The organism is Streptacidiphilus sp. MAP12-33 (assembly GCF_041261265.1).
GTDB lineage: Bacteria > Actinomycetota > Actinomycetes > Streptomycetales > Streptomycetaceae > Streptacidiphilus.
Genome location: NZ_JBGCCA010000044.1, coordinates 1 through 82948 on the forward strand (window position 1 = coordinate 1; position 82948 = coordinate 82948).

Consider the following 82948-nt stretch of genomic DNA (forward strand, 5'->3'; position numbering starts at 1 on the left):
AGGCCGCCCACTCGCTCATCTTCGCGTTCTGGGCGACGGTCGGAATCGCACCGTGGCGGTAGGAGTGCCCGTAGGCCGGGCTGTAGGGGTTGGCCACGGCTGAGCCGTGACCTGCGGCCGGGCTGGCCGCAGCGGGGGAGGTGGCGGCGGCCATGGCCGCGCCGGTCGCGAGCGAGAGCGTCGCGAGGCCGGACACGGCCAGTCGACGCCAGTCGCGGCGAGGGGTGTTGCCCATGGTGAGGGTGGTCCTCTCTGCACTCTGCCAGCCGCCCGGCCTGGTTGGTCCGGGCGGTATTGCGATGCACGCAGAACGCCCGCCCGCGGCCCGGGTTCGGGCATGGACGGGGAGAAGAGCTGAGACGCGACCAGGGATGCACCACTGGCCGTGGTGTAGCAAAGCAGAGTTGTTGGCCGATGGTCAACAGCGCCGCCACAGGAACAGTGGAGTGAGGCGCTGTGACACGGAAGTGAATTCTGATTGATCATCAGAATACGGCTGATCAGCCGCGGTTCAGCTGCTGCGCCGCCGCGTGCGGCCGACCAGGACGACCCCGGCGGCCACGGCCACGACGGCGATCGCGCCGATCGCGATCGGCTCGGCCAGGCCGTCGTCCGGCGCGGTGAGCCCCGGCTGGTGGAACGTGGCCGGCTCCGGCAGCGTGGCCCAGCGCCCGATCGGCCAGGCCACGATGTCCGCGCGGCCCACCACGTCCGACAGTGGCACGAACCCGCCGCCGCGCCCCTGGATGCGCTGCCAGCGGGAGTCGGCGGAGTCGTCGCGGTGGTCGCCCATCACCCACAGGTCGCCCTTGGGGACCTTGACCGTTCCGACCGGGTTGGTGTCGCAGGGCTTCTCGCCCGGAAAGAGGTACGGCTCGCTCAGGGCATGGCCGTCGACCCGCAGTGGCTGTCCCGCCACGCAGGTCACCGTGTCCCCGCCGACGGCGATCACCCGCTTGATCAGGTAGCTGTCGGAGGCGGAGGGCATCAGTCCGACGTCACTGAGCACGTTCTGCACGTCGTAGCCGAGGCCGCTGTGCGGTTTCGGGGCCTCGGGGGTGCCCTCGAGCCAGTGCCCGGGGTCCTTGAAGACCACCACGTCGCCACGGGCCGGAGTGGCGCCGAACCACGGGCTGAACTTGTCGACCAGCACACGGTCGCCCTTGAGCAGCGTGTTGTTCATCGAGCCGGAGGGGATGGAGAACGCCTGGAAGCCGAAGGTCTTCACCACCACGGCCAGCACGAGCGCGGCGACCACGACCACCGACGCCTCTCGCAGGAACGAACCCCCACCACGCCGCCCGGCCTTCGCCACTACGTCCCCCCAGTCACAAGATTCGACGATCCCGCGCTGAACAACGAACGGGAGTTCCCGGGGCCGGCGGGGGTGACCAAAGGTCTGAATGGTGGTTCACTTCTTTCGTGGCCTACCGAGAGACCCCTGCCGTCCGTGCGCGGCTCGACGCCGCCCGCACGCGCCTGGTCGAGGAGGCGACCGCCGTCGTCGCCGAGGTCGGCTGGGCCGGGGCCTCGGTCGGGGTGGTGGCAGCAGCGGCGGGGATGTCGGCCGGCTCGGTCTACCAGCACTTCCCCTCGAAGTCGGCGCTCGCGGTCGAGGTCTTCCGGCGCGCGGCCGGGCGGGAGGTCGAGGTGCTGGGCGCGGTGCTCGGCGGCAGCGGCGGAGACGCCGCCACCCGGCTGGCGCGCGGGGTGGAGGTCTTCGCGCGGCGCGCCCTGGAGTCCCGCGGGCTCGCCCACGCCCTGCTCGCCGCACCCGCCGACGAGGCCGTCGGCACCGAACGGCTGGAGTTCCGGCGCCGCTACCGCGCCCTGTTCGCGGACGTGGTCCGCGAGGGCACCGAGGCCGGACTGCTCCCGCCGCAGGACCCCGAGGTGACTGCCGCCGCACTGACCGGCGCCGTGGGCGAGGTGCTGGTCGACCCGCTCGCCGCGCCCGGCAGCCCCGCCGCCGCCGACGCCCTGCTCTGCGAACTGACCGCCCTGGCGCTGCGTTGCGCCGGCGCGCCGCCCACCCGCCGTACCGAGCCCGGGAGACGACCGTGACCGAGAGCCTGCGCAGCGAACCCGCCGCCCGCACCCACGTGGTGACCAACCAGGCCCCGCCGCTCGTCGGCCACGACGTCGCCGCCGACCCGGTGCTGCTCGAGGGCCTGCACCGGGAGGGCGCCGGCTGGTACGAGGCGGACCTGCACCGCGTCGGGCTGCTCGCGGGCAGCGAGGAGGTGCAGCACTGGGCCGAGCAGGCCAACCGGCACGAGCCGGAGCTGCGCACCCACGACCGGTACGGCAACCGCGTCGACGAGGTCGAGTTCCACCCGGCCTACCACCGGCTGATGGACGTCGCCGTGCGCGAGGGCCTCGCGGGTGCGGCCTGGGCCGACACCCGGCCCGGCGCCCATGTCGCGCGCGCGGCCGGCTTCATGACCTGGAGCACCCCGGAGTCGGGACACGGCTGTCCGATCTCCATGACCTACGCCGTCATCCCGGCTCTCCGGGTCCAGCCCGAACTCGCGGACCGGTATGAGCCGTTGCTGACCAGCCGGGTCTACGATCCGGGCCTGGCCGCGCCGCTGGGCAAGCGCGGGCTGCTCGCCGGGATGGGCATGACGGAGAAGCAGGGAGGCACCGACGTCCGCGCCAACACCACGACCGCCGTCGAACGACCGGACGGCAGTTGGCGCCTGCGCGGCCACAAGTGGTTCACCAGCGCCCCGATGAACGACCTCTTCCTGGTCCTGGCGCAGGCGCCCGGTGGGCTCTCCTGCTTCCTGGTGCCGCGCGTCCTGCCGGACGGCAGCCGCAACACCTTCCGGATCCAGCGCCTGAAGGACAAGCTCGGCAACCGTTCCAACGCCAGCAGCGAGCCGGAGTTCGACGACACCGTCGCCTGGCTCGTCGGCCCGCAGGGTCAGGGCGTGCGGACCATCATCGGCATGGTCGCCGCCACCCGGCTCGACTGCGTCCTCGGCTCGGCCTCCGGCATTCGCGCCGCGCTCGCCCAGGCCGACCACCACGCGCGCCACCGCTCCGTCTTCGGCGTCACGCTGGTCGACCAGCCGCTGATGCGCAACGTCGTCGCGGACCTCGCGCTGGAGTCGGAGGCGGCCACGACGCTGGCCCTGCGCCTGGCCGGGGCCACCGACCGCGCCCAGCGCGGCGATGCGCAGGAGCGGGCGTTCCTGCGCCTGGCCACCGCGGTCGGCAAGTACTGGGTCTGCAAGCGGCAGCCCGCCGCCGTCGCGGAGGCGCTGGAGTGCCTCGGCGGCAACGGCTACGACGAGGCGTCGGGCCTGCCCCGGCTCTACCGCGACGCGCCGCTCAACGGCATCTGGGAGGGCTCCGGCAACGTCCAGGCGCTGGACGTGCTGCGGGCGCTGGGCCGCGAGCCGGAGGCCGTGCACGCCTTCGCGGCCGAGATCGAGTCCGCCAAGGGCGCCGACGCGCGCCTGGACGCCGCGTGGGAGCGCGTCCGCGCCCAGCTGACCCAGGCCGCGGCGGCCACCCCGGCCGACGCCCAGGCGGGCGCCCGGCGCCTGGTCGAGTCCCTCGCCCTGGTCCTCCAGGGCTCCCTGCTCGTCCGCCACGCACCGCACGCCGTCGCCGACGCCTTCTGCGCGGCCCGGCTGGAGGAGGGTCGCGGCCTCGCCTTCGGCACGCTGACGGACGGCGTGGCGGTCGGAAACCTGCTCGCCCGCACCCCGCAGGGGCTGCGAGACTGACGCGCAGTCACAGAGCAACGGTGGAGGTGGGCACAGTATGAAGGTTCCCGGACGGCTCGAACCCCTGCTGGAGCAGTACGACTTCGCCTGCACCCGGCTGGTGCAGCGGCTCGGCGGGCCGTTCGTCGACAGCGGCAACGGTCTGGAGATCCCGGTGCCGCCGCTGACGGACGCGGAGTACCGGTGGGAGCCGGTGGCGGGCGCGTGGAGTGTGCGCCCGCGGGAGGCCGGGGTCCTCGGGCGCGGGGCGACCGGGCTGGTCGGCGCGGGGGAGTGGGGGCGCGACGGCGCGCCCGTCCACCCCGTGCCGCCGCCGTTCACCACGCTCGCCTGGCGCCTCAGCCACCTGGCCGAGATGCTCGCTCTGCGCGCCGAGTACACCGTCGGCGCGCACCGGCTCACCCGCGACGACCACGTGACCCCGGGCGATGCCGTGGGCGCGGTCGCCGCGTTCGAGGCGGCGGCACAGGCGTGGCGGGAGGCGCTGCTCGCCGTGCCCGACGAGGCGACGCTCGACAAGATCGGGCACAGTCGCTACCCCGACGGCAGTGACCCGGAGGACCGGTTCCTCGAGACGGTGTGGTGGGTCAACCAGGAGGTGCTGCACCACGGCGCGGAGATCGCGCTGCTGCGGGACCTGTACCGGGAGCGGGAGCGCCTGGCGGCTGTGCCAGGCTGATCGTCCGTGAGCCTTCTGCATCCCCTGACCCGCTGGACCCGAACGTTGGACGCGGCGGGCGTCACCGACCCGGCGCTGCGCGCCGACTACGGCGCGCAGCGCCGCGCGGTGCGCCGCTACCGGCGCGAGGCCTACGTCGCCGCCCGGCTGCTGGTCCCGCCGGAGCTGGTGCCGCACCTGCTCGTGGCGACGGCGTTCATGCACCACACCGACGCCCTGCTGGACTCCGGGCCGCCGGACGGGCGGCGTACGGCCTACGCCGCCTGGGACCGGGACGTGCGCGCCGCGCTCGCGGGTGGCCCCGCCGCCGATGCCGATGACCCGCTGGTCCGCGCCCTCGCCCACAGCTGCACCGTCCTTCCCGCGCTCGGCGGGCACGTCACGGCGTTCCTGGACACCGCGCTGACGGATCTCGACTTCGCCGGGTTCGCGACCGAAGGGGAGTACCAGGCCTACGTCGACGCGTACTCGCTGCCCGCCGTGCTGGTCCTCGCCTCCGTCCTGGCCCCGGTGACCCCGCAACTGCGCGCCGCCTGCCGCGCGTGGATCGACGGCGGCCAGCGGGTCGACTTCGTCGCGGACCTCGCCGAGGACCTGACGGCCGGTCGTCCGGGCATCCCCGAGGAGACCCTGACCGCTTTCGCGGTCACCCGCGAGGACCTCGCCGCGGCACGCGACACCCCACCCGTCCGCGCCCTGCTCACCCACCTCCTCGACCTCGCCGAATCCTCCCTCACCGACGGCCGCGCCCTGGTCGACGTCACCCCGCCCGCGACCCGTCCGATGGTCCGCGCGATGGTGACCTTGGACGAACTCACCGTGAAGGCCGCCCGCGCGAAGGGCCCCGAGGTCCTACGAACAGGCGCCCGCCCACCGGTCCGGGCCGCCCTCGCCCTCCTCGGACGCGAGTACCTCGCCGCCCGGCGCACTCCGCGCTGAGGGGAGGCGCACCGCCAGGACGGGCAGGTCACCGCCCCCGCTCCTGCCGGACCCCGCCCCCCGGGCCCCGCTCGGCATGACGCTGTCGATCACTGACAGCAGGAGAACCGCACAGGGTGGCGCGGTTCTCCTGCTCGCCTGGCTGCGTCACCGGCGTCAGTCGCGGACGATCTGCGCCCGGTGGATGTCGACGGGGAGGGTCGGGAAGCCGTCGCCGGGGCCGTTCTGGTCGTCCTCGCCGGCGGCGGCGATCTTGAGGAGGACGTCCATGCCGGCCGTGACGCGGCCGAAGGGCGTGTAGGCCGGGGAGAGCTTGGTGTCCTTCCAGACGAAGAAGAACTGGCTGCCGTTCGTGTTCGGGCCGGCGTTGGCCATCGCGACGGTGCCGGCCGGGTAGGTCGCGCCGGTGAGGTTCTCGTCGTTGAAGGAGTAGCCCGGAGCACCCGAGCCGGTGCCGGTCGGGTCGCCGCACTGGAGGACGTAGATGCGCTGGGTCGTCAGCCGGTGGCAGTGGGTGCGGTCGTAGAAGCCGTGCTGGGTCAGGAAGCGGAAGGAGAAGGTGGTGCACGGCGCCGCCGCCGTGAGCGCTTGGAACGTGACCGTGCCCTGGCTGGTGTGGAGCTTGACCGAAAACGGCTGGGCCGCCTTCTTCGCGTCGAAGACCGGGATGCCCTTGAAGCGGTCCGCCGGGACGGAGGCGACGAAGCCGCACGGGTCGGCCGCCGTGGCCGCGCGGACGTGCGCGGGCGCCGCGTGCGGGGCCGGGGCGAGGCTCTCGCTGCCCGCGCCGCCGGAGGTGTCCGCCGCGGCGGCGGTGCCGAGGCCGAGGACGAGCGCGGAGGCGGCGACCAGCGGCAGCCAGCGCCGGGGGCGGACAGGGGTGGAGGCCGAGCGGTTCCGGCGAAGGAACGAGGGCATCGAGGGGTCCTTCCAGGGGACGACGGTGTCCGTTCTTGGCATGACCCCACAGAACTTCCCCGCCACGCGGCCGACTACGCGCACCAGCCGCCCCGCGCGTACCGTGGAGGTGTCCGGCGGGACGTTCGTACAGCTCAGCCGGGGTCGTGAACCACGGAGGTGGACACACGATGAAACTGCTCCAACGACACAAGAAGCCCGCCCATCCCATGGCCGCCATGTCCGGTGCCCGCACCGAGGACGTCATGGACAGCGAGGGCGGCAGCTTCCACCACGCGGCCCAGCAGCCGCTCGTCGACATCGCGCCCTACGCCACCGACACCCGCTACCGGCTGGTCCGGATGGGCGACGGCCCGATGGAGCCGCTGGCGCGGGAGGAGTTCGTGCCGCGCGTGCACCAGCGCTTCCCCGAGCTCGACCTCGACGACGCGGAGCTCGTGCACTGGTCCGACCGGCCGTGGCAGTGGCCGCCCTGGCACCCGGGCCAGGCCTGAGAACGCGGTGCCCCGGAGCGCTCCCGCCCCGGGGCACGCGCATGCCGCCCGCGTCGCGGGCCACCCCGATCGGCGGGCACTGGGCGCGCGGAGGCGCGTACACGCGGGAAGAATGGGGACGAAGTTCTCCCACACGGCGCGAGCTGCACGGCGCGGCCGGCGCACACGACGCGCGGGCGCGCGGTCAGCGCTCACCTGGGCGGTTACCTGGCGATGCGATCCGACGAGCAGGGCAGCGCGCAGCCGGGCGGCGAGCTGGACGCCAGCCGCGGCGCGGCCGCGGCGCAGGCACGTCCCGGCGGGCTGCTGACGATACCGATCGCGACGGCGCTGATCCTCGACGACGGCACGATCCTGCACTGGAGCCGCGACGCCCAGTCCCTCCTCGGCTACTCGCCCGAGGAGGCCATCGGCAGCCGCGCCGCCGACCTGCTCACCACGCCCGAGAACCGCGACCTGGTGCTGACGCTGTTCACCGCCATCGTCGGCGGCAAGGACTGGTCCGGGGTCTTCCCGGTCCGCCACCGCGACGGGCACCTGGTCAACCTGGAGTTCCGCACCCACCCGCTCACGGGACCGAACGGCCACCCGCTGGTGCTCGCCGTCGCCTCGGACGTGCGGTCGCTGCGGCAGCTGGAGTCCGACCTGGCGGTGCTGGACAGCTTCTTCACCCAGGCGCCGGTCGGCATGGCCGTCTACGACGACCAGCTGCGCTTCGTCCGGCTCAACGACGCCCTCGCGCGCACCAACGGAGTTCCGGTCGAGGAGCACCTGGGCCGCCGCATCACCGAGGTGCTGCCGGGGCTGAACGGGGAGGAGATCGAGGCGGTCATGCACTCCGTGCTGACCAGCGGCGATCCGGTCGTCGACGCCCGCTCGCACGGCCTGACCGCCAGCGATCCCGAGAACGAGCACGCCTGGTCCGCGTCCTACTTCCGCCTGGAGGAGCCCAGCGGCCGGGTGCTCGGCGTCAGCTCCACCATCGTGGACGTGACCGCGCGCTTCCACGCCGAGAAGCGCGCCGTGCGGGCGCGCGAGCGCCTGGAGGTGCTCTCGGACGCGAGCGCCCGCATCGGCACCACCCTGGAGCTGGTCCGCACGGCGCGCGAACTGGTCGACGCGATGGTCCCGCGGGTCGCCGACGTCGCGGCGGTGTTCGTGCTGGACCATCTGGTGGCCACCGAGAAGGCCGACCGGGAGGACGCGGGCCACACGGGCCACGCGGGCGATGGGCAGGCCGAGGCGGCGGCCACGGCCCCCCGGGCCCGCCCGGGTGCGCTGGGGGCCGTGGCGGAGACCCCGCAGTCCGTGCGACGGCTCGCGGTCGCGGGGCTGACCACGCCGCCGGACGGCGCGCCCGGACCAGGGCCCAGGCCAGGGGCGGCGGCCAGGCCGGGGCCCGTCGGCCCGGGGACCGGGGCCGGGCCAGGACGGAAGGAGGCGCGGCGGGGCGAGGTGCTGTCGGTGCCCGCGCGGTCCGGGTACGCCGTCGCGATGGCGACCGGCCGGACCGTCACCCTCCCGGCGGGCGGCCGGACGGACGAGCTGCTGGCCGCCCTGCTCGGCGCGGCGCCCGGCGGCGGGGAGCCCGGCCGGACCGGGCCGGTGCGGATCACGCCGCTCGTCGCCCGGGGCACCGTCCTCGGCATGGTCGTCTACCTGCGGCGCGGCGACCGGGAGGCATTCGAGGACGAGGACGTCACCCTCGGCGACGAGCTCGCCTCCCGGGCCGCCGTCGCGATCGACAACGCCCGGCTCTACCTGCGTGAACACCAGACGCTGCTGGCCCGGCAGCTGGCCCTGCAGGAGGCGAACGCCGCCCGCAAGCGCCTCGCGCTCGTCAACGAGGCCTCCACCCGTATCGGCACCACCCTCGACCTGCAGCGCACCGCGCAGGAGCTGGCCGAGGTGGCCTCCCCGGGGTTGGCCGACAGTGTCGTCGTGGAGGTGCTGGAGGACCTCGTTCTCGGTGACGGGCACGGCACGATCGAGCCGCGCGGGCCCGCCGACCGCTCCGCGCTGCTGCGCCGCCTGGGCTTCCACAGCGTCCCCGGCGCGGGCATCCGGCCGATCTCGCCCGTCGGCAGCGTCCACCGGTTCCACCCGGCCACCCCTTACGCCTGGTGCCTGGCCCACCGGCGGCCCGTCCTGGTGCCCGAGCTGGACGAGCAGGCGCTGCGCTGGTTCGACGCCGACCCACTGCGCGCGCGTCAGGTGCGCGCCGACGGGGTGCGTTCGTTCATGGTGGTGCCGCTGATCGCACGCGGCGCGGCGCTGGGCGTCGCCTGCTTCTACCGGACTGTCACCCACCGGCCCTACGACCAGGAGGACCTCGCCCTCGCCGGAGAGCTGGCCTCCCGCGCGGCCGTGGCCATCGACAACGCCCGCCTGTTCACGCGTGAGCGGGACGCGTCCACGGCGCGCGAGCACGCGCTGGTCGAGGCGCAGGCGGCGCAGGCCCGGCTGGCGCTGCTGAACGACGCCAGCAGCCAGATCGGCACCACCCTGGACATCCAGCGCACCGCGGAGGAGCTGGTCGAGCTGGTGGTGCCGCGCTTCGCGGACTTCGTCACCGTGGACCTGCTGGACGCCGTGGTCCAGGACGGCTTCACCGAGGAGGACCAGCCGCTGATGCCGGAGGACGGCCGGGTGCTGCTGCGGGCCGTCGCCGTCGGCGAGGTCCAGGGCAACCTGCTCGGTAACGCCGCCGACCAGGTGGGCCAGGTCTCGCGCTCGGCCGCGATCTACGCCGAGAGCCTGCGGACCGGGCGGTCGATCATGTTCGCCGAGATCGACGTGGAGACGATGCACCGGATCACCTCGCACGAGAACCGCGTCGAGCCGGCCCTGCGGGCGGGCGTGCACTCCTATCTGATGGTCCCTCTGCTGGCGCGCGGTCAGGTCCTCGGCGGCGCCGAGTTCATCCGGATGACCCACAACCCCGCGCCCTTCGACGACGAGGACGTCGCCCTGGCCGAGGAGCTCGCCGCCCGCGCGGCCGTCGCCATCGACAACGCCCGTCTGTACCGGCGCGAGCGCAGCACCGCGCTGATGCTCCAGCACAGCCTGCTGCCCCAGGAGATCCGCACCACGCCGGGCCTCGACATCGCCTACCGGTACCTGCCGGCGAGCGTCATCAGCGAGGTCGGCGGCGACTGGTTCGACGTCATCCCGCTCTCCTGCGGGCGGGTCGCGCTGGTCGTCGGCGACGTCATGGGCCACGGCATGCGGGCCGCCGCGAGCATGGGCCAACTGCGCACCGCCGCACGGACCCTCATCGGCATGGACCTCGCCCCCGACCGGGTGCTGCGCCGCCTGGACGAGACCGCGGCCGCGATGGGCGAGGGCCAGTTCGCCACCTGCGTGTGCGCGGTCTTCGACCCGCTGGACGGACGGGTCTCCCTCGCCTCCGCGGGCCACCTGCCGCCCGTCCTGGTCGCGCCCGACGGCGCGGCGGAGCTGTTGCCGCTGCCGACGGGCGCGCCGCTCGGGGTCGGTGGAGTCCCTTTCGAGGCAGTGGAGTTCACCCTCCCCGGCGAGGCCCTGCTCTGCCTCTACACCGACGGCCTGGTCGAACGTCGCGGCCGCGACCTGGACGTGGGCCTGGAACTCCTGCGTGACACCGTCGCGGAGAACCGCGACTCGCTGGAGGAGCGCTGCGACGCCGTCCTGGAGGCCCTGGCGGCCGGCAACAGCGAGGACGACATCGCCGTCATCCTCGCCCGCGTCCTGCCGCGCCGCCCCGACTGGATCGCGGTCCTGGAGCTCTCCGACGACCCCGAGGTGGTCGGCGAGGCCCGCCGCTTCGTCCGCAGGACGCTCGCCTCCTGGCAGTTGACGGGCCTGACGGACGTCGCGCAGCTGCTGGTCAGCGAACTGGTCAGCAACGCCCTGCTGCACGCCGGCCACCCCACCCAACTGCGGCTGATCCGCGACCGCGTCCTGAGCATCGCCGTCGCGGACACCGACGCCCGCGTCCCGCGGGTGCGCCACGCCGGGGCGGAGGACGAGGGTGGCCGCGGCATGCTGCTGATCAACGAACTCGCTTACCGCTGGGGCAATCGCGCCACGGCGGAGGGAAAACTCGTCTGGCTGGAACTCGAACTCCCCATCGGCCCCTTCGGCGGCGCCACGGGCGAGGGCGCGCCCTGACCGGAGAAGCCCTGACCGGAACGGCTCGGTCGGCGCCCGCCCGTCGGTCGATGCCGTGCTCGGCCTGCGGGCCGTCCCCCGCTCCGGCGTGCCGGGGCGGGGGACCGACAGCGCTACCTCGGCGCCTGGAAGCCGCCGATCCGCTGTTCGAGGAGCTCGGCCAGCCGCAGCGGCGTGCGGTCCTCGAAGGCCGGACCGATGAGCTGCACGCCCACCGGCAGGCCCTCGGGGGACCGGCCCGCCGGCACGGCGGTGGCGGGCAGGCCCGGCATGGTGGCCAGGCCGGCCCAGACGAGCTGGTCGAGGTAGGGGTGTGCGACGCCGTCGATGTCGAGCCGGCGCGCCCTCGGATCGGGCTCGGGGTCGTGCGGGAACGCGGGAGTGGGCGTGATCGGGCAGACCACGACGTCGAACTCGGCGAACAGGCGCCGCCAGGCGTGACGGTGGAGCTCCCGGCCGCGGTCCGCCGCGATCCAGTCGCGATGGCTGAGCACCATGGCGCGCAGCCGCTCCGCCTCCAGGCCGCGGTCGTCCGCGCCCAGCGCGGCGGCGTGGGCCCGCAGTTCCTCGTACGCCTCGACGGGGAAGCGCGCGGTCACGCTCGAGAACAGCAACCGCGTGTAGACGAGGGCGGCCTCGGCGAGATCGGGCAGCATCGGACTGTGCCGCGCGACGACGGCGCCACCGTCCGTGAGCGCGTCGGCCACCCGCTCCAGGCCGGCCCGTACGGCGGAACCGGTCGGCAGGAGCGGGTGCGAGTCCAGCACCAGGACCCGGAAGTCGCGCAGCCTTTCGTGCCGTGCGGGCGGGAGCGCCACCCGGTGTGCGACACCGTACGTCAGCGGGTCCGGTCCGGCCATGACGTCGAGCAGCAACGAGAGGTCGCGGGCGGAGCGTGCCATCGGACCGGCGACGGCGAGGTCGGGCTCGGTCGGCAGCGCGGGCCCGGGCGGTGGGACCATGCCGCGGGTCGCCACCAGTCCCAGCGTCGGCTTGTGCGCGTAGACGCCGCAGAAGTGCGCCGGTGTGCGCAGGGACCCGCCGATGTCCGAGCCGATGGACAGCGCGCCGAAGCCCGAGGCGAGGGCCGCTGCCGACCCGCCGGAGGACCCGCCCGGAGTGCGGCCGTGGTCCCACGGGTTGGTGGTGGTGCCGTAGATCTCGTTGGAGCTCTGCACGTCGTGCAGGCCCAGTGGAACATTGGTCTTGCCGAGCACCACCGCGCCCGCGGCCTTGAGCCGCGACACCTGCACGGCGTCCTCGGTCGGCACGTACCCCCGGAACTCCGGGATGCCCCAGGTGGTCGGGAGACCGGCCATGTCGTAGGACTCCTTGACCGTCACCGGGATGCCGAGCAGCGGCGCGTCCTCGCCACGGGCCCGTGCCCGGTCGGCGTCGCACGCGGCGGCCCGCGCGCGGTCGAAGTCCGGTACGCAGATCGAATTGATCACCTTGTCGTCCCGCTCGATGCGGGCGATCGCCTCGTCGGTCAGCTCCGCCGAGGTGACGTCACCGGCCCGCATGGCGGCCACGAGATTCTCTGCCGTCTCAAAGATCCACTCCATGGTCCGGACCGTACAGAACGTTCGAAGGAGCCACGAAACAGAATTTTGTACAAGGCAATTGGGGCGGTCCGCGAGGCGCGTCATGCGCCGATCAGGGCGGTCAGTTCGGACCAGAAGGCGGTGACCAACGGCTCCGGAGGAGGCAGGCACTGGGTCAGCAGGACCGCTGCGGTGTCGAGATCGGGGAACGAGTACCAGGTGGTACCGAGTCCTCCGCCCCAGCCGTAGCGCGTGGTCCTCATGGAGGGAGCCGGCGCGACGCCCGTGGTGAAGACCTCGAGCCCGTAGCCCCAGCCCGCTCCGGCGCTGAGGAAGGCCCGGGCCGAGACGGAGCGATCCCGGTCGGCTCCCAGGTGATCGGCGGTCATGGCCGCGACGGACTGCTCCGCCATGAGCGGGGTGCCGTCGTGCGTGCCGCCGCTGAGCAGCATCCGGGCGAAGCGAAGGTAGTCCGAGGCGGTGGAGACGAGTCCACCGCGGGCGTCGGGGAAGCTCGGTCGGTGGTTCCAGCGGCTGGTGGCGTCGGCGCTGTCGAAGAGCTCCAGTCCGTTCCCGCCCGAGGCGTAGCAGGGGACCAGACGGGTGCGTGCCCGGGCGGGAACCCCGAACCCGGTGTCGGTCATGCCCAGTGGGTCGAGCAGGCGGTCTCGGAACAGGTCGTCGAGTGCTTGGCCGCCCGCACGGGCCAGGACCACGCCCAGGACGGCGAAGCCGAGCTCGTACATCCAGTCCGCGCCCGGTTGGTGCAGCAGCGGGAGTTCGGCGAACCGGGTCACCCAGGCGTCGGGCGTGAGCGACACGGAGGGGTCGGGCGGGCCGATGCCCAGGCCGAGCTCGGCAGCTCGCTCCAGGGCCGGGCACGGCGAGTCGAGGACGAATCCGAATCCCATTCGCATCGTCAGGAGGTCGTCCACCGTGATCGGACGCTCCGCCGCCACGGTGTCCTCGATCGGCCCGTCGAGCAGCCGCAGCACGCGACGGCGGGCGAGCTCCGGAACCCACCGCTCGATCGGGGCCTCGAGCGAGAGCGCCCCCTCCTCGGCCAGCATCAGCGTCAGCGCCGCCGTCAGTGGCTTGGTCATCGAGGAGATCCGGAACACCTCGTCGCCCGAGAGCGGAACGTCACCGTCCATGGCGCGGGCGCCGACGGCGGCGACCCGGGTCTCCTTGCCGCGGGAGACCGCCAGCACCGCGCCGGGCACCGCTCCGGCGGCGACATGCTCGGACAGGACCCCCGTGAGGCGGTCCCAGTCCGGCGTCGGCACAGGACCGCCTCCCGCGGGCGGCGTCAGGAGACCGGGCCGAGCGGGCTGATGACGGCGGCGGTGCCGTAGGCGCAGACCTCCGTGCCGTTGCCGGCGGCGTCCGAGACGTCGAACCGCATCATGAGGATGGCGTTGCCGCCGCGCGAGCGGGCCTGCTCGATGAGCCGGTCCATGGCCTGGTTGCGGCTCTCGACCAGGGTCTTGGTGAGTCCGCGGAGTTCGCCGCCGGCGAGGGACTTGAGGCCGGCGCCGATCTGGGTGCCGATGTTGCGCGAGCGGACGGTGAGGCCGAAGACCTCGCCGATGATCCGGTCGACCTTGTAGCCGGGGACGTCGTTGGTGGTGACCACCAGGACGTCCGGTGTGTGCTGCCCGCCGCCGTACTCGTCGATGTTTGCCATGGGCTCATTCTGTGCCACCCAGGGTGCGCCGACAGTGGGGCCAGCACCCGGCGTGTCCCGTGTCCTGCGTGTCCTGCGTGCGCCCGGCTCACCGGAACCAGGGGTCGTGGGTCACCCGCGTGCCGTGCGCGTCGAAGACGTCGACGACCGCGAGAGTACGGCCGGGAGCGATGGGGACCACGAAGCCCCCGGTGGCCGAGCCCGGCGGCTGCACTGGGTGGACCGTCGTCGTGCGGCCGTCGGAGAAGGTGACGACGACGGTGGCGCCCCGGTCCGCGCCGAAGCCGGTCAGCAGACGCAGACCGCTGCCTCCGGCGACGTGCACGCCCATGCCTTGGTCGACGGCGGATCCCGGGTCGTAGCAGTCGGTCCAGTAGCCGCCTGCCTCGGTGTCCACCTGCACGCCGTCGATCACCAGGTGCTGGCAGAACCCGTTCTCGTCGATCCGGGCGCTCGCCTGCCAGCCGATGCCGTCGACGGTGCCGGACCCCAGGGTGAGCAGCGTCGAGGGCCGGGCCGAGGGCGAGGCGGGGGCGGGGGATGCCGGGGCGACCGACACCGCCGTGGGCGTGTCGGGGGAGCGCAACTGCGGGACGGCGACGCCCAGCGCCACCACCACGGCGGCGGCGAGCGCGGCACCCCGCGCGGTGTGCCGCAGGCGGGCGCGGCGCCGGCCGGCGCGGACCACCGCCGCGACCGGCGGCGCGCTCGGCACGAGCCGGTCGGTGTCCGCCGCGAGGGCCCGGCGCAGCGCCGCGTCGAGGCGGGCGTCGTCCGCGTCGTGGTCCCGGTACTGGTTCATCGCTCGCCTCCCGGAAGGGACAGGGCGTACTCGCCGAGCGCGGGATGTCCGCGCAGCTTGGCCAGCGCGCGGGACGCCTGGCTCTTGACCGTGCCGACGGAACAGCCGAGCAGTTCCGCCACCTCCTCCGCGCCCAGATCCTCCCAGTACCGCAGCACCACCACCGCCCGTTGCCGCTCCGGCAGTTCGGCGAGGAGCGCGACGAGCACGCCGCGTTCCCCGTCGGCGTCACGGCCCGCGTCGGCCGCAGGGTGGTCGGGGACGAACGGCGTGAGCAACTGGACGACGCGCCGCCGCCGGTGGCGGCTCCGGTTGGTGTTGACCAGCGCGCGGCGCACGTAGGCGTCGGCCGTCTCGGCGCGCACGCCGCGCCAGTACGGGTACACCTTGGTCAACGTCGTCTGGACGAGATCCTCCGCCTCGTGGAAGTCGCCGGTGAGCAGGTAGGCGGTCCGCACCAGGGCGGTCCAGCGGGCGGCGACGTAGTCGCTGAAGTCGCTCCAGCTCCCGTCGCCGCCGCGCCGTCCCCCGGTCGCCGCCGCGCCGTCCCCCGGTCGCCGCCGCTGTGCCGATCTGCACGCGTGCCAGTCCGTCCTACCGTCGTCGGATCAGTGCCACTCGGTCTCGTGGCTGAGGCGGTGCCCGTCGCGGGAGTAGGTGTCCACGCTGCGGATGTACCACCCCTTGCCGATCGGGATGGTGAAGGCGCCGAAGGCGGTTCCCGGCAGATGCACGGTGTTGGCCCGGTAGGTGCGGCCGTTGGTGAAGGTCAGCACCGCGTAGGCGACGGGTGCCATGGGCTGGCCGACGAAGAGCCGGTAGCCGGAGGTGCCCTTGTCGGTGAGACCGTTCAGGCTCTCCTCGCCGATGGGCTGGTGGGCCCCCGTCACCGGGGAGCAGTCCGCCCAGGGACCGCCCTGGTGGTCGATGCGGACGCCGTTCAGGTACATCCGCTCGCACACCAGCCCGGTGTACTTCGGGGTCTTGATGCCGGGCGGGAAGGACGGCACGCGGAAGCCGGGCGGCAGGTGCCGGTAGTACTCCAGGTCGACCTTCCAGGTGACGGCGCCCATCCTGCCCTGGCCGACGAGCACGCGCTCCACGGCGGGCTGTGCCGTCGTCGTCCGCTGTGCCGTCTTCGCGGTCACGGAAGGATCGACGGCGCCAGTGGTCGTGGAGGCGGAGGCGACGCCGGACAGGGCCACCCCCGTCGCCGCGGCGGCGGCCACTCCCGCTCCGGCGGCCATCTTCCAACGGGTCCGCTTGGTCGCTGTGGTGGACAACAGGACTCCTCACTCGGCTTCGGTCGCACTGACGAGGGGGCCGGTGACCCCCTCCGGTCATCTCTACTCCCATGTGCGGCAGGAGGGTTGCACGCGCCGGGTGCGATCCGTGCGGCGGATAGGCTGCACGTCATCGATCCGAGGGACCGATCCCCAGGAGGACGCGCGTGCAGCTCGACGACTGGCAACTGACCGAGGACGTGGAGGAGTTCCGCGCCGCCGCGGACGCCTGCCTGTCCGCCGACCCGGCGGGCAACACCCTGCTTTTGACGGTCAGTGAGACCGTACGGCAGCGCGGCCCCTTCGCCTTCGACGAGGAGTACCGGGCACGCTTCGGCTGGCAGCGCGACCGGGACGGCGCGGTGGCGGCCGCGTTCGCGCAGACCCCGCCGCGTGGCCCGCTGCTCGGCGTCATGGGCGAGGCGTCCGCGCGCGCCCTCGCCGCGACGCTGGGCCCGGTGCCGACGGTGATCGGTGAGGACGCGGCCGTGCGCGCCTTCGCCGACGCCGCAGGCCGACCCTGGGAGGTCTTCCGGGCCGAGCGGCTCTTCCGTCTCGGCGAGGTGACCGCGCCCGACCCGGCGCCCGAGGGCAGCGCCCGGCTCGCCACGGACGACGACATCCCGTTGCTGGAGCGGTGGTTCACCGAGTTCGCCGCGGACGTGGGCGAGCCGGGAGGCGGGTTCCAGATCGTGGAGCGGGTCGAGGAGGGCCGCGTCCTGCTGTGGCAGGACGCGGACGGCCGCCCCGTCTCCATGGCCGGCTGGTCCCCTCGCGTCGCCGGACAGGTGCGGATCGCGGCGGTCTACACCCCTGCCGAGCTGCGCGGGCGCGGCTACGCCGGAGCGCTGGTGGCGCAGGCGAGCAGCGATCTGCGGCGGGCCGGTGCGGAGCAGGTGCTGCTCTTCACCGACCTCGCCAACCCCACCAGCAACGCCCTCTACCAGCGCGTCGGGTACCGGCCCGTCGCCGACCACACGGTCGTCACCTTCACCGGTCAGCGGGCCGGGAGGGCGTAGACGCGCTCGCCGTGCGCGGCGTAGAGCACGGTCCCGTCGGTCTCCAGCCACCAGGTGTCGTCGGCGCCGCCGTCCTGGAAGGTCCACAGGACCTTGCCGGTGGCCCGGTCCAGTGCGGCGAGGGCGTTTCCGTCGCCGCTCGAGGCCAGCACCGGGCAGAAGACGGTCCGGCCGACCACCAGCAGTGCCGACGGCAGGATGTCGGCGACGATCGGGGTGCTCCACACCTTCGTGCCGGACCGCACGTCGACCGCCACGGCGGTGTCGTCACCGAGGGTCCCGTAGACCACGCCGTCCGCGTAGGTGAGCGACTGGTAGGAGTGGTCGGTCGATCCACTCAGCTTGAGCCGCTGGTCGCCCTTGTCCACGCCGTACCCCAGCAACTGCGGACCGGGCAGGAACACCGTGTCGCCGCCGAGCAGCGGCAGCTCGGTCATCGTCCACTTCGGGTCTCCGTAGTCCTGGGACCAGACCTGGGTGCCGGTGCCCTGGTCGCGGACCACGACGTTGTTGGTGTCGTTCGTGTAGATCACGTACTTCGCGGTGGCGAGGCCCATCACGTCGTAGCCGTTGGGGCTGCGGCGGTGCTGGACCCAGCGGACCTTGCGCGACTGCGTGTCCAGGGCGACGATCACCGACTGGTCGCTGCCCAGGACGATGACCGGCTGTCCCTTCGCGTCCAGCGCGTACTGCTCGCCGGCGACGAAGACGGTCCGGTCGTTGGCGCCCAGCAGCGTGTTGAAGCCGAACTGGAGCGGTGTCGGTATCGTCCAGCGTTGCGCGCCGGTCACCGGGTCGACGGCGGCGATGTCCTGGTTGTCGTCGATCATCAGCAGCAGTCCGCCGCCGAGGTACATCGGGCGTTGCACGAGTCCCGGGCCGATCGTCGGCCCCGTCCAGGCCGGCTTGCCGGAGTGGAGGTCGAGCGCGGTCAGGTCGTTGTCCGCGACCAGCAGGTGACCGTCGACGAAGAGCGGCGGGCTGGCGATCGTCCGGCTCACCTGGTACGTCCACAGCGGCTCCGGAGCCACGCCGGGCGGACGCGTGGGTGTGGGTGTCGTCGTCGGGGAGGGGCTCGCGGACCGCTTCGGCGCGGGCGTGGGTGTGCCGCCGCCCCGCGACAGCGCGTAGGCCGCGCCGCCGATGGCGACCACGCCCACAGCGGAGAGCCCGCCCAACAGCAGCCTGCGCCGGGAGGGCGCGGTGGGCTCCGCGGCGGCCCCGACGGCGCCGGACGCAGCGGCCGGGCCGGCTCCGACGAGGACGGTCTCCGCGCTGCCCGCCACCGGGGTGGCGGCGGACGCGTTCTCCGCCCCCGTCCCGGCCGTGCCCGCGGCCTCCGCCGACGCGCCGAAGCGCGGCGGGGGCGTCTCCAACTCCATGACGCGCGCCGCGTGCCGGGCGATGCCGGCGGAGAGCTCCGCGGGCAGCCAGGCGCCGCGCAGCGCGACGGCCGCGCCCTCGGGGGCGAGCAGGGACAGCAACTGTGCGGGTGTCGGGCGGGCGGCCGGGTCCTTGGCCAGGCAGGCGGAGACCGTGGCCAGCAGCGGCTGCGGCACCCGGGAGAGGTCCGGCTCCGCGTGCACGACGCGGTAGAGCAGCTCCGCCGCCGACGCCGTCTCGCTGAACGGGCCGAGCCCCGTCGCGGCGAAGCAGAGCACCGAGCCGAGGGAGAACACGTCGCCCGCCGGGCCGACCTTCCGCCCCGACGCCTGCTCGGGCGACATGAAGCCGGGGGAGCCCACCACCACGCCGGTCGTCGTCGCCCCGGACCCGTCCAGCGCCCGGGCGATCCCGAAGTCGATCACCCGCGGGCCGTCCGCCGTCAGCAGCACGTTGGACGGCTTCAGGTCCCGGTGGACCAACCCCGCGGCGTGGACCGCCTGCAGGGCCTCCGCCAGCACCGCGCCCAGCGCCCGCACCGTCCCCTCGGGCATCGGCCCGTGTTCGGCGACGGCCTCGGCCAGTGTCGGCCCGAGCACGTAGGCGGTGGCCAGCCACGGGGTCCCCGAGTCCCGGTCGGCGTCGACGACGGGTGCGGTGTACGCCCCGTCCACCGACTGCGCCGCCGCGACCTCGCGGCGGAAGCGCGCGCGGAACTCCGGATCCCCGGCGAGCTCGGCGCGGACCACCTTCACGGCGACCGTCCGGCCGCCCGCACTGCGGGCCAGGTATACCCGTCCCATCCCGCCCGCGCCGAGTCTGGCGACCAGGCGGTACGGGCCCACCGTTGACGGATCGTCCGGTTCGAGCGACTGCATCTCTGTTCCCCCGTCACACACGTCCACCGGCCCAGGTGGCCGGTGCGACGGCGAGGATTGTCGCAGCCCGGCACGGCCGGTGGAACCGAATCCGTCGGCACGGGGCTCACCCGGGCGGCGGAACCGTCCGACGGGTCGCGCGGTCGCGGCTGTTAGCGTGCGAGGATGCGCATCGTCATCGCAGGCGGCCACGGCCAGATCGCCCTTCTGCTCGCCCGGGAACTCGCCCGCCGCGGCGACCTCGCGGTGGGCCTGATCCGGAACGCCGCCCAGGCGGACGACCTGCGCGCGGCGGGCGCGGAGCCCGTCGTCCTCGACCTGGAGCAGGTGTCGGTCGACCAGGTCGCGGACGTGCTGCGCGGGCAGTCCGCGGACGCCGCGCTGTTCGCGGCGGGCGCGGGGCCCGGCAGCAGCGCGGAACGCAAGTACACCGTCGACCGCGACGGCTCGGTCAAGCTGGCCGCCGCGGCGGAGGCGGCGGGCGTTCGCCGCTTCCTGCAGATCTCCACCATGGGCGCGGGCGCACCGCCCGCGCCCGGTACCGACGAGATCTGGGCCGCCTACATCGACGCCAAGACCCAGGCCGAGGACGACCTGCGCGCGCGGGCGGGCCTGGACTGGACGATCCTGCGGCCCGGCCGCCTGCTCGACACCCCGCCGACGGGCCGCGTCGCGCTCTCGGCTCCGCCCCTCGCGCGCGGCGGCGTGCCGCGGGCCGACGTGGCGCTCGTCCTCGCGGAGCTGGCGGGCTCCGGAGCAGGAGCCGGCCAGGTCCTGGAGCTGACCAGCGGCGAGGTACCGGTGGCGCAGGCCGTGCTCGCACTCCGGTAGGGCGCGGTGCTGTCGGTCTGATCTGGTAGGACTGGGGGAGCGATGGCAGAACCCGAATCCCCCGAATCCTCCCCGGTCAGCGAACAGCTCGAACTGATCCGGACCGAGCTGCGCCGTGCCAAGGCACGGCCGAAGCCGAAGCCCGTCGCCGAGGCGCTGCCCGTCGCGCGGGTCGTCGTGGACAAGGGGCTGTCCCACCTCGACCAGTACTTCGACTACGCCGTCCCCGCGCGCCTGGCCGACGCCGCGCAGCCGGGCGTGCGTGTCCGCGTGCGCTTCGGCGGGCGCGTCGTCAAGGGACAGGGGCGGCGCGAGGGCGGCAAGCTCGTCGACGGCTACGTCGTCGAGCGGCTCGCGGCCAGCGACTTCGCGGGGCCGCTCGCCCCGCTGGCGCAGGTGCTCTCACCGGAGCGGGTGCTGACGCCCGAGTTGCTCCGGCTCTGCCGCGCCGTCGCGGACCGCTACGCCGGCACCCTGGCGGACGTGCTTCAGCTCGCGGTGCCGCCCAAGCACAACAAGCCCGAGGCCGAGCCCGCACCGGAGGCGCCCGGCGCGCCCGTACCCGCGCCGCCGCCGGGCGGGTGGGCCCGGTACGGCGACGGCCCCTCGTTCCTGGAGGCGCTCGCCGCCGGTGAGGCCCCGCGCGCGGTGTGGTCCGCGCTGCCCGGGCCCGGCTGGCCCGACGAGCTGGCGCGCGCCGTCGCCGCCGCGCTCGCCTCCGGACGCGGCGCGCTCGTCGTCCTGCCCGACGGCCGTGCCGTCGCCCGTCTGGACGCGGCGCTGGACGCGTTGCTCGGCTCGGGCCGGCACGTCGCCCTTACCGCCGAGCTCGGTGCGGAGGAACGCTACCGGCGCTGGCTCGCCGTCAGCCGGGGCACGGTGAGAGCCGTCGTCGGCACCCGTGCGGCGATGTTCGCGCCCGTGGCCGACCTCGGCCTCGTCGCGATCTGGGACGACGGCGACACCTCCCACAGCGAGCCGCACGCCCCGCAGCCCCACGCCCGTGACGTGCTGCTGCTGCGCGCCGCCGACGCCGGCGCGGCCGCGCTCGTCGGCGGGTTCGCCGTCACCGTCGAGGCGGCCCAGCTGCTGCGCACCGGCTGGGCCCGCCCGCTGGCGGCGCCGCGCGAGGAGCTGCGGCGAGCGGCGCCGCTGGTACGCACGGTCGGCGACCACGACCAGGCCGGGGACGGTGCCGCCCTCGCCGCTCGCCTGCCCTCGCTCGCCTGGCGCGTCGCCCGCGACGCCCTCGCCCGCGGCCCGGTCCTGGTCCAGGTCCCGCGCCGAGGCTATGTGCCACGGCTCGCCTGTGCCCGTTGCCGCGAACAGGCCCGCTGCGCGCACTGCGCCGGTCCCCTGGAGGCACCGGACTCCGTCGGCCCGCTGCTCTGCACCTGGTGTGGCCGCCCCGAGGCCGACTGGCACTGCCGCGAGTGCGGCAGCTTCAAGCTGCGCGCCCAGGTCTTCGGTGCGCGCCGCACCGCCGACGAGCTGGGCCGCGCGTTCCCGTCCGTGCCGGTGCGGACCTCCGGACGCGACGCCGTGCTGGCCACCGTGCCCGGCTCCCCGGCGCTCGTCGTCGCGACGCCCGGCGCCGAGCCCGTCGCCGAGGGCGGCTACGCCGCTGCGCTGCTGCTGGACGCGTGGGTGCTGCTGGGCCGCCCCGACCTGCGGGCCGACGAGGAGGCGCTGCGGCGCTGGCTCGCGGTGGGCGCGCTGGTGCGCGGCGCGGCGGAGGGCGGCACGGTGGTGATCGTTGCCGAGCCGAGTCTGCGGCCCGTGCAGGCGCTGGTCCGCTGGGATCCGGCGGGCCACGCCGCGACGGAGCTCGCGGAGCGGGCGGAGCTCGGCTTCCCACCGGTCTCCCGCATGGCCGCGGTGAGCGGCCCTCCGGCGGCGGTCCAGGACCTTCTCGACCTCGTCCGGCTCCCCGAGGGCACCGACCTCCTCGGCCCCGTCGCCCTCCCCACGCCCCGCGGCGAGGACCGCGTCGACCGCGTCCTGCTGCGCGTCGCCCCGGGCCGCGGCGCCGCCCTGGCCACCGCCCTCAAGGCCGCCCAGGCGGCCCGCCTGGCCCGCGGCAAGGGCGACCCGGTCCGCGTCCGCGTCGACCCACCGGACATCGGTTGAGGCGGCGCAGCCGCCTGTAGGGCGCGAGGCTCTGCTCAATCAACTGCGTGCGCGAGCAACCACCGGCGTGCGGACGGCCCTGCGCGTTGAGGACCATCCGCACGCCGGTGGCTTGTCGCGCCCACGCAGGGGGCACCTCGGGACACCTCCCGGCCGAAGGCTGGGGGAGGAGCCGCATATCGGCAGAGCCCCGCGCCCCTCGACGGTGCAACGACCTGCGGGAGCAAAGCCGTCCCGGCTCGCGCCCACGCAGGGGGCACGTCCCGGCCGAGGGCTGGGGGAGGAGCCGCGAGTGAGTACGGCCTCGCGCCCCTGAGGTGAGTGCGACTACCTCAATGCGTGTATCCCCGCGTGGGGGCGGGGAGCGCGGCGCGGCGGGCGGAGGGGATGGGGGCGCGGAGGCCGGAGGGGGGTGGGGCCTGCGGCCCCACGTGCTGCTGGGGCAGCGGCACCTCCGCCGCCGACGGCAGCCCCGGCGTCTCCGCGAGGATCTCGTCGTCCTCCAGCGGACCCCGCTGCTGCCCCGGCTGGAGCACGGGCGACGCCCCGTCAGGCGTGTTGCGGCGGACCCCGTACCGCCGGTGGACCGCCTGCTTGGTCACGCCGAGCGCGGAGCCCACCGCGTCCCAGGAGAAGCCGAGCGATCTGTCGAACTCCACGGCCGCCGCGACCAACCCCTCCACGCTGTCGCGCAGCTCCTGCGCCAGGCGGACGGTCGGCGCGGGCGCGCGCCCGTAGACGACGAAGCCCGCGGCCGTCGTGGGGCGGCGCGGCCGGTAGACGTTGCCCAGCTGGGCGGTGAGCGTGCGCAGCGCGTCCACCTGGCGGCGCACCCGCTCGATGTCGCGGACCAGCAGGTGCAGACTGGCTCGGGCGCGGGCGTCGTGTGTGGCGTGTTCGACCATGTCGTATGTGCCTCTCGGACGGCGGTGGGCGGACCGCGAGGGGAGGGTTCCGGCGGTCAATCTCCTTTGACCAACGGCCGAGGTGTCGGATCGGTCACGATAGGGGCGCGCGAGAGGGCGCGCAGGTGGACGAACGGGGCTCGTGCCGATCGCGCACCACGGGAGTGAGCCCCCGCCGGGGCCCCTAGACTTGATCCTCCGAGCCTTCGAGGCTCTGTGCACGGCCGCGGGAGCGGCCGCCCCTGCACGCACCCACCCATCCTGACGACGGGAGACCGCGCCGTGGCCATCCAGCCGATCCGTATCTTCGGCGATCCGGTGCTGCGCATGAAGGCGCAGCCGGTCACCACCTTCGACAAGGAACTGCGGCATCTCGTCCGGGACCTGACCGAGACCATGAAGGACGCCCCGGGCTCCGGCCTGGCGGCGCCTCAGATCGGCGTCTCGCTGCGGGTGTTCACCTACCACGTCGACGGCGAGCTGGGACACCTGATCAACCCCTCCCTCGACCTCACCGAGGAGCACCAGGACGGCGACGAGGGCTGCCTGTCCCTTCCCGGCCTGAGCTTCGACACCCGGCGGGCCTTCGGCGTCGTCGCCAAGGGCTTCACCATGCACGGCGACCCGGTGACCGTCGAGGGCACCCAGCTGCTCGCCCGCTGCATCCAGCACGAGACCGACCACCTGGACGGGATCATCTTCATCGACCGGCTCGACCGCGAGCAGCGCAAGGCCGCGATGAAGGCGATCCGCGACGCGGACTGGGCCGGTGAGCAGGCCCCGCAGGTGCGGGTCTCCCCGCACAGCACCTTCGGCGGTGCGTTCTGACCTGCGCTGCGTCCCACCGAGCCGCACCGAGAAAGGCACTGGAACACGTATGAAGCTCGTCTTCGCCGGCACCCCCGAGGTCGCGCTCCCCTCGCTCGACGCGCTGATCGCCTCGCGCCACGAGGTGGCCGCGGTCGTCACCCGTCCCGACGCCCCGGCCGGACGCGGCCGCAAGCTCGTCGCGAGCCCCGTCGCGCAGCGCGCGGAGGAGGCGGGCATCGAGGTGCTGCGGCCCACGAAGCCGAGCGACCCGGAGTTCCTCGCCCGCCTCGCCGAGATCGCGCCCGACTGCTGCCCCGTCGTCGCCTACGGCGCGCTGCTGCCCAAGTCCGCGCTGGACGTGCCCGCGCACGGCTGGGTCAACCTGCACTTCTCGCTGCTGCCCGCGTGGCGTGGCGCGGCGCCGGTGCAGCACGCCGTGCTGGCCGGCGACGAGGTCACCGGCGCGTCGACGTTCCTGATCGAGCGCGGCCTGGACTCCGGGCCCGTCTACGGCACGGTGACGGAGGAGGTCCGCCCGGCGGACACCAGCGGCGACCTGTTGGGCCGCCTGTCGGTCTCCGGCGCGCGCCTGCTCGTCGCGACGATGGACGGGGTGGAGGACGGCTCCCTGGAGGCCCGCCCACAGCCGGCCGACGGCATCACCCTCGCCCCCAAGATCTCCGTCGAGGACGCGCGCATCGACTGGGCGGCCCCCGCTCTGCGCGTGGACCGCGTGGTGCGCGGCTGCGCGCCCGCGCCGGGTGCGTGGACGGTCTTCCGCGGCGAGCGCCTCAAGGTCGCCTCGGTCCGCCCGGTGGTCGGCCTGGCGGAGCTGGCCCCTGGCGAGGTGGCGGTCCACAAGAACACCGTCCGGGTGGGCACGGGCTCCTACGAGGTCGAGCTGGGCGAGGTGCAGCCGCAGGGCAAGAAGCGCATGTCCGCGGGCGACTGGGCCCGCGGCGCCCGGGTGGAAGCCGGCGAACGCCTCGGCTAGTCGCGGACATTCAGTCGCACGACCTCAGGCGGCGCAGCCTTCTGGGGCGCGAGGCTCTGCCGATTGGGGGCTCCTCCCCCAGCCTTCGGCCGGGAGGTGCCTCCTGGGTGGGCGCGACAAGCCACCCGGTGCCTCAGATCCTCAGCGAACAGGGCCGTCCGCCTCGGGTGGGTTGCTCGCGACCACGCGGAGGAGCCGCCTGTCGGCAGAGCCTCGCGCCCCTGAGGGTGTGCGGCTATCCCGCGCAGGCGCCGTCCAGCTTGGTGCCGCGGAGGTCCGCGCACGCGGTGAAGCCGTGGCCGCGGAGGGTCGCGATCTCGGCCGGGCTGGTCAGGAAGTCCAGGAAGTCCGCCACCAGCCCGGCGGGGTGGTCCGCGGTGTAGAGGTACTCCGTGGCGACGAACGGGTACGCGCCCGAGGTGACGGCCTGCGTGCCGGGCGTCTGCCCGTCGACCGCGACCACCTGGACGTCGGGGAAGTACGTCAGCGCGTCCGCCTCGGCGTAGCCGATCGCGTTGGGGTGCGAGTTGACGAAGCTCAGCAGGTCCATGGTGTTGTCGCTCGCGCAGAACCCGCTCCGGGTGCCGGCGCCGCACACGGGGGCCGACTGCGGCTCGGGGTCGCTGCCGCCGAAGAACGCCGAGGCGAAGGCCGACCGGGTCCCCGAGCTGTGGGTGCGGCCGACCGCGATCAGGCCCGGCGCGAGGGCTCCGGCGTGGCCGGAGAAGAGGGCGCGGAGCTCGTCCGCGCTGATCCCGCCGGACGTGAAGAGGTCCGGCAGGTTCGCGCGCAGGCCCGTGTTGGCCACGACGGCGAAGGACACCACCCCGACCGGGCGGCGGGTGAGCTCTCCTGCGGCTTCTGCTGCTGGGCCGTTCCGGTGGTGACGGCTCCGGGCGTGTCCTGTCCCTGGTTGAGCGGCTGGTCGTACTCCACGCTCCAGGAGATCTCCCGCAGCGAGCGCCGCCCCCGCCACAGCAGGCCCGCGCCCGTGGTGACCGCGGCGACCACGAGTGCGCCGAGCACCCCTCGGCTGTCGATGAAGCTGTTGAGCGTGTCCAAGGCCGAAGCCGTCTGCAGCATCCTCGTATCCCCCCGGATCGGTATCCGGGAGTCTGCGGCGTCCGGGCGGCGGGTGGGGGAGCGGGGGGTGTCGCCCTGGTGAACCGTCGGGGAGCGGGGGATCGGGAAGCGCACACTCCTGACATTCCGTCAGTAAGGTGCGGTGCCGGAAATGCGGCATGATGGATCACTAGCCATAGCGATCGTCAGCACTTTGAGGCACAGAGGTAAGGCCCGCCCATGAGCACTCCCGCATCCCGCCCCGCGTCGGAGAAGGCGCCCGCGAAGAAGCGTCCCTACCGCAAGCCCGCCCAGGACCCGGCCCGCCGGCTCGCCTTCGACGCCCTGCGGGCCGTCGACGAGCGCGACGCGTACGCGAACCTGGTGCTGCCCGCGCTGCTGCGCAAGGCCGAGCAGGACGTGAACTTCACCCGCCGCGACGCCGCCTTCGCCACCGAGCTGGTCTACGGCACGCTCCGGATGCGCGGCAGCTACGACGCGATCATCGCCGCCTGCGTCGACCGCCCGCTGAGCAAGATCGACCCGCCGGTCCTCGACGTCATCTCGCTGGGCGCGCACCAGCTGCTGGCCACCCGCATCCCGACCCACGCGGCCGTCTCCGCCACCGTCGACCTGGCCCGCACAGTGCTGACCGATGGTCCGGCGAAGTTCGTCAACGCGGTGCTGCGCAAGATCTCCCAGCACGACCTGGACACCTGGCTGGAGCAGGTCGCCCCGCCGTACGAGGACGACGCCGAGGAACACCTCGGGGTGCTCTTCTCGCACCCGCGCTGGGTCGTCTCGGCGCTGTGGGACGCCATCGGCGTCTGGCAGCCGCAGGCGTCCGGCCGCACCGCGATGGAGGCGCTGCTCGCCGCCGACAACGCCCGCCCCGAGGTGACCCTGGTCGCCCGCCCCGGCCGTTCCACGGTCGAGGAGCTGGTCGCGGCGCTCGACGAGGACGCGACGGAGCCCGGCCGCTGGTCCCCCTACGCCGTCCGCCTCGCCGAGGGCGGTGACCCGGCCGACCTGCGCGCGGTGCGCGAGAACCGCGCCGGCGTGCAGGACGAGGGCAGCCAGCTGGTCGCCGCCGCGCTCGCCGCGGCCCCGTTGGAGGGCGGCCGTGACGCCCGCTGGCTCGACGCCTGCGCGGGCCCCGGTGGCAAGGCCGCGCTCCTGGCCGCGCTCGCGGCCGAGCGTGGCGCCGCGCTGCTCGCCTCCGAGGCCCAGCCGCACCGTGCCCGTCTGGTCGCCCGCGCGCTGGAGGGCAACCCCGGCCCGTACGCGGTCATCACCGCCGACGGCACCCGCCCGGCGTGGCGGCCCGCCTCGTTCGACCGTGTTCTGGTCGACGTCCCCTGCTCCGGTCTTGGCGCCCTGCGCCGCCGTCCCGAGGCGCGCTGGCGTCGCCGCCCCGCCGACGTGGCCAACTTCGCCCCGCTCCAGCGGGGCCTGCTGCGCAGCGCGATCGACGCGACGCGTCCGGGCGGCGTGGTCGGCTACGCGACGTGCTCCCCGCACCTCGCCGAGACCCGCGTGGTCGTCCAGGACGTCCTGAAGGGCCGCGACGACGTCGAGTGGATCGACGCCCGTGCGTGCCTCCCGAACGTCCCGGACCTGGGCGAGGGCCCGGACATCCAGCTCTGGCCCCACGTCCACGGCACGGACGCCATGTACCTCGCCTTGTTGCGCAAGAAGTAGTTCCCGGCGCCCCCCGTGGCTGAGGCATGATGGCAAGCAATCCCGTAGTCCGTGATCGACTCGAAAGTGCGTGAGATGCCCCAGATCTGTCCCAGCATCCTGTCCGCCGACTTCGCCCGGCTCGCCGAGGAGGCGGAGGCGGTAAGCGGTGCGGACTGGCTGCACGTGGACGTCATGGACAACCACTTCGTGCCCAACCTGACCCTGGGACTGCCGATCGTCGAGTCGCTGCGCAAGGCGACCGACATCCCGCTCGACTGCCACCTGATGATCGAGAACCCGGACCGCTGGGCCCCGCAGTACGCCGAGGCCGGCGCCGGCTCCGTCACGTTCCACGTCGAGGCCGCGGCCGCGCCGGTCCGGCTCGCCCGGGACCTGCGGGCGCTGGGGGCGCGCGCGTCGATGGCGCTGCGCCCGGCGACGCCGATCGAGCCGTACGAGGACCTGCTGCCCGAGCTGGACATGCTGCTGATCATGACCGTGGAGCCGGGCTTCGGCGGGCAGGCGTTCCTGGACATCATGCTCCCCAAGATCCGGCGGACCCGGCAGCTGATCGACAAGCACGGGCTGGAGCTGTGGCTCCAGGTCGACGGCGGGGTCTCCGCGTCGACGATCGAGCGCTGTGCCGAAGCCGGCGCGGACGTGTTCGTGGCCGGTTCCGCCGTCTACGGCGCGGACGATCCGGCCGCCGCCGTGGCCGCGTTGCGGGCGCAGGCCCAGTCCGCAACGGAGAGCGCGCCCTGGGTGCGGCGGGCCTGAATGCCCTACCCTTGTAGCTAAGCACAACGCCATTTGGATGAACATCCAAGGGGTGGCCGGATTTCCGGCCGTCTCCTTGTGGCGTCGTGCCATGAACCGCACGGATCCGGCCCGTAGGCTGAAGGCATGCGGTTCCTCAATCCGGTTACCGGCGAGCTGGACGCACGTCCGTCCGCTCCCTACGACCTCACGTACGACGACGTCTTCATGATCCCCAGCCGCTCGGCGGTGGGATCCCGGCAGGCGGTCGACCTGTCCACCAACGACGGCAGCGGGACGACCATCCCGCTGGTCGTCGCGAACATGACCGCCGTGGCCGGTCGACGGATGGCCGAGACGGTCGCGCGGCGCGGCGGCATCGTCGCCATCCCGCAGGACATCCCGTTCGAGGTCGTCTCCGAGGTCATCGGCTGGGTCAAGCGCCGCCACCTCGTCCACGACACCGCCGTCACGCTCGCGCCCGGCGCGACCGTCGCGGACGCGATCTCCCTGCTGCACAAGCGCGCACACGGTGCGATCGTCGTCGTCGAGGACGGCAAGCCCGTCGGCGTCGTCAGCGAGGCCGACCTCAAGGGCGTGGACCGCTTCACCAGCGTCGCCGCCGTGATGAGCAAGGAGCTGCTGCTCCTTCAGGAGAGCGTCGACCCGCGCGAGGCCTTCGAGAAGCTCTCCGCCGGGCACCGCAAGCTCGCCCCGGTGGTCGACACCAAGGGCGATCTGGTCGGCATCCTCACCCGCAAGGCCGCGCTGCGCGCGACCCTCTACAGCCCGGCCGTCGACGCCGACGGCGCGCTGCGCATCGCGGCCACCGTCGGTATCAACGGCGACGTCGCGGGCAAGGCCAAGGCGCTGCTGGAGGCCGGTGCGGACGTGCTGGTCGTGGACACCGCCCACGGCCACCAGGAATCCATGATCAACGCGCTCCAGGCCGTGCGCGGCCTGGACCCGCAGGTGCCGATCGTCGCGGGCAACGTCGTCGCCGCCGAGGGCGTGCGCGACCTGGTCGAGGCGGGCGCGGACATCCTCAAGGTCGGTGTCGGCCCCGGCGCCATGTGCACCACCCGGATGATGACCGGTGTCGGCCGGCCGCAGTTCTCCGCCGTGCTGGAGTGCGCGGCCGAGGCGCGACGCCTGGGCAAGCACGTCTGGGCCGACGGCGGCGTGCGCCACCCGCGTGACGTCGCGATGGCGCTGGCGGCCGGTGCCTCCAACGTCATGATCGGCTCCTGGTTCGCGGGCACCTACGAGTCGCCCGGCGACCTGCAGACGGCCCCCGACGGCCGCCAGTACAAGGAGAGCTTCGGCATGGCCTCCGCGCGCGCCGTGCGCAACCGGACCGCCGAGGAGTCCAACTACGACCGCGCCCGCAAGGCGCTGTTCGAGGAGGGCATCTCCACCTCCCGGATGTTCCTGGACCCCGCCCGTCCCGGTGTCGAGGACCTGATCGACTCGATCATCGCCGGCGTCCGCTCCTCCTGCACCTACGCGGGTGCGGACTCGCTGGAGGACTTCCATCGCAAGGCCGTCGTCGGCGTCCAGAGCGCCGCCGGCTTCGCCGAGGGCAAGCCGCTGCACGCCAGCTGGTGACGTCGGGTCACACCCGGACTGCTGCCCGCCCATCCCGCGCACGCGGGACGGGCGGGCAGCGGCGTTTGCCGGCCTGGAGCCGTTCCCGACCCGGTAGCCCGGTAGCCCGGTAGCCCGGTAGCCCGGTAGCCCGGTAGCCGCAGGCCGGTCGCCAGGTGGGAACCGAGTCGGGCGCGGGGTGGATCGGCTGCCGCGACAGTGGGGCCGGCGGCAGGCCGGGCCACCGCGTCATGCGCGGGGAGCCCGGCCCGGCGTCCGGTCGGCCTGCCGTCAGCCTGCGGTGAGGACGGCGTGCAGGGCGCGGGCCTCCTTCAGCAGGCGGGAGGAGCCGCGCTGGCCCGCCAGAGACTCGACCGCCGGTAGCGCGCCCGTCGCCCTGCTGCCGGCGGCGCAGTCGCCGGCGATGGCCAGCAGCTCCGGGACGCCGCGTATCGGCTCCGGGGCGAGCAGTCCCGGCAACGCGGAGCGGAGCACCGACCAGACCGTCGCCATGGCGCCGGCCTCGGCGGCCTGGCGGAGGGCGAGCGCCGCGCGGTTCAGCGGGGTGATGCCGTTGCGGGCCGCCTCCGCGAGGTCCGCGCCGAGGCGGTCCGTGTCGAGCGCGCCCTGGGCCGCGAGCAGCAGCAGGGCGTCGACCGCGGCCGTGCGGTCCTCCGGCGCGGCCGAGCCGAGCGCGCAGGCGACCGTCAGATGGACGGCCGGACCGGCGGGCCCGCCCGCCTCCACCAGCTGCGCCAGCAGCAGCGCGTTGCCCTTCACGCCGTACTGGGCCGCGTCGACGATCGCGTCGCCCAGGCGGGTTGCCAGCTCCTCGCGGTGGCACGGCAACGCCGCCAGAGCGTACGGCGTGGACTTCGCACCGAATCCCGTCATCCGGCTCCGGCTGAGATCCACCAGCGGGCCCAGCAGCCTGGCCAGGACCGGGCCGAGCAGCGCCTGGTGCTCCGGCGCGAGACCGGGCTGGGTGACCAGCGGACGCGAGCCGCCCTCAGCGGATATCCGCTCGGTGTGCTGACCGGGCAGGCCGCCCATGGCGAGCCACCCGGTCAGCAGTCGGCCCTCTGTCGAGCCGAGGCGACCGGCGGCGGCGAGTACCTCGGGATCGTCCGTCGCCAGGACGCGGAGCAGCGCCTGGCCGAAGTCCGTCGCGCCGGCCTGGCCGTCCGCGGCTTCCAGGGCGGCGAGGCGTTCCACCAGGGCAGCGGCCTCCAGCGTGCCGTCGGCATGGCTGGGGGTGGCGAGCAGGAGCGGTGTTCGGCCCATCACGACCAGCGCGGCGGCCTCCTGGACCCGTGTGGCGAGGACCGCCTGGAAGCGGTCCTGGTAGTCCCCCAGAAGCGGTCCCTGACCCTGGAGCATCAGCTGCGCCCGTGCCGTGCTGACGTGACCGGCCGCGGCGGCCGCCACCAGGCCGATCCAGTGGTGCTGGTCCCACCAGGAGCGGAGTTCCTCGGCCCACAGCCGCTCGCGCAGCACCGGCTTGAGCGCGACCCGCAGCGCCTCGGCGTCCCGGAAGGACTCGCGGACGAGGCCGTCCAGGGTGCGCTCGAAGGCCGCCACGCTCTCGTCGCCCGCCAGGACGGCGGCCAGCTCCTCCGCCACGGCTGCGGGCCCGTCCAGCGGCTCGCCCAGCGGCACCCGCGTGGGCAGCGGCGGCAGCAGCTCGACGTAGCCCTCGCTCGCGTCCGACGGCGCCGCCGAGGCGGCGTCCAGGCCGAGTAGCTGCGCCGCGCGGGCGGCCTGGGCCGGGCCCAGCAGTTCGGCCGCAGCCGTGATCTCGGGCAGCAGCGCCGGGCCGGCGGCCTTGATGTGACGCGCTGCCAGCTTGAGCGCCCGCTCCCGGAGCTCGACGTCGCTCTGCCCGAAGGCCTCGATGGCGCCGCGCACGGCCGCCGCCGCCCAGTCGGGCGACCGCCGACCGGAGCGGTCCAGCCAGGAGAGCTGCGCGCGCAGCAGCTTCTTCTCGGGGCGGAGGAGGACCGTGGCGGTGGCCTCGACCAGGTGCTCCGGATCCAGCAGGCCGGCAGCGTCCGCCTCGGCGAGCCGGGTCTGGGCGTGGGCCGCCTCCGTCGACCCGACGTCCAGGAGCGGCAGATAGGCGCGGACCCGGGCGGCGGACTCCGCCGCGGTCGGGGCGAGCTCCTCCAGAAGGCGCAGGAAACCGCGCTGGTCGCCGGGCCGTCCCCCGCGCGTCAGCCGGGCCAGGCAGTGATCGAGTATCAGGCCGCGCTCGACCACGCCGGCCTCGATCAGCCCGCCGATCGCGCCGCGCCACTCCTCGCCCAGCTGGTTGCCGGCGCCGACGACGTCGAACATCGCGAGGACCAGGGCGGGGGTGTCCGGGTCCTGGATCAGCCGGAGCGTCAGCGCGCGCCGGTGCTCCGTCGTCGCGGCCGGCCAGAGCTGGTGACGCTGCCACGCCAGCACCACACCGTCGGTGGTGGGGATCGGTTGCCCCGTGGCGCGGGCGAGGTGCTCGACCATCGGGTACTCGTCGCCGAACCAGACGCCCGGCCTGCGGTCGGCGATCCGGCGCAGGACCTCGGCCTGCCACTCCTGGCTCTGCCGGTCCACGACGGTCTGCACGGCCCGGTCCTGCCAGACCACGAACCCGACGGCGGAGCCGATCCCGTTCGCCCAGGAGAAGGCGGAGGAGGGCGCCGTGTGGCAGCCGAGCCCGGCCACCAGCAGGGCCAGGCTGTCGGCTCCCGGGTGCTCCCACCAGGCGGCGGAGAACTCCTTGCGGCGCTGCTTGAGCGCGGGCAGCAGGGCCCGGCGCTCGGCCGGGCCGAGCCCGTCGAGCGCGGCCAGCACGCCCTCGACGTCACCGCGGTTCACACAGTCCAGCACGCTCATCGCGCCCCCACCGCCGTCGTCGTCCCCGAACCGGCGGCCTCCGCCACCAACCCCACCGCCAGCACGTGCTTGCACGGCCCGCGCCCGCCCCGGTACTTCGCCCACCACAGGCAGGTGCAGGACAGCGAGCCCTCCGGGCCGCGCCGGACCCGCTGCGCATGATCCCCTACCAGCACCGACGCGCCGCCGTCCGCCTCCGGCCGGACCGCTCCGGCGGCCACCAGCGCGCGGGCGGCCCGCAGCCGCGGATTGTGGGACTCCGCCCGGCCGGTGTCGTAGGGCAGGCGGCGGTGGAAGAGGGCCGCCTCGGCCGTGTCGTAGCCGACCTGCCCGGCGGTGCCCAGCCGGGTCAGTGCCGCGCGGACCCGGTGCGGCGGCAGCCCCGCCTGCCCGGCCAGCTCCGCCACGTCGATCCGCGGCTCCCAGGCCAGCAGCTCCGCGACCAGCTCCGCGTCCTGCTCGCTGCCGGACGAGGCCAGCGCCTCCAGTACGCCGCCCTCACCGGAGAAGCCGCGTGCCGCGTCGGGGGAGAGCGTGAGCGTCAGCCGCATCCCGGGCAGCTCGACCTCCCACGCGGAGCTCGTCGGCCGGGTCTCGCCGGCCGTCAGCGGCGGGCCGTAGACGCGCAGCGCACGGGCGTACCGCAGCACCCGCTGCAGCGCGACCAGCCGCTGCGGGCCCGGCAGGCAGACGGCGCCCGGCACGGCCCGACTGCTCGGCCGCAGCAGCCGCCCGGCGGGGACGACCCACTGCGCCGGCCCGGCGGCGCCGCGTCCGCTCCCCGCACGGCCCGCGCTCCCTGCCGTCAGCGAGCGCAGGAACCGCACCGCCTCGGCGGCGGGCAGCTCGGCGCGCAGGTCGAACCCGGCCGCCACCACCTGCGTCTCGGCGAACCCACGCAGCCAGCGGTCCGGCAGCGGGACCTTCTTCTCCACGACCGCGCCGTCCAGGGTGGTGACCTCCAGCGCCTCCGAGCCGACCGCGAGCCGCAGCGGCTCGGCGGGGCCGAGACGGCCGAGGGCGTCCCGCAGGGGGATGTTGACGTCGACGTTGGTGGTGCCGTGGCCGATCGCGCCGCCGTCGACCCCGGACTCGAGCACGTCCAGGCGGGCGTAGACGCCGCCGCAGCCGGAGAAGGACTCGAAGCGCAACCGGTCGCCCCCGGCGGTGACCACGGGATCCATCGAGGCGGGCAGCCGGGGCTGGTAGTAGCGGGCGGCGGCCACGTCGGCGACGGCGAGCAGCCCGGCGGCCGCTGCCGAAGGGGCCGTCAGCATCCCCTCGAAGAAGCGGGGATGGGCGGCCTCGCCGAAGGGTGTGGCCCCACCGGAGGTCTCCAGGCCGAGACACCCGTGCTGGTCGTCCAGCACGGAGGAGCGCAGGTAGCGGTACGCGTGAGCGGCTTGCGTCATGTCGGGAACGCTAGAGCAGGGGACTGACAGCGCCCCGGGATCCGCCGGTTCAGCGCACCCCGCGCAGGGGGGTGAGCAGACAACGACTCGTCATGCCGGTGGTGCGGTCCAGCGCGTCGGCCGCCGCCGTGTAGGCCTCCGGGCGGTCGCGCAGCTCCCACAGCATCTGGGCACAGGCCCAGGCCGCGTCGCGCGCGGCGTCGATGCTCCAGGAGCCGAGCAGGTGCAGCAGCGGATCGGCGACGTCCAACTCCGGCGGGAGCGCCAGCAGTTCCTCGCGTACCCGGTCCTCCACACCGGCCAGCAGGTCGTTGACGCGGTGGAAGTCCGCCTGCAGCGCCTGCGGCGGGCAGCCGAGGCTGCGGCAGGAGTCGACCACGGACAGCGGCAGGTCGTGCTGGATGTGACTGTTCATTCCGGCCAGGGCGAACTGAACAGGACGGATGCCGGGGTGGTACCGCAGGTCGAGCAGCGGACGCCAGCAGGCGGGCGGCGCGGCGGCGCCGAGGGCGCCGAGAAAGCGGTCCGCGAACAGCGCGTCCAGGCGCGCCACGTCCGGCGGTGAGACGAAGTACCCGTCCACGGTGAGGTGGTCCACCATGGCGTCGGTGACCTGGAGGTACACGGCGCCGAAAACCCCCACCCCGTCCCCGTCCGGCAGCCCGGCGACGGCCTCCCCGATCCGCGCGGCCACGACGGCGACGGCGTCGGCGGGGGCGGTGCTCAGCTCCATGGCGCCAGCATCCCAGTGCCCCACCACGCGCGGCGATCCTCCACGCGGGTGGTCCGGCCGAAAAGCTGCAGGTCGCACCGGAACACGCCCCAGGTCCTGTCAACTGCCCCACAGGTCCCGGGCGTCAGGAGGCCGGCATCGCCGTCAGAGCGCGCCCGCGTCGCGGGCGGACCAGACGGAGGGGTAGAGAGGGCGCCAGCCGAGGTCGTCGCGGAGGGGGAGGTTGTCGGCCATGCCGTTCCACGGGTCGGGATCGGTGGCGTCGGCGTTCTCGGTGGGGAACGGGGTGCCGTTGAGGCGGTGCAGGTCCCAGGCGGTGACCGGGGCGTCGTCCACGGCGTTGTAGGCGCGGCCCTCGATGCCGGGTGCGCGCAGCGCGCGGAAGAGCGCCTGGGCCACGTCGGCGTGGTGGACCATCGGCAGGCGGCGGTGGGCCGGCCAGCCGGTGATGAAGCGCGCCGACTGCGCCAGATGCGGGTCGCCCTCGCCGTAGACGAACGCCAGCCGCACCACGACCGGGTCGAGCCCCGGCACCTCGGCGAGCCCCGCCTCGGCCTCCGCCTTGGAGCGGGGGTAGACACCCCAGGCCGGCTCCGGCTCCAGCGAGTCGGCCGCGCCCGCCGGGCGGCCCCGGCCCGCGCCGTAGACGAGGTTCGTACTCGCCTGCACGAACCGCCGCACGCCCGCGGCCGCGGCCTCGCGGCCCAGCGCGATCGCCGCGTCGCGGTTGACGGCGAGAGCCTCCTCGTCCGGCACGCCCCGGAACGCGGCGGCCACGTTCACCACGGCGTCCACGCCGTCCAGCGCCCGCCTGCGCGCCTCCGCGTCGCGCAGGTCGCCCAGCACCGCCCGCGCGCCCATCGAGCCGAAGCGCTCCGCGCTGTCCTCGCCCCGCACCAGCACCCGCACGGACTCGCCCGGGGCGACCCACTGGAGCAGCCTCGGCACGAACCGCCGCCCGACCTGCCCGGTTGCGCCCGTCACCAGAATCGTCGTCATGATCGGTTCCCTTCACCCTCGCGGGCCCTGCAGTCGTCCGGCCCGTCGACAACCAGCCTGCGCGCGGCAGACCCACGGCGGGAGAGACCCGTCGATCGGGGGATCGCCGATCCCTGCCTGACCGGGCCCGCTCGCTGCGGCGCTCGGACGCAGAACGCGCGGCCCTCGGGCCGGTGGTCCGCGGCGCCGCCTAGGCTCGTGGAATGCAACGCAGCGATGTCAGGCGGGGCGACGGTACGTGGGTGGGTCTCTCGCTGGAGGTGCGGAACCGGCCGCTGCCGGGGCTCGGAGTGCTCAGCGCAGGTGCGCGACTGCTGCTCGCGCAGGAGTCGCGGACCGTCGTGCTCGCCGTCGTGGCGGAGCGTCCACAGGGCGTGGGCTGACGGGCGACGCCCGGTTCGGCGGCTGACCGCGTCCACGCGGTCAGCCGGGGATCGGTGGTCCCTGGCTCCGTCCGGTCGTGGAAGGCAAGCTGGGGGTATGGAACGTCCTGTGGATCGTGACGCGCTCGCCGACTTCCTCCGGCGGAGCCGGGAACGGCTGCACACCGCCGATGTCGGCCTGCCGGAGGGCGCCCGGCGGCGGACGCCGGGGCTGCGGCGGGAGGAGGTGGCCGCGCTCGCCGGCATGTCCGCCGACTACTACACGCGGCTGGAGCAGCAGCGCGGTCCGCGCCCGTCCCCGCAGCTGCTGGCCGCGCTGGCCCGCGCGTTGCGCCTGAGCGACGACGAGCGGGACCACCTGTTCCACCTGGCCGGCCAGCAGCCGCCCGCCCACCGCACGGTGGCCGACCACGTGCGTCCCGGGCTGCTGCTCGTCCTCGACCGGTTGTGGGACACCCCCGCGTCGGTCAACTCCGACCTCGGGGACGTGCTGGTGCAGAACCCGATGGCGCGGGCGCTGTGGGGGGACACGGCCTCGCGCCCGCCGGGGGAGCGCAACCTGATCCGGCGCTGGTTCACCGAGCCCGCCACGCGCGAGCGGATCCCGGCCGAGGACCACGAGCGGCTCGGCCGCGCGCACGTCGCCCACCTGCGCGCCGTCGCGACCGCACGGCCGGAGGACCGGCGCGCGGAGCAGCTGGTCGCGGACCTGCTGGCGCGGTCGTCCGAGTTCGCCGCGTACTGGGCCGAGCACGGCGTCGCGCAGCGCCGCAGCGACGTGAAGCGGATCCTGCACCCGATGGTGGGCCTGCTGGAACTGCACTGCGAGGTGCTGGTCAACGACGGCGGCTCGCAGCACCTGCTCGTCTTCACGGCCGAGCCCGGCAGCGTCTCGGCGGAGCGGCTGGAACTGCTACGGGTCGTCGGCCTGCAGGAGCTGACGGGCGCGGACCCGCGGCGCGGCTGAGGCCCGCCCGAGGCCCGCCCGAGGCCCGGCTCGGACGCAGCGCTCGGACGCAGCGCTCGGAAGCAAGGTGCCCATGCCCAGCGCATCACCCGGTCCTGTTGCAGCATCGGCACCACGCGGACGGAGAGCTGGGTCGCGCCGTACTGGGCCGCGAGGGTGATCGCGGTGAAAACCAGACCGGTGAGCGTGATCATGCCTCCGGCGATCGCGGCGAGCAGCGTCGCCATGATCCCGGCGCCCAGGTGGGGGAAGAGCTTCTCGCCGAGCTGCTGCTCCAGCTCCTTGGAGGAGCGGTCCAGCAGCGGCAGCAGCCAGGAGAAGAACAGCGCCCACGCGAGCAGCGCCAGCGGCAGGCTCCAGACCTTGCGCTGCCGCAGTCGCCGCCGGTTCTCGCGCCACTCGGTGCGCGCGTTGTGACGCCTCATCGTGCACAGCACGTTGAGCGATCACCGAGTCGGTCGCCCGGGGAGGCGGCGCGCGCCTGCGCGGTCCGGGATGCGGGACCGGCGGCGCGGGGTGCGCGTCAGGGCCGGCGTGCGGAGGTCGTCGCAGCCGTCGTTGCGGCAGTCGTCGGGGCCAGGTCCGCGAGGTACTCGTCGAGCAGGGCCCGCTGACGCTGTGCCGGGAACTCCTCCGGGGCGAAGAGGGCCTGCACCACCAGGCCGAGGACGAAGCTCTGGGCGGACGCCGCGAGGTCCTCCGGGTGGCGGTCCGGGCGCAGCTCGCCCCGGCGTTGCGCGGCGGCGGCGAACGCCGCGATGCGTTCGCGGGAGCGACGGTAGCGGGCGGCGTGGTCGCCGGCGAGTTCGGGATCGGTGAGGGCGGCGTCCCAGGAGCTGACCCAGATGCGGCTGCCGGCCGCGCTCTCCGGGGTGAGCGGCAGGACGTCCAGGAGGGCCGCGCGCAGGGCGGGGAGTCCCTCGGCGTCGGGGCCGACGGCCTCCGCGTGGGGCCGGGCGCGGGAGGCGTGGGCCTCGTCGAGCAGGTCGAGCGCGTAGCGCAGCAGGGCGCGCTTGCTGGGGAAGTAGTGCGTGAGCAGGCCCGTCGTCGCGCCCAGTTCACCCGCGACCGCGCGCAGCGTCAGCCCGGCGAAGCCGCGCTCGGTCAGCACGCGCCAGACGGCCGCGGAGACCTCGGCACGGCGGGCTTCGTGGTCGCCACGGGCGGGAGTCATGGCGACAGCGTACATACCCAACGCTTGTTATGTACGATCGGCCCAGCCCGCCGTCCGCCCCGCCCCGACGAACCCGAAGAACAGGACCGCCCATGTACGCCGTCCCCCTCGCCCCCGACGCCGAACTGCGCACGCTGGAGCCGTGGCAGGCGCAGGAGTTCCTCGCGAACATCGACCGCGGCCGCGAGGGCATCGACGCCTACATCCCCTTCGCCTCGCGCAACACCGACCTCGACTCGGCCCGTGCGACGCTCCAGAGCTACGCCGACCGCCAGGCCCGCGACGCCGGTCGCATCTACGGGATCTGGCGGGACGGCGTCCTGGTCGGCGGCTGCATGTTCGTGCACTTCGACGCCGCCGCGGGCACCTGCGAGATCGGCGTCTGGTCCGAGCCCGCGGGTCAGGGCCGGGGGCTGGTGACGGCCGCGGTGCGGCGACTGCTGGCGTACGCGTTCGAGGAGCGCGGCCTGCGGCGCGCGGAGTGGTGGAACAGCACCGTCAACGAGCGCAGCCGCGCGGTGGCGCAGCGGGTCGGCATGACCCTGGACGGGACCCTGCGCGAGTACACCGTGCATCACGGCGTGGCGCTCGACCTGGAGATCTGGTCGATGCTGGCCTCGGAGTGGCCCGGCTCCCGCTGACGCTCCGTCGCGCGCGCCGGGCCGCCCCTGCGGGGCCCGGCGGGGTCAGCCGGCCGTCGCGTCCGCAGCCGCACGGCCCGCCGCGCGGCCGGAGAAGAGGCAGCCGCCGAGGAAGGTGCCCTCCAGGGCGTTGTAGCCGTGGACGCCTCCGCCGCCGAAGCCGGCGATCTCGCCCGCCGCGTACAGACCGGCGACGGGGGAGCCGTCGGCGGCGAGCGCGCGGGAGGAGAGGTCGGTCTGGATGCCGCCGAGCGTCTTGCGGGTCAGCGTGTGCAGCTTGACGCCGATCAGCGGCCCGGCGGCCGGGTCGAGGACGCGGTGCGGCGTGGCCGTGCGGCCGAGGCGGTCGCCGAGGTAGCGGCGGGAGTTGCGGATGCCCTGCACCTGGGCGTCCTTGCTGAACGGGTTGGCCACCTGTAGATCGCGCGACTCGATCTGACGCCGGATCAGGTCGGCGTCCAGCAGCGGCTTCTTCGTCAGCGCGTTCATCTTCCCCACGAGCTCCGTCAGTTCGCCCGCGACGACGAAGTCCGCGCCGCGCTGCTTGAACGCCTCGACCGGCGCGGGCGCGCCCTTGCCGAGCAGGCGCTCGCGCAGGAAGGCGCGGCGGTCCTTCGCCGTGATGTCCGGGTTCTGCTCGGAGCCGGAGAGGGCGAACTCCTTCTCGATCATCTTCTGGGTCAGGACGAACCAGGAGTGGTCGTGCCCGGCCAGGTCCGGCGCGGTGCGCAGGTGGCGCAGCGTGCCGAGGGTGTCGTAGCCGGGCAGGTACGGCGAGGGCAGCCGGCGGCCCAGGGCGTCGAACCACATCGAGGACGGGCCGGGCAGGATGCGGATGCCGTGGCCGGGCCAGATCGGATCCCAGTTCTGCACGCCCTCGGTGTAGTGCCACATCCGGTCGCGGTTGACCAGCCGGGCACCCGCCCGCTCGCTGATGCCGAGCATCCGGCCGTCCACGTAGGCGGGCACGCCCGTCACCATCTCGGCCGGCGCGGTGCCGAGCCGCTCCGGCCAGAAGCGGCGGACCAGGTCGTGGTTGGCGCCGATCCCGCCCGCCGTCACGATCACCGCCTGGGCGCTGAGCTCGAAGTCGCCGGTCTCCTCACGGCTGGAGGACACCCCGCGCGCCGCGTCGTCCGGTGCCAGAACGCGTCCACGCACGCCCGTCACCACGCCGTCGGTGGTCACGATCTCGTCGACCCGTCGACGGTGATGGAATGTCAGCAGTCCTGCGCGCGCCGCCTGCTGGGCGTAGCGGACGAACGGCTCCACCACGCCGGTGCCGGTGCCCCAGGCCACGTGGAAGCGGGGTACCGAGTTGCCGTGGCCGTCGGCGCGCAGGTCGCCGCGCTCGGCCCAGCCGACGGTCGGCAGGAAGGTGATCCCGTGCCCGGCGAGCCAGTCGCGCTTCTCGCCGGCCGCGAACTCGACGTAGGCGCGGGCCCAGCGGGCTCCCCAGACGTCCTCGTCGTCGAGCCGGTCGAACTGCGCGCTGCCCTGCCAGTCGCTCCAGGCGAGGTCGAAGGAATCCTTGACGCCCAGCCGTCGCTGCTCGGGGGAGTCGACGAGGAACAGCCCGCCGAAGGACCAGAAGGCCTGCCCGCCGAGGTTCGCCGCGTTCTCCTGGTCGACCAGGGCCACCCTTCGCCCACGGGAGGTGAGTTCGTGCGCGGCGGTGAGACCGGCCAGGCCGGCTCCGACGATGATGACGTCAGCGTCCATGGTTCAGTCCTTCGGAAGTGGGAGGGGCCTCGGGGCCGGTGGGGGACAGGAGCGCGGTGATCAGGCGGCCGAGCCAGGCGCGAGCCGCGTCCGTGTCGCCGTCCAGGAGGAGTTGGACGGTCACCCCGTCGTAGAGGGCGATGACCGCGTGCGCGGCGGCGTCCGGGTCCGCGAGCTGTGGCGGCAGCGCGCGGCCGTGCTCCGCCAGTTCGCGCAGTTGCCGGGCGACGGCGGCGTGCAGGTCGGCGCGGTGGTCGGCGAGCGCGCGGGCGACACCGGGGCGGCGGGCGGCGTGCAGCAGGAACTCGGTCTTGACCAGGAGCCAGTCCCGGTCCAGCAGCAGGACGCCGGTCACCCGGGCGGTGAGCTGCGCGAGGGTCACCGCCGCCGCACCGCTGAGGGCCTCGGTGAGCTGGCGTGCGATGAGGGCGGAACGGTCGTCGTAGAGGGCGAAGAAGAGCTCGTCGAGGTCGGTGAAGTTGGAGTAGAACGCGCCGCGCGTGTATCCGGCGGCCTCGCAGACGGCCTCGATGGTGCTGTGCCCGAACCCCTCGGCGGCGAAGACCGAGAAGGCGGCCTCCAGCAGGCGGGCCCTGGTCTCCGCCCGTCGGCGGGTGACCCGCACCTGGCCCGTCGGCGGCGCCATGCGTGTCCTCCTCGTTTCGATACACCCGTGTATCCGATACGGGAATGTATCAATCGGACCGCCGGTCGTCGAGAGGGCGCGGCAGGATACAGGTCGTCCGTGCACGGGGAGAACAGCCCCGGCACAAGCGGGGCGATATCCGTATGATCTGCGACCCATGGAGCCCCAGCCCGAACTCGTCCGGCCCTATGTCGCCGCGCTGACCGGTGGCACGGACGAGCCCACCGACCCGCCCGAGCCCTGGCCGACGGCGCAGAACCTGCCACCCGTGCCGGAGGCCGCAGGGCGTGGCGCCCTGCGTGGCGCCCGCCGCGGCCGGCGCCGCTCGCTCGCCCTGACCGCCACGCTGCTGCTGGCCGCAGGCGCTGCCGTCGCCCTGCTCGTGTTCGTCACGGACGGCGGTGGGGCCCCGCGTCCGGCCGCACCCCTGGCCGCGCCCGCGGCGCTGCCCGCCCCGGGTGGAGCGGGCGCGACGCCGGCCGGGGGCGCGGGACCGTCGCACGGTGCGACGGCCACGTCGCGCGCCGCTGTGCCCGCCGGGGCGGGCAGCGCCGCGGGGTCCCCGGCGACGGGCCCCACGGCGACGGGCTCCACGACGCAGGCATCCACGTCCCCGGCGTCCTCGCCCTCCGCGACGGACGGCACGCTGCGTCCGGGCGACCGGGGCCCGGCCGTCGTGCGCCTCCAGCAGTTGCTGTTCCAGCAGGGGTTCACCTACGTCTCGGAGACCGGGGTCTACGACGACGCCACCACCCGGGGCGTGACGCAGCTTCAGGAGAACCGGGGCCTCACCGGGGACCCGGCCGGCGTCTACGGCCCGGTGAGCCGCGCCAGCCTCGACCCCGGCGACTGAGGCCGGACCGCTCGCACACGACCGGTCACGGATGACCGGTGCCCTGAACTGTCCCGTCGCCCGTGCGGCCTCCACGATCGAAACCGTCCGGTCGCCGTTCGGCACCGGAGGCAGAACCGCAGCGGTCGGCTCGGACCGGCGGCGGTCCGCAGCGGTCGGCAGCGGTCGGTAGCGATCGGAAGGGAGGCCGTCATGGACCAGTCCGTCCAACGGGCGCACCGCGTCCTGCACGCCGTCCTCGTCGAGGGACGGCAGGCGCGGGACTTCGAGGGCGACATCCTGCGGGCAGGGCCCGCGTTCGTGGGCGTGCTCGACGCGTTCTTCCGCAACGTGGTGGAGCGCCCGTTCACCGGCCACGAGAGCGTCACCACGGTGCAGGCGTATCTGGAGCGCCTGCAGCGGACCTACCCGCAGGAGCTGGCCAAGCTGGAGCCGGCGCCGATGGCCGTCTTCGTGCTGGAGCAGATCGGCCCCGGCGCGCCGCCGCCCGGTCACTCCCGGCTCTGGCCGCTGGAGGGCGGAGTGATCCACCAGATGCGGCTGGTCGCGGAGTACACCGCGAAGTACGAGGGGATCGTCGGCAAGGACCTGGAGCGGTACCTCCTGGGTGCCACCGCCCGCTACGACGCCGAGGACTACTGAGCGTCTCCCGGTGCCCTCAGCCCCACACGGCCGCGACCTCGGCGGCGTGCGCCGCCGCCTGGGCCAGGCCGGCGCGGGCCGCCGGAGCGCGGCGCGAGGGGTCGAGGACGTTGCGGCCGAAGGCGCGGCGCGCGGCACGGTCGGGGGTGATCAGGGCGACCCGGGCGCCCGCCGCGGCCAGGCGCGCGGCCTGGCCGCGCGCCGATGGGATGGGCCCGCCGCCGACGGCGATCGGGGCGACGATCACCACGCTCGCGTACCCGGCGGCGAGGTCGGCGTTGGTCGCGGAGCGGATGCCGCCGTCGATCCACCGCCGTCCGGCCGCGCTCACCGGCGGCCAGACCCCGGGGACGGCGCAGCTGGCGGCGACCGCGTCCAGCAGGTCGACCTCGCCGTCGCGGTCGAACGCGGCGCGGGCACCGCTGTGCGCGTCCACCGCCGTCACCATCAGGCGCCGCTCGGGCCACTCGTGCCGCACCAGGCGTTGCGCGAGGACCTCGCGGTGCGCGGAGGCGCCGGACGGCGGCGCGGCCAGCGCGAGCGCGCCCATGCGGGCGCCGAAGGTCTCCGGGTCACGGGAGCGCAGCGCGCCCCAGGCGTAGCGGGCGAGCACGGCCGCGCCGAGCCGGTCGCCGGTCTCGCCGGGGACGTCGACGAGCTGGCGTTCGTAGAGCTCCTCGGCGTCGAGCAGGCCGGAGGTCAGCTGTGCGCCCACGACGGAGCCGGCGGAGGTACCGACGACCAGGTCGGCGCTCGCGCCCAGGTCGACGCCGGCCTCGGCGAGGCCGTGCAGCACGCCGCACTCCCACCCGATGCCGGTCAGCCCACCGCCGCCCAGGACCAGGGCGCGTCCGCTGAGCCCGACCGCGTCGCCCATCTGCCCGACCCCCGCCCTCGTCGCCGTTGCCTGACACTGCCGCTGCTTGTCGCCGCTGCTGCCTGTCGCCGCCGCTGCTTGTCGTTGCAGTCGCTTGTCGGAGCCGGCGGCTCTCGGCGTCGGTGTCACCCGTCGGGCCGACGATAGGGCGGCGCGCCGCCGTTGAGAAGCCCCGTCCCCTCCCGGCTGCTGCCGTGGCCGGGAGGGAACGGGCGCCGAACCCGTGGCGCGGTCGCGGTCAGCCGACCTTGACCAACTGCCACTGCTGGTTGCTGCCGCCGTTCAGCGGCCACTGCAGCACCGTCGCGCCGGTGCTCTGCGACCCGCCGCTGACGTCGGTGAGCTGGGCGTCGGACCGGCTCTCCAGGGTGTAGTACCCGCCGCCCGCGGGGGCGATGAGCCACTGCTGGTTGGTGCCGCCGTTCGCGGTCCACAGCTCCAGTCCGGTGCTCTCGACCGAGCTCGCGTTCGGCACGTCGAGGGCCTTGCCGCTCTGCACACCGGTCACGGTGTAGTAGCCGCCGCCGGCGGGAGCCAGGGTCCACTCCTGGTTGGTGCCGCTGTTGCGGGTCCACTGGATGATCGGCGTGCCGTCGGCGGTGCCCTGGCCCTTGGCGTCCATGGCCTGACCGCTGTTGCGGTTGACCAGCACGTAGGTGCCCGACAGGTCGGTGGCCGCGCCCGGCGTGACGTTCAGATCGGCGAACTGCGCGCCGATCCAGCCGGAGGTGCCGACGCCGACCTGACCGGAGCCGTAGCTCGTGTCCGTGACGGCCCCGCCGACCTGGGTGCCGTCGATTTTCGCGGTGATCGTGCTGCCCGCGAAGGTCAGCGCCAGGGTGTGCCAGGTGCCGGTCCCGGGCGCGGTGATCGTGCCCGAGGTCAGCGTGGTGAGGGTGCCGCCGGAGCTGTTGCGCACCAGCGACCAGGCGCCCGAGTCGGAGAGCTGGAGCTGGTAGGCGTTGACATCGGCGGGGGAGAAGCCCTTCTGCAGGCCGACCCGGCCCAACAGGACGGCGGAGCCGGACTGCTGGAGCAGCGTGTCGACGGAGACGGTGTAGTCGGACCAGGACAGGTCCCCGGTCACCGCGTACGGATCGCTCGCGTTGTCCCAGGCGATGGGCGCGGTGGTCGCCAACTGCTGGACACAGGAGCCGGACCGGCCGCCCGCACAGGGCTCGCCCTCGAACGCGCCGTTGATCGCCGAGAGGTAGGGCACCTCACCGCCGGTCGCGGTGCCCGAGATCGGCGCGCTGTAGGGCAGCGCGAGGACGGAACGGCTCGGCGAGACCGCGGTCCCCGCGCCCTGGCCGGTGGTGGTCGTCACGGTGTAGACGCGGCCGGGTTGCAGGGTGAGCGTGTAGACGCCGCCGCTCGCGGTCAGGTCCGTGCCCTTGACCAGGTAGGAGCTCTGGCTGGTGGAGGAGAAGTCACTGGACCACACGTGCAGCGCTCCGGCCGGCAGCCCGCCGGCGACCTGGAAGGTCACCGTCTGCGCGGCCGTCGCGTCGAGCGTCTCGATGACGCTGCTCCAGGCGGACTTGTCCGGTGCCCGGTAGCTGACGTAGCTGCCGTTGGCGCGGTTGCCGCCGAGGTAGCCGCTGCCGCTGTCGAGGTACTGCCAGCCGGGGGCGGTGAACTGCGTCGTCTGCGCGACGGCCCACAGGCTCTGCCCCACCTGGTAGTTCCCGGACCAGGGCTGAGTGGCCGTCATCAGGCCCATCGTGTTGTACCGGAGGTTCTGGTAGATCGAGGCCACCAACGGCCAGTTGATGAACGCGCTCATCTTCGCGTCCAGGTAGCCGCGGTTGATCGCGCGGGCGATCGGCGCGCCGCCGGTGTCGAAGTCCTCCGAGCCGTTCTCGCTCGCCCACAGCTGCTTGCCGGTGGCCTGGGCGTCGGCGCTGCTGGAGCAGGTCGTCATCGCGGACATGTAGCTGCACGGGTAGTGCGCGCCGATGATGTCGACGGCCGAGTTCAGTGCGGAGTCCGAGCGCATGCTGGTCGCGATGGACCAGTCGCTGTCGGCACCGACGACCTTGGTGGCGTAGCCGTTGGCGGCGAGGGCGGCGTGCAGGCTCTCGTACCAGCTCGCGTTGAAGCCGCGCTCGTTCCAGCCGCCGAGGTAGTCGATGGTCAGCCCGTGGGACTTGGCACAGCCGAGCCAGGAGAGGAGGTAGTTCACCATGTCCTGGGACCAGAAGTTCCCGCTGCCCACCCAGCCGGGCGCGCCCCAGGCGAGGCCGTAGAGCTTGATGCCCGGGTTGCGTGCCTTGGCCTGCTCCATCAGCCACCACTCGTAGCCGGCGTTGCAGTCCACGACGCCGCGGGTGTGCTCGTGGCTGAGCTCGGACCCGTCGGTGGAGTTGGTGTCGCCGCCGATCTCCACCTTGAGGATCTGTAGCGCGGCCCCGTAGCCGGGTTTGAAGAGGTAGTCGAGGATCTGGCCGCGCTGCGGCTCGGGATAGTCGGCGAGCAGACGGGAGTTGCCGCCTCCGCCGGAGATGGCACCGACACCGTCGAAGGTGCGGCCGGTGGCGTTGCCGTCGACGGTGACGGCGGTGGTGGTCGTCGCGGCGCGTGCGGTACCCGGCAGTTGGCCGAGGACGAGGGCGAGCAGCAGCGCGAGCAGCGCGGCGACGGCGCGTTGCGGGTGACGGGTGGACGGCATGGGCGGGTGCCTCCGAATCCATGAATCCAACAAGAAGGAACGGGAAGCCGCGCGCTGATCAAACAGAAAGCAACTGGTATCGACGAAATGTGACAGTAGGCAGTTGCTGATGACCCGTCAATAGCGGCGCCGGAAACGGCCTGTCGGCGCATCAGAAAGGGATCACGATCGCCGGGACGCGCCCGGCAGCGACACCCGGACGAAGCTCTGAGCCTCTGGCTGAGGCTCTGTCGGCTACTGTGCTGAGATGGCGATGTCGGTCGGGGAGGTGCGATGACGGCCCGTTCGTACGTCCTCGGGCTGCTCGTGGTCGGTTACGCCGGTTTCGCCTTCTCCGGGATCCTCATCGCCGCCGCCGGTGTCGCGGGCGCCGCACACCCGCACGAGTTCGCCGCCTTCTTCGCCGTTGTCGCGGTGCTGGCCGTGGTGGCGGGCTTCCTCGGAGGGAGGCTCGCCGCCGCGCTGGGTCGGGTGTGGGACCGGCGTTGGGACGAGTACCGCGTCTCGTGGGCCGTCCGCGAGGCCGAGCAGATCCTTCGTGCCGACCCCGGCCGATAATCGGTTGCAGGCCCCCGAGGGCCGGGTGTCTGATCCCGGCTATGACGATTGTGCTGAGTACGCCGACGGCCGACGCAGTGCGCGAGGCCATGGCAGCGCTACGGGAGTGGCAGCACGACGAATCGCCGATGCAGCTGCACGCGGGGGACATCGGCTGGAACTACCGGATCGGAGCGGCCGAGACGGCCGCGGCGGTCCGGACCTGGAGCCGGGACGGACGGATCCTCGCCGTCGGGTTCGTGGATTCGCCGACCGTGGTGCGGATGACGGTCGCGCCCGATGCGTTCCGGGACGAGGACCTGGCGCGGCGGCTCGTCGAGGACTTCTCGCTGCCCGAGCGCGGCGTGCTGCCGGACGGCGCGGTGTCCATCGAGGCGCCGCACGGCCTGCTGCTCCACGACCTGCTGACCGAGGAGGGCTGGGGCGTCGACGAGCCGTGGACGCCGCTCTTCCGTGACCTCACCGGGCCGGTGGAGGATCCGGGCGTGCCGATCAGGGCGATCGGCCCCGGGGAGGCACAGGACTTCGCCGACGTCCTGCGGTCCGCGTTCAACACCACCAAGCCCTCCGGCGCGTACCGGCACCAGATGTCCGCCGCCCCGTTCTTCGCCGACGCCTGCTGCCTGGGCGCCTACGACGACCAGGGCAACCCGGCGGCCGTGGTGACGGTCTGGTCGGCCGGGCCCGGCAGGCCGGGGCTGGTCGAGCCGATGGGCGTGCACGCCGACCACCGCGGTCGCGGCTACGGCCGGGCCATCACCCTGGCCGGGGCGGCCGCGCTGCGGGAGCTGGGGGCGTCCAGTGTGCGCGTGTGCACGCTGAGCTCCAACGTCGGCGGCGTCGCCACGTACAAGGGGGCCGGCTTCGAGGTGCAGCCGGAGGTCGCCGACCGCCTCCGCAAGGCCTGACGCGGCCGGCCGACCACACCGCCCGTCTGTCGGGCTCAGTCGCAGCGGCGTTCCACCCACCACCGAAGCCGGTGACACAATGCGTCCGTTCCAACTCGGTGTTGGTCCAGTGAGCATGTGAGCCGCAGTTCGAAGGAGCAACCCCCGTGCGCAAGATCCCCACCCTCTTCCTGCGGGACCCCGACGACCGCGCCCACGTGCTGCCCGAGATCAACCCCGTTTGTCAGTGGGTGATCGACGGCGAAGGCACGGCGACCCGAAAATTTGACGGTACCTGCGTCATGCTCGACGAGTCCGGCGAGTGGTGGGCACGGCGGGAGATCAAGCCCGGCAAGACCCCGCCGCCGAACTACGTCGCCGTCACGACCGACGAGGTGACGGGCAAGACGATGGGCTGGGAGCCGATCGAGCAGTCGGCGTTCGCGAAGTTCCACGTCGAGGCCCTGGCCGAGCCCGGCGTGGGTGGCCGGAAGCCGGGCACGTACGAACTCGTCGGGCCGAAGATCAATGGGAACCCGGAGCGAGAGCGCAGCCACCGGCTCATCGCGCACGCCGACGCCCAGCGGCTGCCCAACCCGGAGCTGACCTACGAAGGCATCCGCGCCGCGGTCGTGGCGTACGGAAGCCTGGGCGCCGAGGGCATCGTCTGGCATCACGAGGACGGGCGCATGGCCAAAGTGAAGGCAAGGGACTTCCGCCAGTGACCGGGACGACCGTACGTCCATGCGCCGCCTGCGGGGCGGCGGACCGCTTTCCAAGCTGACCGTGCCGCCCCTGTACCAACCGCCGCAACGCCGAGCGCGGCGAGGACAAGAAGGCTTGGGCGCGACAGAACCGAGCACTGCGGCACTACGGGACAACCTTCAGGGCTGTGCGGTGAGCAGCGACACGTCCGTCGCCTTGATCAGCGCCACCACCGCCGTGCCCGGGGCCAGGCCCAGCTCCGACGCTGACAGCTCCGTGATGGCCGCGGTCAGCTCGCCGCCCTCGATGGCGACCTTGACCGTGGCCATCGCCGCGCCCGGCGTGACGGAGGTGACCGTGCCCGGGAGCTGGTTGCGGATGCTGAGGCCCTCGACCGGGCCGGTGGCCAGGGAGACCTCGGTCGCCTTCACCACCGCGTGGACCGCGGTGCCCGGCGCCAGGCCGAGATCCGCGGTGGCGTCGGCGGTGATCGCCGCGGTGATGGTCTGCCCGCCGGTGAGTCGGGCCTGGACGGTCGCCATGGCGGCGCCGGCGGTGACGGAGGTGACCGTGCCGGCCAACTGGTTGCGGATGCTCAGGCTCATGGTGGACCTCGCGGGACGGTGGGGCGGGACGGCTCTCCTGCCACGCTAGCCACGGGATCGTGCGCCCGCCCGCGAGCCACGCGTCGGAGGCGGGCGGCACCACCCGGGGGATGCAGTCCGGGGCTACGCCTCCTCGGCGGGGGACAGCCGCAGGGTGAGGATCTGGAACGGGCGAAGCCGCAGCACGACGGTGCCGTCCAGGCCGGGGACGTGGCTGGCGACGTGGCCGGCGGCGTGGGCCGGGGCGTCGGGCAGCGGGCGCTCCAGCAGGTCGGTCTCGGTGACCGCGCCCAGGGCGAAGCCAGGCCGCAGGGTCGCCGTCGCCCGGCCGCCGAGGCTCTCGTAGAGGCGGACCACCACGTCGCCGCCCCTGTCGTCCGCGAGCTTGACCGTCTCCAGCACCACCGCCTCGCCGTCCACCGCGACGAGCGGCGCGACACCCGCCCCCGCCCCGACCTCCGCCACGCGCCGCGCGGGGAGGTTCAGGGCGTGGCCCGCGCGGACCGCGTCCGCCGTGGTCGCACCGGGGACGAGGCGGTAGCGCAGCAGGTGGACGCCCTGGTCCGTCTCCGGGTCCGGGTAGCGCGGGGCGCGCAGCAGCGAGAGGCGCACGGTGGTGGTCTGGCCGCCGTCCGACAGCCGCACGTCGCGGGTGACGTCGTGGCCGTAGGTCGAGTCGTTCGCGAGCGCGACGCCGAAGCCGGGCTCCGCCACGCGGATCCAGCGGTGGGCGCAGATCTCGAACTTCGCCGCCTCCCAGGAGGTGTTGCGGTGGGTGGGCCGCGCCACGTGGCCGAACTGCGTCTCCGCCTCCGACACGTCCGCCTTGACGTCCAGTGGGAACGCCGCCTTGAGCAGCCGCTCCGACTCCCGCCAGTCGACCTCCGTCTCGAAGTCGAGCTCCCGTGCGCCCGGGCGGAGCGTCGTCGTCTGCTGGACCTTCGATGCGCCGAAGCGCCGGGTGACCGTCACGACGGCCGCGCCGTCCTCCGTCCCCAGCCGTGCGTCGAGGGTGTCCAGATCGGTCAGGTCGGTGACCCGGTGCCGGTAGAACTCGTCGATGTCCCAGGCGTCCCACATGGTCGGGAAGTCGGGGTGGAGCTGGAGCAGGTCGGCCGCGCCGCCGGGGGCCAGCGCCTCCCGGGACGAGGCGCGGTCCAGGACCGAGACGACCAGGCCGCGCGCGTCGACGACCACCCGCAGCAGGCCGTTGTCGAGGACGAAGCCGCCGCCGGCTCCCGCCGTCAGGTCGACGGCGGGGGCGACCTCGGGCGGTGGCGCAGCGCCACCCGCCGGGACGCCCTCGCGGGCGTGCGGAGCCCCGTTGAAGACCAGTACGGTCCTGTCCCCGTCCCCGTCCCCGTCCCCGTCCCCGTCCCTGTCCCCGTCCCCAGCACCGCCACCCGCCAGCGCGCGCTGCGCGGCCTCGACCAGCGCCTCCAGCTCGGCGTGCACCCGCGCGTACGTCTCCCGGGCCTCGCGGTGGACCCAGGCGATGGAACTGCCCGGCAGGATGTCGTGGAACTGGTGCAGCAGCACCGTCTTCCACAGCCGCTCCAACTCCTGGTACGGGTAGGCGAAGCCGGGTACGCGCAGCGCCGCGGTGGCGGACCACAGCTCCGCCTCGTGCAGCAGCGACTCGCTGCGCCGGTTGCCCTGCTTGGTCTTCGCCTGCGAGGTGTAGGTGCCGCGGTGCAGTTCCAGGTAGAGCTCGCCGACCCAGACCGGCGCGTCCGGGTACTCGGCCTCGGCGGCCGCGAAGAAGGCGGCGGGCGGCTCCACCGTCACCCGCGGCGAACCCTCCAGATCCCGCAGGCGCCGCGCCCGGGCCAGCATCTCGCGGGTCGGGCCGCCCCCGCCGTCGCCCCAGCCGAACGGCACGAGCGAGCGCGAACCACGGCCCTTCTCACGGTAGTTGCGTGCGGCGTGGGCCAGCTGCCCACCGCTCAGGTCGCTGTTGTAGGTGTCGACGGGCGGAAAGTGCGTGAAGACGCGGGTGCCGTCGATGCCCTCCCACCAGAAGGTGTGGTGCGGAAAGCGGTTGGACTGGCTCCAGGAGATCTTCTGGGTCAGGAACCAGCGGTTCCCGGCCAGCCGCACCAGCTGCGGCAGGGCGGCGGTGTAGCCGAAGGAGTCGGGCAGCCACACCTCCCGGGTCTCGAGGCCGAACTCCTCCAGGAAGAACCTCTTGCCGTAGACGAACTGACGGGCCATCGCCTCGCCGCCCACCATGTTCGTGTCGGACTCCACCCACATCCCGCCGACGGGCACGAACCGCCCTGCCCGCACCTGCTCGACGACCCGCGCGAAGACCTCCGGACGGTGCTCCTTGAGCCAGGCCAACTGCTGCGCCTGGGACATCGCGAAGACGAACTCCGGGTTCCCGTCCATCAGTTCCACGACGTTGGCGCAGGTCCGCGCGACCTTGCGGACCGTCTCGCGCTGCGGCCAGAGCCAGGCGGTGTCGATGTGCGCGTGTCCGACGGCGCTCAGCCGGTGGGCGGACGCGTGCGCGGGCGCCGCCAGGGCGGCATCGAGCTCGGCGCGGGCCCGCCCGGCGGTGCCGGCGACGTCTGCGAGGTCCAGCGCGTCGAGGCAGCGCTCGATCGCCCGCAGCAGGTCGAAGCGGCGCGCCTCGTCGGTGGGCACCTGCTCCATGAGCTGCCCGAGCACCTCCAGGTCCTGCACCAGCTCCCAGACCTCGCGCCGGAACACGGCCAGCTCCATTCGGGCGAGCCGGTACTGGGGAGTGCGGTCGCGGGTGAGCACGTCGCCCTGACGGGTGGGGGAGTGGGCGATCAGCACCGGGTTGGCCGCGGCCTCGACCAACAGCTCCACGGTCTCCCCGCCCCGGGCGGAGTCCGCCACCCGCACCCAGGACGTGCGCGGGTTGAGGCCCTTGACCGGTGTGCCGTCGGGAAGGTGGACGAGGCCCTCGCACTGGAAGCCCGGCAGGTTTGGGTCGAAGCCCAGGTCGAGCCGTGCCTCCACGGTCCGTCCGGCCCACTCCGCCGGGACCTCGCCGCGGATGCGGAACCAGGTCGTTCCCCACGCGGGACCCCAGGCGGCGTCCGCCGGGCAGTCCTCGTACGCGGCGCCCAGCCCCTCGGTGACCGGCACCGGCTCGCCCGGCACGTCCCAGCGGGCGACCGCGAGGGGAACCGACTCCCCGTAGACGGCGGGCTCGATCCGTTCACGCAGCACGCGGTGCAACCGGCGTTCGACGGTGGCGCGGTCGTCGTGCATGGAGGTGCCTCCCGTCGGTCAGGACGTGACAAGACCGTCTTACCCCCTCGCGCCGCTGCCGAGCAGCAGGCCACCCGGTGCGGTGCGTCGGTGCAGCACGGCACAGAGGCCTCGGGCCCGACATGGCCGACCAGGTGCGGGGCTTCCGGCGGAGGCACTCCGGGGGCCACTGATCCCTTGACTATTACCCCCGGGGGTATAGTGGGATGCAGGAACCGAGGAGAAAGGGCGGCACCGTGAGCTACGACCGCACCGTCCGGATGGACACCACCGACTTCGCCGAGGCCGTCTCGGCGGTCCGGGAGGCGCTGGCCGCGCAGGGCTTCGGCGTCATCACCGAGATCGACCTGGCCGCCACCATGAAGGCCAAGCTCGGCGAGGAACTGGAGGACTACCTCATCCTCGGCGCATGCAACCCCCCGCTCGCCTACGCCGCGGTTTCCGCCGACCGAAACATCGGTCTGCTGCTGCCCTGCAACGTCGTCGTCCGACGCGTGGACGACCACGTCCTGGTGCAGGCCGTCGACCCGGGCATGATGGTCGAGCTCTCCGACGCGGACGGCCTGCGGGCGGTCGCCGAGGAGGCCACCGCCCGCCTGGACGCGGCCCTCGCCGCGCTCGTCTGAACCCCGCCGTCCCAGCACCGAGGAGCCGAACCACCATGTGCCGTCGCGTCACCTGCCGCCGTTGCGGAAAGTACACCTACTCCGGCTGCGGTCAGCACGTCGACCAGGTCCTGTCCGGCGTCCCCTCCGCGCAACGCTGTGCCTGCGCTGCCGAGCCGAGGCCCGCCCGCAAGGGCTGGTGGCCCTTCGGCCGCTGAGGCCGGGCCGCTGGGCTACTTCAGGGCCGCCTCGACCTGCGCGGTGAACTGCGCCACCGGGATCGGCTCGCGGTCCTGGCCGATGACGCCGATGCGGGTGCCGTCGACCTTGACGGTCGGGGTGCCCGTCACGTCGGAGTCGTAGAAGGCGTCCGCGACCTTCTGGGCCCAGGGGAGGTAGGTGCCCTCCTTGACGGCCTTGTTGAAGGCCGGGGTGCGCAGGCCGTCGACCTTGTTCGCCAGTTCCAGGAGGGTGGCCGTCGAGCCGTAGGTGTCCGTGCTCTCCTCCTCGGGCTGCGCCTTGTAGAGCACGTCGTGGTACTGCTTGAACTTCTCCGGGCTCTCGTTGAGCGCGGCGCCGAGCGCCGCCAGCGCGGTCTTGGAGCCCTTGCCGCCGAGGCTCTTGTCGAGGAACGCGGCCATATGAAAGTCGATCTTCAGCTTGCCCTGGTCCGCCATGGCGGTCAGTGTCGGCCCCAGCGCCGTCTCGAACCTCTCGCAGAACGGGCAGCGCATGTCCTCGTACACGGACACCGTGTTCGGCGCGTCGGCCTTGCCGTAGGTGATCACCGTGCCGTCCGTCCCGCTCGCGTGCGCGGGCACGACCAGGGGGCCCGTGACGGCGGCCGAGGCGGACGTCTCGGGGGACTTGGCGGTGAACGCCCAGGCCACCCCGCTGCCCGCGAGCAGGGCCGCCGCCACCGCGCCCGCGACCACCGCGTTGCGGCGCTTGCGCCTGCTGGTGCTGACGGTGCTCGGGCGGGGGCTCATGCGCGGTCCTGTCTGTCGGGGGCGGGGTACGGGTTCCACCCAACGTAGACAGACGCACCGACGGGACCGAAGGGGCCAAAGTCCCGAACTGCCGGACTCAGCTACGGAACGTGCGCCGGTAGGTGTCCGGCGGCACGCCCAGCGTGCGGTGGAAGTGGCGCCGCAGGGTCGTCGCGGTGCCCATGCCGGTGGCGGAGGCGACAGCCTCCACACTGTCGTCCGTCGTCTCCAACAGCTCCTGGGCACGCCGGATCCGCTGCGTCAGCAGCCACTGCAACGGCGTGGTCCCGGTCACCGCCCGGAACTGGCGTCCGAGGTGACGGGAGCTCATGTGCGCGCGGCGCGCCAGGTCCTCGACGGTCAGCGGCTCGTCCAGTCGCCGCATCACCCAGGGCAGCAGCTCCGCCAGCGGGTTGCCGTCCTGCTCCGGCACGGGCGTGGTGACGAACTGGGCCTGCCCGCCCGCCCGATGGGGTGGCACGACCAGGCGGCGCGCGACCGCGTTGGCGACCGCCGAGCCCCGGTCCAGCCGGACCAGGTGCAGGCACAGGTCCATCGCCGCGGCCTTGCCCGCCGAGGTCAGCACCCGGCCGTTGTCGACGTAGAGCACGTCCGGGTCGACCTCGACCCGCGGATACCGGGCGGCGAGCGTCTCGGTGTGGGCCCAGTGGGTGGTCGCCCGCAGCCCGTCCAGCAGCCCGGCCGCGGCCAGGGCGAAGACGCCCGTGCACAGGGAGACCACCCGCGCGCCGGCCCGGTGGGCCTCGCGCACCGCGTCGACCAGGTCGGCGGGCGGGTCCTCGTCGACCTCCGCCAGTGCCGGAACGATCACGGTGTCCGCCCGGGCGAGACGCTCCAGACCGGCGTCGGGCTCCACCAGGAAGCGCCCGACGCGCACCGAGGACGCGCCGCAGACGGCGAGCTCGTACCAGGGCCCCGGCACGCTGTCCGGGGCCGATCCGAACACCTCCGTGGCCAGGGCGAGTTCGAAATGCAGCATCCCGTCGGTGGCGGCGATGGCGACGGCGTGCGAGTCCGTAGGCATGTCCGGAAGTGTACGGGTCGTGTCGTTCCGGACGCTGGGACTCGAAGGCGGTTCGGGACAGGATGGTCACAACGGATCACCGAGGAACGGGATCCGGGACACAGGGAGTGGACATGGGATCGGGTCGGACGGTGGCGGTGTTCGGTGCCTACGGGCACACCGGGCGGTTCGTGGTGGCGGAGCTGCGCGAGCGCGGCTTCGAGCCGCTGCTCGTCGGCCGCGACGAGACCAGGCTCCGGGCCTTCGCGCAGACCGTGCCGGGAGCGGAGGCGCGCGTGGCCTCCGTCGAGGACGCCGACGCCCTCGACCGTGCGCTGGCGGGCGCCGCCGCGGTGGTCAACTGCGCCGGTCCGTTCGCGTCGACGGCCGGTCCGCTCGTGGAGGCGGCGCTGCGGGCCGGTATCCCCTACGTGGACGTGGCGGCCGAGCTGGAGGCGAACCTCGACACCTTCGCCCACTACGCCCAGAGCGCCGCCGCGGCCGGGGTGCCGGTGGTCCCCGCGATGGCCTTCTTCGGCGGCCTCGGCGACCTGCTGGCGACGACCGCGATGGGCGACTGGACCACGGCCGACGAGGTCCACATCGCCTACGGCCTCAGCAGCTGGCACCCCACGGCCGGCACGCTCGCCGCCGGGGCGGTCTCCGCGCAGCGGCGCGGCGGGCGCAGGATCCGCTGGAGCGGCGGGCACCTCCAGCACCACGACGACGCGCTGCCCACGGTCGAGTGGTCCTTCCCGGCGCCGCTGGGACCCCAGCCGGTCATCGCGGAGTACACCATGGCGGACGTCGTCACCGTCCCCACCCACCTGGACGTTCCCGAGGTCCGCAGCTACATGGCCGCTGTCGCGGCGGCGGACCTGGCCGCGCCGGACGCCACGGCCCCGACCCCTGTCGACGAGCGCGGCCGCTCCGCGCAGACCTTCGTCGTCGACGTCCGCGTCCGCAAGGCCGGAGCGGAGCGCCGTGCGGTCGCTTCCGGCCAGGACATCTACGCGATCAGCGCACCCCTCGCCGTCGAGGCGGTCGACCGCCTCCTCTCCGACCGCGTCCGCACCACCGGCGTCGCCTCGGCCGGCGCGGCCTTCGACGCGGAGGACTTCCTGCGCTCCCTGGGGGCTTACCTCAAGCTCGAGACGGCGTAGCCGTCTCCAGCGGCGCGGGGCTCTGGACGATGCAACTGTAGGTCCGCTGCTACGTGCGGCGGACGAGGAGGAGGGCGAGGTCGTCGCGGAGGGTGCGGGTGAGGGGGCGGGAGTCCACGAGCGCGTCGGCGAGGGCTTCGAGGGGGCGGGCGGTGCCCCTCGCGCGGAGCAGGGTGAGCAGGCCGCGGACCGAGGTGTCGTAGTGCTCGGTGCGGTCCTCGATCAGCCCGTCGGTGTAGAGCAGGAGCGTGTCGCCCGGCGTCAGCCGGTGCTCCGTCAGCGGGTAGGTGGCGCCGGGGTCGATGCCGAGCGGCGGGCCGCCGGGGACGTCGAGTTCGCGCGGCTCCCCGGAACGGTCTGTCAGGACCGGGAGCGGGTGGCCCGCGCGCGCGGCGAGGAGGCGGCCGGTCGCGGTGTCCAGGGTGACGTAGCAGCAGGTCGCGAAGAGGCCGGTGTCCAGTTCGGTGAGCAGGCGCCCGGTGCGCTCCAGCACCACCGCGGGGTCGTGGCCCTCCCGGGCGAACGCGCGCAGCGCGACCCGGAGCTGGCCCATCACGCCGGAGGCGTGCGCGTTGTGGCCCTGCACGTCGCCGATGACCAGGCCGACCCGCTCACCCTCCCCGTCGGGTTCCAGCTCCAGCACCTCGTACCAGTCGCCGCCCACCTCCATGCCCACCGTGCCGGGCCGGTAGCGGGCGGCCGCGGTGTGGCCGGCGATGCCCGGGATGCGGCGCGGCAGCATCGCCCGCTGGAGTTCGGTGGCGCGCTGGTGTTCGGCGTCGAACAGCAGCGCGCGTCCGAGCGCCTGCGCGACGATGCCGCCGAGCGCGGTGAACGTGGCGCGCTGCTGCTCGTCGAAGCGCCGCACCCCCGGATAGCCCACGATGCAGCCGCCGATGCGCTCGCCGGCCGCGATCAGCGGCAGTACCGCCCAGGAGCGGACGAGCGGGCGCTCGCCGGGCGGGGGCGGCGCGGAGACGCCCTCGACGAAGACCGGCTGCTCCTGCTCGACGGCCCGGCGCATCACGGCGGCCGCCGCGGGGCGCAGCGGGTGCAGTGTCTGGGGCTGCGGCTCGTGCAGCGGCTGACTGCCGATGCCGACCAGGTTGCCGTCGGGGGTGAGGTGGATCAGCACCGTCTCCGCGTTGAGCGAGGGCCGGGCGATGTCCGTGAGCACCCGCATGACGTCGGCGGCCGTCGTGGCCCGGGACAGCGCACGGGTGATGGTCAGCAGGAAGGAGTCGGTCGCGGCGGCGGGCGGCGCGTCCGTCGGGGCGCTGCCTGCGTGGCGGCCGCGGGCCCGGTCCTCCAGGGAGGACGTGGGCTGGGCGTGGCCGGGGTCGGGACCGTCGTCGGTGCGGTCGATGAGCAGGCCGATCACCCGCGCGGGGCGGCCGTCGGCGCCGAGCACGACCTCGCCGCGCTCCTCGATCCGGCGTACTCCGCCGTCCCGCCGGGAGATGCGGTAGTGGTTGCGGTAGCGGCCGCCGCGTTCCAGTACCTCGGCGGTGGCCGCCGCGAGCCGGGCGGCGTCGGCGGCGTGCAGGGCGTTGAAGAAGGCGTCGGCGCGGCCGTCGAAGTCGTCCGGGGCCACCCCGACGAGGTCGCAGACGGCTTGGTCCCAGTGGATGGAGCCGCTCGCCAGCTCCCAGCGGAAGGCGCCGGCTCGGGCCGCGCGGACCGACTCGGACAGCGAGAGCGCGGCCGTGGGCAGCTCCGACATGGACAGGGGCGTCGTGGACAGCGGTGCCGCGGGCAACGGCGTCGTCTCCTGACCTCGCTCCACGAAACCCCGCCCTCCGGCCGCCGCACGCTCCCGGGGCCGGGGCGCTGTCACTGACATCGGTCAATCGTGTCTGATCACCCGATTATGGCGACATCGTCCCGGCCCCGGCTATCGGCGCGCCGTTCCCGGCCTTCGCGTCAGTTGCCCGTCAGACGCGGTCGGCGGCGATCAGGAGGTACTGGAAGCTGCCGTCCTTGTAGGCGTCGATGAAGCTCTTCTCGATGCCGGTGGTCAGGTGGGACTGGGCCCGCAGCTCCCAGTAGGGGAGGGTCGCGGCGGTGAGGTCGATCACCGAGACCGGCACCAGACGGTTGGCGGCCATCTCCTTGAAGTACGTGCTGCGGGGGTGGATGTCGCAGATGTAGTGGGCGTTGATCTCGCTCACGGCACGCGAGGGGAGGCCGTAGGTGTCGTTGTAGCAGCCGGTGATGGTGACGTACCGGCCGCCGCGTCGCAGCTGGCGGGCGTGCTCGGCGAAGAGCAGGCCCAGTTCGACGTACATGGTGCTCTCGTTGTTCCAGATGCCGTCGAAGGCGCCGGTCTCGAAGCCGGTGTCGAGCATGTTGCGCAGGTGGAACCGGACCCGGTCGTCGACGCCGTGCTCCTTGGCCTGCCGGTTGGCGAACTCGACCTGGTGGCTGGAGATGGAGATGCCGTCGACGTGGCAGCCGAACCGCTGGTTGGCGACGAGGCTGCCGCCGCCGCGGCCGCAGCCGGCGTCGAGGACCCGGGAGTCAGCGGTCAGTGGGCCGAGGTGGTCGGCGAGCAGCTGGGCCTGGACGCACTCCAGGCGGTGCAGCTCGCGGACGGTGCGCTCCTCGCGGGTGTCCTCCGGGCCCTCCAGGACGGACCAGTCGGGCTCACCGATGCCGTAGTGGTGGTGGTAGAAGCCGTCCACCTCACCCAGACGCAGGTTCACCGGGTTGCGCTCGGCGTTCCAGTACGCGGCGACGGAGTCCTGGTAGGGGCTGGTGCGCACGGGGGCGGTGCCGGTGGCCTGGGAGGGGAGCGTGGTCTTCTCGCTGAGGATCACAGCTGTTCTTCTCCGGTTCTCGGTGTTCGTGAGAGGTGGTGCGGTCGTGCGGGTCGTGCGGGTCGTGCGGGTGGTGCGGTGGTGCTGGCCGTGCCTTCGGTGCGGTCCTGCGGATGGTCAACTGGCGCCGTGGTAGCGGGCGCTGGAGGCGTGCCAGGTGTGGCTGCCGCCCATCCAGGCCCAGACTCCGGCGAGGAAGCGCTTGAGCTCGGGCGAGCCGAGCGCGCTGAGCGCGGCGGACTCCGCCTCGACGAGGCGCATCAGCTCGTCGTGGATCCGGGCCGCCTCGTCGACCGCCTGCTGGAGGGTGCAGCCCTCCTCGGCGGCGATGAGATTGGGCAGGTTGGTGTCGGTCGGGTCTTCCTTGCCCATCGAGTACAGGTCGTTGAGCAGGACGTTGGCCACGCCCGCGTACAGGTACGTGCGGCGCACCCGGTGGTCCGCGAACTCGTGCGCGGGCAGCTCGTAACCGCCGACCGGGTCGACCAGCACCATGCACGGGAAGAAGGCGTTCTCGTAGCGGTGCATGAGGTACTCCCACACCGCGGGCCTGCGTCCGGACATCCGCCACTCGGCCTCCTGGCCGTAGCCGACGAACATCACCGCCAACTCGTGCCGCAGGCGGGCGACCTGGGTCGGGTTGGCGATCGTCGACAGCAGCGTGAGCGCGGAGCGGAAGGCTCGCAGCACCGGCTCCCCGGCCACGACCTCCTCGAACTGCGGCTCGTAGCGCAGGGGCAGCCGGATCGGGTCCACCACCGCGTGGGCCAGGGCCACCCGCAGGCCGATCAGCTCCGGCCTGGTGTCGTCTCCTTCGTCCACCCAGTGGTCGTCCACCGCCCACTCCGCCAGCCCGCAGCGGGCGGCGGCGAGCAGCCGGTCCGGGTCGTCGGTGTCGGGGTGGGCGAGCATGAACAGCCGGCCGAAGTCGTGCGACCGCAGCCGCTCCAACCGACCCTGGAACAGGCCCATCTCCTCCGCCCAGGACACCAGCCGCTCGTTGACGACCTGCCCGAGCACCGGGTCGTCACGCACCGCGTGCGGGCAGTACAGCTCCGGCACGGTGACACGTGAGGACGCACCGGCCTCGGCGGTCGCTCCGCTCCCGACCGCCTCCGCAGGCGGGTCCTGCGCGTCCTGCGCGTCCTGCGCGCCCTGGGGGTCCTGCGGGCTCTGGGGGCGGAACAGGCGGACGGCGGTGGTGCCCGGGCCGGCCGGGCCGGCCAGGATGCGACCCAGCAGCTCCGCGTCGAGGTGGGGCATCGTGGCGTCCGCCCTCACGAGCGCGGGGCCGCGATGTCGACGTTCTCCAGGATGCCGATCGCGTCCGGCACCAGGATCGCCGCCGAGTAGTACGCGGTGACCAGGTAGGAGATGATCGCCTTCTCGTCGATCCCCATGAACCGCACGTTGAGACTCGGTTCGACCTCGTCGGGCAGGCCCAGCTGGTGCAGGCCGACGACACCCTGGTTGTCCTCGCCCATGCGCATCGCCATGATCGAGGTGGTGTGGCCGTCCTCGATCGGCAGCTTGCCGCACGGGAAGATCGGCACTCCGCGCCAGGCCGGGAGCCGGTGGCCGTTGCGGTCGATCGTGTCCGGGTACAGGCCGCGCTTGTTGCACTCGCGGAAGAAGGCCGCGATGGCCTTGGGGTGGGCCAGGAACATCGTGGTGCTGCGCCGCATGCTGAGCAGCTGGTCCATGTCGTCCGGGGTGGGCGGACCGGACCAGGTGCTGATCCGCTGGTCGTAGGCGGTGTTGTGGAGCAACCCGAACTCGCGGTTGTTGACCAGCTCCCACTCCTGCCGCTCGCGGATCGCCTCCACGGTCAGCTTGAGCTGCTGCTCGGTCTGGTTCATCGGGCTGTTGTAGAGGTCGGCCACCCGGGAGTGGATCCGCAGCACCGTCTGGGTCAGGCTCAGGTCGTACTCGCGCGGGGCGAGTTCGTAGTCGACGAAGGTGTTCGGCAGTACCGGCTCGCCGTCGTGCCCGGCGCTGACCTCGATCGAGGCCTCGCCCCTGCTGTTGGTCGCCCGTTGCGAACCCGCGACGAACTGCTCGATGTGGTCCCGCAGTTGCGGCGCCCGGTCGAACAGGTCCAGCACCTGCGACCAGGGCAGCACCAGGACGGTGCCCGAGGTCGAGGCCTGGGCGGTGGTCAGCCAGAGCGGGTCGCTCGTCAGGACCGCCTCGTCGCCGAGGTGGTCGCCGTCGGTGACCACGCCGATCAGGTTGGTGTCGCCGTACTTGCCCGTGCTCAGCCGGTTGATCCGGCCGTGGGCGACGATGAACACCTCCTCGATCGGCGAGCCCTCCTCGGCGAGCACCTCACCGGCGTGGAACTCCCGCACCTGGAAGCGCGAGGCGAGCTCGCGCAGCAGCGCCAGGTCCTCGACGTCGTGAAGCGCCGGGATCTCCCGCAGCGTCTCCGGGACGATCTGCACGTCGTCGGCCCCGCCCTGCACGAACCCGACCCGACCACGGCCGACGGCGAGCGACAGCCGCCGGTTGACCCGGTAGGTGCCGCCGGCGACGTTGACCCAGGGCAGGTTCTTCAGCAGCCAGCGCGAACTGATGCCCTGCATCTGTGGCGTGGACTTGGTCGTGGTCGCCAGGTTGCGAGCCGCGCGGGTGCTGAGACTCTGCTGGTCGGGAGTGCCGTCGACCCCTGCGGGGCTCTCTGTGGCCTCCATGGACATGAGTGCGACCTCCTAGGTGGCTCGCGGTTCCCGGTCAGCGACCGGGATGCGTGATTCCAGTAAGCGGGACGGGAGTTGGCCGTGGGGCTGGGGAGCAGGACCGCCGCGTTGAAAGTTCCGCGATGTTGAAGGCGCGGTGGGGGAGCGTCAGCGGGGTTGCAGCCGGGCGAGGACGCTGCGACCGGGTGCGGTGGTGTCGAAGGGACGCAGACGGCTGCGCAGGGTGCGGGCCGCGCGGTCGGCGCGGGCCGAGCGCAGCAGCGGCCAGTCGTCGAGGAACGCGTGCCAGGCCGCACACGCGGGCTCCAGGGCGCCTCCGTCCAGCAGGAGTTCGGCGAGCCGGGCGTTGCCGGTCGCGCGGGCGCGGCGCTCCTCCTGCGGGCGCAGCCGCACCGAGCGGCGTAACGCGGCGACCGCTCCGGTGCGGTCGCCGAGCGCGCTCAGGACCTCGGACTGGTGGTGTTCGTGCGCAGCCCGGTGGTAGTCGCCCTCGGGCTTCGCCCGGCCCAGTAGTTCCGCCGACCGGTCCAGCAGGGTCAACGCGCGGTGCCGCTCACCCCTGCCCGCCGCCGCGACCGCCAGCTGGCCCGCCACGGCGGCCGCCAGCCAGGCGGGCAGTCTCGAGCGGTGGCAGGTCGCCGCCTCGGCCAGCGTCAGCGCGTGGTCACGGTGGCCGAGCTCGTGCGCCTGCGCGCTGAGCGCGCACAGCGCCGCCGCCTGCCCCTGCGCGTCGTCGGCCTCGGCCGACAGCCGTGCGGCCGCCTGGTAGTAGCCCTGCGCGACGCCGTGCCGCTGCTCGTCGTGGCACATCGACCCGGCCAGGCGGGTCAGCTCCGAGGCGACCAGCAGCAGCTCCCGCCGCGTCCTGGGCGCGGCCGTGGCGGCGAGCCACTCGGCGACACCGCTGCGCAGGAAGCCCGTCAGGGCGGCGCGTGAGTGCCCGCCACCGTAGGCGCAGTCGACGGCGGTGAAGGTGCGGAGCATGTTCCGCGCGTCCCGGACGTGCGCGAGGGTGACCCGCTCGGCGGTGCGCCCGGCGGTCGGCCCGCCGGCAGGCTCGGGGGCCCGTCGCCGGTGGGCCCCGCTCGCCCCGCGGGCGGGCGGCGGTGCGCCGAGGGGGTGCGGCGCGGTGGGTGCCGGCTCGGGGCTCCCGAGGCGGTAGGGGCGGGTGCGCGGCTGGACGGTGTCGAGCTCCGCGAGGTCCACGAGCGCCGGGCGGGCCGCCACGGCCGGGACCCGCTCCGACGCCTCGGGCGCGAGCCCGATGTCGGCGAGCCGCAGCGGCCGCCCCAGCTGGCGGGCGAGCGCCTCCGCGACGACCCCGGCGACACTCGCGGGCGGCCGGGTGCCGGCCATCCAGTGGGCGACGGAGGTGCGGTCGTAACGCAGCGTCAGGCCTATCTCGGCGCCGGCCCGGTTCACCGCGCGGGCCAGGGCGGCGCCGCTCCATCCGGCCTCGTGGGTGAGCGCGCGCAGGCGTACGTTCGGGTGGCGGGGCGCCATCGGGGTGCTGTCCTCCGGTGCGGGCGGCAGGCGGTGGTCGACGAGCGGACCACTCGCGGTCCTCGTCCGATTCATGAACCGCCCGGCCTGCGGCGACGCGTCGCGGTCGCAGCGCACGGGAGTGCGCGGCGGCGCACCGGCCGATGCATGCGCTGGCCATGACAATTCGTGCTCGCGCGGAGATTCGACGGTGTTCGAGGTGTGCACGATCTGAAGCCGCCCGAGGGTGATCGTTCGGCTGCGGGGGCGGTCGCAGAATGATCACACTCGACCGATCAGCAGCCGACTGGGTCGGCCCCGGGGTGGGTCGGCGCCGTGCGCGGGGGGCGCGTTCGGGCGCACACCAGGAGCGCGCGAAACTCTGCGAGCGCCCCCGCGTCGGGCGGGCTCGGCGCGTTGCCGCGTGCCGCAGCCGCGTCGCCGGGCGCGAGGCGCCGCCGCTGGGCGGGCGCGCCCCGCGTCGTCCGCGCTGCGCCGGTGGGGGTCTCCACCCTTCCGGGGGTGTCCGGTGCGCGCTGCGCCGCGCCTGCTGTGTGTCGTGGTCGCGCCGCTCGGTGCGCGAGGCGCCGCCGCGGCGCGGGCGCTGTGCGGGCTCGCCGCGCGTGGCTGTCCGCCCATCCGGGGCAGTCCGGCGCGCGCTGTGGGCGTGACCGGGCGATCCTGACGGTCCGACGGGTCGTTCCGTCGCGGCCGTGGAAGCGCGGAGCCCGACCCCGCCACGAAGGGACGTGCCGATGTCGCAACAGCAGCTGTGGGCGCCCCCGCCGCCCACGCCCTACGGCGAGGTGCTTCCCGAGCTGGACCTGCCGGGGCCGGGCGCGCAGCGGCGGTGGACGGTGCTGCTGCGGTGGCTGCTGGCCGTCCCGCACTACGTCGTGCTGGCCGTGCTGGGCTTCGTCGGGTTCTTCGTCGTGATCTTCGGCTGGTTCGCCGCCCTCGTGCTGGGCCGCCTGCCGGGGCCGGTGGCCAGGTACCTCGCCGGGCTGCTCGTCTACCAGACGCGCGTCTACGCCTACTCCATGCTGCTGGTCGACGCGTACCCGCCGTTCGCCTTCGACGCCCCCGGCTACCCGGTGCAGGTCGACGTCCGGCCCACCGAGCTGAACCGGCTCGCCGTCCTCTTCCGGCTCTTCCTCGCCATTCCCGCGGCGATCATCCAGTGGCTGGCCACGACCGGCTGGTACACGATCTGCTTCTTCTTCTGGCTGATCGCGCTGGTCCTCGGCCGGCTGCCGGAGCCGATCTTCGGCGCCACCGCGGCCACCGTCCGCTACGCGATGCGGTTCAGCGCCTACTGGACGATGCTCACCCCGGCGTACCCCAAGCGCCTCTTCGGTGACGAGTCCCTCGCGCTCGCCGAGCGCCAATCCGCGAGCCGGCCGCTGCTGCTCAGCGGTGGGGCCAAGGCCCTGCTCGTGGCCTTCCTGGTGCTCGGCCTGATCAGCGGTGGCGTGAGCTCCACGGTGCAGAACGACAACTCCTCGACCACCGTCACCACCAGTGTCCACGGGCCGCTGGAGCGTTCCGCCCACTGACCCGCCGCGACCTCGCGCCGCCGGATGTGGCAGGGTCGACGGCATGAGTCTCACCGACGACCTGTGGTCCGACATCGAGTCGATCTACGCCGAGATCCTCAAGCACCCGTTCGTCCGCGGGCTCACCGACGGCACGCTTCCGCGCGCGGCGTTCCGGCACTTCGTCGAGCAGGACTCGCTCTACCTGCGCGACTACGCCCGCGCGCTCGCTCTCTGCGGCGCCCGGGCGCCGGAGTCCGCGGCGCTGCGGGCCTTCGTCGAGGACGCCGTCGGCGCGCTCGCGGCGGAGCAGGAGATGCTGGCCGGCTTCGGCGCCGAGCTGGGCGACGAACCGCTGGGGCAGCTGGTGCTGCCGACCACCCGCGCCTACACCACCCACCTGCTCGCGGCCGCGTACGGCGGAAGCTACGCCGAGGCGGTCGGCGCGGTGCTGCCGTGCTACTGGATCTACGCCCGGGTCGGCGAGGAACTGCTGGCGCAGTCGTCCACCGACCCCCTCTACGCCCGCTGGATCGCCGCCTACGGCGACGAGGCGTTCCAGTCGGTGGTCAGGCGCGTCCTGGCGCTGACGGACGCGCTCGGGGAGGAGCTCTCCCCGGCCGAGCGGGCCCGCGTGCGCGAGCGGTTCGTGACGTCCTCCCAGTACGAGTGGATGTTCTGGGACGCCGCGTGGCGGGGCGAGCGTTGGCCCGTCTGACCTTCCCACGTTCGACCGTCTCCCGGCTCATGCTCGCCGGGGCCGGACTCGCCGCCGTCACGGCGGCGGTGCTGGGCGCGGCGAGCGCGCAGCGGGCCGTCGCGCACCTGGTGGCGGGGTCCGACCCGCTCTCCGGTCTGCCGCCGCTGTTCGCCGGTGCGGTCTTCGTCCTCCTCTACGCCGCGGCGACGGTGGTCCTGGTGCCCAAGCCGGTGCTGAACCTGGCGGCGGGAGCCTGGTTCGGCCTTGCGGCGGGCCTGCCGCTGGCGGTCGCGGCCACCACCCTCGGCGCGACGGCCTCCTTCGCCCTCGGCCGCGCCGCGCTGCGCGGCCGCCGCTTCGCCTTCCTGGAGCGGCGCGGCTTCGCCGTTCTCGACCGCGAGCTGCGCGACCACGGCTTCCGTGCGGTCCTCGCGCTGCGGCTGCTGCCCGTGCTGCCCTTCGCCGCGATCAACTACGGCTGCGCGCTGGGTGGCACCCGGCCGGCGCCGTTCACGCTCGCGACGGCCCTCGGCGTCGTGCCGGGAACGGCGGCGCTGGTCCTCGCCGGGGCGACGGCGTCGGCGCCGAGCACCACGGGAACGTGGGCCTCGCTCGCGGCGCTGCTGGTCCTCGGCGCCGTCAGTTTCCTGCCCCGGGCCCGCCGGACGCCGTCCGGCCGGGGTGTGGACGCCGGTTGACGCGACCGCCGCGCCGCTGGTCAACTGTGTGGGTGAACACCGAGCAGCGTCTCGTCATCCGAGGCCACATCGACTTCGGTCGTGTGTGGTCCGCCGCGTGTCGCGCCTGACGCCTTCTCCCTGCTGACTCGGTAGCGGGCCGCTCTGCCCGGCCCTTCCCCCTTCGTGAGCCCGCCTCTTCGGCGAGCCCACCGCTGCTGCTGCCCGTCGGCCTCCGGACGTCTTCGATCAAGTGACGCGGGCGCGCGCACGCGCCCGCGGGAAACGAGGTAGCGACCCCATGACCACGGCCCAGGACGCCTGGAAGCACTGGATCGACCAGCGTGTCATCACCGTCCGTGCGCCGCACGGCCCCCTCTCGCTGACCGGCACCCACTGGCTGCGCGACCTGGGCCCGGGCGTGCCCGGAGTCCCCGGTCGCTGGGAGCTGGACGAGAGCGGCTCCTGCGTCGCTCTCACCGCCACCCGCCACGACGGCCTCGCCGTCGACGACGAGCCGCTGGACCGTACCGTGCGGCTCTGCCCCGACACCGCGGAGCGGCCGTCGCGGATCACGCACGGCGGGCGCCGCCTCAGCCTGATCCTGCGCGACGGCGAGTACGCGGTCCGGGTCTTCGACCCCGCGGCCCCCGCTCGCGCGTCCTTCGCGGGCATCGCGGCCCACCCGTTCACCGAGGACTGGGCCCTGGCGGCCCGCTTCTCCCCGTACGAGGCCGAGCAGACCGTTGCCGTCCCCAACGCCGACGGCCGCGACCGCGGCCTCGCCCTCGCCGGCGAGGTGGCGTTCACGGCCCCGGACGGGACCGCCCGCACCCTCGCCGTCTCGCGCGGCGTGACGGGCGCGCTGAGCGCCGTCTTCGGCGATGCGGAGGAGCGGAACTACCGCTTCCGATTCGTCGAACTCCCGGCGCCCGCCGCGGACGGCACGACCGTCCTCGACTTCAACCGGGCCTTCCTCCCGCCCTGCGCCTTCGCGGACCACTTCCTGTGCCCCTTCCCGCCCCCGGGCAACCGCCTGCCCCTGTCGGTCCACGCGGGAGAGCGTCAGGTCCTGCGGCAGTGAACGACCGAGCCCGGTGGGCCCGGTGCCTCAAGGCACCCGGCCCACCGGGCTCGCACGGTTCCGCTGGGGCGTCAGGACGCCTCGCGGTGGCCCGCCCCCGTGACGGGTGCGGGGCGGGGGAGGCCGAGGTTGTCGCGCAGGGTGGCGCCCTCGTACGCGGTGCGGTGGACGCCGCGTTCCTGGAGGAGCGGGACGACCCGGTCCACGAACTCGTCGAGGCCGGTCGGTGTCAGGTGCGGGACGAGGATGAAGCCGTCGCTCGCGTCCGCCTGGACCAGTGAGTCGATCTGTTCGGCGACCGTGGCCGGGGAGCCGACGAAGGTCTGGCGGCCGGTGGACTCGATGACGAACTCGCGGATCGACTGCTGCTTGCCCGCCGCCCGCTCCCGCCACTCCCGGGCCGTGGCCAGCGGGTCGCGGAACATCCGGACCTGCGCGCGGCCCTGGGCGACGGTGTGCTCGCCGACGCGTGGGTCGATCTCGGGCAGCGGGCCGTCCGGGTCGTAGCCGGAGAGGTCGCGGTTCCAGACCTGCTCCAGGAAGCGCAGCGCCGTCTGGCCGCTGACCTGGGCCCGGCGCACCTCGTGCGCCCGTTCCCGCGCGTCCGCGTCGCTGTCGCCGAGGACGAAAGTGGCCGCGGGCAGGATCAGCAGGTCCTCGGGAGGGCGGCCGTAGCGGGCCAGGCGGCCCTTGACGTCCGCGTAGAAGGCGCGGCCCTCGTCCAGGGTGCTGTGCCGGCTGAAGATCGCGTCGGCGTCGGCCGCCGCGAACTCCCGGCCCTCCTCGGAGTCTCCGGCCTGGAAGATCACCGGACGCCCCTGCGGGCCGCGCGGCACGTTGAACCGGCCGTGGATGTCGAAGTGCCGGTCGCGGTGCTCGAACGCGCCCGCCCGCGCGTCGCGCAGGAACCGGCCGGTGCCGGGGTCGGCCAGGACGGCGTCCTCGGGCCAGGAGTCGAACAGCTCGTGCGCGGTGTGCAGGAAGGCCCGCGCGCGGGAGTAGCGGTCCTGCTGCGGCAGGAAGCCGCCGCGGCGGAAGTTCTCGCCGGTGAACGCGTCCCAGGAGGTCACCACGTTCCACGCGGCCCGCCCGCCGGAGAGGTGGTCCAGCGTGGCGAACTGCCGTGCCACCTCGTACGGTTCGTTGAACGTGGAGTTGATGGTGCCGGTCAGCCCGAGGTGCTCGGTGACGGCGGCGAGCGCGGCCAGCACGGTGAAGGTGTCCGGTCGGCCGACCACGTCCAGGTCGTAGATCCTGCCGTGCTGTTCGCGCAGCCGCAGGCCCTCGGCGAGGAAGAGGAAGTCGAACAGGCCGCGTTCCGCGGTCCGCGCGAAGTGGACGAACGAGTCGAACTCGATGTGACTGCCGGCGCGCGGATCGCTCCAGACGGTGGTGTTGTTGACGCCGGGGAAGTGCGCGGCGAGGTGAACCTGCTTGCGGGGCCTGCTCATGACGGCGGCGTTCCGTTCCTTCGGTTTCTCGGGCGGGCGGTGGAAAGGTGACTGACCTCGCCTCAGATCGCTTGCAGAGCGCGTCGGACGGTGTAGCGGTTGGCCGGACGCGGCAGGCCGAGCAGGTCGCGCAGCGTGCGGTCGCCGCCCGGGTACGCCGCGCGGAACGCGCCGCGCCGCTGGAGCGCCGGCACGAGGCCCCGGGTGATCGCCGACAGGTCGTGGGCCAGCACACCCGGGCGCAGCCGGTAGCCGGTCAGGCCCGTCTGGGCCCAGTCCAGCAGCAGGTCGGCGAGGCCTGCCGGGGTGCCGGTGAAGACCTCCGGGCCTTCCTCCTGCCGGGAGCCGTCGAGCGCGTCGAGGCGGGCGAGCCGCTCGGCGGCGGCGCTCGCGGTGGCGTCCAGGTAGACCACCAGCTCGCCCAGGACGTGCACCGTCTCGTGCTCGCGCCCCGCCTCGGCCTGCGCCGCGCGCACCGTGCCCACCGCGGCCGCCGCCTGCGCGTCGCTGCGCGGGGCGGTGAACACGACGTCGGCCGAGCGTCCACCCAGCCGCAACCCCGACTCGTCGCGGGCGGCGACCGCGACCGGCGGCCCGCCCTGCGGCGGCCGGGGGGTGATGGACGGGCCCTTCACACTGAAGTGCGGCCCGCTGAAGTCGACATAGTGCAGCTTGTCCCGGTCGACGAAGCGACCGCTCACCGTGTCCCGGATCTCCGCGTCGTCCTCCCAGCTGTCCCACAGCCGGCGCAGCACCTCGATCCAGTCGCCCGCCTCGGCGTCCAGCAGCGCGGGGTCGGCGAGGCTCGCCGGGTCCCGGCGGCCGAAGTGCGCGGCCTCGGCCGCGTCCCCGCTGACCTGCGCCAGCAGGCCCGCCCGCCCTCGGCTCACGTAGTCGAGGGTCGCGACGGCCTTGGAGAGATGGAACGGCTCGGTGTGCGTGACGGTCGCGGCCGGGACGAAGCCGAGGCTCCGGACGCGCGGCGCGAGCCGCGCCGCCAGCAGGACCGCGTCCAGCCGCCCGCGTACCTGGTCGGTCCGCGCGTCCGGCTCGCCCGGCCGCGCCGACTGCGGAGCGAGGCCGTCCGCGAGCGTGACGAAGTCGAGCAGACCGCGCCCGGCCTCGGTGGCGAGATCCAACCAGTAGGCGGAGTCGAAGAGTTCATTCGGGCGTGCGCCCGGCTCGCGCCAGGCGGCCGGGTGGTGTCCGGCGCCGTCGAGGTCGACGGCGAGATGGAGTGGGGAGCGGGTCGTGGGCATGGCGGTGCGGTCCTTGTCCGGAGGCTCGTCTGCTGCGGGGAGGGGGCGTGGCTACGGCGTTCAGGCCGCGGCCAGGACCGGGCCGCCGGTCGGCAGGGCGTCGATGAACGCGTCCACCGCCTCGAAGAGCCGCTGCTCCGCCTCCGGCGCGAGGTCCACGGCGTCGGTGCCGCGCGCCTCGATGGTGCGGTCCAGCAGGAAGACGCCGCCGACGACGTGCCGGGCCGCGAGAGCGCTGAGCACCGGCCGCAGGGCGTAGTCGATGCTCAGCAGGTGGGCGATGGTGCCGCCGGTCGCCAGCGGCAGGACCGTCTTCCCGGCCAGGCCGTCCTGGGGGAGCAGGTCGAGGAACGCCTTGAGCAGGCCCGTGTAGGCGGCCTTGTAGACGGGCGTGGCCACCACGACGCCGGTGGCGGCGGCGACCGCCTCCAGGGCGCGGCGCACCTCCGGGTGGTCGGTGTCCGCCTCCAGCAGCGCGTCCGGCGGCAGTCCGCGCAGGTCCAGGTGCTCGACGTCGAAGCCGCTCAGGGAGAGCCGACGGGCGAGGTGGCCGGCGAGCGGTGCGGTGCGGGATGTCCGGGCGGGACTGCCGGAAATCACGAGAAGTGTGGACACGAAAGGCTCCCGGGAGAGAGTGAGAACGCGAATGCGCAGCAGGGAACGACCGGACGACGGCGTCGGTCGGCAGAATTCGCGGGCGCGGAAGAGAAACGGCGGAAAAAAGGAGATCAGCAGGTCAGGCTGTGGTGGCGGGGACGCGGAACGCGTCAGCGGCCGACGGCACAGATCGCACTGGCCTGGCGTCGCAGATCGACGTGCAGGCGCGTGAAGAGGACCTCGTACTGACTCACGAACAGCAGAATGTCAGCCGCTGTCGCCGGAAGTCAATGACGGAATTGTTTCGGGAATTTGTCGGCACCGGCACCCCCGGACATGGCGGTGCCGGTGTCTCAGGTGGCGGTCTCGGCGGTCCCGGCGGTCCCCGCGATCCAGCGGCGCAGCTGGGTCGCCTCCCCGGTTCGTCCGAGCGCGTCGAGGATCGACGCCTGCATCTCCATCACGTCGACGAGCCGCGAGAGCAGCGCAGGGGCCGCGCCGATGCGGCTGCGGTAGATCTCCACCGACTCGCCCGTGATCCTCAGTGCCTCGTCGAGCTCGCCGGTCGCCGCGATGACGTGGGCCGTCATGGCGAGCGCGAGGGCCAGGGAGGGTGCGTGGGCCGCGGGATTCTCCTCGGCCAGCCTGCGCCAGATCTCCACCGTCCGCTCGGCCGTCCTCCGCGCCTCGCGGTGGCGTCCCAGTGTCGACAGCACGCCCGCGAGGTTGTTCAGGGAGATGGCGAGGTCACGGTCGTGGTCCGCCGGGTTCCGCGCCGCCAGCCGGCTCCGGATCTCCGCGGTCTCCTCCGACGCGGCGAGCGCCTCGTTCGGCCGTCCGAGGCCGGAGAGGTACGACCCGAGGTTGGTCAGGGAGACGGCGAGATCGTGCTCGTGGGCCGCCGGATCGTCCTCCGCCAGTCGGCGGCGGATCTCCACGGCCTGCTCGCCGGTCGCCAGCGCCTCACGCAGCAGCCCGGCCTCCGCCAGCCGGATGCCGAGATTGTTCAGCGTGAGTGCGAAGTCGCGCTCGTGGGCGATCGGGTTCGCCGCCGCGAGCCGGCGCCAGATCTCCTCCGCCTGCTCGGTGACCTCCAGCGCGGCACCCCGCTGGCCCACCTCCGCGAGAAACACACCGAGGCCGGTCAAGGAGGTGGCCAGGTCGGGTTCGTGGGCGTGTGGATCCTTGGCGGCGAGCTCACGGTAGAGCTCGGTTCCCCGCACCGTTGCCACGAGCGCCTCGTGGTGCTGCCCGAGCGCCGCCAGCCGGATGCCGAGGTTGTTCAGCGAACCCGCGAGGTCGCTGCCGTGGGCGGCCAGGTCCAGGGCCACCAGACGGGTCCTGATCTCCACCGCCTGCTCGGTGACGGCGAGCGCCTCACGCTGCCGTCCCGCCGCCGCCAGCCGGATGCCGAGATTGTTCAGGGCCGCGCCCAGGTCGGACTCGTGAGCGGCCCGGTCCGTCTCGGCCAACGCGCGGTAGAGGTCCGCCGCCTGCTCGGTGACGGTCAGCGCCTCCTCCGGCTGCCCGGAGGCCGACAGGTAGACGCCGAGGTTGACGAGTGAGGCGGCGAGATCGGCCGCGTGGACGTCCGGGTTCTCGGCGGCGGGTGCGCGCCAGTCCTCCACCGCACCTCGCGCGGCGAGCAGGGCCGGCCGGCGCAGGCCTGCCCGGGCCTGCCGCACGGCGAGCTCGTCCTGTACCTGGGCCCGGGCGACCGGATCGTCCGGGATCGTGGCCAGGCGGTGACGGGCCAGGCGGGCCGTGACCGCCGCTATGCCGACGTCGAGGTCCGTGTTCCGCTCCGAGGGGAACCGCTTCCTGACCGCGTCCAGGACGGAGAAGTCGACGTCGTCGAGACCGGCCAGGGTGGTCAACGCCGTGCCGCCCGCGAGCAGGGCGAGTTCGGGGTGGTTCCGCAGCAGCGGAAAGAGCTGGCCGGTGGCGACGTGCGGCCAGCGGCGGGCGGTCTCGATCAGCACGATGAGGACGTCACGCGTCCAGGGCGCCGCCGCGTCCGCGTCGCCGGGTGTGCGCAGGAGCCGCTCGGCGGCCTGGTGAGCCCAGTCGTCGGTGACCGCCCCGGCTACCGGGTGCGCGGTGCCCCGGGCGGCGGGTGTCGCGAGTCCGATGAAGTCCTCGCCGAGGCGGTCGGGGTAGAGCGGCTCGAGCACGGTGACGCCGCCGGCCGGGTCGCCGGGCTGCGGCGGGTAGCAGAAGCGGTGGTCGTCCAGGAGCGTGTTGGCGGCCGCGGAGGAGTCGGCGAGACCGACGCGGGCGAGCGCGATCAGGCCGTGGGGCCGGGCCAGCGGGCGGGTGAGGGTCGCGGTCAGCACGGCCCGGCCCATCGACTCCGGTGCGGTGGCGAGGGGTTGGGAGGAACGTTGGTGCAGGGCGCGCCAGTGTGCGCGCTCGCGCCCCAGGAGGTGGGCGGAGGCGCGCGCGGGGTTGTCCGGGGCCTTCTCCTGGTGGAGCGCCGCGTCCACGGCGGCCAGTGCGGCGATGTGGAGGGTGAGGACCTGCCCGTAGTCCTCGTCCAGTTCCGCGTCCTGTGGCGGACGGATCAGTGCCGCGGTGGCGGCGGGCAGACCGAGGAGGTCGGCGAAGCTGTCGCGGGCGTGGCGGAACAGGTCGGCGCGGGTGGTGGAGTCGTCGGCCAGCGGCCGAAGCGGATGGCTCTCGGCGAGCGTGTCGAGGGTGTCACCGATCCAGGTCTCCAGGCTCTCCCACCACAGGCCCGCCGGGCGGGCGAGCAGCAGGACGCGCACCGGCACGCCGGTGCGGTGCACCAGCGGATCCTGGAGGAGTCTGCGCAGGTCGGCGGTGGGCCAGCGCTCGGCGTAGTCGACCACGAGGAGGACCCCGGCTCCGAGCTCCGGAGCCGGGCCGGCGGCGAGCGGATCGGCGCCGGTCTCGTTCGCCACCGCCTGCCACACCGTCCACCCCGCCGCGCGGCTGAGCTCCGCGAAGCGGGCGGCGAGCCGCGTCTTGCCCTGGCCGCCGGGGCCGTGGACGAGTCGCACGGCCAGCCGGTCGGCGGGGTCGTCGCGCCAGTCGGCGAGCTTCGCCAGATCCCTGCCGCGGCCGGTGAAGGGGACCGCCCGGTGGGCGGCCCGGAGCAGTCGTGAGGGTTGGCCGGCCAGCAGCCGGGCGGAGACCGGACTCGCGTCGAGCGGGTAGTCCTCGACCCGGTAGGCGGGCCGCCACTGGTAGACGAGGTGCACGTGCTGCGTGCCGTGGTCACCGGCGATGAAGGCGGCAGGGCCGTTGAAGGTGGCACCGGAGACGCCACCGCCCACCGGCCCGCTCCCGGGCGCGGTCACGCGGGACCGCCGAACCGGACGTCCTGCCGGTTGCCGTTCCCCGCCTGGAACGCGGTGGGGCCGTGGAAGCTGTTGCCGGAGACCAGCCCCGCCCCGTCGGCCGGCCCCGCGGCCGACTCCCCCAGCAGCGTGCGCAGTTCGGCGACGACAGCGGCGCGCTGCTCGTCGTCCAGGTCCTCCAGGAGATCCTGGAAGCGGGCCTTCCAGGAGGCCGCCTCCAGGCCCCGGGCCTGCTCGGCCGTACCGGCCGCGGCGCCCTCCAGCTCGGCGGCGGTGCGGTCCAGCCGCTCCAGCGCCTTCCGCTGTGCGGTCTCGGGCGCGTGGCCACGGCGGAAGAGCCGGGCGACCGCCTCCCGCAGCCCGTTCCAGGCGTCGGTACCGGCCGCCTTGGCCACCGCCGTTCCGGCCGTCGTCGCCAGGGCGACCAGTTCGGGCTCCACCATGCTTCCCCCCAGGATCACGACGCGTGGGCGGAATGCCGCATCCGCCCGCCGCTTCGCACCCTACTGCGCCTCTTGATCCTCCTGGTGCGGAATGTGACGGTCGGACAGGTTCATACCCATGCCCTCACCCACCGGCCAGCAGTCGCGCGCCGAGCGTCGTGCAGGTGTGGCGGGCGTACTTGCCGTCGCGAGCGGTGGCGACCAGGCCGGCGGCGCGGAGGGTCTTGGCGTGGTCGGAGGCGGTCGCGGCGCTGATGCCGAGACGGCGGGCGAGGCCGCCGGTGGTCTGGGGGCGGGAGAGCAACTGGAGGACCTGGGCGCGGGTCGGGCCGAGCAGCGCCGCCAGGGGATCGGCGCCCGGCTCCTGCGGGGGCACCAGCGGGAGCGGGGTCAGCGCGGGATAGACCAGCAGCAGCGAGCCGTCGGGGTGAGGGGCGCGCAGGGGCGAGCCGCGCCAGAGCAGCGACGGCATCAGGGTGAGGCCGCGTCCGGTCAGCCGCTCGTCCACGGCAGCCCCGCCGCGCGGCAGGCGCAGGACGCCGCCGCTCTCCCAGGCGGCGCCGGGCGTCAGCCCGGCCAGCATCACCTGGAGCCCCTGGGTGATCAGCACCTGGCCGCGCCAGGCGACGTCCGCGGTGAAGCCGGCCAGGACGCGTGGCCACCACGGTGGCAGCACCGTGCGCAGCAGGCAGTCCACCGAGATGCCCAACTCCCGCCAGGCGCGGGACTCTCCGGCGGCCAGCGCCGCCGCCCGAGGGGGCAGCGGGCCCAACCCCCGCCAGGTGCGCCGCAGGTCCTCCTCGGCCTCCGCGCGCGGTGTGTCGACGACCTGGGCGAAGGCCGCCGCCGGATCGGCGATCGGGGGGTCGAGGAAGAGCGGGCCCAGGCCGTCGTCCGGCCGCAGCAGCTCCAGCAGGCCGTCTACGGGGGAGGGGAGTTCGGTGGCGAGCCGGTGCCGCCAGCGGGCCAGGGCCGGATCGGGGCTGCCCGCCCGGACCAGGGTCAGCGCCAGCACGCCCTCCACCAACGGGGAGGGCGCCACCGCGAACCGGACCCGCAGCAGGTCCTCCGTCGTGAAGTGCAGGCGCAGCATGCTCACCCCCGGAACGGGAACGGACCGGCGTGGCCCCGGCCCCGCACGGGACCAGCCTCGCACGATTCGGTGGTACTCGAAAGGATCGCGCCCCCGGCGAGGGGTGGCGCAGGCTCGTGGCATGACCAAGTCCCAGCACGCACGACCCCGCAGAGCCGCGGGCCTGCTGCTCACCGGCGGCCTCGCACTCGGTCTCGCGCTGCCGGCGTCCACGGCCTCGGCCGCCGCCGACCAGCCAGGACCCTGGCAGCCGTACAGCAGCGGCTCGTTCACCGCAGCGGCCGGCTACGACTGCCCCTTCGCCCTCTCGGGCGTTCCGGTCTCGGACCGCGAGAAGATCCGTACCCTGGCCGTGGACAGCTCGGGGGAGCCCACGGAGCAGGAGATCACGGGTCAACTCGTGGTCCGCTACACGAACGTGTCCAACGGCAAGGCCGCGGACGAGAACCTGACCGGGACAGGGTGGCTGTACTACCACGCCGACGGCAGCCAGACCTGGGTGATCTCCGGCCACCTCGGCATGGGCATCCACCCGGGCAACCCCTACTCCGCGCCCGGCTACTGGATCCTCAGCGGCCGGCTGACCCTCGAGATCGACGCCGCGCGCCACCCCTATGTCGCCGCCCACGACGGCTCCACGGAGGACCTCTGCGCCGAGCTGAGCTGAACCGAGCTGAACCGAGCTGAACCGAGCTGAGCTGAACGGAAGGGAGGGACCGCGCCCGCCGCGCGGTCCCTCCCACCGGGTTGCTGCCGCTGCTACCGCGACGTGCGGTTACGGCATGGGTTGTTGTCCACGACGTTCCGGAAGTCGTTGTAGAAGAAGTGCGGTCCGCCGACTCCGGGGTAGACCAGCTGGAGCAGTCCGCCGAACTCGGCCTGGCTGCTGCCGCCGAAGGTGTTCGTGGTGCCGGGGATGTTCGCGCCGCCCTCCTGCCAGACGCACGAGCCGTTCATGTGCGTGGTGGTGAAGAAGGGGTAGAACTGGGCCCCGGGCGGCGGGTTGACGCAGTTCGCGCCGGTCGTGCGGTTGCACGGCACGGGCAGGGTGTCGTTGTCCTCGATGCGCGGCAGGTCGGTCTCGAAGGCGATCCGCGAGTACTGCTGACCGTCGCGGAAGGTCGGGCTCGAGAAGATGATCGGTGTCGGCTTGGTCGCCCGGTCGACGGACGGGGTGCCGGTGCCTGGCCAGGTCATCCGGTAGGGCACACCGTCGTAGTCGTCGTCCGTCGGGGTCTCGCCGAGGCAGCCGCCGATCCGTACCAGTGTCGAGTCGCTCGGGTTGAAGCACCCGTTGAGATCCGCGTCGAGCGCACCGCCTCCGGCTGCCTGCGTGCAGATGCCCGTGTTCGGGTCCGAGGCCGCGCAGTAGTCGAAGTGGCCCGTCTCGTCCGAGTAGGCCGTGCTGTACGAGTGGGCGGCCCACGGGACGCGGGTCTGCTCGCTCGAGGTCGAGTACATCGGGTGGTACGCGGACGGGATGGTGGTGCAGCTCGTCGCGTTCGGGTCGAACTTGACCTGCGCGAACCCGTTGGCGACCGAGGCGGTCATGGAGCCGCGGGTGTGGGTGGTCTGGTCGTCGACCTCGACCTTGAACCCGGCGCGGGTGTCGAACATGTGCAGCTTCAGCTTGTCGCCGGACTTCATGAGGAAGTCGTGCGCCGCGTCGAGGTTGAAGCGGTTGTTGTTCGTCGGGTCGGCCGGGGAGGTCGACTGGCCGTTCTTGGTCAGGAAGGCGAAGTTCACGTACTCGACGCCCGCCGAGTTGAGGCACGCGTCGTTGTTCTGCAGGCCCTTGTTGTAGTCCAGGGAGAGGCTGTCGATGTTCAGCGCGGCACACCACTGCGTCGCGTCGCAGCTGTTCCCGGCCGGCCACGGGGCCCAGCCGGGCGGGTAGAACTGCATCTCCATGAACGCGCTGCCGGGGTGCTTGCCGATGTAGTGCGGCGAGGCCGGGTTGCTGTCGTTGTAGACGTTGCTGTCCGAGTCGGGCTTGCAGGGCGCGTTGCCGCTGGCGGGCCCGGGGGCGGACTGGTCGTCGCACATCGCCATGCCGAACCAGAAGGCGGGGTGCAGCTGGAAGTTCCAGGTGCTGCCCGAGCCGTCCTGCTTGGGCTGGGTCTTCGGGTCCTGGGGCAGTCGCAGGGTGTAGGTGTTGTCGTTACCCGAGCCGGCCTTGTTGCTGTAGAAGAGCACCGACGGCTCGTCGTGCCCGACGTAGTGGCCCTCGCCGAAGACGGCCTCGCTGTCCTCGACCTCGGTGCACCAGCTCATGTTGCTGCCGCAGTTGTGGCGCGTGGTCTGCGCCGTCGCGGCGACTCCCGGCTTCGCGGACTGCCCGCCGCTCGCGGCGCTCGCCACGGTCGGGGTGACCACGAAGGCAGCCAGCGCGGTCAGCGCCGAACAGCCGACCAGGAGTTTCTTCTTGACGTTCCGTGGACCCACGAGCTCCTCCCTCTCCGCCGCGGCGACGCTGCCGGGGCGGTGCTGTGGTACCGGATCTCAAGCCGTTCGCGAACCTAGGTGATGGCTGTGTGCATGTCGAGAGAAGCGACGGACTCCGTTTCAGTTCGAGCTTTCTGTTCTCCTGCAAGGGAGTTGGTGTCATCTCGGGTTCACTCGCAGGCCGGGGTGCCCTCGCTGGTGAAGTGGGCATGCCAGGATCATTCGGGATAATTACCCCAGCCGCTCCGCGTGGGACCACCGACAACGGCCGAGGCCATGCCTACCGTGGACCGGTGCGAGGTGTTGCCTGGTGGGCGGTGCTGTCCTCGAGTGCCGCGCCGGTCGTGTTCGTGGGCGGCTGGGTTGCCGCCGCCGGTCTGCAGGGGCCCGGTTATGACCCGTTCACGGACACGATCAGCGAGCTCGCGGGCGCGGGCGCGGCCGATCCGTGGCTGATGGCCGGGGCCATCGGCGTACTCGGCGTGTGCCATCTCGTCACCGCGCTGGGACTGCGTGCGGCGGGCTCCGTCGGGCGCGTCCTGCTGGCCGTCGGCGGGGTGGCGGCGATCCTGGTCGCCTTCTCGCCCGTGCCGATGAGCGGCGGCTCCCTGCGGCACAGTGCGGGCGTGGTGGTCGGCTACTCCTCGCTCGCCCTGTGGCCCGCACTCGCCGCGTTCCGCAGCCGTCAGCCGCGTGCCTGGGCGCTGCGGCCCCAGCTCGCGGGCGCGGTGTCGGCGCTGTTCCTGCTGGGCGCGCTCTGGTTCCTCGAGGAGCTCTGGGGGCACGGTGACGCCGGTCTGGCCGAACGCGTCCTGACGGCGGGGCAGACGGTGTGGCCGCTGCTCGTGGTCGCCTCCTGCCTGGCGTCCGGGTGGCCCTCAGGCGTCACGGCGCGCGCGGAACCGGCCGCGATCCGGGATGCCTGGGGGGCGCGCCGGGTGCAGGCTGGAGGAATGAGCGCGACAACACTGGTCACCGTGCACGCGGTGGTCCCCGGTCCCCGCCCCTTCCGCCGCGTCGAGATCCAGGGCTACGACGCGGGCCCCGCCTTCCGTCCCGAGGACGTGCTGCGACTGTGCCGCGACCGGGGCCACCACGACGTGAACCTGGACGACCCGGCCCAGGTCACCTGGATCGGCGGCGACGCGCGCACCTGGTCGTAGCGGTCGGGCCCGGGGGGCGGAGGATCGCGCCATGAGCATCGCGACCTACTCCTACCCGACCTACGTCCGGGCGAGCGCCGACCAGGTGTGGTCCGCACTGACCGACGCCGACCTGACCGCCCGCTACTGGGGCCATGCCAACGTCTCCGACTGGCGGCCCGGCTCGCGCTGGCAGCATGTACGCACCGACGGTTCGGGCGTCGCCGACGTGGTCGGCCGGGTCCTGGCGGCGGAGCCGCCCACCCGGCTGGTGATCACCTTCGGCGAGCCGAGCACGGACGACGGCGCGGCCACGGAGCCCTCCGTCGTCACCTTCCTCGTCGAGCCCTACCGCGACATCGTCCGGCTCACCGTCACGCACGAGAAGCTGCCGGACGCGCAGGCGCTGCGCGACGTCGCACACGGCTGGCCGGCGGTGCTGTCCAACCTGAAGACACTGCTGGAGACCGGGGAGGCGCTGCCTCAGCGGCCGTGGGAGACGGCTCCGGCGGAGGCCCCCTGACCTCCTGACCGGTGTGCCCAAGGTCTCACGATTGCCGGGCCTTCGGCCGGTCACAGGCCACGTCCCGGACCGTATGTTGGAACGCATGTCCGAGATACGGTTCGCGCCCCTGGCTCGACTCGCCGAGGCGTACGGCACGCGTTTCGCCGAGTTCGCTTTCGAGCCCGGCTTCGTCGCGGCCGTGGACCAGCACGTCGCCGACCTCCGCGCACGCCTGCGGGGCCCGTCGCCCGACCTGGTGGCCGAGGCGCCGGACCCCGAGGACCTCTCCGACTACGCGCTCGGTTTCCTCGACGCGCTGGAGGAGATCGGCTGGCGCGAGCCGGTCGGCCACGACTACGCCGTGTGCCGGCTCACCGCCGTCTGCTGGCTGGTGCGCGAGCACCAGCTGCTGGAGCCGGACGCGCACTGACCCGCGGGAGCGACGCGCTCAGGCCATGGGGGGCGGCGTCTCGCCACCCTCGCGCCCGCTGGACTCGATGTCCCGCACCGGCTGGTTCTGCATCGCGTCGCCGCGGCCCATCTGGTAGGCCCCGCCGCCCGTGCCGCCACCGCGCAGCCGGGTCGTCTCCTGCTCGGCCGCGCCCAGCATCCGCTCCCAGCGTGCCCGCATCGGCATGATCATGCCGCCGCCGACACCCACGACCACCACGCCCACGACGGTCGCCAGCACGGCGATCAGCAGCGGCCCGGTGATCGCGGTCGCGATGCCCGCCTGGCCCAGCGCGGCGATCGCGCCGAGGAAGACGATGACCGCCCAGGCGATCCGGGCGACGGCCTTGCCGTAGGACGCGCCGGACAGCGAGTTGCCCACGATGTCGCGGACCGCGTTGGCGATGGCCATCGCCACGACCACGATGACGACGGCGACCAGGCCCTTGGGCAGCCAGCCGACGATCGCGGCGATCATCGTGCTGATCGGGTTCGGGCCGAAGACGCCGAAGGCCAGCTGCAGGGTCATGAGCAGGATCGCGTAGTAGACGACCTTGCAGATGATCCCGGTCATGTCGTACGTCGAGCCCTGCATCGTCCGCGCGATGCCGGCCCGCTCGGAGACCTTCTCGGAGCCCAGCCGGCGCATCACCCGGTCGAGCATCCTGGCGACGAAGCGGGCGACGATCCAGCCGATGACCAGGATCGCCAGGAAGCCGATGAACTTGGGGACGAATGCGGCGATCTTGTTCCACGCGTTGGTGAAACCGCTGCCGAAGTCGACCGAGAGCGCCAGCTGGAGCTGGTCGTGCGCCGAGGTGATGAGTTGCTTGGACACTGGTCCGGCCTCCGTGCTGAGGCGGCCCCGGAGGACGCGCCGATCCCCCGATGGTGGATCCAGCGTGGTCACTGCCCTGGGCGGGCCGCGCGCGGGCGGGGCCCGGTCGGGTGACGCTCCGTGCGGAGGCCACTCGTCCGGGTCACGGCGCGGGCGTCAGCACCCAGATGTCGCCCCGGCGATCGAGGGTCGTGCTGTACGCGGCCTGCTCCAGTGGCATCTGCCCCGGGCGCCACCGGCGCGGCAGCGGCGAGAGCGCGATGGTCACCCCCGACTCCGACGCGCCGTTCACCCGGAATGCCCCGTGCGGGCCGACCTCGATCAGTCCCACAGGCGGGCCGGGTCGTTGACGATCCGCTGGATCGTCAGGTGGGCCGCGCCCAGCAGCGGGCCGCGGCGGCCGAGGCGGGAGGCGCGCAGCGCGTCCGGGTCCCACGGGCGGACCCGCACGCGCAGGGCGAGCTCGGCGGCCATCGCGGGCAGCAGCCACTCGGCCAGCTCGCTGTAGGCGCCGCCGAGGACGACGGCCGCCGGATCCACCAGGTTGACCGCCGCGGTGAGCGCGATGCCGAAGGCCTCGCCCGCGCGGCGCAGCGCCGCCAGGGTCGGCGCGTGTCCGGCGCGGGCGCGGTCGGCGAGCGCTGCCACCGGGTCCTGGTCGCTGCCCGCGATCCGTGCCGCGTGCAGCACCGCCCGCGCACCCGCGTACTGCTCCAGGCAGCCGTGCGCGCCGCAGGAGCAACGGGGGCCGTCGCTGTGGACGGGTACGTGGCCGAGCTCGCCCGCGTAACCGGCGGCGCCGCGGAACAGGTGGCCGCCGATGACCAGCGCGGCGCCGATGCCGGTCTCGGCCGAGACGTGGACGAGCGTGTCGGCGCTCTCGCCGCCGCTCCACAGCTCGGCCAGGGCGCCGAGATTGGCCTCGTTCTCCAGCTCCGGCGCCGGCAGCCCGGCAGGCCAGTGGCGGGCGGGGGAGACACCGTGCCAGCCCAGGTTCGGGGCGTGCTCGACGCTGACCGACGCGGCACCCGGCGCGCCCGGCCCGAGGACGCCGGGGACGGCCAGGACGGTGCCCTCGATCCGCAGCCCCAGCGCCTGTGCCTCCTCCGTGGCGGAGGCGGCGGCCTCCGCGAGGTCGGCGAGCACCTGCTCGGCCGGGCGGGAGCGGTTGATCGCGGGGACGCGTCGCCAGACACGCGTCTGTCCGGCCAGGTCCACCACGCAGGCGCCGAGGTGGGCGGGACCGACCTCCAGGCCCAGACCGGCCGGGCCGCGGTCGTTCAGGCTCAGCGCCCGGCCGGGCCGCCCCACTCTGCCGTTCGGCGCGGTCTCGCCCTCGACCAGCAGCCCGGCGCCGAGCAGCTCGTCGACCAGGCTGGAGACCGCCGCGCGGGTGAGGCCGACCCGTCCGGCGACGTCGGCCCGTGACAGCGGGCCCGAGCCGGCGACCGTGGACAGCACCAGGGCCAGGTTCTGGCGGCGCATCCCCTGCTGGGAGGCCGGCCCCGAGGAACCGGCGGGCAGTGCGGTGGGCAAGGCGCGGGTCTCCCTTCGTCGTCAGGCGGGACGCGGCAGCGCGTCCGCCCGCCGCAGCGTATCGGTGATCCGTTCGGGGGTCGCGTCGCCCCGCTTCTTCCCTTCAGGGCCCTCGCACACTAATTTGTTTTCTGCCATGACGAATAGAGGCTGGAGTCATCCATGAGCAGCGACCCGCTGGTTCCCACCCCCGCGCACAAGTTCACCTTCGGTCT

The 82948-nt window shown here is 73.8% G+C and carries 74 protein-coding genes and 1 pseudogene; 33 read left to right on the plus strand and 42 right to left on the minus strand.

All coding sequences use genetic code 11. The annotated features are described in order from the left end of the window. Both ABH931_RS33895 and lepB read right to left on the minus strand, forming a co-directional pair. Nucleotides 1-235, minus strand: a 235-nt coding sequence (locus ABH931_RS33895) for a hypothetical protein (RefSeq protein ID WP_370122164.1), incomplete at its 3' end; no start/stop codon positions are given. A gap of 276 nt (nt 236-511) precedes the next feature. Beyond that, nucleotides 512-1315 (minus strand): signal peptidase I, encoded by an 804-nt coding sequence (lepB, locus tag ABH931_RS33900; RefSeq protein WP_370122167.1) that lies wholly within the window; start codon nt 1313-1315, stop codon nt 512-514. 107 nt (nt 1316-1422) lie between these two features. On the opposite strand from lepB, the gene ABH931_RS33905 reads away from it, so the two are divergent. Genes ABH931_RS33905 through ABH931_RS33920 form a run of 4 tightly spaced genes read left to right on the plus strand, consistent with a single transcriptional unit; the run spans nt 1423 to nt 5358 of the window. Beyond that, nucleotides 1423-2064 carry a TetR/AcrR family transcriptional regulator gene (locus ABH931_RS33905; RefSeq protein ID WP_370122170.1) on the plus strand — a complete coding sequence of 214 codons (642 nt, stop codon included), beginning with the start codon at nt 1423-1425 and terminating at the stop codon, nt 2062-2064. Continuing rightward, nucleotides 2061-3740 (plus strand): acyl-CoA dehydrogenase family protein, encoded by a 1680-nt coding sequence (locus ABH931_RS33910; protein WP_370122173.1) that lies wholly within the window; start codon nt 2061-2063, stop codon nt 3738-3740. Before ABH931_RS33905 ends, ABH931_RS33910 begins: the two co-directional genes overlap by 4 nt. A gap of 37 nt (nt 3741-3777) precedes the next feature. Continuing rightward, nucleotides 3778-4419 (plus strand): DinB family protein, encoded by a 642-nt coding sequence (locus ABH931_RS33915; RefSeq protein WP_370122176.1) that lies wholly within the window; start codon nt 3778-3780, stop codon nt 4417-4419. Between the two features lie 6 nt (nt 4420-4425). After that, nucleotides 4426-5358 (plus strand): phytoene/squalene synthase family protein, encoded by a 933-nt coding sequence (locus ABH931_RS33920; protein WP_370122178.1) that lies wholly within the window; start codon nt 4426-4428, stop codon nt 5356-5358. 156 nt (nt 5359-5514) lie between these two features. Here the strand turns inward: ABH931_RS33920 and ABH931_RS33925 are convergent, their stop codons facing one another. Beyond that, the gene (locus tag ABH931_RS33925; protein ID WP_370122181.1) at nt 5515-6276 is read right to left on the minus strand and encodes a peptidylprolyl isomerase; all 762 of its coding nucleotides are present in this window, start codon (nt 6274-6276) and stop codon (nt 5515-5517) included. Between the two features lie 170 nt (nt 6277-6446). Here ABH931_RS33925 and ABH931_RS33930 point away from each other — a divergent pair, with 170 nt between their 5' ends. Together ABH931_RS33930 and ABH931_RS33935 are read left to right on the plus strand one after the other, a co-directional pair. Further along, nucleotides 6447-6770 carry a hypothetical protein gene (locus ABH931_RS33930; RefSeq protein WP_370122183.1) on the plus strand — a complete coding sequence of 108 codons (324 nt, stop codon included), beginning with the start codon at nt 6447-6449 and terminating at the stop codon, nt 6768-6770. 213 nt (nt 6771-6983) lie between these two features. Then, nucleotides 6984-10922 carry a SpoIIE family protein phosphatase gene (locus ABH931_RS33935; protein WP_370122186.1) on the plus strand — a complete coding sequence of 1313 codons (3939 nt, stop codon included), beginning with the start codon at nt 6984-6986 and terminating at the stop codon, nt 10920-10922. A gap of 113 nt (nt 10923-11035) precedes the next feature. Here ABH931_RS33935 and ABH931_RS33940 read toward each other — a convergent pair whose 3' ends face one another. The 6 genes from ABH931_RS33940 to ABH931_RS33965 form a co-directional block, all read right to left on the minus strand. Beyond that, nucleotides 11036-12487, minus strand: coding sequence for an amidase (locus ABH931_RS33940; protein ID WP_370122189.1), 1452 nt, complete (start codon nt 12485-12487; stop codon nt 11036-11038). 80 nt (nt 12488-12567) lie between these two features. Further along, on the minus strand, nt 12568-13752 hold the full coding sequence (locus tag ABH931_RS33945; RefSeq protein ID WP_370122192.1) for a serine hydrolase domain-containing protein: 1185 nt from the start codon (nt 13750-13752) through the stop codon (nt 12568-12570). Between the two features lie 23 nt (nt 13753-13775). Then, nucleotides 13776-14153, minus strand: a complete 378-nt coding sequence (locus ABH931_RS33950) for a YbjQ family protein (protein WP_370122195.1) — start codon at nt 14151-14153, stop codon at nt 13776-13778. 88 nt (nt 14154-14241) lie between these two features. Beyond that, nucleotides 14242-14955 carry a hypothetical protein gene (locus tag ABH931_RS33955; protein WP_370122198.1) on the minus strand — a complete coding sequence of 238 codons (714 nt, stop codon included), beginning with the start codon at nt 14953-14955 and terminating at the stop codon, nt 14242-14244. Continuing rightward, on the minus strand, nt 14952-15413 hold the full coding sequence (locus tag ABH931_RS33960; RefSeq protein WP_370122201.1) for a SigE family RNA polymerase sigma factor: 462 nt from the start codon (nt 15411-15413) through the stop codon (nt 14952-14954). The genes ABH931_RS33955 and ABH931_RS33960 overlap by 4 nt, the downstream gene beginning before the upstream one ends. A 150-nt stretch (nt 15414-15563) precedes the next feature. Next, nucleotides 15564-16238 carry a hypothetical protein gene (locus ABH931_RS33965; RefSeq protein ID WP_370122203.1) on the minus strand — a complete coding sequence of 225 codons (675 nt, stop codon included), beginning with the start codon at nt 16236-16238 and terminating at the stop codon, nt 15564-15566. Nucleotides 16239-16405: 167 nt separating this feature from the next. Between ABH931_RS33965 and ABH931_RS33970 the strand changes: the two genes are divergently transcribed. After that, complete coding sequence (locus ABH931_RS33970; RefSeq protein ID WP_370122206.1) at nt 16406-17257, plus strand: GNAT family N-acetyltransferase; 852 nt, start codon at nt 16406-16408, stop codon at nt 17255-17257. Here the strand turns inward: ABH931_RS33970 and ABH931_RS33975 are convergent. Then, a complete protein-coding gene (locus ABH931_RS33975) occupies nt 17236-19518 on the minus strand; it encodes a PQQ-binding-like beta-propeller repeat protein (RefSeq protein ID WP_370122209.1) in 2283 nt (760 codons plus the stop codon). The genes ABH931_RS33970 and ABH931_RS33975 overlap by 22 nt on opposite strands. A gap of 165 nt (nt 19519-19683) precedes the next feature. On the opposite strand from ABH931_RS33975, the gene ABH931_RS33980 reads away from it, so the two are divergent. Continuing rightward, on the plus strand, nt 19684-20349 hold the full coding sequence (locus tag ABH931_RS33980) for an NAD(P)H-binding protein (protein ID WP_370122212.1): 666 nt from the start codon (nt 19684-19686) through the stop codon (nt 20347-20349). 42 nt (nt 20350-20391) lie between these two features. Next, nucleotides 20392-22479, plus strand: a complete 2088-nt coding sequence (locus ABH931_RS33985) for a primosomal protein N' (protein WP_370122215.1) — start codon at nt 20392-20394, stop codon at nt 22477-22479. A 332-nt stretch (nt 22480-22811) separates the two neighbouring features. Here ABH931_RS33985 and ABH931_RS33990 read toward each other — a convergent pair whose 3' ends face one another. Then, complete coding sequence (locus ABH931_RS33990; protein ID WP_370122217.1) at nt 22812-23384, minus strand: hypothetical protein; 573 nt, start codon at nt 23382-23384, stop codon at nt 22812-22814. 282 nt (nt 23385-23666) lie between these two features. Between ABH931_RS33990 and def the strand changes: the two genes are divergently transcribed. Both def and fmt read left to right on the plus strand, forming a co-directional pair. Beyond that, nucleotides 23667-24212: a peptide deformylase gene (gene def / locus ABH931_RS33995; protein ID WP_370122219.1), complete on the plus strand. Its 546-nt coding sequence runs from the start codon at nt 23667-23669 to the stop codon at nt 24210-24212. Nucleotides 24213-24261: 49 nt separating this feature from the next. Next, complete coding sequence (fmt, locus tag ABH931_RS34000) at nt 24262-25188, plus strand: methionyl-tRNA formyltransferase (protein ID WP_370122221.1); 927 nt, start codon at nt 24262-24264, stop codon at nt 25186-25188. A gap of 235 nt (nt 25189-25423) precedes the next feature. Here the strand turns inward: fmt and ABH931_RS34005 are convergent, their stop codons facing one another. Then, the gene (locus ABH931_RS34005) at nt 25424-26431 is read right to left on the minus strand and encodes a substrate-binding domain-containing protein (protein ID WP_370122224.1); all 1008 of its coding nucleotides are present in this window, start codon (nt 26429-26431) and stop codon (nt 25424-25426) included. A 59-nt stretch (nt 26432-26490) separates the two neighbouring features. Here ABH931_RS34005 and ABH931_RS34010 point away from each other — a divergent pair, with 59 nt between their 5' ends. From ABH931_RS34010 to ABH931_RS34020, 3 genes are all read left to right on the plus strand, one after another. Next, on the plus strand, nt 26491-27951 hold the full coding sequence (locus ABH931_RS34010) for an RsmB/NOP family class I SAM-dependent RNA methyltransferase (protein ID WP_370122226.1): 1461 nt from the start codon (nt 26491-26493) through the stop codon (nt 27949-27951). Nucleotides 27952-28026: 75 nt separating this feature from the next. After that, a complete protein-coding gene (gene rpe, locus ABH931_RS34015) occupies nt 28027-28710 on the plus strand; it encodes a ribulose-phosphate 3-epimerase (RefSeq protein WP_370122229.1) in 684 nt (227 codons plus the stop codon). Between the two features lie 126 nt (nt 28711-28836). Next, the gene (locus ABH931_RS34020; protein ID WP_370122232.1) at nt 28837-30297 is read left to right on the plus strand and encodes a GuaB1 family IMP dehydrogenase-related protein; all 1461 of its coding nucleotides are present in this window, start codon (nt 28837-28839) and stop codon (nt 30295-30297) included. A gap of 270 nt (nt 30298-30567) precedes the next feature. Here the strand turns inward: ABH931_RS34020 and ABH931_RS34025 are convergent, their stop codons facing one another. The 4 genes from ABH931_RS34025 to ABH931_RS34040 all read right to left on the minus strand — a co-directional run bounded on the left by ABH931_RS34025 (nt 30568) and on the right by ABH931_RS34040 (nt 36297). Next, nucleotides 30568-33153, minus strand: coding sequence for a DUF6493 family protein (locus tag ABH931_RS34025; RefSeq protein ID WP_370122235.1), 2586 nt, complete (start codon nt 33151-33153; stop codon nt 30568-30570). Further along, complete coding sequence (locus tag ABH931_RS34030; protein WP_370122238.1) at nt 33150-34565, minus strand: SWIM zinc finger family protein; 1416 nt, start codon at nt 34563-34565, stop codon at nt 33150-33152. The genes ABH931_RS34025 and ABH931_RS34030 overlap by 4 nt, the downstream gene beginning before the upstream one ends. Nucleotides 34566-34614: 49 nt before the next feature. Continuing rightward, nucleotides 34615-35298 (minus strand): DUF5995 family protein, encoded by a 684-nt coding sequence (locus ABH931_RS34035; protein ID WP_370122241.1) that lies wholly within the window; start codon nt 35296-35298, stop codon nt 34615-34617. Nucleotides 35299-35442: 144 nt separating this feature from the next. Continuing rightward, nucleotides 35443-36297 carry an NAD-dependent epimerase/dehydratase family protein gene (locus tag ABH931_RS34040; protein ID WP_370122244.1) on the minus strand — a complete coding sequence of 285 codons (855 nt, stop codon included), beginning with the start codon at nt 36295-36297 and terminating at the stop codon, nt 35443-35445. A gap of 203 nt (nt 36298-36500) precedes the next feature. Here ABH931_RS34040 and ABH931_RS34045 point away from each other — a divergent pair, with 203 nt between their 5' ends. Beyond that, complete coding sequence (locus tag ABH931_RS34045; RefSeq protein WP_370122247.1) at nt 36501-36680, plus strand: hypothetical protein; 180 nt, start codon at nt 36501-36503, stop codon at nt 36678-36680. Between the two features lie 97 nt (nt 36681-36777). Continuing rightward, the gene (locus ABH931_RS34050; protein WP_370122249.1) at nt 36778-37647 is read left to right on the plus strand and encodes a helix-turn-helix transcriptional regulator; all 870 of its coding nucleotides are present in this window, start codon (nt 36778-36780) and stop codon (nt 37645-37647) included. Nucleotides 37648-37781: 134 nt separating this feature from the next. Here ABH931_RS34050 and ABH931_RS34055 read toward each other — a convergent pair. Next, nucleotides 37782-38072, minus strand: a pseudogene (locus ABH931_RS34055) (DUF2254 family protein); the annotation flags it as partial. A 98-nt stretch (nt 38073-38170) separates the two neighbouring features. Beyond that, nucleotides 38171-38821, minus strand: coding sequence for a TetR/AcrR family transcriptional regulator (locus ABH931_RS34060; protein ID WP_370122252.1), 651 nt, complete (start codon nt 38819-38821; stop codon nt 38171-38173). Between the two features lie 92 nt (nt 38822-38913). Here ABH931_RS34060 and ABH931_RS34065 point away from each other — a divergent pair, with 92 nt between their 5' ends. Continuing rightward, nucleotides 38914-39462 carry a GNAT family N-acetyltransferase gene (locus tag ABH931_RS34065; protein ID WP_370122255.1) on the plus strand — a complete coding sequence of 183 codons (549 nt, stop codon included), beginning with the start codon at nt 38914-38916 and terminating at the stop codon, nt 39460-39462. Between the two features lie 45 nt (nt 39463-39507). Here ABH931_RS34065 and ABH931_RS34070 read toward each other — a convergent pair whose 3' ends face one another. Further along, nucleotides 39508-41184, minus strand: coding sequence for an FAD-binding dehydrogenase (locus tag ABH931_RS34070; protein ID WP_370122257.1), 1677 nt, complete (start codon nt 41182-41184; stop codon nt 39508-39510). Next, complete coding sequence (locus ABH931_RS34075) at nt 41174-41830, minus strand: TetR/AcrR family transcriptional regulator (RefSeq protein WP_370122260.1); 657 nt, start codon at nt 41828-41830, stop codon at nt 41174-41176. Before ABH931_RS34075 ends, ABH931_RS34070 begins: the two co-directional genes overlap by 11 nt. Before the next feature lie 157 nt (nt 41831-41987). Here ABH931_RS34075 and ABH931_RS34080 point away from each other — a divergent pair, with 157 nt between their 5' ends. Both ABH931_RS34080 and ABH931_RS34085 read left to right on the plus strand, forming a co-directional pair. After that, nucleotides 41988-42683, plus strand: a complete 696-nt coding sequence (locus ABH931_RS34080; RefSeq protein WP_370122262.1) for a peptidoglycan-binding protein — start codon at nt 41988-41990, stop codon at nt 42681-42683. A gap of 192 nt (nt 42684-42875) precedes the next feature. Then, on the plus strand, nt 42876-43325 hold the full coding sequence (locus tag ABH931_RS34085) for a hypothetical protein (protein WP_370122265.1): 450 nt from the start codon (nt 42876-42878) through the stop codon (nt 43323-43325). Nucleotides 43326-43341: 16 nt separating this feature from the next. On the opposite strand, the gene ABH931_RS34090 is transcribed toward ABH931_RS34085, so the two are convergent. Both ABH931_RS34090 and ABH931_RS34095 read right to left on the minus strand, forming a co-directional pair. Beyond that, nucleotides 43342-44202, minus strand: coding sequence for a patatin-like phospholipase family protein (locus ABH931_RS34090; RefSeq protein ID WP_370122267.1), 861 nt, complete (start codon nt 44200-44202; stop codon nt 43342-43344). 238 nt (nt 44203-44440) lie between these two features. After that, nucleotides 44441-46873, minus strand: coding sequence for an RICIN domain-containing protein (locus tag ABH931_RS34095; protein WP_370122269.1), 2433 nt, complete (start codon nt 46871-46873; stop codon nt 44441-44443). 273 nt (nt 46874-47146) lie between these two features. On the opposite strand from ABH931_RS34095, the gene ABH931_RS34100 reads away from it, so the two are divergent. The 3 genes from ABH931_RS34100 to ABH931_RS34110 all read left to right on the plus strand — a co-directional run bounded on the left by ABH931_RS34100 (nt 47147) and on the right by ABH931_RS34110 (nt 49043). Next, nucleotides 47147-47431 carry a hypothetical protein gene (locus tag ABH931_RS34100; protein WP_370122271.1) on the plus strand — a complete coding sequence of 95 codons (285 nt, stop codon included), beginning with the start codon at nt 47147-47149 and terminating at the stop codon, nt 47429-47431. 41 nt (nt 47432-47472) lie between these two features. Beyond that, nucleotides 47473-48339 carry a GNAT family N-acetyltransferase gene (locus tag ABH931_RS34105; RefSeq protein ID WP_370122274.1) on the plus strand — a complete coding sequence of 289 codons (867 nt, stop codon included), beginning with the start codon at nt 47473-47475 and terminating at the stop codon, nt 48337-48339. Between the two features lie 146 nt (nt 48340-48485). Then, entirely contained in the window at nt 48486-49043 is a 558-nt protein-coding gene (locus ABH931_RS34110; RefSeq protein ID WP_370122276.1) for a hypothetical protein, read from the plus strand. A gap of 159 nt (nt 49044-49202) precedes the next feature. Here the strand turns inward: ABH931_RS34110 and ABH931_RS34115 are convergent, their stop codons facing one another. Then, nucleotides 49203-49628 (minus strand): molybdopterin-binding protein, encoded by a 426-nt coding sequence (locus tag ABH931_RS34115; RefSeq protein WP_370122278.1) that lies wholly within the window; start codon nt 49626-49628, stop codon nt 49203-49205. A 123-nt stretch (nt 49629-49751) separates the two neighbouring features. Beyond that, nucleotides 49752-52874, minus strand: coding sequence for an alpha-mannosidase (locus ABH931_RS34120; protein ID WP_370122280.1), 3123 nt, complete (start codon nt 52872-52874; stop codon nt 49752-49754). 236 nt (nt 52875-53110) lie between these two features. Here ABH931_RS34120 and ABH931_RS34125 point away from each other — a divergent pair, with 236 nt between their 5' ends. Further along, complete coding sequence (locus ABH931_RS34125; protein WP_370122283.1) at nt 53111-53500, plus strand: DUF302 domain-containing protein; 390 nt, start codon at nt 53111-53113, stop codon at nt 53498-53500. A gap of 35 nt (nt 53501-53535) precedes the next feature. Then, nucleotides 53536-53697, plus strand: coding sequence for a hypothetical protein (locus ABH931_RS34130; RefSeq protein ID WP_370122285.1), 162 nt, complete (start codon nt 53536-53538; stop codon nt 53695-53697). A gap of 15 nt (nt 53698-53712) precedes the next feature. Here the strand turns inward: ABH931_RS34130 and ABH931_RS34135 are convergent, their stop codons facing one another. Together ABH931_RS34135 and ABH931_RS34140 are read right to left on the minus strand one after the other, a co-directional pair. After that, nucleotides 53713-54468, minus strand: a complete 756-nt coding sequence (locus tag ABH931_RS34135) for a thioredoxin domain-containing protein (RefSeq protein WP_370122288.1) — start codon at nt 54466-54468, stop codon at nt 53713-53715. A gap of 97 nt (nt 54469-54565) precedes the next feature. Continuing rightward, nucleotides 54566-55513, minus strand: a complete 948-nt coding sequence (locus ABH931_RS34140; RefSeq protein ID WP_370122291.1) for a helix-turn-helix domain-containing protein — start codon at nt 55511-55513, stop codon at nt 54566-54568. 113 nt (nt 55514-55626) lie between these two features. Here ABH931_RS34140 and ABH931_RS34145 point away from each other — a divergent pair, with 113 nt between their 5' ends. After that, on the plus strand, nt 55627-56655 hold the full coding sequence (locus tag ABH931_RS34145) for a trans-acting enoyl reductase family protein (protein ID WP_370122293.1): 1029 nt from the start codon (nt 55627-55629) through the stop codon (nt 56653-56655). Nucleotides 56656-56704: 49 nt separating this feature from the next. Here the strand turns inward: ABH931_RS34145 and ABH931_RS34150 are convergent, their stop codons facing one another. From ABH931_RS34150 to ABH931_RS34170, 5 genes are all read right to left on the minus strand, one after another. After that, nucleotides 56705-58441, minus strand: coding sequence for a SpoIIE family protein phosphatase (locus ABH931_RS34150; RefSeq protein WP_370122295.1), 1737 nt, complete (start codon nt 58439-58441; stop codon nt 56705-56707). 148 nt (nt 58442-58589) lie between these two features. Further along, complete coding sequence (locus ABH931_RS34155; protein WP_370122348.1) at nt 58590-59471, minus strand: geranyl diphosphate 2-C-methyltransferase; 882 nt, start codon at nt 59469-59471, stop codon at nt 58590-58592. Between the two features lie 120 nt (nt 59472-59591). Further along, complete coding sequence (locus ABH931_RS34160) at nt 59592-60737, minus strand: family 2 encapsulin nanocompartment cargo protein terpene cyclase (protein WP_370122298.1); 1146 nt, start codon at nt 60735-60737, stop codon at nt 59592-59594. A gap of 14 nt (nt 60738-60751) precedes the next feature. Further along, nucleotides 60752-62173, minus strand: coding sequence for a family 2B encapsulin nanocompartment shell protein (locus tag ABH931_RS34165; protein ID WP_370122301.1), 1422 nt, complete (start codon nt 62171-62173; stop codon nt 60752-60754). Between the two features lie 147 nt (nt 62174-62320). Then, complete coding sequence (locus ABH931_RS34170; RefSeq protein ID WP_370122304.1) at nt 62321-63751, minus strand: hypothetical protein; 1431 nt, start codon at nt 63749-63751, stop codon at nt 62321-62323. Nucleotides 63752-64410: 659 nt separating this feature from the next. Between ABH931_RS34170 and ABH931_RS34175 the strand changes: the two genes are divergently transcribed. From ABH931_RS34175 to ABH931_RS34190, 4 genes are all read left to right on the plus strand, one after another. Further along, nucleotides 64411-65211 carry a DUF4389 domain-containing protein gene (locus tag ABH931_RS34175; RefSeq protein ID WP_370122306.1) on the plus strand — a complete coding sequence of 267 codons (801 nt, stop codon included), beginning with the start codon at nt 64411-64413 and terminating at the stop codon, nt 65209-65211. Between the two features lie 43 nt (nt 65212-65254). Further along, the gene (gene tenA, locus ABH931_RS34180) at nt 65255-65908 is read left to right on the plus strand and encodes a thiaminase II (protein WP_370122309.1); all 654 of its coding nucleotides are present in this window, start codon (nt 65255-65257) and stop codon (nt 65906-65908) included. Continuing rightward, nucleotides 65896-66588, plus strand: coding sequence for a TVP38/TMEM64 family protein (locus ABH931_RS34185; protein WP_370122312.1), 693 nt, complete (start codon nt 65896-65898; stop codon nt 66586-66588). Before tenA ends, ABH931_RS34185 begins: the two co-directional genes overlap by 13 nt. Nucleotides 66589-66868: 280 nt before the next feature. Further along, nucleotides 66869-67651, plus strand: coding sequence for a DUF1684 domain-containing protein (locus ABH931_RS34190; protein ID WP_370122314.1), 783 nt, complete (start codon nt 66869-66871; stop codon nt 67649-67651). Between the two features lie 71 nt (nt 67652-67722). Here the strand turns inward: ABH931_RS34190 and ABH931_RS34195 are convergent, their stop codons facing one another. From ABH931_RS34195 to ABH931_RS34225, 7 genes are all read right to left on the minus strand, one after another. After that, nucleotides 67723-69102 carry an NtaA/DmoA family FMN-dependent monooxygenase gene (locus ABH931_RS34195; protein WP_370122317.1) on the minus strand — a complete coding sequence of 460 codons (1380 nt, stop codon included), beginning with the start codon at nt 69100-69102 and terminating at the stop codon, nt 67723-67725. 62 nt (nt 69103-69164) lie between these two features. Beyond that, nucleotides 69165-70361, minus strand: coding sequence for an LLM class flavin-dependent oxidoreductase (locus tag ABH931_RS34200; protein ID WP_370122320.1), 1197 nt, complete (start codon nt 70359-70361; stop codon nt 69165-69167). Between the two features lie 60 nt (nt 70362-70421). Beyond that, nucleotides 70422-70976 (minus strand): NADPH-dependent FMN reductase, encoded by a 555-nt coding sequence (gene ssuE, locus ABH931_RS34205; protein WP_370122322.1) that lies wholly within the window; start codon nt 70974-70976, stop codon nt 70422-70424. A 152-nt stretch (nt 70977-71128) separates the two neighbouring features. Continuing rightward, the gene (locus ABH931_RS34210) at nt 71129-71212 is read right to left on the minus strand and encodes a putative leader peptide (protein WP_370122351.1); all 84 of its coding nucleotides are present in this window, start codon (nt 71210-71212) and stop codon (nt 71129-71131) included. A 99-nt stretch (nt 71213-71311) separates the two neighbouring features. Continuing rightward, complete coding sequence (locus ABH931_RS34215; RefSeq protein WP_370122324.1) at nt 71312-74281, minus strand: tetratricopeptide repeat protein; 2970 nt, start codon at nt 74279-74281, stop codon at nt 71312-71314. Next, nucleotides 74278-74724, minus strand: coding sequence for a hypothetical protein (locus ABH931_RS34220; protein ID WP_370122327.1), 447 nt, complete (start codon nt 74722-74724; stop codon nt 74278-74280). Before ABH931_RS34220 ends, ABH931_RS34215 begins: the two co-directional genes overlap by 4 nt. Nucleotides 74725-74848: 124 nt before the next feature. After that, nucleotides 74849-75817, minus strand: coding sequence for an ArsR/SmtB family transcription factor (locus ABH931_RS34225; RefSeq protein WP_370122353.1), 969 nt, complete (start codon nt 75815-75817; stop codon nt 74849-74851). Between the two features lie 121 nt (nt 75818-75938). Here ABH931_RS34225 and ABH931_RS34230 point away from each other — a divergent pair, with 121 nt between their 5' ends. Continuing rightward, on the plus strand, nt 75939-76484 hold the full coding sequence (locus ABH931_RS34230; RefSeq protein ID WP_370122330.1) for a hypothetical protein: 546 nt from the start codon (nt 75939-75941) through the stop codon (nt 76482-76484). A gap of 92 nt (nt 76485-76576) precedes the next feature. Here the strand turns inward: ABH931_RS34230 and ABH931_RS34235 are convergent, their stop codons facing one another. Further along, nucleotides 76577-78262: a hypothetical protein gene (locus ABH931_RS34235; RefSeq protein ID WP_370122332.1), complete on the minus strand. Its 1686-nt coding sequence runs from the start codon at nt 78260-78262 to the stop codon at nt 76577-76579. Nucleotides 78263-78555: 293 nt separating this feature from the next. Here ABH931_RS34235 and ABH931_RS34240 point away from each other — a divergent pair, with 293 nt between their 5' ends. The 3 genes from ABH931_RS34240 to ABH931_RS34250 all read left to right on the plus strand — a co-directional run bounded on the left by ABH931_RS34240 (nt 78556) and on the right by ABH931_RS34250 (nt 80339). Then, nucleotides 78556-79425, plus strand: a complete 870-nt coding sequence (locus ABH931_RS34240) for a DUF998 domain-containing protein (protein ID WP_370122335.1) — start codon at nt 78556-78558, stop codon at nt 79423-79425. Between the two features lie 31 nt (nt 79426-79456). Beyond that, the gene (locus ABH931_RS34245) at nt 79457-79927 is read left to right on the plus strand and encodes an SRPBCC family protein (RefSeq protein WP_370122338.1); all 471 of its coding nucleotides are present in this window, start codon (nt 79457-79459) and stop codon (nt 79925-79927) included. A gap of 85 nt (nt 79928-80012) precedes the next feature. Further along, a complete protein-coding gene (locus ABH931_RS34250) occupies nt 80013-80339 on the plus strand; it encodes a DUF6401 family natural product biosynthesis protein (protein WP_370122341.1) in 327 nt (108 codons plus the stop codon). 18 nt (nt 80340-80357) lie between these two features. Here ABH931_RS34250 and ABH931_RS34255 read toward each other — a convergent pair whose 3' ends face one another. The 3 genes from ABH931_RS34255 to ABH931_RS34265 all read right to left on the minus strand — a co-directional run bounded on the left by ABH931_RS34255 (nt 80358) and on the right by ABH931_RS34265 (nt 82682). Further along, nucleotides 80358-81197: a hypothetical protein gene (locus ABH931_RS34255; RefSeq protein ID WP_370122343.1), complete on the minus strand. Its 840-nt coding sequence runs from the start codon at nt 81195-81197 to the stop codon at nt 80358-80360. A gap of 142 nt (nt 81198-81339) precedes the next feature. Beyond that, nucleotides 81340-81465 carry a hypothetical protein gene (locus ABH931_RS34260; RefSeq protein WP_370122346.1) on the minus strand — a complete coding sequence of 42 codons (126 nt, stop codon included), beginning with the start codon at nt 81463-81465 and terminating at the stop codon, nt 81340-81342. Nucleotides 81466-81518: 53 nt separating this feature from the next. After that, on the minus strand, nt 81519-82682 hold the full coding sequence (locus ABH931_RS34265; protein WP_370122356.1) for an ROK family protein: 1164 nt from the start codon (nt 82680-82682) through the stop codon (nt 81519-81521). Between the last annotated feature and the right edge of the window lie 266 nt (nt 82683-82948).

Excerpts from the sequence above, each read along its gene's own strand:
- ABH931_RS34070 (WP_370122257.1), bottom strand. The coding sequence starts at position 41,184 with ATGGACGCTGACGTCATCATCGTCGGAGCCGGCCTGGCCGGTCTCACC.
- ABH931_RS34005 (WP_370122224.1), bottom strand. The coding sequence starts at position 26,431 with ATGCCGCATTTCCGGCACCGCACCTTACTGACGGAATGTCAGGAGTGT.
- ABH931_RS33935 (WP_370122186.1), top strand. The coding sequence starts at position 6,984 with ATGCGATCCGACGAGCAGGGCAGCGCGCAGCCGGGCGGCGAGCTGGAC.
- ABH931_RS34025 (WP_370122235.1), bottom strand. The coding sequence starts at position 33,153 with ATGAGCGTGCTGGACTGTGTGAACCGCGGTGACGTCGAGGGCGTGCTG.
- ABH931_RS34105 (WP_370122274.1), top strand. The coding sequence starts at position 47,473 with ATGACGATTGTGCTGAGTACGCCGACGGCCGACGCAGTGCGCGAGGCC.
- ABH931_RS34090 (WP_370122267.1), bottom strand. The coding sequence starts at position 44,202 with ATGGGCGACGCGGTCGGGCTCAGCGGACGCGCCCTGGTCCTGGGCGGC.
- ABH931_RS33980 (WP_370122212.1), top strand. The coding sequence starts at position 19,684 with ATGCGCATCGTCATCGCAGGCGGCCACGGCCAGATCGCCCTTCTGCTC.
- tenA (WP_370122309.1), top strand. The coding sequence starts at position 65,255 with ATGAGTCTCACCGACGACCTGTGGTCCGACATCGAGTCGATCTACGCC.
- ABH931_RS34265 (WP_370122356.1), bottom strand. The coding sequence starts at position 82,682 with ATGCGCCGCCAGAACCTGGCCCTGGTGCTGTCCACGGTCGCCGGCTCG.
- ABH931_RS34050 (WP_370122249.1), top strand. The coding sequence starts at position 36,778 with ATGGAACGTCCTGTGGATCGTGACGCGCTCGCCGACTTCCTCCGGCGG.
- ABH931_RS33930 (WP_370122183.1), top strand. The coding sequence starts at position 6,447 with ATGAAACTGCTCCAACGACACAAGAAGCCCGCCCATCCCATGGCCGCC.
- ABH931_RS34085 (WP_370122265.1), top strand. The coding sequence starts at position 42,876 with ATGGACCAGTCCGTCCAACGGGCGCACCGCGTCCTGCACGCCGTCCTC.
- ABH931_RS34095 (WP_370122269.1), bottom strand. The coding sequence starts at position 46,873 with ATGCCGTCCACCCGTCACCCGCAACGCGCCGTCGCCGCGCTGCTCGCG.
- ABH931_RS33990 (WP_370122217.1), bottom strand. The coding sequence starts at position 23,384 with ATGGTCGAACACGCCACACACGACGCCCGCGCCCGAGCCAGTCTGCAC.
- ABH931_RS33955 (WP_370122198.1), bottom strand. The coding sequence starts at position 14,955 with ATGAACCAGTACCGGGACCACGACGCGGACGACGCCCGCCTCGACGCG.
- rpe (WP_370122229.1), top strand. The coding sequence starts at position 28,027 with ATGCCCCAGATCTGTCCCAGCATCCTGTCCGCCGACTTCGCCCGGCTC.
- ABH931_RS34175 (WP_370122306.1), top strand. The coding sequence starts at position 64,411 with ATGTCGCAACAGCAGCTGTGGGCGCCCCCGCCGCCCACGCCCTACGGC.
- ABH931_RS34115 (WP_370122278.1), bottom strand. The coding sequence starts at position 49,628 with ATGAGCCTGAGCATCCGCAACCAGTTGGCCGGCACGGTCACCTCCGTC.
- ABH931_RS34200 (WP_370122320.1), bottom strand. The coding sequence starts at position 70,361 with ATGCCCACGACCCGCTCCCCACTCCATCTCGCCGTCGACCTCGACGGC.
- ABH931_RS34065 (WP_370122255.1), top strand. The coding sequence starts at position 38,914 with ATGTACGCCGTCCCCCTCGCCCCCGACGCCGAACTGCGCACGCTGGAG.
- ABH931_RS34120 (WP_370122280.1), bottom strand. The coding sequence starts at position 52,874 with ATGCACGACGACCGCGCCACCGTCGAACGCCGGTTGCACCGCGTGCTG.
- ABH931_RS34035 (WP_370122241.1), bottom strand. The coding sequence starts at position 35,298 with ATGGAGCTGAGCACCGCCCCCGCCGACGCCGTCGCCGTCGTGGCCGCG.
- ABH931_RS33940 (WP_370122189.1), bottom strand. The coding sequence starts at position 12,487 with ATGGAGTGGATCTTTGAGACGGCAGAGAATCTCGTGGCCGCCATGCGG.
- ABH931_RS34100 (WP_370122271.1), top strand. The coding sequence starts at position 47,147 with ATGACGGCCCGTTCGTACGTCCTCGGGCTGCTCGTGGTCGGTTACGCC.
- ABH931_RS33925 (WP_370122181.1), bottom strand. The coding sequence starts at position 6,276 with ATGCCCTCGTTCCTTCGCCGGAACCGCTCGGCCTCCACCCCTGTCCGC.
- ABH931_RS34040 (WP_370122244.1), bottom strand. The coding sequence starts at position 36,297 with ATGACGACGATTCTGGTGACGGGCGCAACCGGGCAGGTCGGGCGGCGG.
- ABH931_RS34045 (WP_370122247.1), top strand. The coding sequence starts at position 36,501 with ATGCAACGCAGCGATGTCAGGCGGGGCGACGGTACGTGGGTGGGTCTC.
- ABH931_RS34195 (WP_370122317.1), bottom strand. The coding sequence starts at position 69,102 with ATGAGCAGGCCCCGCAAGCAGGTTCACCTCGCCGCGCACTTCCCCGGC.
- ABH931_RS34250 (WP_370122341.1), top strand. The coding sequence starts at position 80,013 with ATGTCCGAGATACGGTTCGCGCCCCTGGCTCGACTCGCCGAGGCGTAC.
- ABH931_RS34020 (WP_370122232.1), top strand. The coding sequence starts at position 28,837 with ATGCGGTTCCTCAATCCGGTTACCGGCGAGCTGGACGCACGTCCGTCC.
- ABH931_RS34165 (WP_370122301.1), bottom strand. The coding sequence starts at position 62,173 with ATGTCCATGGAGGCCACAGAGAGCCCCGCAGGGGTCGACGGCACTCCC.
- ABH931_RS34220 (WP_370122327.1), bottom strand. The coding sequence starts at position 74,724 with ATGGTGGAGCCCGAACTGGTCGCCCTGGCGACGACGGCCGGAACGGCG.
- fmt (WP_370122221.1), top strand. The coding sequence starts at position 24,262 with ATGAAGCTCGTCTTCGCCGGCACCCCCGAGGTCGCGCTCCCCTCGCTC.
- ABH931_RS34130 (WP_370122285.1), top strand. The coding sequence starts at position 53,536 with ATGTGCCGTCGCGTCACCTGCCGCCGTTGCGGAAAGTACACCTACTCC.
- ABH931_RS33985 (WP_370122215.1), top strand. The coding sequence starts at position 20,392 with ATGGCAGAACCCGAATCCCCCGAATCCTCCCCGGTCAGCGAACAGCTC.
- ABH931_RS34190 (WP_370122314.1), top strand. The coding sequence starts at position 66,869 with ATGACCACGGCCCAGGACGCCTGGAAGCACTGGATCGACCAGCGTGTC.
- ABH931_RS34135 (WP_370122288.1), bottom strand. The coding sequence starts at position 54,468 with ATGAGCCCCCGCCCGAGCACCGTCAGCACCAGCAGGCGCAAGCGCCGC.
- ABH931_RS34225 (WP_370122353.1), bottom strand. The coding sequence starts at position 75,817 with ATGCTGCGCCTGCACTTCACGACGGAGGACCTGCTGCGGGTCCGGTTC.
- ABH931_RS34140 (WP_370122291.1), bottom strand. The coding sequence starts at position 55,513 with ATGCCTACGGACTCGCACGCCGTCGCCATCGCCGCCACCGACGGGATG.
- ABH931_RS34030 (WP_370122238.1), bottom strand. The coding sequence starts at position 34,565 with ATGACGCAAGCCGCTCACGCGTACCGCTACCTGCGCTCCTCCGTGCTG.
- ABH931_RS34245 (WP_370122338.1), top strand. The coding sequence starts at position 79,457 with ATGAGCATCGCGACCTACTCCTACCCGACCTACGTCCGGGCGAGCGCC.
- ABH931_RS34230 (WP_370122330.1), top strand. The coding sequence starts at position 75,939 with ATGACCAAGTCCCAGCACGCACGACCCCGCAGAGCCGCGGGCCTGCTG.
- ABH931_RS33915 (WP_370122176.1), top strand. The coding sequence starts at position 3,778 with ATGAAGGTTCCCGGACGGCTCGAACCCCTGCTGGAGCAGTACGACTTC.
- ABH931_RS34080 (WP_370122262.1), top strand. The coding sequence starts at position 41,988 with ATGGAGCCCCAGCCCGAACTCGTCCGGCCCTATGTCGCCGCGCTGACC.
- ABH931_RS34010 (WP_370122226.1), top strand. The coding sequence starts at position 26,491 with ATGAGCACTCCCGCATCCCGCCCCGCGTCGGAGAAGGCGCCCGCGAAG.
- ABH931_RS34160 (WP_370122298.1), bottom strand. The coding sequence starts at position 60,737 with ATGCCCCACCTCGACGCGGAGCTGCTGGGTCGCATCCTGGCCGGCCCG.
- ABH931_RS33975 (WP_370122209.1), bottom strand. The coding sequence starts at position 19,518 with ATGCAGTCGCTCGAACCGGACGATCCGTCAACGGTGGGCCCGTACCGC.
- ABH931_RS34170 (WP_370122304.1), bottom strand. The coding sequence starts at position 63,751 with ATGAATCGGACGAGGACCGCGAGTGGTCCGCTCGTCGACCACCGCCTG.
- ABH931_RS34060 (WP_370122252.1), bottom strand. The coding sequence starts at position 38,821 with ATGACTCCCGCCCGTGGCGACCACGAAGCCCGCCGTGCCGAGGTCTCC.
- ABH931_RS33950 (WP_370122195.1), bottom strand. The coding sequence starts at position 14,153 with ATGGCAAACATCGACGAGTACGGCGGCGGGCAGCACACACCGGACGTC.
- ABH931_RS34145 (WP_370122293.1), top strand. The coding sequence starts at position 55,627 with ATGGGATCGGGTCGGACGGTGGCGGTGTTCGGTGCCTACGGGCACACC.
- ABH931_RS34075 (WP_370122260.1), bottom strand. The coding sequence starts at position 41,830 with ATGGCGCCGCCGACGGGCCAGGTGCGGGTCACCCGCCGACGGGCGGAG.